The sequence below is a fragment of the Asanoa hainanensis genome (assembly GCF_900188485.1).
GTDB lineage: Bacteria > Actinomycetota > Actinomycetes > Mycobacteriales > Micromonosporaceae > Asanoa > Asanoa hainanensis.
The window spans coordinates 110,904-226,246 of sequence record NZ_FZPH01000011.1; the positions used below are offsets into that span (position 1 = coordinate 110,904).

Here is a 115,343-nt window from a genome sequence, read left to right on the forward strand (position 1 = left end):
GCCGGTCCCGCTCCCGCACCGCCGCGAGCAGCAGGCCGGCGTGCTCGGCGAGCAGCATCGCGGTCAACTGGGCGCCGTGGCCGAGCACGCCGGGCTGGCACGCGTACAGGCTGATCGAACCAAGCACCTGGTCATCGACATCGACCGGCGCGGCGAGCACCGCGCACGCGCCGTAGGTCACCGCCCGCGGCGTCCACTCGGCCCATCGCGTCTCGGTGCTCAGGTCGTCGGCGAGCACGACCTCGCGCTGGCGGATCGCGCTCATCGCCGGTCCGTCCGCGGCGTACTGCAGTGAGTCCAACCGCCGCGCCCGCCGATCCGAGGCGGCGACGCTGGCCGGCTCCCCCGCGCGCAGCAGGGTGACACTCGACCACGACACGCCGGGAAGGGCATGCCGGCTGGTCTTGGCAAGGTGGTCCAACGCCTCTTCGAGGTCGTTGCTCGCCAACAGCCCGGCGGTCAGTTCCCGAAGGAGGGCCGCGGTCTCCACGGCCACCAGACTGATGGGATCCCCGTCCGAACCCGGACCCGCCATGTCAGTTGTCCTCCCCCCCGCACCGCGGACGCTAAGGCCCCCTGTGCGACCGCGCGAACCCCAGTACCCAGGGCACGCGCCTCCACGCCATCCTCCACGGACCGAGATCGCCCCGGGCAAGTTCCAGGGCGATCTGCGTGCTGAATCCCGAACTCGGCCGAGACCGCCTTTTACCGCGCTGTGTCCGGATTGCCGGACCGCCGGTCGGCCATCCCCGGACCACCCCACCTCGGCCCTAATGCCGAGGCTCTGGCCAGCGGAAACCGACCGCCAAGGGGCCTCCCGGGGTCCAGGACCCGCAGGCCACGAACATCCGGGTCCGCGCGCCGAGAACCGCCCGCTCGGACACCGCACGGCCACGCCGCGCCCACACCACCTCCACCTCCAGCTCCAGCTCCAGCTCCAGCTCCAGCTCCAGCGCCAGCGCCAGCGCCAGCGCCAGCGCCAGCGCCAGCGCCAGCATCATCCGGAACCGCGGCGCCAAGCTCACCGAACGCGTGAGCACGCCGAGCGGGGTCAGCACACCGCCCTCGGCGCGGCACGGGTCAGCTGGGCCCGGGGCGGTCGGCGCCCCGGGGTGCCGGCTGGCGGCGGTGGGTCAGCCGTTGCCGCCCGAGCTGAGGCGGCGGCCGACGGCCGCGATGAGGCGGTCGAGCTCCGAGCCGAACGGGTTGTCGTGGACCAGGTAGGTCCAGGTGGCGCTCGGGCGTACCAGCGTCTTGTCGTCGGGCGCCCAGTCCTCGTCGAACTCGTTCTCGTCGAACGTCTCGACCGTGCGCTCCTCGATCGCCGGGACCAGCGCGTTGAACGCCGGCACGGCCGCGCGGTGGAACTCGTCGAGGGGGTCGAGGCGGCCGAGGGCACGGAGGTGCACGCCCTCGCGTACCTCGGACAGCTCCGCCAGATGCTCGGCCCACAACCGGTCGATGTGGTAGAGCGCGATCGAGCGCGCCACCCGCGGCAGCAGCTCCTCGTCGAGCTCGATCAGCTCCTCGGCCTTCTCGGGCTCGCGCTTCTTGAGCATGTCGGCGGCGACGTCGCTGGTCAGCACGCGCTCGCGACGCTCGGACAGCGCCTTGCGCTGCTGCTCGATCACCACGCTGTAGCGCCAGGTGTTGCGGTGGATCTCGTGCTGCACACCCTCGGACACCCGCTGGGCGTGCTCGACCGCGTAGTCGACCTGCTCGTCGGTCACGAGGCCCTCGAAGTTCATCTTCGGCGAGGCCGGGATCGCGTCGGGGGCGTTGCGCTGGATGAGGTCGTCTTCGAGGCTCACGAAGAACGTCGACGCGCCGGGGTCGCCCTGCCGACCGGCGCGGCCACGGAGCTGGTCGTCGACGCGGCGGCTGTGGTGCCGGCCGCCGCCGAGGACATAGAGGCCGCCCAGCTCGGCGACCCGCTCGCGGTCGGACTGGTCGCTGCCGCCCAGCCGGATGTCGACACCACGGCCGGCCATCTGGGTCGACACGGTCACCGCGCCGAACTTGCCGGCCTCGGCGATGATCTCGGCTTCCTCGTCGTCGTTCTTCGCGTTGAGGACGTGGCACGGGATGCCCGCCGCTTCGAGTGCCTTGGCGAGGCTCTCGGACTCTTTGACGTCGAGGGTGCCAACCAGGACCGGCCGGCCCTTCTCGTGGCTGAGCACGATCTCGGCGACCAGCGCGTCTTCCTTCTCCTGCCGGGTCGCGTAGATCCGGTCGGGGTCGTCGACCCGGACGCAGGGCGTGTTGGGCGGGATCACCGCGACCTCGAGCTTGAAGTATTCGCGGAGCTGCTCGCCGACCAGCACCGCCGTCGCGGTCATGCCGCAGACCGTCGGGTAGAGGGCGATGTAGGCCTGCACCGTGATCGTGCCGAGCACCTCGCCCTCGGCGGTGGCGTCGAGACCCTCCTTGGCCTCGACCGCCGCCTGGAGGCCGTCGGGCCAGCGGCGACGCTGGGCGACCCGGCCGCGCATCTCGTCGACGAGCTCGACCGCGCCGTTGCGCACGATGTAGTCGACGTCGCGGTGGAGCAGCGCGTGCGCGTGGAGGGCGACGTTGACGGCGGAAAGCTGCTCGACGTGCTCGTCGTCGTAGAGGTCGATGCCGCCCAGCTTGCGCTCGACGACCGCGAGCCCGGTGCTGGTGAAGGCCACGCTCCGGCCGTCGTCGGCGATCTCGTAGTGGCGCCCGGACCGCAGGCCCTTGACCACGCCGGCGGCGACGTGCACCGGGTCCTGCTCACCCGCGACGGCACCGGCGAGCACCATCGGCACCCGCGCCTCGTCGATCAGGATGGAGTCGGCCTCGTCGACGATCGCGGTGGCCAGCGCGCTCTGGACGCGGTCGTCGACGTCGGTGACCAACTGGTCGCGCAGATAGTCGAAGCCCGCCTCGCTGACCGACGCGTAGGTGACGTCGCAGGCGTAGGCCGCGCGCCGCTCCTCGGGGGTCGACGACTCGGTCACCCAGCCGACCGAGAGGCCGAGCAGCTTGTAGATCGGCTCCATCCACTCCGCGTCACGGCGGGCGAGGTAGTCGTTGACGGTGAGCACGTGGACCGGGCCGTTGTTGCTGCGCACATGCCCGTACGCCGCGATGGCCGCGGTCAATGTCTTGCCCTCACCGGTGGCCATCTCGGCGACGCTGCCACCGAGCATGGCGAGCACGCCGAGCAGCTGGACGTCGTAGGGCCGCTCGCCCAGCGTGCGGCGCGCCGCCTCGCGGCCGAGCGCACAGATCTCGGCGACCTGGGTGGCCTCAGCGGCCCGCTCGGTCAACGCGGCGTCGTCGAGCTCCTTGAGCTCGTCTTCGAGTGCCTCGATCTCGGGCAGCACCTTCTGCAGCGGCGCCAGGTCGACCGTCGTGCCCGGGCGCTGGAGGAAACGCTGGGTCCTGTTCTTCAACCGCTGCATGACTCCCATGGACGGAAACGGTACCTGGAAGACGGCTTGAAGCGGAGCCCGGCACGAGCCTGTGGACAAGTGTTCGAAACTGCCTGTGGACAACCGACCTGATCTTCGTTCAGACGCTCAGAATGACCTGCAGCTCCTGGCGTTTGCGGTCAGCGAGATCGACGAGCAACGAGGCCGCCGACTCGAAGGGCACGACCGCCGACACCAGGTGTCGTACGAGGAGCGCACCCCACGGAGAACGGAGCAGGTCGATGGTTTCACCCGAGAGGCGGTCCCGGTCCCACTGGTGGGCGAGGCCGCGCGGCACCCGCCCGATCTGGGCACACCGCACCGCGAGGCCGTTGTGGTGAAACTCCTCGCCGAGCCGCACCGCGTCCGCGCCCCGCTGATAGAAGGCGAGGTCCACCACGGTGCCCTGTGGCCGCAGCAGGCGCAGGGCCAGTCGCAAGGCGAAGGCCTGCCCACGGCACTGGAAGACGATGTCGGCGCCGCGGTCGGCGGCGGCGTGCCGCCACCGGGTCTTCAGCACCACGGCCGGGTCCTCGTCGCCGTCCGGGTCGAGCACGTCGAAGCCCAGCGCGGCCGCGACGGCCCGGCGTTGCGGGGTCGGGTCGATCACCACCACCGAGGCCGCTCCGTGGTGGCTGGCCAGGGCGGCGGTCAGCAGCGCGACCACGCCTGCACCCACAACCGCGACCCGCCGGCCCCGCACGCCGTCACCTAGGTCCCGCACGTCGCCGTTCGTGGCGTCCGCGGCCGCGTGCAACAGGCCGTTGGCGCAGATCGGCCCCATGTGAGCGGCATAGACGCCGAGCATCGGGTCCAGGTCGTCCGGCAGTGGGACGACGCGGTCGACGAGCGGATCTCCGAGGTACGCCGTGCGGTGCCCGTAGGTCATCGCGACCAGCCTGCCCTCGTCGACGGCCGCGGTGCGGCTGGTGACGACCCGGCCCACCTCCATATAGCCCAGGTGCTCCACCGGGTACGGCGACGCCGAGGTGCCCGACCGGAAGAGCCCGAGTTCCGCGTCCCAGCTCGACCCGAGATAGGGGTTGGTGCCTTTGACATAGCTCAGCTCGGTGCCCGCCGACACGCCGGAGAAGACGGTCTCGACCCGGAACGTCCCGGGCCGCACCGGCTCGGCCGCGACGTCCCGGATGCCGACCTCGCCGGGAGCCGCGACCACCACGATCCGGTCACCCATCTGCCGACCCGCCCTCGACGGGGACGGCTCGCGGGTCATGCCCGTCGAACTCGGCCCGTCCGCTCCGCGGCGCCGGCACCGACGGACCGGCCGGCGCGGCGAGGGTGACCGGCTGGCCGGTGCGGGCCGACTCGGCGATCGCGCAGGTGACGCGGTGGGTTTCGAGGGCTTCGGCGTACGGGACGCGGATGTCGTCGCCGATGCCCCGGATCGCGTCGACGAAGGCGCGGTCGACGGCTACGCGTGCGGCGTCCGGATCACCCGGGATGCGGCGTTCCTGGCCCGCCCCGTCCCGGACCACCAGCTCGTCCTCACCGACGAACAGGGCCAACCCGTCCGCGATGATCTCCAGGCCCGCACGTTGTTTCCAGCCGAGTACGCAGGCCGAGCTCAGCGTCCCGACCGCACCACCAGAGAAGATCAACGTCGCGGCGGTGGCCGCGTCGACGTCGGCGTCGGGCACCGGGGGTGGGGTGCCGGTGCCGGCTGCGTAGACCGCGGTCACCGGGCCGACCAGGGCCCGGGCCAGGTCCACGACGTGCGCCGCCTGCTCCACGACCGGTCCGCCGGACCGGTCGGACCGGATCCACCACGCGACAGGAGGCACTTTGTCCCACCACACGCCGTTCACCAGCCGCACGGGGTGGTCGGCCAGCAGCTGGGCCGCGGTGCGCACCACGTCCAGGTATCGCCAGTGGTGACCGACCGCGGTCAGCGTCCCGCGCCGGGCCACCTCGGCGGCCAGCCGGGTCGGCACGGTCAGGTCTACGCCGAGCGGCTTCTCGACGAACATGGCCGCGCCCGAGGCCAGCACGGCTTCCTCGGCATGGCCGTGGGCGAATGGGGGAACACACACGTAGACGGCGTCGGGTTCGAGCGAGAGGAGGGTCGCCACGTCCGGAAACGCGGGCGCTCCGTGTGTCGAGGCCAGCGCCTCGGCGGCGGTGGGCACGACGTCGGTGACGCCGACGATCTCCACGTCGGCGAATCCGGACAGCACGCGCGCATGCCGGTGGGCGACATTTCCGGCGCCGATCATTCCGACCCGGCACTTTTCGCTATACGCCATAAGCCGACCTTTCATGTCGAATGCCCGTGTCACACCAGTTACTTTTGCCACCGGCGTAACCGGATCAAACATCTGATATGTGTCGGACATCAGGAACCATCGACACTTGGCGCGTCATCAAACGTTCACACAGGTGAGTGGGCAATGCGCAATTCGATCATCAGTATGTGTAAAAGCGGGCGCGGTTTGTCTCGGGCAAAACGGGGAAAACGAACCGCCCCACGGCAGCGCCGAGGGGCACGGCCGCGCACAACGGGGCCGAGCACAACGGCAGAGCAGAACTAGTGGCTCGACGGATCGCGTCTGGGGGTGTGCCTATGTGGCACTCGCGAACAACCGTTTCACCAGTGGTCGAGGCCTGGTCGACCTACCGCACCGGCTCGGCGGGGCAATGGATGCCGCGCCAGCTCGTCGCCGCCAAACGGGGCACGACAGTCAGCGTGGTCATTCCCGCACGCAACGAGGAAGCGACCATCGGCGCGATTGTCGCCACCATCCGGCAGCAGCTCGTCGAACGCGTACACCTGGTCGACGAGCTCATCGTGGTCGACTCGCGGTCGTCCGACGCGACCGCCCGCGTGGCGGCCGCCGCCGGCGCCCACGTGGTCAGCCAGGACCAGATGACCAGGGGGCTGCCCCGGCTGGAGGGCAAGGGCGACGCGCTCTGGGCCGGCCTGGTGGCCGCCAGCGGCGACGTCGTGGCGTTCGTCGACGGCGACCTCGAAGACTTCGACGCCCGGTTCGTCACCGGGCTGGTGGGGCCGCTGCTCACCGACCCGAGCGTCGGCTACGTCAAGGGCTTCTACCACCGCGGCCTGCACCACTCGGCCGGCGTGGTCGAGGCCGACGGCGGCGGCCGGGTCACCGAGTTGACGGCTCGGCCGTTGCTCAACCTGTTCTGGCCGGAGCTGTCGGGGTTCGTCCAGCCGCTCGCGGGTGAGTACGCCGGGCGCCGGACGCTCCTGGAGCAGCTTCCGTTCGTCTCCGGCTACGGCGTCGAGATCGCGATGCTGGTCGACCTGCTCGACCTGGTGGGCCTCGACGCGCTCGCCCAGGTCGACCTCGGCGAGCGGCGCCACCGTCACCAGAGCACCGAGGCGCTCGGCCGGATGGCCGCGCAGATCATGCACACGGTCTGGGAGCGCCTGCAGCGGCAGGGTTGGGTCACCGCCGACACGCAACCCTCGACCCTGCTCACGCAGTTCCGGCGCGGCGGCACCGATGCGCTGCCGAACCTCGACCGCGAGATCGTCGTCACCGACGTCTCCGTCAAGGAGCGCCCGCCGCTGCGCGAGATGGCCGACCTCGCCAGCCGGCGACGGCGCAGCCGGGTGGCGGCATGACCAGTCGAATAGGCAGACCGGCATGACCTTCACGGTGCTGGTCAACGCCGGGCCATGGCTGCCCGTCCCCCCGAAGGGTTACGGGGGCATCGAGAACATCGTCGCCACGCTGGTGCCGGAGCTGCGCCGGCTCGGCGTCACCGTCCTGCTCGCCTCGGTGGGCACCAGCACCGAGCCCGTCGACGAGCTGCTCGCGCCGTTCCCGGACGGGCAGTTCGGCTGGCTGCAACGGCCGTACAACCAGGCCAACGGTGTCGCCACCGCGCACCAGGCGGCCGTGGTCCGCACGGTCCGCCAGCGCGACGACATCGACCTGGTGCACGACCACGTCGAGGCGATCGGGCTCGCCATGCTGGCCGCGATGGAGCCGACCGCCACGCCGGCGCTGCACACGCTGCACTGGGACCTCGGCAAGCACCCCGAGCTCTACGGCGCGTTCGACGGCGGCGGCCGGGTCAGCGTCAACGGCGTCAGCGCCGCACAGTTGAGGAGGGCACCGCGCGCACTTCGCGCGCACGCCATAGGCCACGTCCACCTGGCCACCCCCCTCGCTGTCGACGCCGAGCGACGACCGATCCCCGACCAGGCCGAGCACATCGTGATGCTCGGCCGCATCACCCCCGGAAAGGGCCAGGACCTGGGTGTACGCATCGCCCACGAGGCAGGTTTCGACCTCGTGCTGGCAGGCCCGGTCGGCCCCTACAAGCAGCCCGACGAGCTGGCCGCCGCGCTGCGCGACCCGGCCACCGCGGCGAACCCCGACGTCCGCTTCTGGCGGGAGAAGGTGGCGCCGCACGTCGACGGCAGCCGGGTCCGCTGGGTCGGCACGTTGACCGGCGCGGCCCGCGACACCCTCGTCGCCGAGGCCCGCGCCATGCTCGCGCCGTTGCGCTGGGAGGAGCCCGGCGGCACGTTCGTCGTCGAGTCGCTGGCCCTCGGCACGCCGGTCGTCGGCACCGCCCGCGGTTGCCTACCCGAGCTGATCGAGCACGGCCGCACGGGCCTGCTCACCCGGAGCGAAGACGAGCTGGCCGACCTGGTGCTCGCCGCCGGCAAGCTCGACCCCGCCGAGTGCCGACAGGAGGCAGCGCGCCGGTTCACTCCGTCCACGATGGCCGAGCGCTACGTCGAGCTGTACGAGGAGGTGGTCGGCCGCCCGATCGGGTAGTTATTCATTCACGGGCGATCATCAGTGCTGATCAATACACTGTGTGAACACGGCTTGACGCAAAGTGGTGATCAGCGATGACTGACACGGTCTTCTACCACTCCGGACCGACCCTGACCGGCCGCGTCGTGCGGCTGATGCCCGGGTACGCACGTGAAATGAAGGTCGGCCAACCAGCCCTCGTCGTGGTCCTCACGGCCGCGACCGTGGGCCGGCTCATCGGCCGCGCGATCCTCTCGGTCCTCCAGGCCGGCACCCGCGGTGCCTCGCCGAGGCGCTGGAAGGACCTGCGCAAGGCGCCGGAGTTCCTGGTGACCCCGCTGCGGGTACGCGACGGCTCGGGCCGCCTCTGCGAGGTGGAGATCCACGGCCACCTGCCGCAGAGCGCGCTCGAACCCTCGGACCACATCCAGGTGACGGTGGCACCGCAGAAGGACCGCACGATGCCCCCCAAGGCGGAGCGCATCGTCAACATCACGACGGGCCAACTCCTCCGCCCCCGGGTACCCACCCTGTGGTCCCACATCGGCCCGGCCCTGATCCTCCAGGCCCTCCTCGGCCTAACCCTCCTCGGCATCGTCGGCGCGGCCTACACCGCGGCCCAATAGCGACGGACGACCGACAGACGGCCGATCCACGTCACAGCGTCAAGAGCCGAGACGGCGCCCGTCCCGGATCGCGCCGAAGACCTGGTCCGACTCGTTGCCCGGCACCAGCGGCAGAGGGTGCCTACGGCAGGGGCCACTCGTGGACTGGCTCGTTGCTGTGCATCAGGGGTACATAGCGTTTGACCACCTCGCGCAGGGCTTCTCGGCGGTCGAGGTTCGCTTCGACCTCCAGGTGGTGGAGGGTGTCGACCTGCCAGCTCGCCCCATTCCGCCCCAGTAGGCACCTTTGCTCGATGATGCCCAGCAGGCGGTCGCGTTCTGCCGCATCGACTCCCCAGCGGTCCAGGCCCTCCGAGGCCAGCGGGAGCAGGCGGCGCAGCACCAGCTCCGTCACCGGCAGGTAGCCCAGGCCCGGCCAGAAGACCTGCGCGCCGATCCCGTTTCGAGCGCAGTTGTGGAAGTTCTCCTCCGCCGCGCTGAAGGACATCTGGGACCACAGCGGACGGTCCGACTCCGCCAGGGAGCGGACCACCCCGAAATAAAAAGCAGCGTTCGCGATCGTGTCGATGACGGTCGGCCCGGCCGGCAGGACGCGGTTCTCGACCCGCAGGTGCGGGCGGTTGCGGACCACGTCGTAGATGGGCCGGTTCCAGCGGTAGATCGTGCCGTTGTGCAAGCGGAGCTCGGCCAACGTGGGGGTGTCGCCGCCGGCCAGCGCCTCCGCCGGGTCCTCGGCGTCGCAGATCGGCAGCAGGGCCGGGAAATAGCGCACGTTCTCCTCGAACAGGTCGAACACCGAGGTGATCCAACGCTCGCCGAACCAGACCCGCGGGCGTACCCCCTGGGCCTTGATCTCTTCCGATCTGGTGTCCGTGGCCTGCTCGAAGAGCGGGATCCGGGTCTCGCGCCACAGCTCCTTGCCGTAGAGGAACGGCGAGTTGGCACCCAGCGCCACCTGCACGCCTGCGACGGTCTGGGCGGCGTTCCAGTACGAGGCGAACCCCGCCGGCGACACCTGCAGGTGGAACTGGGTCGACGTGCACGCGGCCTCGGGCGCGACCGTGTCAGCCGAGGTGTTCAGGCGCTCGACGCCGTCAATCCGGATCGTCAGGTCCTCGCCGCGGGCCGCGAAGATCTGCTCGTTGATCAACGCGTAGCGCGGGTTGGCCGACAGCGACTCCACCGTCAGGTGGCTCTGCCGCAGGGTCGGCAAGATCCCGATCATGACCATGTGGGCGCCGACCGCACGGGCCTTGTCCTCGGCGGCGTTCAGGCTGGCCCGGATGTCGGTCTCGAACTCGGCCGACCCCCGCGCACCGAGCCGCCGCGGCGACACGTTGATCTCCACGTTGAACTGGCCGAGCTCCGTCTGGAACGCCGGGTCGGCGACGGCCGCGAGCACGTCCGCGTTGCGCATCGCCGGGTCGGAGGAGTCGTCGATCAGGTTGAGCTCGATCTCCATGCCGGTCAGCGGCCGCTCGAAGTCGAAGCGTGACTCGCGCAGCATCTCCGCGAACACGTCGAGGCAGCGGCGCACCTTCTGCCGGTAGCGCGCCCGGTCTTCGCGGGTGAACTCCCGTTGGTCGACCTCTTCGCCCATCAGTCACCGCCCCTGGACTCGGATCCACCCGACATACCCACAAAGCTCCCACGACACGCGGTCCGCCGGAAGGGTTACGGCGTGTTGTCTCTCAACAACACAACGGCAGCGGGTACGTGACGGCGACGCGATGTGGCAGCCTGGACCGGGTGTCCCTGCTGCCCGCCCTGACCGGCACCTTCGGCGACGCGCCCGACGCGGTGCGCCTCGGTGACCACGCGACCGACTTCGCCGGCCTGGCCGAGACCGCCGCCGCGCTGTCCCGCCGCATCGGGGGCGCGAAAACCGCCGCCGTCGTCGCCACGTCCACCCTGGAGACCGTCACCGCGGTCCTCGCGGGCCTGCACGCCCACGTGCCCGTAGTCCCGATCCCACCCGACGCGGGCCCGGGCGAGCGCGACCACATCCTCCGCGACTCCGGCGCCGACGTCCTGCTCAACGCCACGACCGCGCCCGCCGGCGTCGAGGCGGTGCCGCCCGGACAAACAGACCGTGCACCCTGGACGGAGCCCCAAACAGCCAGGACCGCACTAATCCTCTACACGAGCGGCACCACCGGGCGCCCGAAAGGCGTGCCGATCACCGGAGACGCGATCGCCGCCTGCCTCGACGGCCTCGCCGACGCCTGGGACTGGACGAGCGACGACCGCCTGGTCCACGCGCTGCCGCTCTACCACGTACACGGCCTGGTCCTCGGCGTCCTCGGCGCCCTGCGGACCGGCAGCCGCCTGCACCACACCGGAAAGCCCAGCCCCGACCTCCTCGCCGCGGCCCAGGGCAGCCTCTACTTCGCCGTGCCCACCGTCTGGCACCGCGTCGCCGCGGCCCCGGAAGCGGCACGCGCTCTCGGCACCGCCCGCCTGCTGGTCTCCGGCAGCGCCGCCCTGCCGGCCGGGGTGTTCACCGCGATCGAAAAGCTGAGCGGCCAGGCCCCGGTCGAGCGCTACGGCATGACCGAAACGCTGATCACCGTCGCCACCCGCGCCGACGGCCAAAGGCAGCCGGGCGCCGTCGGCATCCCGATCAAGGGTGTCGAGACCCGCGTGGACGGCAACGGCGCGCTGGAGGTACGCGGGAACACGGTCTTCGCCGGCTACCTGGGCCGCCCGGACGCGACCGCGGCCGCGTTCACCGGCGACGGCTGGTTCCGCACCGGCGACATCGCCACCATCGACGACGACGGCGTGCACCGGATCGTCGGCCGGGCCTCGACCGATCTGATCAAGACCGGCGGCTACCGGGTCGGCGCGGGCGAGATCGAGGACGCCCTCCTCAGTCACCCCGCCGTCCACGAGGCCGCGGTGGTCGGCCGCCCCGACGACGACCTGGGCCAGCGCATCGTCGCGTACGTGGTCGCCGACACCGTCGCGACGGAAACCCTCGTCCAGCACGTGGCGACCGCCCTGTCCGCTCACAAGCGACCGCGCGAGGTCGTCTTCGTCGAGGCACTCCCCCGCAACGCCATGGGAAAGATCCAGAAGCACCGCCTGTAGCCCGTCGCCCAGGACCGCGCCCGCGGCCATCGAGAACGGCCTCCAGCGGTGGCTCGATCGGCGCGAGCGGGCCTACGACAAGCGGCTCGCGCTCGACGGGCGCTACACCGCCCGCATACCTCCGTCATCGCTCCTCGGACGGCGGCGGCGCGACCAGGCGGTAGCCGACGCCCTGTTCGGTGAGCAGGTGGCGCGGTCGGGAGGGATCGTCCTCGAGCTTGTGCCGGAGTTGGGTGAGGAACTGCCGCAGGTAGTTCTTGGAGTCCTCGTACGACGGTCCCCACACCTCACGCAACAGCTCGCGGTGGGTGACCAGGTGTCCCTCGTGCCGCACCAGGATCTCCAGCAGGTGCCATTCCGTCGGGGTGAGCCTGGGCAGCGGCTCGTCGCCGACCAGGATCCGGTCGGCCACGTCGACCACGTAGCGGCCGACCCGGACGCGGGAGGTGCCGGCCGGGGCGAACCTGCGGCGGGTGACCGCGCGGATCCGGGCGAGCAGCTCCTCGACGTGGAACGGCTTGGTCAGGTAGTCGTCGGCGCCGGCGTCCAGGGCGACGACCTTCTCGTCGTTGCCGGCCCGGCCGGTCAGCACGACCACCGGCACCGGGCTCCAGGCGCGCAGCCCGCGCAGCACCTCGAGGCCGTCCATGTCGGGCAGTCCGAGGTCGAGGACGACCAGGTCGGGCCGGATCCGCAGGGCCGACCGCAGCGCTCCGGCGCCGTCCGTCGCGGAGTCCACGGCGTACCCGCGGATCCGGAGGTTGACCTGGAGCGTGCGGACGATCTGCGGGTCGTCGTCGACCACGAGCACGCGCATCATCGCCGGTGGCGGCGTTCCCGCACGGCCCGCTCGACCGCCTCGGTGGCGGCGGTGTCGCCCGGGGACACCGCGGCGGGCAGCGCGAGCACCATGGTCAGCCCGCCGCCGTTCGTCGTCTCCGGCACCAGCGAGCCACCCATCGCCTCGGCCAGGCCGCGGGACAGCGCGAGGCCGAGGCCGACGCCGTTGTGGTTGTCGCGGTCGCCCATGCGCTGGAAGGGCACGAACACCCTGTCGCGGTCGGTCTCCGGGATGCCCGGGCCGTGGTCGACCACCCGCAGCTCGACCCGGTCGTCCTGGTAGCGGGCGGTGACCTGGGGCGGCCGGCCGGGCGGGCTGAACCGCAGCGCGTTGGCGATGAGGTTGACCAGGATGCGCTCCAGCAGGCCCGGGTCGGCGGCGACGGCCGGCAGGTCGGCGGTGAGGTCGGAGCGGACCGCCAGGCCGTTCGGGCCGAGCTCGTCGAGGGCCCGCGGCACCGCGTCCTCCAGGCCGATCTCCGCGAGGGTCACGCCGAGCGCGCCCGCCTGGAGCCGGCTCAGGTCGAGCAGGTTGTCGACCAGGCGGCCCAGCCGCACGAGGGACTCGTTGGCGGCGGCGAGCAGCTCGTCGCGGTCGTCGTCGGAGAAGGCCACCTCCTCACCGCGCAGGCTGTCGACGGCCGCCTTGGCAGAGGCCAACGGGGTACGCAGGTCGTGGCTGACGGCCGCGAGCAGGGCGGTCCGCATCCGGTCGGCCTCGGCCAGCGGGCGGGCCTGGGCCGCCTGCTCGGCGAGCCGCTCGTGCCGCAGGGCGACGGCGGCCTGGGCCGCGAACGCCTCGATGAGCCGGCGGTCGGCGGCTGCGGGAGTGCGCCCGCGCAGCGCGAGCACGAGGCTGTCGTCGACGGCGACCTCGGTCTGCGCCTCACCGGGCGCGCAGCACGGCGGCCCGCCGACGCTGGCGGCGACGTCCCAGGACAGCGGGCTGCGCTGCCGGTCGGGGCGGTCGCCGGCGTCGGTGCGGCGCTCCAGCAGCGTCACCGTCTCGAGCCCGAACGTCTCCCGGAGCCGCTCCAGCAGGGCTGTCAGCGGGCCGGTGCCGCGCAGCACGCTGCCCGCGACCGTGGCCAGGGTCTGCGCCTCCGCGCTGGCCTGCGCGGCCTCGCGGGTGCGCCGGGCCGCGACGTCGACGATCCACGACACCGCGGCGGCGATCGCCACGAAGACGGCCAGCGCCAGGATGTTCTCGCGTTGGGCGATCGTCCACTGGTTGGTCGGCGGGGTGAAGAAGTAGTTGAGCATCAGGGACGCGCCGACCGCGGCGAGCAGCGCCGGCCAGACGCCGCCGACGAGCGCGATGCCGACGACCGCGGCCAGGAACAGCAGCATCTCGCTGGGCAGCGACAGGTCGGGACGCAGCGGCAGCAGCATGGCGGTGAGCGCGGGCAGGCCGGCGAGCACGAGCGCGAAGCCGATCAGGCGGCGCCGGGGCGAGAGTGCGGGCGCCGGCACGGCCAGGCGGCCACGGCCGACCTCGGGGTGCGGCACGAGGTGCACGTCGATCGCGTCCGAGCGGGCCGACGTGGTGACGCCGACGCCCGCGGAGACGAGCTGGGCGAGCCGTCCGCGCCGGCTGACGCCGAGGACGAGCTGGGTGGCGTTGACGCCGCGGGCGAAGTCGAGCAGCGCCCGGGGGATGTCGCCGCCGACCACCTGGTGGAAGCTGCCGCCGAGGCTCTCGACCAGCAGCCGTTGCTTGGCCAGCAGGGCCGGGTCGGCGCCGGTCAGGCCGTCGGAGTTGGCGACGTGCACGGCCATCAGGTCGGTGCCCTTGCTGCGGGCGGCGATCCGGGCCGCGCGGCGGATCAGCGTGTCGCCCTCGGGCCCGCCGGTCACCGCGACCACGACCCGTTCCCGGGTCTCCCAGGTCTTGCCGATCCCGTGCGCGTCGCGGTAGCGCTCGAGCTGCTGGTCGACCTTGTCGGCCAGCCAGAGCAGGGCGAGCTCCCGCAGCGCGGTCAGGTTGCCGACCCGGAAGTAGTTGCCGAGCGCGGCGTCGATCTTGTCCTGGTGGTAGATGTTGCCGTGCGCCATCCGCCGGCGCAGGGCCTCCGGCGTCATGTCGACCAGCTCGACCTGGTCGGCGGCGCGCACGACGCTGTCGGGCACCGTCTCGCGCTGGACGATCCCGGTGATCTGCTCGACCACGTCGTTGAGCGACTCGAGATGCTGGACGTTCACCGTGGACAGCACGATGATGCCCGCGTCGAGCAGCTCCTGGACGTCCTGCCAGCGCTTCTCGTTGCGGGAGCCCGGCACGTTGGTGTGCGCGAGCTCGTCGACCAGCGCGACCTCGGGCCCGCGGGCCAGCAGCGCGTCGACGTCGAGCTCGGTGAAGGTGGCGCCGCGGTACTCCGCCGTGCGGCGCGGCACCACCTCCAGGTCACCGATCATCCGGGCCGTGAAGGCCCGGCCGTGGGTCTCGACGAAGCCGACGACCACGTCGGTGCCCCGCTCGACCCGGCGTTGTGCCTCGTCGAGCATGGCCACCGTCTTGCCGACACCCGGGGCGGCCCCGAGATAGATGCGCAGTTCTCCGCGTGCCATTCCCTGAACCGCCCCGCCCCCGTCAGCGAGCCGAGAGCTCGCGGTCGAGCGCCAGGTTGAGCTGGAGCACGTTCACCGCCGGCTCGCCCATGAAGCCCAGGGCCCGGCCCGTGGTGTTCTCGTCGACCAGCTTGCGCACCGCCGCCGGGTCCACGCCGCGCTCGCGCGCGACCCGGGCCACCTGGAGCCGCGCGTAGTCCTCGCTGATCTGCGGGTCGAGCCCGGAGCCGCTCGCGGTCACCGCGTCCGCCGGGACCCCGGGCTTGGCCGGCGCGTCGCCGCGGATCGGGACGAGCACGCCGCCCGAGTAGTCCTCGCCGGGCTTGCCCGCCTCGACCGTGACGCCCTGGTAGGTGCTGATGAACGGCGTCGCCGGTGCGGCCTGGTTGACGCTGACGGCCCGGGTGACGGTGCCGGTCAGGCCCTGCGAGTAGTAGACCCGCAGGACCGCGCCGACGCCGTCGGGCGTGCAGAACGGCCGGGCGCCGGAGACGCCCTCGCGCTCGCCGACCTCGACGCTGCGCGCGCAGACCTGGGTGAGCAGGCTCTGCGAGCCCTCGTCCGGGTTGCCCTCGTCGTCCACCGCGCCGGGAACCGGCAGGGTGTCCTCGATGCTCTCCGGGCCGAGGTTCGACGCGGCCGTCGAGGTCGGGTCGTAGCCGTCACCGGCGGCGGACGGCCGCGACTGGAAGTACTTCAGGACCGCGTTGCCGTCGGAGTCGGTGAACGACTGCCCGATCAGCGAGCTGCCGACGTCCTTGCCGTCCGCACCCTGCACGATCGAGCCGTTCGCCCTGTCGCGCAGGCCGGGGATCTGGGCGACGCCGAACATCACGAACGGGTAGGCGAGGCCCAGGATGACGGTGAACACCAGGACGGCGCGCAACGCCGCCAGATGCTGTGAGATCCAGGAAGGAAGGCGCATCAGAAGATCCCTTGGATGATCAGGTCGATGATCTTGATGCCCACGAACGGGACGACGATCCCGCCGAGGCCGTAGATCCAGAGGTTCCGGGTCAGCAGCTTGGATGCGCTGCTGGGCCGGTAGCGCACGCCGCGCAGGGCCAGCGGGATCAACGCGATGATGACCAGCGCGTTGAAGATGACCGCCGACAGGATCGCCGACTCCGGACTGCTCAGCTTCATGACGTTGAGCGCGTCCAGGCTCGGGTAGATCCCCCAGAACATGGCCGGGATGATCGCGAAGTACTTCGCGATGTCGTTGGCGATCGAGAAGGTGGTCAGCGCGCCCCGGGTGATCAGCAACTGCTTGCCGATCTCGACGATCTCGATCAGCTTCGTCGGGTCCGAGTCGAGGTCGACCATGTTGCCGGCCTCTTTCGCGGCCGACGTGCCGGTGTTCATCGCGACGCCGACGTCGGCCTGCGCGAGCGCGGGCGCGTCGTTGGTGCCGTCACCGGTCATGGCGACCAGGCGGCCGCCCTCCTGCTCCTTCTTGATCAGCGCCATCTTGTCTTCGGGCTTGGCCTCGGCGAGGAAGTCGTCGACGCCGGCCTCGTCCGCGATGGCCTTCGCGGTGCGCGGGTTGTCACCCGTGATCATGACGGTACGGATGCCCATGCGGCGCATCTCGTCGAACCGCTCCCGCATGCCGGCCTTGACGACGTCCTTGAGGTGGACGACGCCGAGGGCGCGGGCCGGCTGGCCCTCGACGTGCTCGGCCACGACCAGCGGGGTGCCGCCGGAGCCGGAGATCGCGTCGACGGTGTCGCCGACCTGCTCGGTCGGGTGGCCGCCGTTGTCGCGTACCCACTTCATCACCGCGGAGGCGGCGCCCTTGCGGATCCGCCGGTCGGTGAGGTCCACACCGGACATCCGGGTCTCGGCGCTGAACGGCACGAACGTGGCGTTCGGCATCACGCCTTCCTCGCGCGCCCGCAGCCCGTAGTCCTGCTTGGCCAGCACCACGATCGAGCGGCCCTCGGGCGTCTCGTCGGCGAGGCTGGACAGCTGGGCCGCGTCCGCCAGGGTCTCCGGGGTGACGCCCTCGACGGGCAGGAACTCCGACGCCTGCCGGTTGCCGAGGGTGATCGTGCCGGTCTTGTCGAGCAGCAGGGTGTTGACGTCGCCGGCGGCCTCGACGGCGCGGCCCGACATGGCCAGTACGTTGCGCTGGACGAGGCGGTCCATGCCGGCGATGCCGGTCGCGGAGAGCAGCGCGCCGATGGTCGTCGGGATCAGGCAGACCAGCAGCGAGACCAGCACGATGCCGGAGATGCCGTCCGCGTTGAGTGACAACGTGTCGGGCGCCGCGCCCTGGAACGCCTTGGCGAAGATCGCCATCGGCTGGAGCGTGACCGTCGCGAACAGGAAGATGATGGTCAGCGCGGCCAGCAGGATGTTGAGCGCGATCTCGTTTGGGGTCTTCTGGCGGGAGGCGCCCTCGACCAGGGCGATCATCCGGTCGATGAAGCTCTCGCCGGGCTTCTGGGTGATCTTGACGACGATCCGGTCGCTGAGGACGCGGGTGCCGCCGGTGACCGCGCTGCGGTCGCCGCCCGACTCCCGGATGACCGGGGCCGACTCGCCGGTGATCGCCGACTCGTCGACGCTGGCGATGCCCTCGACGACGTCCCCGTCGCCGGGGATGGTCTGGCCGGCCTCGACGTACACGATGTCGCCCAACCGCAGTGCCGACGCCGCGACGGACTCCTCGCGGTAGCGGGTGCGGTCCTGACCCGGCGTCCACTCGACCAGCCGCAGCGCGATGGTGTCGCGCTTGGCGGCCCGCAGCGAGGCCGCCTGGGCCTTGCCGCGACCCTCGGCCACGGCCTCCGCGAGGTTCGCGAAGACCACGGTGAGCCAGAGCCAGACGGTGATCAGCCAGGCGAACAGCGACGGGTCGCCGATGGCCAGCACGGTGGTGAACACCGCGCCGATCTCGACGATGAACATGACGGGGTTGCGCCACAGGGTGCGCGGGTTGAGCTTCAGAAGCGCGTCAGGCAACGACTTCCAGAGCTGTTTGGGGTCGAGCAGGCCGCCGCCGATCCGGCGCGGCGCGGTCGCGCCGCCCGGCGTGCTAAGAACAGTCATCTCCGTGTTTCCTTTGTGGACGGCGACTCAGAGGCCTTCGGCCAGCGGGCCGAGGGCGAGGGCGGGCAGGAAGGTCAGCGCGACCACGATCACCGTGACGCCGACGAGCATCGACACGAACAGCGGTCGGTGCGTCGGCAGCGTGCCCTTGGACTCGGGCACCGGTTGCTGACTGGCCAGCGAGCCGGCCAGGCCGAGCACCATGATGATCGGCAGGAACCGCCCGAACAGCATCGCGAAGCCGAGCGCGCTGTCCCACCAGCCGGTGTTGACGGTGATGCCCGCGAACGCGGAACCGTTGTTGTTGGCCGCCGAGGTGAACGCGTAGAGCACCTCGGAGAAGCCGTGTGGTCCGACGTTCAGCATCGTGGTGTGGTTGCTCGTCGCCATGGCCGCGGCCACCCCGGTCAACACCAGCAACGGTGTGATCAGGATGTACAGCGACGCGAACTTGACCTCCCGCGCGCCGATCTTCTTGCCCAGGTACTCGGGCGTCCGACCGACCATCAGGCCGGCGATGAAGACCGTGATCACGGCGAGCACGAGCATGCCGTAGAGACCCGCGCCGACACCGCCGGGCGCCACCTCACCGAGCATCATGTTGAACATCGGCATCATGCCGCCGAGCGCGGTGTACGAGTCGTGGAACGAGTTGACCGCACCGGTCGACGTCAGCGTGGTTATCGCGCCGAACGTCGCCGAGTTGGAGACGCCGAACCGCATGTCCTTGCCCTCGAGCGCGGCACCGACCGCGTGCGGCACCGTGCCGGCGCCACCGATCTCGAACACGTTGGTCAGGGCGATGCTGGCGATCGCCAGGATGCCCATGACCGCGAGGATCGCGTACCCCTGGCGGTTCTGACCGACCATCCGGCCGAACACCCGCGGCATCGCCACCGGGATCAGCAGGATGAGGAACAGCTCGAACCAGTTGGTCCAGCTCGTCGGGTTCTCGAACGGGTGCGAGCTGTTGGCGTTCATGAAGCCGCCACCGTTGGTGCCGAGCTCCTTGATCGCCTCCTGGCTGGCCACCGGGCCCCCGGTGAGGGACTGCGTCCCGCCGGTCAGCGTCGTGACGTCGTGGCCGCCCGAGAAGTTCTGCACCACGCCGCCGACGATCAGCACGATCGCGCCGACGACGGCGACGGGCAGCAGGATGCGCAGCGTGATGCGGGTCAGGTCGACCCAGAAGTTGCCGAGCTCGTTGGTCCGGCGCCGGGCGAAGCCGCGGACGAAGGCCACGGCCACCGCGATGCCCACGCTGGCGGAGACGAAGTTCTGCACCGCCAGGCCGGCCATCTGCGACAGGTGGGTCATGGTCGACTCACCCGAGTACGCCTGCCAGTTCGTGTTGGTCACGAAGGAGACGGCGGTATTCCAGGCGACGTGGTTGGTGACGCCCGGGAAGTCCGGGTTCGGCCAGAGCACGCTCTGGAGGCGGAGCAGCCCGTAGAGGAACAGCAGCGAGATCGCGGAGAAGGCGAGCAGGCTGCCCGCGTACGCCTTCCAGCTCTGCTCGCCCTCGGGGTTGACCCGGAGCACTTTGTAGATGCCCCGCTCGGCCACCGAGTGCCGTCTGCCGACGACCACGCGGTACATGTAGTCGCCGAAGTACCTGTAGGCGACCGCCAGGACGGCGACCAGCGAGACGACGAACACCACGCCCGCGGCAGTCATGCTCATCAGAAACGCTCCGGGAACAGCAGGGCGGCGAACAGGAAGACCGCCAGCGCGGCCGAAACGATCAGGCCGATGAGGTTGACGGCGCTCACAGCTTCGACACCCCCCGCACGACCAGTCCGAGGATGGCGAAGCACGCCACCGTCACGAGTACCAGCAGCACGTCAATCACGTGCGTAACTCCTATTCATCGAATCGAGGGCAGCCTGGACGTCGGGCAGGTGCCAGAAGGATGAAATCCGCTCCGATTCGACCGGGGAACTGGTACAGACGCGTTCGATACGCGGCCTGACGCTTTCTTGACGCCCTCGCTACGCAGGCGTGACCGCGGTCACGATCCGGGCCGTACGGGTTCCGTCAAGGCGCTTGGCGGGGCAGGCATCGCCGCGCTCACACAGGTCAGGCTCGCCCTCGCGCGCGTCCGGCGCTGGCCGACGCGGCCGGCGGACCAGACGGTGCTGTAGCTCAGGCCAGCGAGACGACGACCGCGGACACGGCCGGGAGTTGGACACCGTCGCGCATGACCGTGGCGCCCGACTCTGTGGACAGCAGGACCGAGCGGATGAAGCCCGGCAGGGTGATGCGTTGGGGCTTGCTCGCCAGGTTCGCGGCCACCGCTACCCCGCCCCGGTGCATGACCAGCCACTGGTCGCCGTGGGTGACCTCGATCTTGTCCAAGCGCGGGTCCGACAGGTCCGGGTGGGATTTCCGCAGCGCGATCAGGCGCGTGTAGAAGGCCAGGATCTCCGCGTGTTCCGGCTTGTCGAGCTCGGCCCAGTCCAACCGCGAGCGCAGGTACGTGGCCGGGTCCTGCGGGTCCGGCACGTCGCCCTCGGGCCAGCCGTGCGCGCCGAACTCGCGGCGGCGGCCCGTCGCGACCGCGGCGGCCAGTTCCGGCTCCGGGTGGCTCGTGAAGAACTGCCACGGCGTGCTGGCGCCCCACTCCTCGCCCATGAACAGCATCGGCGTGAAGGGCGCCGTGAAGAGCAGGACCGCGCCCACGCGGAGCAGGCCCGGCGACAGGGTCGCGGTCAGGCGGTCGCCCAGGGCGCGGTTGCCGATCTGGTCATGGTTCTGCAGGTACGCCACGAAGCGGTAACCGGGGACTCGTGTCCGGTCGACCGGGCGGCCGTGCACCCGCTGACGGAACGACGACCAGGTGCCGGCGTGGAAGAAGGCGCCGGTCAGCACGTCGGCCAAGGTCTGGAGCGAGCCGAAGTCGGCGTAGTAGCCCTGCCGCTCCCCCGTCAGCAGGGTGTGCAGGGCGTGGTGCGCGTCGTCGTCCCACTGCGCCGTCAGGCCGTAGCCGCCACCCTCCCGCGGGGTGATCAGGCGAGGGTCGTTGAGGTCCGACTCGGCGATCAGCGACAGCGGACGGCCGACGTGGGCCGACAGCGCGTCGACCGCGACCGCGAGCTCCTCGAGCAGGTGCACGGCACCCCGGTCGACCAGGGCGTGCACGGCGTCCAGGCGCAGCCCGTCGACGTGGTAGTCGCGGAGCCAGCCCACGACGCTGTCGACGATGTAGGACCTGACCTCGCCGGACAGCGGGCCGTCGAGGTTGACGGAGGCGCCCCAGCTGTTGCCGGGGCCCTCGGACAGGTAGGGGCCGAACATCGGCGCGTAAGCCCCCGAAGGGCCGAAATGGTTGTAGACGACGTCGAGGACCACCCCCAGGCCGCGCTCGTGGCAGGCGTCGACGAAGCGCTTCAGACCGTCGGGGCCGCCGTACGACTCGTGCGGCGCGAACCAGCAGACCCCGTCGTACCCCCAGTTGTGCTCGCCGTTGAACGCGTTGACCGGCAGCAGCTCGACCAGGTCGACACCGAGGTCGACGAGGTGATCGAGCCGGGTGATGGCCGAGTCGAACGTGCCGTCCGGGGTGAACGTCCCGATGTGCAGCTCGTAGAGCACGCTCCCGGGGAGCTGGCGGCCCTTCCAGGAGGAGTCGGACCAGGCGAAGGCGGACTGGTCGTAGACCCGGCTCGGGCCGTGCACCCCGGACGGTTGCCACGCCGAACGCGGATCCGGCAGCGCGAGATCGTCGTCGTCGCCGAGCAGGAACGCGTAGTCGGTGCCGGGCGCGGCGGACGGCACGTCGAGCGTCCACCAGCCCGCCCGCGCGGCGTCATGGGACATCGGGAGGTCCGAGCCCGCCACGCGCAGGCGCACCCGCGACACGTCCGGAGCCCACACGGAGAACACAGTCACGGCGCCACCACGGGTTCGGCGGGGGTCAACAAGGCCACCGGATAGCGGTCGAGCAGGCTCGACACCGGCACCCGTCGCCCACTGTAGACCCGGCCGGTGAACGAATCCGTAAAACGCCGCGAAGACGCAGAGTCATCAGGAACGGAAGAATTGCCCGGAAGGGTCAGATACGTCTCACCCCAGCCGCCCCGCAGCGACAGCCCGACCGGCAGCCGGGTGGCGACCGCGATCGCCCCGCCCCGGTCGAAGGCCACCACGTGGTCGGCGGCCGGGCCGAACGCCGACACCTGCCGGTAGCCGGCGAACAGGTCGGGCCGGTCCCGGCGCAGCCGCAGCGTCCGGGACACCACTAGCAGCTTGGCCGCGCCGGTCTCGTCGACCGGTGGCTCCCACCCGCCGTCGAGGCGGGCCAGCAGCGCCGACCGCGCGGCGAAGTCGACCGGGCGCCGGTTGTCCGGGTCGACCAGCGAGTAGTCCCAGAGCTCGGTGCCCTGGTAGACGTCCGGCACGCCCGGCATGGCGAGCTGCACGAGCTTCTGCCCGAGCGAGTTGGACCACCCGGCCGGCGTGAGCTCGGCGGCGAAGGTCGACACCGACGCGGTCAGCGCCGGGTCGTCGAAGATCTGGTCCACCACCGCGTGCAGGGCGCGCTCGAACACCGGTGACGGGGAGACCCAGGACGTGGACACCGACGCCTCCCGGGCCGCCTTCTCCACGTACGCGTGCAGCCGTTCCCGGGTCAACGGCCAGGCACCCACCACGGTCTGCCAGAGCAGGTGGGCGAACGACGGGTCGGGCAGCGGCGCCGCCGCCAGCCATTCCCGCAGGACCCCGGTCCACCGGTCCGGCACCTCGGCCAGCACGGCCAGCCTGGCCCGCACGTCTTCGGAGCGCTTGGTGTCGTGGGTCGACAGCGCGGTCATCCCGAGCGGCCAGGTGCGCTGGCGCCGCGCGGCGGCCGCGTGGAACTCGCCCACCCCGACCCCGAACCGCTCCGGTGCGCCACCGACCTCGTTGAGGGCGACGAACCGGGTCCAGCGGTAGTACGCGGTGTCCTCCACCCCCTTGGCCATCACGGCCCCGGTGAGCTGCGAGAACCGCTGCCCCAGCTCGTCGGCCGGGTCGCGCAGCCGGGCGGTCAGCGCGTCCAAGGTCGGGACCAGGTCGGGGCGCCGCCGGCCGGCTTCCGAGCGGGCCCGGGCGAGATGACGGAGGCCATCCGCACCGTACGAGCGGTAGACCGGGAAGTTGGCCGCCAGCTCGGCGAGCCCGGCCGCGGCGTCCGGCAGCCCCGGCGCGAGCGTCGCCAGCCGGTGCAGCTCCGCCGGGAACATCCGGTGCGCCGCCTCGAGCTTGCAGGCGTGGGTCAGCTCCGGCCAGGACACCACGACCCCGGTCAGCGCGGCGTCGAGCACGCTGAACGCCGGCTCCCCCGCCGGGTCGACGAAGACGCCGCCGGCTTCGCGCAACGCGTCGTACCCCGTGGTCCCGTCGACCGGCCAGGCGGGCAGGTCCTCGCCGTACTCCAGGATCTTCTCGATCACCAGCCACACGCCCGGCGCGGCGTCGCGCAGCCGCGCCAGGTAGCCGACCGGGTCGCGCAGCCCGTCGGGGTGGTCGACGCGGATCCCGTCGACGTCGCCGGCCGCGACCCAGCGCAGCACCTCGGCGTGCGTCGCGTCGAACACCGCCGGGTCCTCGACCCGCAGCCCGGCCAGGCTGCTGACCGCGAAGAACCGCCGGTAGTTGAGCTCGCTGTCGCCGCGCTGCCAGCCGACCAGCTCGTAGTGCTGGCGGGCGTGCACCTCGCGCGGCGTGCCCGCACCGGTGCCGGGGGCGATCGGGTAGCGGTGCTCGTAGTAGTGCAGCTCGCCGTCACGCACGTGGAGGGGGTCGAGATCGCCGTCGTGGCCCAGCACCGGGACCAGGATCCGGTCCCGGGACCAGTCGATGTCGAACCAGTCCGCGTACGCCGAGGAACGCCCGTTGCGCAGCACGTCCCACCAGGCCGGGTTGGCCTGCGGGACGGCGATGCCAGCGTGGTTGGGCACGATGTCGACGACGAAGCCGAGCTTGGCGGCCCGCAGGGCGGTCACCAGCCGCTGCCGGCCGGGCTCGCCCCCGAGCTGGGGGTTGGCCGCCCGGTGGTCGACCACGTCGTAGTTGTGCGCCGAGCCCGGCGCGGCGGTCAGCAGCGGGGCGCTGTAGAGGTGGCTGGCGCCGAGGTCGGACAGGTAGCCGGCGAGGGCGGCCGTGTCGTCGAAGGTGAAGTCGGGGCGGATCTGGACGCGGTACGTGCCGGTCGGCGTCGCCATCGCGCCGGCCTCAGACCGTGCGGTCGAGCACGACGAGAGATCGGTCGGGTACCACGATCGACGCGCCGGCCTCCACCACCTGCTGCCCCTCTCCCGGATATTCCGCCGTGCTGATCACGGCCTCCCATTTCTGGCCGTACTCGTGGCCGGGCGCGGTGAACCGCAGGCCCGCGTCGTGCGCGTTGAAGCAGAGCAGGAACGAGTCGTCGACGTGCCGCTGCCCGTACTGGCCGCGCTCGCGGATGCCCTCGCCGTTGACGAAGAGCATCACCGCGCGGCCGAAGTGGTTGCCCCAGTCCTCGCGGGTCATCTCGCGGCCCTCCGGGGTGAACCAGGCGAGGTCGGGCAACGGGGCGCCGGCGCTGTGGGTCTGCACCGGCAGGCCGCTGAAGAACCGGCGCCTGCGGAACACCCGGTGCCGGGCCCGGAACGCGGTCAGCTTGCGGACGAACCCCAGCAGGTGCTCGTCGACGTGCTCCCAGTCGACCCAGCTCAGGTCGTTGTCCTGGCAGTACGCGTTGTTGTTGCCGCGCTGCGTGCGGCCGAGCTCGTCACCGTGGCCGATCATCGGCACGCCCTGCGAGAGCAGCAGGGTGGCGAGGAAGTTGCGGCGCTGCCGGGCGCGCAGCGCGAGCACGCCCGGGTCCTCGCTCGGGCCCTCCACACCGCAGTTCCAGGACCGGTTGTGGCCCTCGCCGTCGCGGTTGTCCTCGCCGTTCGCCGCGTTGTGCTTGTCGTTGTAGGACACCAGGTCGTTGAGGGTGAACCCGTCGTGGCAGGTGACGAAGTTGATGCTGTGGAACGGGCGGCGGCCGTCGTCCTGGTAGAGGTCGGCCGAGCCGCTGATCCGGGACGCGAACTCGGCGAGCGTGGCCGGCTCGCCGCGCCAGAAGTCGCGTACCGTGTCGCGGTATTTGCCGTTCCACTCCGTCCACACCGGAGGGAAGTTGCCGACCTGGTAGCCGCCGGGCCCGATGTCCCACGGCTCGGCGATCAGCTTGACCTGGCTGACCACCGGGTCCTGCTGCACGACCTCGAAGAACGTGGACAGCCGGTCGACCTCGTAGAACTCCCGGGCCAGGGTCGCGGCCAGGTCGAACCGGAAGCCGTCGACGTGCATCTCCTCGACCCAGTACCGCAGCGAATCCATGATCAGCTGCAGCGAGTGCGGGCTGCGCATGTTGAGGCTGTTGCCGGTGCCCGTGTAGTCGACGTAGTAGCGCCGGTCCTGTTCGGACAGCCGGTAGTAGCTGGGGTTGTCGATGCCCTTGAAGCCCAGCGTCGGACCCAGGTGGTTGCCCTCGGCGGTGTGGTTGTAGACGACGTCGAGGATCACCTCGATGCCGGCCGCGTGCAGGGTCTTCACCATGCCGCGGAACTCCTGCACCTGCTGGCCGAGGCGGCCCATCGCCGAGTAGCCGTGGTAGGGCGCGAAGAAGCCGATCGTGTTGTAGCCCCAGTAGTTGCGCATGCCCAGGTCGGCCAGCCGGTTGTCGTGCACGAACTGGTGCACCGGCATGAGCTCGATCGCGGTCACGCCCATCTTCTTGAGATGGTCGATGATCGCCGGATGACCGATGCCCGCGTACGTGCCGCGCAGCTCGTCCGGGACGCCCGGGTGCCGCTTCGTCAGGCCCTTCACGTGGGCCTCGTAGATCACGGACTCGTGGTACGGAATGCGCGGTGACCGGTCGTTGCCCCAGTCGAAGTAGGGGTTGACGACAACGCCCTTCGGCACGAACGGGGCCGAGTCGGTGGTCGACATCCGGTTGGGGTCATGGAAGTCGTAGTCGTAGACCGCCGGGTCCCAGCGGACGTCGTCGTCGATCGCCTTCGCGTACGGGTCGAGCAGCAGCTTGTTGGGGTTGCAGCGCAAGCCGGCGCCGGGGTCGAACCGGCCGTGCACCCGGTAGCCGTAGCGCTGGCCGGGCTCCACACCGGGCAGGTAGGCGTGCCAGACGTAGGCGTCGACCTCCTGCATGGTGACCCGGCGTTCGTTGCCGAGCCCCCACTCGTCGAACAGGCACAGCTCGACGCCCTCCGCGACCTCCGAGAAGATCGCGAAGTTCGTGCCGGTGCCGTCGTACGTGGCCCCGAGGGGATATCGCTGGCCAGGCCAGACCTGCATGGGGCGCGTGCCTCCTGTCGGCGGTGGTACGAGCGGCACCGGCCGGGTCTCGACCGGTGCCGCTAACTTCCCCCACCGACGGTAGCGTCAATCCGCCGGCGCGCCGTGACGACAAACACGCGCTTTTTGCCGGAATTTGCCGTTAGCGCTGGTCGATCCCCACGTAGTCACGCTGCGCGGCGCCCGTGTAGAGCTGGCGCGGGCGGCCGATCTTGGTGGCCGGGTCGGCGATCATCTCGCGCCACTGGGCGATCCACCCGGGCAGCCGGCCCAGGGCGAACAGCACGGTGAACATCTTCGTCGGGAAGCCCATCGCCTTGTAGATCAGGCCGGTGTAGAAGTCGACGTTCGGGTAGAGCTTGCGCGACACGAAGAAGTCGTCGGCGAGCGCGATCTCTTCGAGCTGCATGGCCAGGTCGAGCAGCGGGTCGGCCTTCGACATGCGGGACAGCACGTCCTGGGCGGACTTCTTGACGATCGCCGCGCGCGGGTCGTAGTTCTTGTAGACGCGGTGCCCGAAGCCCATGAGCTTCACACCGGCCTCGCGGTTCTTGACCTTGTTGACGAACGCCTTGACGTCGCCGCCGTCGGCCTGGATCTGGTGGAGCATCTCCAGCACGGCCTGGTTGGCACCGCCGTGCAGCGGGCCCATCAGCGCGTTCACGCCGGCCGCCACGGAGACGAACATGTTGGCGTTGGCCGAGCCGACCAGCCGCACAGTCGAGGTGGAGCAGTTCTGCTCGTGGTCGGCGTGCAGGATGAACAGCATGTCGAGGGCCTTGGCCATCACCGGGTCGACCTCGTACTGGGTCGCCGGGACGCCGAAGGTCATCCGCAGGAAGTCCTCGACGTAGCCGAGGGAGTTGTCCGGGTAGAGCAGCGGCTGACCGATCGACTTCTTGTACGCGTACGACGCGATGGTCGGCACCTTGGCCAGCATCCGAATGGTGCTGATCTCGACCTGGTCGCGGTCGAACGGGTCGAGGCTGTCCTGGTAGAAGGTCGACAGCGCGCTGACCGCGGAGGACAGCACCGGCATCGGGTGCGCGTCACGCGGGAAGCCGTCGAAGAAGCCGCGGAAGTCCTCGTGCAGCAGGGTGTGGCGGCGAATCTTGTCGGTGAACTCGGCCAGCTCGTCGGCGGTCGGCAGCTCGCCGTAGATCAACAGGTAGGTGACCTCGAGGAACGAGGAGTGCTCGGCAAGCTGCTCGATCGGGTACCCGCGGTAGCGGAGGATCCCCTCGTCGCCGTCGATGTAGGTGATCTCAGACTGGGTCGCGGCGGTGTTGACGAAACCCGGGTCATAGGTGACGAATCCGGTCTCCTTCAGCAGCGCGCCGACGTCGAGGCCCGCTGGGCCTTCCACGGCCGGGCGTACGGCCATGGAAAGCTGTCCGGCCGGGTGGTCTAGCTTGACATCGGTCATCTGGTCCTCGCTTTTGACGGGTGGGGGGATGTCACGTCGTTGTTACGCCTCAGTACAACGGTAATCGTTCGACATGATCCGCCGGAATCGCGCCCTGGTCCCCAACGGCGAGGGATATGCCACACCTGGGGCCCGTCAGGGCCCTGTGGTCAGGCGTTGGGCAGCCGGCGGAGCTCGTCGCCGGCTATCTCGTAGAGCTCGACGGTGTTGGCACCGGGCTTGAAGAGGCCCTCGTCGGACACCAGCGCCGCGAACCGTCTTCCCTGCTTGTCGGCCCAGGTCGCCTGGGTCGTGACGCCGATCCGGCCGTTGACGGCGATCGCCAGTGGCGTGCCGTCACGGATCGTGGACGGCAGGTGACCGTAGACGAGCGCGGGGAGCCGCCCGGTGTCGGGAGCGACGTCGGCGTACGCGGAGGCATTGTCGATTTTGACCCGCGGACCGCCTTTTTCGCTGACCCGGAGCGTGCTTATCTGCTTACCGATCAGGTCGGGTCTGATCACCGGGGCCATGTGTGGACCGGCCTGGCCGCTGATTATTTTGGGAAAAGTGGTGGTATCGGGGATGTTGACCGGTTTTCCGGGTAGGTCGCTGTAGACGTGGTCGTGCGTGGTGCGCGGCGAGGCCGAGGCCGGGCGGCCGTCCACCTCCCACGGCACCGCGACGCCGGCCAGGTCGGCGACCGTCGGCAGCAGGTCGACGTGCTGCCAGTTGCGGTCGTCGACGGCGCCCTGCTGCTGCGCCGGCGTCTTGACGAACAGCGGCACCCAGAGCACCTCCTCCGGCGAGGCCTGCACCGGGCCCATCCCCCGGCCCTGGTGGTTCATGGTGAACGACACACCGTGGTCGGCGGTGACGACCAGCGCGGCCTTGTCCCACAGGCCGGTCTGCTTCATCCGGTCGATCATCTTGCCGACCAGCAGGTCCGTGTAGCCGACCTGGGCCAGGTGCCGGTCCCGGGCGGTCTCCACCCAGCCGGGCCCGTCCAGCGGGAAGTCCTCGGGCGCCTCGTAGCGCGTGCCGGACGGCAGGTAGTTCCACGGCGTGTGCGGCATCAGCAGGTGCAGGAAGTGCAGCTTCGGCCGCGCGGTCGGGACCAGGCCGTCGAGGAACGTGGTGAACCGGGACGGCTGGTTGTCGTCGAGGGTGTCCCAGCGGAACTTCGGGTCGTCGGGCGCCACGCCGGAACGGGCCTCGGCGAGGGTGTTCTCCCGGTAGCTCGCCTCGGGGTCGCTGGCCGGCTCGTCCCGCGGCGAGGCGATCTGCCGGAGCAGGCCGGCCACCTCGCGCAGCAGCGCCGGCAGGCCGCCCTCGCGTCGCACGCCGTCGCCGCACTCGCTGGGTGGGCACAGCTCGGTGATGGTCTCCTGCACGTCCGTGTCGTACGTGCCGCCGAGCAGCGTGAACAGGTTGTCGGGGTAGGCGGCGTAGTGCGGTGCGACGGCCTTGCTCGGGTGGCGGCCGGTCAACATCGCGGGCATCGCGTACGGGGTCCAGCCGCTGACGCCGGTCGCGTTGCGGTACCAGGTGGTGCTGTTGGCCAGCTCGGCGATGTTGGGGTACTTGTTTTGGTCGATTTTGCCGTTTTTGTCGAGGATTGATACCAGGGGGAACTCGTCCAGCATCAGCATGACCACCGGAGGGTGGCTGGCCTTGGTCTGCGTGACGTCGGCGCGGGCCTTGAGGGCGGCCGAGGGCAGCACGACCGCCGAGGTCGGCGACGCGAAGGCGAACAGGGCCACGAAGACCAGCGGGCCGAGCGCCGCGATCCGCATGAGCTGGCCCGGGACGCGCCAGCGCCAATAGGCGTGCGCGATGCCGGCACCGACGGCGATCCCGATGGCGGCCAGCGGCCAGCCGCGCATCGGGAACAGCTGCTTGCCGAACTGGACCGCGATGGCGGCGACCAGCACGCCGACCGTCGTGGCGTGGGTGATCTTCCTGGTCCGTTGGCCGACCAGGCCGGTGAGCGCGCCGACCGTCCAGAGCGCCAGGGTCGGCACGAGCGTGACGATGGCGACGAGCAGCAGGATCTCGCCCCGGCCGGCCCCGTAGAAGAGGAAGAAGTCGGGGCTCTGGCCGGTGACGTCGAGCAGGGGCTGGGTGATCGCGAGCCCGCAGAGGGCCAGGATCTCGAGCAGCGGGGCTGTCTCGCTCCTGGCCCAGATCTTGATCTTGTTTGTACGGGCTTGCTCAGGCACGACGGACGCCGGCGATCAGGGTGCGGGTGCCGCCCGGGAGGGTTTCCCGTTTTGCGATGTCGAAGCGCTCGCCGAGCTGCCTGACGAAGGTCTCGACGTGGTAGTCCGGGAACAGGCCGTCGGGCTTGTTGGCCAGCAGGCGTTGGGCCATCGGGTCCTCGGCGTGCACGAACTCGACGACGACGGTGTGTCCCATGCCGGCCAGCCAGTCGACGATTGCCGGCAGCGGCACGTTGCGGCCGATGGCCAGGTGGTGCACGAGGGCGAGGGCCAGCGTGACGTCCGCCTTGGCGGCGCGTTGGGCGAAGGACGCCCGCTCGTGGCTCGCCCAGCCGCCGCCCGGCGACGGGTCGGCGAGGTCCATGACGATCGGCAGGATCCGCCTCTCGCCCTCGGCCCGGAGCTGGCGGTAGAGGGTGTCGACGACCGCGGGATCGGCCTCGACGGCGACGACGTAGCCGGTCTTGGCCCTGGCCGCGGCCTGGCGGCTGAACACACCGTCGTTGGCGCCGAGGTCGAGGACGAGGTCTGTCTTGTCTGTTGCGTCCAGGGCGGCGTCGACGAACCGTTGCTTGGCGGCCCGGTCGTCGTCGGAGTAGCTGCAGGTCTCCCGGTAGTCGCCCCAGTGCGTGGCCGGCGGCGCCCAGTCGAGCTTGGTGACCAGCTTGGCCATCGCCTTCGCCGCCGCGAGCACGAGCTCGCTGTTGAAGCCGGCGTCGCGAAGCTGCTCGCGTACGGCGCCGGTGCTCCGGTCGGCGTTGCGGGACTGGATGCTGTCGTGCAGGTGGACGTGCTTGAGCACGCCGGCCGCGAGCCGCTTGGTGCCACCGAGCAGCCGGCGCATCTGGGCGGGCTCAACGCCGTCGATCTGCGACCGCAGCAGCGCCCGCGGGTCGAGGTCGAGGTGCGCCTGGAGCATCAGCGGGTACAGCAGCGTCTGGCAGAACTGCCGGTAGCCGGCCCACGGCTCACCGGGCTTCGCGGGCTCGAACGAGCCGACGTCGATGAACTCGGGTCGGGAACCGCGCCACTGCAGGTTGTACGCGGAGCCGTCCTTCATCGTGAAGCCGGCCCGGAGCGCCTGCTGGAGCAGGTCGAGGTGGAGCCGGGCGGCGTCCTGCCGCATCGTGTGCGACCACTCGTAGTGATAGGTCACGAACGGCAGCGGCTCGTGGCGCAGGGTGGCGCTCCACGTGCCGGGCTCGCCCGGCAGCTCCCGATCGATCTCCTCGGTGGCGGTCACCGTGCCGTCGGCCTGGGCGCGGGCGAAGAACTCGCTGTCGCGCAGGGCCTTCCAGTCCTGGGCGGCCTGCGCCCCCAGCCCGCGCAACACCTCGCCGTCGGCGTGGAAGACGCGGGTCTGGGGGTCGCGGAAAGAACCCGGCTCCGCGACGGGCCGGGTGTGTTCTGGTGTCACCGAGCGCTCAGTCCTTGTCGGCCGTCGCCGCCGCCGGCGTGGCGGTCTCCACTGGTGCTGCCGTCGCCTCGGCCGGCGTCTTACGTCGGAACACGCTGGTCACCCGCCGCCAGTACAACTTCGCGGCCACCACCACACCGGCCGTGCCGGCAACCAGCGCCTGCACGATCAGGCTGCCGGATCCCGCGTCCAGATAGGCCAGATGCGATTCCATCCCGCCCTCTCCTCCCTCGTTCGCCACCCGCGCTCACGCGACCGCCCCCGCGGTCGGTGCAAGCAATCGGTGTTAACTGCCCCGTCCTCCCCGACACCGCGTCATCGCGCTGACACCACCCGTTTCCCACCCTGACGGTTGAATGTCATGTGCCGTGCCCCGACCCTACGCTTGAGATCGGATCCGCGCAGCGTCCGCAGCGTACCGTTCGACATGTTTTGTCCGACATGCACGGGTCCGATTCGTTCAAGACTTGACTTCCGCCCGCCGCCTACGGTGATCTCATGACTGTTCGCATCGACCTTTTCGGGCTGGTCGTGGCCGATATGGCCCGATCGCTCGCGTTCTACCGCGCGCTGGGCCTGTCGATCCCGGCCGACGCCGACAACGCGCCGCACGCCGAGGTGACGCTGCCCGGAGGCCTGCGGCTGGCCTTCGACACGGTGGAGACGATCCGCTCGTTCCACCCGGGCTGGCAGCCACCGACGGGCTCGGCCCGGATGGCCCTGGCCTTCGCCTGCGACTCCCCGGCCGAGGTCGACGAGGTCTACACCCGAATGACCAAGGACGGCCACGCGGGAGAACTAGAACCCTTCGACGCGTTCTGGGGCCAGCGCTACGCCACCCTGTCGGACCCAGACGGCAACGCGGTCGACCTGTTCGCGGCCCTACCGTCGTAGGGCCCGGCCCGGCCCGGCCCAGCTCGGCTCGGCCCGCCCAACGGCCGCCTGCCGCGCAGCTCGGGGGCCACTTGGCTCGGCTGCCGCGCGGCTCGCCTGCCGCAGCGAGCTAGCCGCGTAGCTCGCTGAGGGGGACGCCGGCGAGGGCGCGCACGTCGCGCGACAGGTGCGGTTGGTCGGCGTAGCCGGACTCGGCCGCCGCGCGCGCCGCCGGCATGCCTAGTCGCACCAGGGTCAGCGCGCGCCGCATGCGCAGGATGCGGGCCAGGGTCTTCGGCCCGTAGCCGAACAGGTGGCGGCTGGCGCGGTGCAGGTGGCGCTCGGTCAGGCCGAGGCTGGCAGCGGTGCTGGCCACGGACTCGCCTGCGGCCAGGGCGCTGGTGATCTGTCGGCCCCGAGGGTCGGGGCCGCCGGCTTTCGTCAGTCGGGCCGCAGCGACCCGATCGAGCACCTCGCCGTCGCCCTCGGCCATGCCCTCGGTCAGCTCGGCGACCGCCGTGGCCGGCCATAGGGCGCCGAGCGGCACGCGCTGGTCGGTGAGCTCGGTGGCCGGGACGCCGAACACCGCCGGGCCGGTGCCGGGCGGGAAGCGTAGGCCGACCACGTGGTCGCCGGCGGTCAGGTCGGCCAGGGCGGCGGTGGTGTCGGGGCCGGCGATCGTCAGGCCGGTGCGGCTGGACCAGATCAGGTCGGTGCAGCCGTCGGGCAGGATGCGGGCCTGCCGGGTCGTCGTGACCGCGCGCCGCCAGATGACCCCGCCGGTGCGGGGTGCGCGGGACTCGTGCGGGCTGCTCATGGACGGAAGCATCGCATCGGGGTACGACAGTTATTCGTCCTTCTCTTCGGCCCCGTTGCCGGCCGTCAGCGCGATCCCGATCGCCAGCCCGATGCCGACGCCGGCGCCGATGCCGATCGCCATGTTGTCGAAGACGAACAGTCCGAACACGACCCCGATCACCAGACCGAGGGCGATTCCCGATCCCATGGTTCGACTCCGGGTCATGGTGGCTCCCTTCGATCCCGTGTACGCGCGTACCCGCTTGGCGTGTTTGACAAACCGGACTTTGCTGCTATTCGTCCGTTTTATCGGACTGATCGAACAGCGGCAGCCGTACGGTGAAGGCCGTTCGCCCCGGCTCGCTGGCGACGGTGACCTCGCCGCGGTGGGCGCCGACGACGGCGGAGACGATCGCCAGGCCCAGGCCGGTGCTCCCGGCGGCCCGCGACCGCGACGAGTCACCCCGGGCGAACCGGTCGAAGATCTCGCCCTGCAGCTCGCCGGGGATGCCCGGACCGTCGTCGGTGACGGTCAGGATCGCCACGCCGTCGCGCGCTTCGAGGCCGGCCACGACCGTGGTGCCCGGCGGGGTGTGGGTCCGGGCGTTGGCCAGGAGGTTCGCCAGCACCTGGTGCAGCCGCAGGTCGTCGCCGGCGACCACGATCGCCTCGGTCGGCAGCTCGATGCGCCAGTGGTGGCCCGGGCCGGCGACGTGCGCGTCACCGACGGCGTCGATCATCATCGCGGTCAGGTCGACGGCGCCGTCGGCGAGCGGGCGGCCGGCGTCGAGGCGGGCCAGCAGCAGGAGGTCCTCGACCAGGGAGGTCATCCGGGCGCTCTCCGACTCGACCCGGCGGATCGCGTGCGCGACGTCGGCCGGCACCGGGCCCGGGTTGCGGCGGGTCAGCTCGGCATAGCCACGGATCGCGGCCAGCGGGGTGCGCAGCTCGTGGCTGGCGTCGGCGACGAACTGGCGTACCCGCGTCTCGCTGGCCTGCCGCGCGGCGAGCGCGTCGCTGACGTGGGTGAGCAGCCGGTTGAGCGCGGCGCCGACCCGGCCGACCTCGGTGGTCGGGTCGGTGTCCTCGTCGGGTACGCGCATCGGCAGCGCGACCTCGCCCTGGTGCAGCGGCAGGGCGGTCACCTCGGCGGCCGTGGCGGCGACCCGTTCGAGCGGGCGCAGCTCGCGGCGGACGATCAACGCCCCCGCGCCCCCGGCCAGCAGCAACGCGCCGAGCGCGAGGGCCGACTCGACGATGAGCAGGTCGCGGATCGTGTCGTTGGTCGGGTCCAGCGGGAGTCCGATCACGACGGTGTAGCCGTCGTCCGTCCGGGCAGCCAGCCGGTACGAGCCCAGCGTGGCCAGGTCGCGTGTGTGCGCGGCGCCGTCGGCGGGGACGCTGGCCAGGGCGGCGTGTGCCGCTGCGGGCACCTCGAGGATGTCGGTGGTCGAGTCCGGGTCGCGGCGGCCGGTCAGGGTGACGGTGCCGTTGTCGACCAGGGCCGCGACGGTGTCCGGGGCCTGGCCGTTGATGGCCGGACCGACGTCGGTCCAGACACTCGGCGGTGGCGGCGGAGGTGGACCACCGCGCGGCGGCGGGGGCGGCCGGTTTCCGCCGCTCTGCGTGCCGCTGCCACTCTGGCTGCCGTCACCACCCTGGGTCCCGTCGCCGCTTTGACTCCCGTCGCCGCCTTGACTCCCGTTGCCGCTGGCCTGAGCGCCATCGCTGGGCTGAGCCGCGTTGCTGGGCTGAGCGCCGCTGGTCGGCTGGGGTCCGTCGGTCGGCGAAGCCCCGTTGCTGGGCTGCGCGCCGTTGTCCGATTGAGTGCCGTCGGGCTGGCCGTCGCGGGGCTGGCCGCCGTCGGGTGGTGCGTCGCGGGGGCGCTCGCCCGCTGGCGGCAGGCCCGCCCGGGACTGGCTCGCGGCGAGCTGCCGGTCGACCTGCCCGACCAGCGACCGGTGGAGCGCGACCGTGGTGATCGCGCCGGTGGCGAGCAGGACGATCGCGAGCAGCGCGACGACCGTGAGCAGCAGTCGGGCGCGCATGGTGCGCCGTCGCCTACGAGGCGCCGGAGGCGCTGGGGAGAGCGCCTCCGGCGGCTCAGTCGGCGGGCTTGAGGACATACCCCGCGCCACGCAGCGTGTGGATCATTGGTGCGTTTCCGGCGTCGATCTTCTTCCGGAGGTACGAGATGTAGAGCTCCACGACATTTGCCTGCCCGCCGAAGTCGTAGTTCCACACCCGGTCGAGGATCTGCGCCTTGCTGAGCACCCGCCGCGGGTTGCGCATCAGAAACCTGAGCAGCTCGAACTCCGTCGCGGTCAGTGCGATCAGGGTACCGGCTCGGCGTACCTCGTGCGAGTCCTCGTCGAGGGTCAGGTCACCGACCGTGATCACGGCCTCCTCGCGGGCGCTGACGCCGACCCCCGCGCGGCGCATCAACGCCCGCAGCCGGGCCACCACCTCTTCGAGGCTGAACGGCTTGGTCACGTAGTCGTCGCCGCCGGCGGTCAGCCCCGCGACCCGGTCCTCGACGGCGTCGCGTGCGGTGAGGAACAGGACGGGCACGTTGGGCGCGCTGACCCGCAGCCGCCGCATGACCTCGAGGCCGTCGAAGTCGGGCAGCATCACGTCGAGCACGACCACGTCGGGTTCGAACTGGCGGGCCTCCTGCACGGCGTCGGCGCCACTGCCGGCGGCCCGCACCTCCCAGCCCTCGTAGCGCAGGGCGAGCTGCAGCAGGTCGGTCAGCGTCGGCTCGTCGTCGACGACCAGCACTCTGATCGGCGCGCCGTCGAGCCGCCGGAAGTCCGCTATCCGCCCATCACCGATCGTGACCATGCTCCTCATCGTGCCGGCGCTCCCTGTGCGCCGTTTAGCCGTTTCCTGTGCCCCACCTGTGAGCCGACTGTCGCGTTGCTGTCCCACGGCTGTCCTATGCGGACGGCCGCTCGGGCACGACGGCGGCGAAGAGCGCGACCACCGGCTCCCGCAGACCGGAGAAGTCGGCGCCGGGGTCACCCGACGCGCCGACGACGTCGAGCATGAGCTCGTTGATGCCCCCGCACAGCGCGAGCGCCATCGTCGGACTGAGCGCGTCGACCCGCGGGTTGGTGGCCCGGGCCCGCTCGACGACGTCGACCAGGGTCTGCGCGAACTCACGCTGGATGCGCTGCCGCATGCGGTACGCCCGTACGCCGGCGGCCTGCATCTCGACCACGATCGCCCGGTTGACCATCGCGTCCAGGGTGGCGAGGTAGGCATCGGTCAGGGCGCGGATCTGGTCGGGCCAGGGCTGGTCCGGGTCGCCCGTCGCTCTCAGCACCGCCATGATCCGGGCGCAGGCGGCGTCGTACAACGCCATCAGGCACGCTTCCTTGTCGGTGAAGTGCTCGTAGAAGGTGCGTTTCGAGACGCGCGCGCTCGCCACGATGTCCGCGATGGTGGTGGCGGCGTAGCCTTTCTCGGCAACGACGTTGGCGAGGGCGAGCTCCAGGCTCGCGCGGACGGCGGCCGCGGTGCGCGGGGCGGTCATGGGTGTCGCCTCCGGATGGCTGCTTGTGGAGGTGAGCCGATCATGGGCAGCGACGCCGCGCCGGCAGAACCCCGACACAGTCGGATCGCCGTCATCGGCGCGGGTTTCGGTGGCATCGCGGCCGGCCTGCGGCTGCGCCGGGCCGGGCACGAGGACTTTCTCGTCTTCGACCGGGGTACGGAGGTCGGCGGCACCTGGCGCGACAACACGTACCCGGGCTGCGCCTGCGACGTTCCGTCCCACATGTATTCATTGTCGTTCATGCCGAACCCGGGATGGACCCGGAGCTTCTCCGGCCAGGCGGAGATCTGGGAGTACCTGCGGCGGTGCGCGCAGGACCTGCGCCCGCGGCTGCGGCTGGGCCACGAGGTGCGGGGTGCCGCCTGGGAGTCGGGGCGGTGGGTTATCGAGACATCGCAAGGTACGTACACCGCTGATTTTCTCGTCGCCGCCGGCGGACCGCTGTCCGCGCCGGTGGTGCCGGACCTGCCCGGTCTGGGCTCGTTCGCCGGCCCGGCGTTCCATTCCGCCCGGTGGGACCACGATCTCGACCTTGGCAGCCGGCGGGTGGCGGTGATCGGGACCGGGGCTTCGGCGGTGCAGTTCGTACCCAGGATCGCGCCGTCGGTCTCGAGCTTGACCTTGTTCCAGCGGACGGCGCCGTGGGTCGTGCCGCGCCGGGACCGGTCGTTCTCGGCCCGCGAGCTACGTGCCTTCGCCCGGGTCCCGGCGCTGCGGCGGCTGGCCCGGGCGGGCGTCTACTGGGGACGCGAGCTGGCGGCGCTGGGTTTCCTGCACCCGCCGGTCATGCGACTCGCCGAACGGACGGCGCGCCGCCATCTCGCGGCGTCGATCGCGGACCCCGAGCTGCGGCGGGCGCTGACCCCGGCGTACCGGATGGGCTGCAAGCGGGTCCTGCTCTCCGACGACTTCTATCCGGCGCTGACCCGGCCGAACGTAGCGTTGGTGACGTCGCCGATCGCTTCCGTCACGCCGACGGGGCTGGCCACCGCGGACGGTGCGCTTCACCCCGCCGACACGATCATCTTCGGCACCGGTTTCCAGGTGACCGATCCGCCGCTGGCCTCGCTGATTCGCGGCGCCGACGGGCGCACGCTGGCGGAGACCTGGGACGGCAGCATGCGGGCGTACCTGGGCTCGGGCGTCAGCGGCTTCCCGAACCTGTTCCTGCTGCTCGGCCCGAACACGGGGCTCGGCCACACGTCGGTGGTATTCATGATCGAATGCCAGCTGGACCACCTGCTGCGTCTGCTGGGCCACATCGACGCGGCCGGCGGCGGGGCGTGGGAGCCGACGCCGGCGGCGCAGGCCGGCTACGTCGCCTCCGTCGACCGCCGGATGGCCGGCACGGTGTGGCACTCGGGCGGCTGCCACAGCTGGTACCAGGACCGCAACGGCCGCGTCTCCGCCCTCTGGCCCGGCCACACCTGGTCGTACTGGCTGCGCACCCGCCGCTTCGTCCCGACCGCGTACCGCCGCGTGGCCCTGCCCTGACCGGGCCCCGCCTGGTCGAACTGACCGCGCACCCGCCGCTATACCCCGACCGCGTACCGCCGCATGGCCCCACCCTGACCGGGCTCCGCCTGGTCGAACTGACCGCGCACCCGCCGCTTCACCCCGACCGCGCACCGCCGCGTGGCCCCACCCTGACCCGGCCCCCGCCCGGTCGAACTGACCGCGCACCCACCGCCTCACCCCGACCGCGCACCGCCGCGTGGCCCCACCCTGACCCGGGCCCCGCCTGGTCGAACTGACCGCGCACCCGCCGCCTCACCCCGACCGCGTACCGCCGCGTGGCCCTGCCCTGACCGGGCCCCGCCATGGCAGGCTTTTCGCACTTGACCATCACGGAGGTGATCGCGTGAAGGACACCGTCCTGTTCATCACGGGTGCCGCGCGCGGCATCGGCGCGCAGACGGCCCGGCTCGCCGTCGCCCGCGGTGCCCGGGTCGCCCTGGTCGGTCTCGAGCCCGACCGCCTGGCCGACCTGGCCGCCTCGCTGGGTGACGCCGCGCGCTGGTTCGAGGCCGACGTCACCGACCAGGCCGCCCTCGACGCTGCGGTCCAAGGCACGGTCGACGCGTTCGGCGGCATCGACACCGTCGTCGCGAACGCCGGCATCGCCAACCGCGGCACGATCGCGGTCGGTGACCTGGAGGCGCTGGTCCGCACCATCGAGGTGAACCTCGTCGGCACCGTCCGCACGGTCGGCGCCACGGTGGCGGCGGTGTCCGCCCGCCGCGGGTACTACCTCCTCGTCTCGTCAGCCGCCGCCTTCGCGGCGCTGCCCGGCATGTCCGGCTACTGCGCGGCGAAGTCCGGCGTCGAACATTTCGGCAACGCGATCCGCCTCGAACTCGCCCACCGCGGCGTTGAGGTCGGCACCGCCCACATGAGCTGGGTCGACACGGACATGGTCCGCGACGTCAAGGACGACCTGCCCACCTTCCGCGCCGCCCTCGATCGCCTCCCCGGCCCGTTCGGCCGGAGCGTGCCGGTGGAGAAGTGCGCCGCCGCGTTCGTGGACGCGGTGGACCGCCGCCGGCGCCGGGTCTATGTTCCTCGTTCGATCGCCATCGCCTCCGCCTTCCGCACTGTCGCCAACGGAGCCTTCGGTGGCTGGGTCAGCCGGCGCGCCGCCGCCACGTCCGTACCCGAGCTCGAAGCCCAACTCGCCGCCCTCGGCCGGGGCTACGGCCGCAACACCGCGCCCCAGTCCCGATGACCGACCTCGTCCACGAACGCCACGGTGCCGGCCCGCCGCTGGTGCTGCTGCACGGCATCGGCCACCACTGGCGCGCCTGGGAGCCGGTGCTCGACCGGCTGGCCGAACACCACGACGTGATCGCGGTCGACCTGCCCGGCTTCGGCCACTCGCCCGTGTCCGCCGCGGGTCCCGCCGGAATGCCCACCCTCGTAGCCGCCCTGACCTCGTTCCTCACCTCCCTCGGTTTCGGCCCTTCCCTCGGCGACCCGCGCCCGCACGTGGCCGGCAACAGCCTGGGCGGGGCTCTCGCGTTGGAGCTCGCCGCCGTCGGCCGGGTCGCCTCGGCCACGGCCCTGTCACCCGCGGGCTTCGCCAGCGCCGGCCAGCTCCGCTACGCGGTCTCGGTGCTCACCGCCCTCCGGGTCGTCTCTCACCTCCCTACTCCCGTCGTACGCACCGTGCTCCGCTCCCCTCGCCTCCGCGCCGCCGCGTTCAGCATGCTGCTGTCCCGACCTGGCCGGATCAGCCTCGAACGCGCCATGGCCGACACCGCCGCGCTGCGGGACGGCCCGGCCTTCCGGGCAATCGCCCGGGCCAGCCGCGGCTATGCCTTCACCGGTCAGCCGACCGTGCCCGTGACGGTCGCCTGGGGCACCCGGGACTTGATCCTGCGGCCCAGCCAAGCCGTGGTCGCCCGCCGCGGCCTGCCACACGCCCGGCACGTCGATCTCGTGGGCTGCGGACACGTACCCATGAGCGACGACCCAGACCTGGTCGCCGACCTCATCCTCACCACCACAGGCGCCAAGCCCTGAGAAGGGCCGCGACTCCCCTGGTGTCCCGGCCGCAACACCCACGACTGCGGCCGGACCGCGGCCGTCACCCGCCACCGCCGCCCACGGCCCGACCGGCCCGCTGCCGTCGCCCGCCACCGCCGCCCATGGCCCGACCGGCCCGCGGCCGCCGCCCGCCACTACCCACGGCCCGACCGGCCCGCGGCCACCGCCGCTGCCCACGCCCGACCGGCCGGTGCCGCCGCAGCTGCCCACGGCACGGTCGGCCGGTGGCCGCCGCCGTCGCTACGTCCAGGACCGAACGCCACACCGACTCGCCGCGTTTCTCGCACCACCCTCTTTCGCCGTGCGCTGTGAAAAGGTGCCTGCGTGACGACTGCCCCGCGCCGCACCTGGTACCGGCCCATGCGGTCCCGGTCCTCGACCCAGGCCAACCGCGCGTCGACGCCGTTGGAGCTGTTCTTCGACCTGTGTTTCGTGGTGGCGGTCGCCCAGGCGGCCACCCTGCTCGAGCACGACGTCGCCGAGCACCACTTCGGTCACGGACTGCGCTCGTACGCCATGGTCTTCTTCGCGATCTGGTGGGCCTGGATGAACTTCACCTGGTTCTCCTCCGCCTACGACACCGACGACGACATTTACCGCCTCACCGTGCTGGTGGCGATCGTGGGCGCGCTGGTCATCGCGGCCGGCGTGCCACGCGCCTTCGAGAGTCAGGACTTCCTGATCGTCACCATCGGCTACTCGGTCATGCGGTTCGCCAACGTCGGCCAGTGGATCCGCGCCGCCGTGTCGGACCCGTCGCATCGCCCGGCGGCCGTCCGCTACGCGGTCGGCACGGTGGTCGTGCAGATCGGTTGGTGGCTACTCCTGCTCGCGAGCGGGACCGCCGCGTACTGGACCTTCCTCGGGCTGGTCATCGCCGAGCTGCTGATCCCGATGTGGGCCGAGCGGACGGGGATGACCGCGTGGCACCCCGGCCACATCGCCGAACGGTATGGCCTGTTCACCCTGATCGTGCTGGGCGAGTCGGTGCTGGCCGCGTCGCTGGCGTTCGAGAGCGGGCTCGGCAGCGGCGCGGACGCGGACCTGATCTGGCTCGCGGCGGCCGGCATCGTCATCGTCTTCGCGATGTGGTGGATCTACTTCGACCGCGAGACACGACCGCAGCCCAAATGGGCTTTCGTCTGGAGCTACGGCCACTATCTGATCTTCAGCTCAGCCGCCGCGGTCGGGGCCGGCCTCGTGGTGAACGTCGTGCACCACATCGGCGAGGGCCATATCTCGGACACCGCCGCGGGTTATGCGGTCGCGATCCCGGTCGCGGTCTACACGCTGTCCGTGTGGGTGCTCCATTACGTGCCGCATGAGCGTGGCCTCCTTCTCCTGACGCCGCCGGTCGGCGTCGCGCTGATCCTGGTCGCACCGCTCGTGCCCGCCACCGTCCAGGTGGTCGCGGTGCTGTTCGCGATTCAGGTGGCAATCACGGTAGTCCTCACGCGCCGCGCCGCGACGTTATCCACAATCGAGAGTTATCCACAGGCCAATCCGCCCGCTTGACCGATCGATGGCATGCTTTTCGCCGTGGCAGACCCCAAGCGCACCGACGACCTTCGCGTGATGCCGTGGTGGTACGTGCTCGTCGGCGTGCTGCTCGCCATCGCCCTGGGCTGGTTGGTCCTCGACTGGCTGCTGGGCGAGGCCGACCGGGCCACCAGCGTCGACACCCGTGCCACGCTCCGCGTCGACGCGATCCGCACCGGCCTGACAGTGGTCGCCGGCACGGGTGGCGGGCTGGCGCTGCTCCTGGCCGCACGGCGACAGCGGTTGAGCGAGCGGGCCCAACGCCACCAGGAGTTCGTCACCACCCGCGACCACTCGCACCGCGAACGCATCCAGGCACACACCGAGCAGGTCGCCACCACAACCCAACGGCATCAGGAGGAGCAGACCCGCCTCGCGGAACACGACGCGACCCAGCGCCGCGTGACCGACCTGTTCACCAAGGCCGTCGACCTGCTGGGCAGCGACAAGGCGGCGGTACGGCTCGGCGGCCTCCACGCGCTCGAACGGTTGGCCCAGGACAACGCCGGCCAGCGGCAGACCGTGGTCGCGGTGGTCTGCGCCTACCTACGCATGAGCGACGAGAGCGATCGCGAGGACGACGGCGCCAGGACCCATGAAGACGAGGTACGCCGCAGCGCCCAGCGGCTGCTCACCCGGCACCTGCACGCGGACCTTGCGGACAGCTACTGGCCTGAGGTTCGGCTCGACCTGGCCGGCACCCGGCTGGTCGACTTCGACGCGAGCGGCTGCACGCTCGTCGACGCCGACTTCACGGGCGCCCGGCTCGTCGGCACCACGCGCCTGACCGGCGCGCACGCCGAGGGCCGGTTGGCGCTGACCCGCGCCACCTTCGAGAAAGCCGTCCTCGACGGGCTCACCACGTCGGGCGAGCTCGTCCTGGACGACGCCGTCTTCGGTGGAGAGGCAACGTTCGACGGTGCCCGATTCGGCGGGGAGGTCTCCGCCAAGCGTGCCCGCTTCGCGTCGGCCTCGTTCGACAAGGCGGCCTTCGACAACACGGTCACCCTCGACCGGGCCACCTTCACCGACACGGCCTCGTTCCGCAGCGCCGTCTTCCACAGTGGATTCTCGGTCGAGCGCGGCACGTTCGCCGCCTACGCCGGCTTCCGCGGTGCGACGTTCGAAGACATGGCGTTCTTCCGGTGGACCGTCTTCGAAGGCGACGCCTATTTCGAGAACGCCGTGTTCCAGGGCGCGGTCAACCTGGGCCGGGCCGAGTTCCACGCCCGCGCGAGCTTCGGCGGCGCGACGATGCGCCGCCGCCCCAACGTCGACCACGCCAGAGCCACCGCCAACCAGACCCACATCTGGCCGTCCGGCACCACGACGGAAAAGGAGGACGACGACTGGATCATCCTCGTCGACGACCGCCCATGACGACGCAGCCGCGATCGGATCGCGCCGCCGAGCCCCGTCAGATCCGCAAACGCGAGCGGAGACCGAACCCGACGCACCAACACGAAGCCGGCCGCAACCAGAGACAGTCGAGCCCCGTCAGATCCGCAGACGCGAGCGCGGACCGAAGCGACGCGCCAGCGCGAAGCCGCCCCCCGCCAGAGCGGCCACGATCGCGAACGAGGCCAGCAACGCAAGCGTGGTCCGGCGGCCGTCGGGTGTGGTCTCGGCCGCGGCGGCGGCCGGGAGTCCGACCACCAGCGTGGCGTCGCCGGCCAGCCCGTCGTTGCACTCGGCGGTCAGGTCGTAACGACCCGGAGTCGCGTCGGCCGGGACCAGGTAGGTGACGCGGAAGGCGCCCGGTCCGCCGGCCGGGTACGGGGCCAGCGGCAGCTCGGGTGGCCCGCCGAACGGACGCACGTCGACGCTGGCCGTCGTCGCGCGGGCGCCGCACCACACGTCGATCACGGTGGTCCGGCCGGGCACCGCCTTGGGTGCGAACACGGTCGCGTCGGCGGCGGCCGGTGCGGCGCCGGCCAGCACGAACATCACCGTGAGCGGCGCGCCGAGCAGCGCCCGCCGACGGGAAGGGGTCAGCGGTCGCCCGGGCTTTCGCCGAACGAGCGACCTCACAACGCCGCGCCTACCGCGCCCCATCGCCATCAACCCCCGCCGGTCACCGGTAGCCACAGGACACCAGAAATTCGCGGCAAACTACCGGTTTCCGGCATTCAGCCCTCGTTAGGACAAGACTCCACTTAAGATCCCGGAGCGATCAAGTCCTCCCGGCGCCGAGACAAGGCCGATTCCAGCAGGCGCGGACCATGGACAAAAACTGCCATGACCGGCGAAGCCCACTTAACGGCCTCATCGTTCATTACGGACAATGAGCCTCAGCTCGCGATGCGGTCCACGGATGAACGGGAAGCGGCGAACAGGCGACGACCGTACGCCGGGCCGACCCCGGACTCGTACCGACGGCGTCCACTAGTCCCCCATTCGGCCGAGGCAGCGGCTTCGGCCCCGATTGCGGGTGGACGCTTCCGAACTGCCCGGCTTGTCCGCGTGTGCATGGACTAAACGGACAAGCCGGTATGGCACCTTGCCGGCCCGAGCCCTCCCACGGTCGTCCCGCCTGACTAGGTGGCCACTGTAGAAATGTGGCGCAGGCCACAAAAGTGCCTGGTCAAACTGGTGCGAGCCCCGTCTAACCTCTCCGGGTGCCGCGCAAGGAAATCGGAAAACATCGACATGACGGAATACACCCGACTAGCCGTTCGGTTGAGGTCGCCCCAGGCGAACAGTCAACCGGGCGCCACAGACGAGAGGTCGAGTCGAATGAGCTGACCAAGCTGCGTAACCGGCTTCAACCGCTTTTCAAGACCCCCGCCGCGCGCGTCGGCCTGGTAGCCGGGCTCGCCTGCTGCCTCGGCCTCGCGGCCGCGGTCGAGACCCGCGACGCCAACCAGCCGGCCCGCGCCATCACCTCGGTGGCGGCGGCGGAGCAGGCGGCAGCGCAGGCCGCGGCGGAGCGCGACCTGACCGAGGCGCAGCAACGCGCGTCCCGGTCCAGCGCCCGTGAAGCCCTCACCCCCACCCAGTCCCCCACACCAACCCCCACGTCGACGGCCACCACCCCCGCAAAGCCGGCCCCGACGAAGACCACCACCACCCGTAAGCCAACCCCCCGCAAGACCACGAAGGCGACCCCGGCCACCGAGGCCGCCACGCCCAAGCCGAAGCCGACCGTTGTCGCTCCGGTGGCCGGTCTGACGCAGGCGCAGATGAACAACGCCGCCACGATCGTCAAGACCGGTGTCAGCATGGGCATCCCGGAACGGGGTCTGATCGTCGCGATCGCGACCTCGATGCAGGAGAGCCGGCTCCTCAACCTGGCCAACACCGGGCTGCCGGAGTCGCTGAACTACCCGAACGAAGGCACTGGCTACGACCACGACTCGGTCGGGCTGTTCCAGCAGCGCACCAGCACCGGCTGGGGCACGGTCCAGGAGCTCATGACGCCGTCGATCTCGGCGTCGAAGTTCTTCGCCGCGCTCGAGCAGGTGTACGGCTGGCAGAACATGTCCATCGCCGGTGCCGCCCAGGCGGTACAGGTGTCCGCGTTCCCCGACGCGTACGCCCAGCACGAGGCCAACGCCACCGCGGTGGTCGAGGCGCTCACCTGATCTCGGGTACGGGCAGACGACCCGGACGGCCACCTGGCCGCCCGGGTCGTTTCGTCTCAACGGATGACGGACGTCCGCCGCCCACGGAGCCGAGGCCACTTGCCCTTGCCCTGCTTGCCATCACCGTCCTTGCCGTCACCGCCGCCGTTCTCGCCGCTGCCGTCCTTGCCGTTGCCGTCCTTGCGGTTGCCGTCCGCGCCGTCCGCACCGCCCGACGTGTCCTGGCCATCAGGGTCAACGGCAGCAGACCCATTCCCGGGTACGGCTGACCGCGGCGCCTTGGGCTCCCCAGGCGTGCTGGGCCGAGGACCCGCCGCCGTCCCTGCGCCACCGTCCGGTGCGCCGGACCGCAGCTTGGGCAGCGATCCCCCGTCGCCCACCAGACCGTTGTCACCGACGTCGGCCTGCGCGGACAGCCCCGCCGGCCGCGGCGGATCGTCGGCCCTACCAGCCCCGTCGCCGCTTGTTGCGCTTCGCTGTGGGTTTCCGTCTCTTACCGGTAGCTCCGAAGCCCGTAGGGCGCTCGTATGGCCAGAGGGGCTGTTATCCGCGCTCTCCGCCGACTTCCCGGTGTCGGACCCGCCGCCGGTCGGCTTGCCACTGGCACCACCCGAACCCGCGGCGCCCTGACCGCCGGCCGCCGAACCGCTGTCACCCTGGCGCCCGCCGTTCTCGGACGGCCGCCCACCGCCGCTGTGCGCGGGCCGGCCGTTACGCCCGTCACCGTTGGCCGGACGCCCTGCGGTCGCACCCCGCCCACCGCCACCACCGGCAGTCGCACGAGAGCCACCGGCCCGGCCGGCCTGTCCGCCCTGCGCAGCCGCGCCGGTCGATGCACCTGTGGTGCTTCCGCCACCCGGCGCCGCCGACCGATCAGCTGTCTCCTGGCCCGCGGCACCGCCCGCCCGAGCGGACGCGCCGCCACTGCCCAGGGCACCGTCCGCCTTCCTGGAACGGTCCCGCGCCACACCGGCGTCAGCCCGGTCGCCAGCGGCAGGTGCCGACGCACCAGAGGCACCGTTGCCGGCAACAGCACCCGCGCCCGAAGCGCTGCTCCCTCCAGGGGCGCCGTTGCCGTCGGACGCGGGCCGCCCGACATAGCCGTTCGAGCCGGCCTGCCCGCTGGAGGTCGCCGCAGCCGAGCCCGCCGCCGGCGCCTTACCCGACGCGGGGCTGGCCACGGGCGCGGCGCCGTTCCCGTTCGAACCCGCCTGCCCAGCCGACGCCCCAGCAGCCGGCCCCTTGCCCGACGCGGGGCTGACCGCAGGACGGGAGCCATTCCCATTCGAGCCCGCCTGCCCGGCGGACGCCCCAGCAGCCGGGCCGGCAGCCGACGTCCCGCCAGACACCGGGCCGACCGCGGAAGCGGCGCCGTTCCCGTTCGAACCAGCCGGCCCAGCCGACGCCCCAGCAGCCGGCGGCTTGTCCGACACGGGGCCGGCCACGGAGCCAGAGCCATTCCCATTCGAACCCGCCTGCCCAGTCGCCGAGCCCGCCGCTGGCGCCTTGCCCGCCGCCGGGCCGACGACGGAGGCCCCGCCGTTCCCGTTCGGACCCGCCTGCCCAGCCGACGCACCAGCAGCCGCGCCCTTGCCCGCCGCCGGACCGGCCACGGACGCGGCGCCGTTCCCGTTCGAACCCGCCTGCCCAGCCGATGCACCAGCAGCCGAGCCCTTGCCCGCCGCCGGGCCGACCACGGAGGCCCCGCCGTTCCCGTTCGAACCTGTCTGCCCGCTCGACCTACCAGCAGCCGAGTCCGCCGCCGCGGTCTTGCCCGCACCGGGACTGGCGGCACGAGCGGACCCAGTGCCGCTCGAACCCGCCTGCCCGGCGGCGGCCGCCGGCCGGGCCGAGCCGGCAAGCGGAGCCTTGCCCGCACCGGCATCGGCGGCAGGACCGGACGCATCGCCGCTCGAGCCGGTCTGCCCGCGAACCGCAGCCCCCGAGCCGGCCGCCGGAGCCTCGCCCGCGCCAGGACGGGCAGACGGAGCGGACGCGTTCCCGTTCGAAGCCCGCTGCCCACCAGCGGCCGAGCCGGCTGCTGGGGCTTTGCTCGACGCGGAGCCAGCGGGCGTGGATCCCGATGCCGCTGGGGCGTTGCCGTTCGACCCGTTGCCGGCCGCCGAGCCGGGCACCTGCGCCTTGCCTGCGACAGGGCCGGTAGCCGGAGCGGAGCCGCTCCCAGTCGCCGGGCCAGCCGCGGGCGCCTTGCCAGAGCCAATGGGAGGGTTCGAGCCGGCCTGCCCGCTCGGGGCCGCCGGTGCCTTCGACGGATCCGCTGGCGCGGTCCCAGTAGGTGCGGCCGCGCCGGAGGGGGCCTTCGCCGCTCCACTGCGGGCGGTCGACCCAGCGGCACCGGGGGCGATGCCGCCAGGTACGCCGGCCCGGCCCGTCGCCTTGGGCTTGGCGGTGCCGGTCGATTCTGGCGCTTCGGCTGGCGCGGAGCCCTTCGCCTTCTTGGTCGACGCACCCTTGGCGCGGCCCTTGCCCAGGAGGCCGTTCTTGCCGAACAGGCCACCCTTGCCTGGCTTCGCCGGCGGCTCGGCGGGGGGCGCGTCATGCACAGAGCCCATCTCGCCGTTGACCGGCGTCGGGGACGGGCGCGCGGCGTCGTGTCGACCACTGGCGGAGTTGCCCTTGACCGCGGCCTGGCTGGAGTCGTGCAGCCGGCCGCCATCGTTGCGCTGCGGACCGGCCGCGGCCACCGCGGACCCGGCACCCGCCGCCGCAGAACCGGCACCCGCCACCGCGGACCCGCCGCCCGCCACAGCAGAACCGGCACCCGCCACCGCAGACCCGCCACCCGCCACCGCAGAACCGGCACCCGCCGCCACAGACCCGGCACCCGCCGCCGCGGACCCGGCACCCGCCGCCGCGCCAGCGGCAGCATCCTTCGCCACCGCCGCTGATGCGGTTGCCCGGACGCTGGCTGCCTTCGCGCTCCCGGGGGCGGAGCCTACGACGGAGGCAGCGGCAACCGGTGCCGGCTCGAACGAGATCGTGGAGAGGACCTTGTCCGCCGCGTCCTCGCGGCGGCGGCGCGCGGCCAGGGCGAGCTCGAAGTCACGGCGGGCCTTGACGGCGTCGTTGTACGCCTCCGCCCGGATGCGTTGCGCGTCCTCGCGGGCCTTGGCCAGCACCTCGCGCGCCTCGGAGACGATCTCGGTGGCCTCTTCCTCGGCCAGGGCGACCATCTGCTGCACCCGGTGCGTGTTGCGGTAGACGGCGGGGCGGGCCCGGAGCATCTCGTGCAGGCGTTCCGCTTCGGCGCGGACCATTCCGAGCTCCACCCGCATGGTGGCGGCGCCCTCGGCGGCTGCGGTCGCCGCCGCTAGCTGCTCGCCCAGGTCCATGAGGCAACTTTCGACCTCGTCGCGGTCGTAGCCGGATTCGACGATGGAGAAGTCCATTAGCTCGCCCCCAAGCAGCCAGTCGTTTCCCCTCCCGGCCATCCTCCCGAGGCATTACCGCGTTTCGGGGCGTTTTGCGGAATTAAATCCACATTGGCCCGTACGCGGCAGGGCGTGTCAGGTGTCGTCGCTCAGCAGCGTGTCCAGACCACTGATCTTGAGTACGCGGGCGACGACCCCGCGGGCGCCGGTCAGGCGCAGCGAGCCTCCGGCGGCGGAGCTCAGGTGGTGGCCGCGGATGAAGGCCGACATTCCGGTCGAGTCACAGAAGGTCACGTCTTGAAGATCGATGACGAGGTGGGTACGCCCGTCGCCGATCACCTCGTCGATGCGTTCGCTGAGGTGCGGGGCGGTGCTCAGGTCGAGCTCCCCGGCGAGGCGCAACACCACCACATCCGGCCGGTCCACCCGGCTGACCGTCAATGTGACGGAGGCGTCGTCAATCGTTGCCACTTAGCAAGGATATAGCCCATCCCCACCCGCGGCGCCCCGGGTACGACCTCCGTTATCAGCAGGTTACGCGGTCAGCGCCCGGGGTGTCGGCTGAGCCCACACCCCGGCGCCGCCGGAACACCTACCGACTGGACCGCGAGCCGCTCTTCCGCGCCGCCGACTTGCGGATCGGGCTGGTCGCCCGCGCCGTCGAGCTCGTCCGGCGCGCCGCACTCGTGGTCTTCCGCGCCGCCGATGTGGACCTGCGGGCCGCCGATGTGGAACTCCGCGCCGCGGATGTGGACCTGCGCGCCGAGGTGGACCTGCGGCCCGCGGTCGACGCCTTGCGGGCGGTGCCGGCCCGGCTCGTGCTGGCCTTGCGCGCCGTGCCGGACCGGCGGGCCGGACCCGTGGAAGCCTTGCGGGGCGCGGTCGCCTTCCGGGCGGTCGTCGACTTGCGCGTGGCCGGTGCCTTGCGCGCCGTCGTCGACTTCCGGGCGGTCGTCGCCTTTCGGCCCGCGGTCGACTTCCGCGCCGTCGTAGCCTTGCGGGCCGCCGACTTCCGCGCCGTCGTCGCCTTGGCCGCCGTCGACTTGCTGGGCGTCGCCGCCTTGCTCGCCGTCGTGGACTTACGCCCCGCCGTCGACTTACGCGCGGTTGTGGACTTACCCGCCGTCGTCGACTTACGCGCAGTTGTCGACTTGCGCGCCGTCGAAGACTTCCGCGCCGTCGAGGACTGCCGCGCCGTCGACGACTTCCGCGCCGTCGAGGACTTGGTGGCCTTGCGCGGCGTGGCCGACTTGGTCGCCTTCCGGGCGGCCGGAGCCGCCTTGCGCGTGCCCCCGGCCGACGCGGTCTTACGCGCGGGAGCCGCCTTCCGCGTGCCCCCGGCCGAAGCCGTCTTGCGCGCGGGAGCCGCCTTCCGGGCCCCACCCGTAGCGGTCATCGAACGGCCGTCGCGGGCCTGCGGCGACGCGAGGACCGCGCCGATGATGCCGGCGTTGTTGAGCAGCATCGCCGGTACGACCTCGGTCTCGATGTCGAGCCGGTCGAGGAAGTTGTCGGACTTGCGGCTCACCCCGCCACCGACGATGAACAGGTCGGGGCTCAGCAGTTGCTCGAGGTGCTGGAGGTACTTGCGGACCCGCTTCGACCACGCGCCCCAGCCGAGGTCCTCGTCGGTGCGCACCCGGGCCGCCGCGCGCTTCTCCGCGTCGACGCCGTGCATCTTGATGTGGCCGAACTCGGTGTTCGGCACGAGCATGCCGTCGATGAAGACCGCGCTGCCGATGCCCGTACCGAAGGTCAGCATCACGACCTTGCCCTTGCGGCCCTTGCCCGCACCGAACTCCATCTCCGCCATGCCGGCGGCGTCGGCGTCGTTGATGAGCGCGACCGGGAGGTGCAGCTCGCGCGAGAAGAGCTTGGCCCCCTCGGTGTTCATCCACGACTTGTCGACGTTGGCCGTGGTGCGGACGACGCCGTTCTGGATCACGCCGGGGAAGGTGATGCCGACACGCTGGGGCCGGGTCTTGAAGTGGCGAACCACCTCGCCGACCGCCGCGACGACACTCTTCACGTTGGAAGGCTGCGGCGTGTCCACCCGGAAGCGTTCACCGGTCAGCTCGCCACGCCTCATGTCGACCAGCGCGCCCTTGATGCCCGAGCCGCCGATGTCAATGCCGATAACCGCCATGGGCTCACGGTACGTCCGAGGCGTTTGGCGCGCAGGATAACGCGAAAAACCTTTACGACAAAGGCGGCGGGGTCACCTTCGACCGATCTTCCACAGTGGATTCGCGGGGACCTTCGTAGCGCTTCGAACCGGCGTTGCTGCGCCGGTCGCCGACCCAGGTGGCCGCCGGCGGCTGCCCGCCGACACTCCGCGGCGACCGGCCCACGTCGTCGTCAGACACAGGGTCGAACGTGGGTACGACGTCATGGTCGCCGGACCGCCCGTCGTCGAGCACCTCGCCCACGATCTCGTCCGCGTCGGCCGCGCTGCCGGAAGAAGTGGCCGCTGCGGACCTGGTCGACATGCCCGCCACCAGGCCGCCCGCGAACGCGCCGCAGCCGGCCGCCATCGCTCCCCCGACCACGCCGCCGTGCGAGTGGCAGCCGCCGAAGTCCGAAGACCCGGATGAAGCCGGCACGTCAGGCCCCGCCGACCCGCCCGCCGCGGCGAAAGCCCTGGCCCCGCCGAACGCCCGCCCGACACCGGAACCCGCCGACGCCGAGGCGACCGGAAGGGACGCGAAGTACGGACCCGGTCCACCGACCGCGGGCGCGCCCGGCACCACCACCGGCGCGGACGCCGGCCCACCGAGGGCGGGTGGCTCCGCCGGCAGCGGTTGGCCGGCCGGCGACGGCTCCGCCACGACCCCGGACGGCGGACCGACCGGCGAGGGAGCCGCGATCGGCATCGCGTACCCGGGCGCCGGCCCGGACGAGGCGACGACCGGCCCGGGATAGACACCCGGCCCGAGATCGTCGACGCCCGAGGGAAGAGCGGACCCGGCGTCGAGCGAAGCGGCCCCGGCGAGCGCCGGGGAGCCGGCACCCACAGAGGGGCCGGGCCAGGACCGTGACCGGGTCGTCGCCGCCGTGGCCGTGCCGAGCGCCGCCGCCACCCCCGCCGTCGCCGCGGTGCGCGCCGGCGACCAGCGCCCGGCCTCCTCCGCCTCGGCCGTGGCGTCGTCCACCGCCGCCTCGGCGCGGACGGCGTCGCGGATGGCGAACTCCAGCGCCGCCAGCAGCAGCAGGTCGACCACCAGCGCCGGAATGGCCGCGAACTGGTACGTGGCGAACTCGAACACCCGGGTCAACAGCAGGTCGATCAGGACCGCGCGCTGCATCCACCGGAAACCGGTCACCCGTCGCCCCTGCCGCAGGCGCACCAGGCCGTACACCACGCAGGCGGCCGCGACGATCGAGCTCGCGCCGCCGATCGCGGTCGGCACCGGGTCGTCGAACACGAGCACGGCGTTGGCGCCGGCCTCCCGCGCGAGAAACGTCGACAGGATCAGCAGCGCGATGCCGAGCGTCGACACGGCCTGGATCAGCAGCAGCACGATGGTCGTGATCATCGCGGGCCGGGTACGCAGCACCCTGGCGATCCGGGCGGCGACGCGCGACCCCGCCTGGCTTACGTCGTACCTCTCGTCCCGTCCCCGCGGGATCTGTTGCACCAGGGCGGCCGCGGCGGGGGCGCCCGGCAGGTCCCCGGCCGCGTTGATGCGGCGCAGGGCCATCTTCCGCGAGTGGTCGGTCATCCCGTTGGTCACGCCGGCCGCCGCCGAGGTCAGCGCGGCCGCGTACAACTCACGTGGGCTCAGGGGTCGCCGACCGTGCACGGCGTGGATCGTGAGCACCAGCAGCACGATCACCACGTACATGATCGCGATGCTCGGGGTGAAGAAGTAGTCGTTGTCGCTGGTCAGGAACTTGCCGACTTCGTCGATGAAGAGCCCGAAGCCCACGCCGGCGATGAAGGCGCCGACGGGTCTGATCACCCTCCCGTTGAACGAGAGGAGCCCCATCACGCCGACCGCCATCGCCAGGCCGCCCCAGAGGACGTGCGCGATGTGCAGGCCGTTGCCGCCGAGTTGGGGATAGCCGGTGATGAACAGGGCGAGCCGGATGGACAGCACCGTCGCCACGGCGACGACGACGAACTCCATCAGCAGGGGCACGGCATTGGCGGCTCGTGGGAGCCCCCAGCGCACCAGGCGATCGCCCACGACTTCTTCGTACCAAATGTGAAACAGAATTAACCGGAAACAGCCCAGATCGCGGCGCCGGCGAGGTAGCCCAGCGCGTTCGTGGCCCAGTGCAGGCCGATCGGCGCGAGCAGGCTCCCGGAGCGCCGGCGCAGCAGCGCGAGCACGACTCCGGCGAGCACGGTGGCGAGCACCGCCGAGGCGGTCAGAGCGAGACCGGCGGCCGTTCCGTACACCGAACCGACGATCTGGTTGTTCCGGCCGAGTCCCAGCGAGGGCAACACATGCCACAGCCCGAACAAAACGGACGAAACTCCAGTTGCCCATGCCGGCCCACGCGACCGCGCGACCAGGCCCCAGACCACGCCGCCACGTCGAGCGGGCCAAACCTAGATCAGCGACAGCCAGCCCGGCCGCCCGGGCCAGCAGGAGCAGCACCAGGACCCAGACCACCGAGATCCACGGTACGCCCAGCGGAGCGCGGTGTTGTCGAGATAGTTCGCGATGACCAGCACCGCGACCACCGCCACGAACCACCGAACCCGCACGCAGACCAGTGTCGGGGGGTTGGCACAGGTCGCGCGCGGGTTCGGCGTCCAAGGGTAGGGGTGCTACCTGAGGCTTACTTCGATTCGTGACCGCCCGGGCCACCGCGGAAGCCGTGCCAGCCACCGCCCCAGCCGCCGGCACCGCCGCCGGGGAAGACGCCCTTCTCGGCGGCAGCGATGATCGCGTCGGCCTGGGCCTGGGTCAGCTTGCCGTCCTTGACCGCCTTCGCGAGCCGATCCTTCAGCTGGTCGGCGCGGTCCGACTTGGCGTCGGCGGCGAGGTCCTTCTGCACCTTGGTCAGGGCGTCCGACACCTTCTTCTGATCGATGCCGAGCTCCTTGGCCAGGGCCGCGGCCAGCTTCTCCTGCCGGTCGGCCTGCGCCTTCTTCGCCTTGTCCTGCCAGTCCTTGCCCGAGTCCTTGTGAGCCGGGGCCGACGAAGACGTGGACGGCGCCGGTGACGGGCTGTCATTGGTCGCCGCGAAGGCCGGGACGCTGATCCCGACCGCCAGCAGGCCGGCAGCACCGGCACCGACCAGCGCGATCTTCTTCGGTCGTCGCATGAGTTTCTCTCCAAGCCAGTAGGGGACCTGGAGCACTCTGCGTTATCTCGCTGGGGGAAACATGAGGACCGGCTATGAACTTCCTGGCAAATATGGACGAACTTACGTACCTACGGTGATCTCGATCCGCCAGCGGTCGAGCGTGCCGGCATCGTCCTGTGAAAAGTCGGTCACGCGGAGCAACCATGGCCCGGCGACCGGCTGCCCGACCATCGGGGCCAGCGCCGACGGTGGCTCGCTGTCGAGCTCCACGTGCAGGTTGCGCCCGGTGCGCACCCGGTCGTGCAGCACCGCCCGGCGCCCGGTCGGCGACAGCAGCACGATCCGCAGGTCGCCCGCGAACGGGTGGGTGACGTCGGCCTCGAAGGTCATCGACCGCACGGTGCCCGGCGAGTCGAACGTGATCGTGTCGGCGACCCCGTTGGCGTCGCCGTCGGGGATGGCCACCCGCGGCTCGGACTTGCCCACCACCGTGGCGCCGGCGTCACCGACCTCGCCGACCAGGAACGAGATCACCTCGCCGGGCGCGCTCACGTCGGAGATGGTCAGGCCCGACTCGGTGCCGTCCCAGCGGCGGGTCGCCGGCCTGGTGGAGTGCGAGACCGCCGTGCCCTCGACCCGGCCGAACAGGTCGCCGCCGTCGCCCTGGTTGGCGTTGGCCTCCAGGTCGAGGTGGCCGTCGGCCTGGAGCACCGCGCACTGGTAGTGCTGCTCGCGGGTGCCCTGCTGGAACTCGTTGGAGCCCCGGATGTCGCAGTGGTAGACGGCCAGCCCGCTGGACGGCAGGTGCGTGTCGAAGCCGGCCCGCGAGCGGTTCTCCACCAGGAAGTACTCGTTCTCGAGGTCGGTCCGGTAGCGCAGCACGGTGTCGTAGTCGCCCTGCTTGGCCTCGAACCGGCCGCCCGCGTTGAGGTCGACCTCGGTGCCCGTCCAGCCGACCAGGTGCCGCAGGTAAGCGCTGATCGGCGCCGGCGTCTTGCCGCGGTCGAGGTGGTTGCCGGCGCCCATCACGCAGTACATGCCGACGCCCGCGCTCTTGAAGTCGTCACCCTCGCGCTCGGCGAGCCCGTAGTCGTAGAGGTCCGGGAAGCGGCAGAGCATGTGCCCCGCCTCGTGGCAGAACGTGCCGATGCTCAGGTCCTCGGCCCGCCGCCCGGCGCTCGTGACGATGTAGAGCTCGGTGCGCACGCCGTTGTATTCCTTGCGGTGCACGAAGTTGTGCGGCCACAGGTCGCCTTTGTATTCCGTCTGGCCCGCGTACATGATGCACAGCGAGTCGACGATGCCCTCGTCGCACGAGTCGAAGCGGGACAGGTCGACCCCGGCGTCGACGGCGAGCTGGATCGCCTCCGGGACCAGCAGCCCCTCGGTGTTCGCGTAGGCGAGCCGGGGACGGCTCATCCGGTACGGACCAACCACCACGTTGCCGAAGTCGAGCCGGCCGGTCGACATGGTCTGGAAGTAGCCGCGCACCGAGCCCGCGTTGCCGCCACCGGTGTAGCCGGACCCGTTGAGCAGGCCGTCGACCTCCGCCATGCCCACCGCGGCCGGGGTGTCCGGAAAGTCCACCAGAATGGTCAGACCGGTCACCGTGCCGGAACTGAGCCGCCGCCCGGGCAGCAGCCCGCCGCTCGGGCCGAACGTCAGGAACTTCTCGCGACCGCCGGCCACCTCCCCCGGCGGCACCATGGCCTCGTGGCGAGCCTTTACCCGACCGTTACGAACGGCCGTGGCCTCGTGCAGGTGCCGCTGGACGCCGCTCGGCGGCGGCCCGGCGTCCACCCGCCGGCCGGTCGAGGCGAAGCTGCCCGAGTCGAGGTCGGCGTAGCAGTAGGCGCCTGCCTCGTGGTCGTAGACGGCGGTGTAGCCCTCCGGGGTCTCGTACCGCGCGTACATCTCGTCACCCAGCACGACCAGCGCGACATCGTCGCCGTCGCGCTGCTGGAACCGCAGGGTCTCACCGAAGATCGCACTCACCGGACACCGCCTTCGCCTGTGGACGGACCGACGCTAGTCGGGCGCGGAGGTGACGGCAGTCACGGATCGGACATCGATCGTGACACCGCCCGGTCGGGTAACGCTGTCCGTTCGGACGGACCCCCGCGCCCCGCGTCGAGTCGCCCCGGGCCGCTAAGGTTGCGCGGGGGGAGGGCACAGGCTTGCCCTGGCGGGGCGTAACACCTCGCAACACGGGGTACGGAGGCATGATGCTCAATCCCGGAGACGCGCTTGGCGGGCGCTACCGGCTGGACGAGCCCATCGCCAGCGGCGGCATGGGTGAGGTCTGGCGTGCCCGCGACGAGGTTCTCGGCCGCACCGTCGCCGTCAAGGTGCTGCACCCCCGTGCCGTCGGCGACCCCGGCTTCAGCGCCCGGTTCCGCGGCGAGGCACGCACCATGGCCACCCTCCGCCATCCCGGTGTGGTCGACGTCTACGACTTCGGCGAGGACACCGACCCCGACGGCAAGACCGTCGTCTACCTGGTCATGGGCTTCGTCGATGGTGAGTCCCTGGCGCAGCGGATCAAGACGGTCGAGCGGCTCAGCCCCGCCGAGACGATGGCCATCGTGGCGCAGACCGCGCACGCCCTGCAGGCCGCGCACGACGCCGGTGTCGTGCACCGCGACGTCAAGCCCGGCAACCTGATCGTCCGCCCGGACGGCCAGGTCGTGCTGGTCGACTTCGGTGTCGCGCGGTCGGCCGAGGCGGCCGAGCTGACCGGGGTCAACGAGCTCGTCGGCACCGCGCTCTACATGGCACCCGAGCAGGTCGCCAAGCGGCCGATCACCCCGGCCACCGACATCTACGCGCTCGGCGCGGTCGCGTACCACTGCCTGTCCGGGCACCCGCCCTTCATGGGCGACAACGCGCTGACCATCGCGCTGTCCCATCTCGACGAGGAACCGCCGCCACTGCCGGACGAGGTGCCGCAGGCGGTGCGCACGGTGATCGCGACCGCGATGGCCAAGGACCCCGAGGACCGGTTCAAGAACGCCTCGGCCATGGCCCAGATCGCCGAGGCCGCGATGGGGACCCGGACCTCCGACACCGCGGTCGCGCTGACCCGGGCGGGCGCGACGGCGCTGCTCGCCGGCGGGCCGGCCACGACCCGACCCCGCCCGGGGTACGCGCCGGGATCGGCGGGAGTGGGCCGAGGAACCGGCGACACGTTCGCCGGCAGCGATCCCCGCACGACCGGCAGCCGGACGGGCATCGGCACCGCGCCGGGCGGCCCCGGCGGGCTGCCGCCCGGCCGGCGCAAGCGCCTGAGCGCCACCCACCGGGCCGGCATCATCGCGACGGCGGTGATCGGGGTCGCCGCGGTGGTCATGGCGGTCGCGCTGGCCAACATGGGCGACAACAAGAAGGACGGCAGCCCGACGCCGACGCAGCCGGCCGAGCAGTCCGTCGACCCGACCTTCGTGGACCCGACGGTGACCAGCAAGCCGTCGGACGTCGAGCCGACGAAGCCGCGCAACACCAACTCGCCGAAGAACAACAACCCTCCGGCGACCACCAAGCCGACCGCGACGGCCACCGCACCACCGGACGACGAGCCGACCGAAGACCCGCCGACCACGCAGCCGACGTCACCGCCGGCCTCCGATCCACCGAGCGAACCGCCGGCGGGCGGCAACCCCTGAGCAAGTCGCGCACGGCATTGGCAATCTGCAAGTTGCGCCTGGTCAGGCACCCGATCGGGATCGTTTGATCGGCGTACGCCATGGGCCGTGCGGACGCGATCGGCCGCCGGAGTGGCATGGGTGCGGCGTCCCACTGTGACGGTGAACACCCGGTGAATAACCTGGTGACCAATGGGAACCGAAAACGCGCAGGAGCCCGCGGTCGCCCGCGGGCTCTGCAATGGCCTTGTCCACTGCGGCACCTGTGGCGCCGACATGACCGCCGAGACGATCCGAGGTCTCCGGCGGTACATCTGCCGGTGCAGCCGGGCCGTACCCGCCGACGAGCTCGACGTGCTGGTGCTGGGCCGGCTGTACGACCGCAGACGGTCGTCGGGCCAGGTCGACCCGGTGCGCCTCTGCGACGAGGCCCACCTGGTCGACACCTACCTGCGCGGCGTCACGGTCGGCGCGGACTGGACGCGTCCGGCGATCCGCTGGGCCGAGCCGGCCGCTACTTCGACGGCTGCGGAAGGGCGCAGTCGAGCTTCGGGTTGATGCCGAAGTAGTTGAGCGGGCCCGCGACGATCGTCACGATGGTGTTGCCGGCCTCGGCGCAGTTCGTGTCCTCGTTGCTGAAGTAGCCGCGCTGTCCTGCCGCGATCGCGCCGATGATCAGCCAGATCACGACGATCAACCCACCGATTCCCGTGGTGCGCACAGTTCCTCCCAGGTCCACTGTTCCCGCGTTGCGCGGGTGTGGCCTGATACCCGGTCTGTGCGACCCGGCAAACCCTAGAGAATCTCGTATGCGTCGGTCGTGAGGAACTCGGGCATCGTGTCGCCGAGCGTCACCGCGGTGAAGACGGCCCTGGTCTCGTCGGGGCGGCCCTTGTGCCAGACGTCGTCGCCGACCTCGGCCCGGATCGTCGCCATCTCCTCGTCGAGCACCTGGGCGACCAGCTCCCGGGTGACCTGCCGGCCGTCGTCGAGGGTGACGCCGTGCCGGATCCACTGCCAGAGCTGGCTGCGGGCGATCTCGGCGGTGGCCGCGTCCTCCATCATGTTGTTGATGCCGGCCGCGCCGCGACCCGACAGCCAGAACGAGATGTAGCGGAAGCCGACGTTGACGTCGTTGCGCAGCCCGGCCTCGGTGATCGCGCCCGGTGTCGCGGCCGCGTCGAGCAGGTCGGCGGCCTTGGTCGCGACGTCGTCGCGCTGCCGGTCGATCTGGTTCGCGCGCTCCCCCAGCACGGCGTCGAACTCCACGGTCGCGACCGGCACGAGGTCGGGGTGGGCGACCCAGGTGCCGTCGAACCCGGCGCCCGCCTCGCGCCGCTTGTCGGCCCGCACCGCGTCGATCGCGCGCTCGTTGGCCGCCGCGTCGGTGCGCGACGGGATCAGCGCCGCCATGCCGCCCATCGCGAACGCTCCGCGCCGGTGGCAGGTGGCCACGAGCAGCTCCGTGTACGCGCGCATGAACGGCGCCGTCATCGTCACCGAGAGGCGGTCGGGCAGGACGAACGCCGGGTTGTCGCGATAGGACTTGATCATCGAGAAGATGTAGTCCCAGCGGCCCGCGTTCAGCCCGTACGAGTGGTCGCGCAGCTCGAAGAGGATCTCCTCCATCTGGAACGCGGCCGGCAACGTCTCGATCAGCACGGTGGCGCGGAAGGTGCCGTGCGGCAGGCCGAGCGCCTCCTGGGTGAAGCCGAACACCTCGTTCCACAGCCGGGCCTCGAGGTGGTGCTCCATCTTCGGCAGGTAGAGGTAGGGCGCCTTGCCCCGGTCGAGTAGCGCCTGCGCGTTGTGGAACGCGAAGAGCCCGAAGTCGACCAGCGAGCCGGACGCGGTGGTGCCGTTGTCGGCCACCAGGTGCTTCTCCGGCAGGTGCCAGCCGCGCGGCCGCACCAACAGGGTCGCGACCTGCTCGCGCAGCGCGTAGTGCCGGCCGTCGGACGAGTCGTAGGTGATCGTCCCGCGTACCGCGTCCATCAGGTTGGCCTGCCCCTCGACCTGGTTGCTCCAGGTCGGGCTGTTGGCGTCCTCGAAGTCGGCCATGAAGCCCTTGGCGCCCGAGTTCAGCGCGTTGATGACCAGCTTGCGGTCCGTCGGGCCGGTGATCTCGACCCGGCGGTCGGCGTAGTCCGGCCGCGGCGGCACGACCCGCCAGTCGCCGCCGCGCACGTCGGCGGTCTCCGGCAGGAAGTCGGCCGGCGCGGCCCGGTCCCGGCGGGCGTTGACCAGCTCGCGGCGGCGGGCGTCGAAGCGGTCGTGCAGCGCGCCGAGGAAGTCGACCGCCTCGGCGGAGAGGATTTCGGCGCGGCCGCGCTCGCTCAGGTCGGGGTGGTCGACGGCGCGCAGCGTCATGGCGCGACTCCTCGGATGGATGCGTCCAACAGGGTCATCGGATGGTAGATCGGAACGGCCCGGTCGCGGCCCAGGTGGGCGGTGATCTGCAACGCACAGCCGGGGTTGGCGGCCGCGATCGCGTCGGCGCCGGTGGCGGCCAGGTTGTCGGCCTTGCGCTTGCCGAGCTTCGCCGCCGCGTCGGGCTGGAGCAGGTTGTAGATGCCGGCCGAGCCGCAGCACAGCTCCCACTCCTTGGGCTCGACCAGGGTGATCCCCGGGATCCCGCGCAGCAGCGCCCGCGGCGGGATCCGCACGCCCTGGGCGTGCGCCAGGTGACAGGCGTCGTGGTACGCCAGCTTCAGCGTCACCGGATGCCGGGCGGCCTGGGCCGGGTGGGCGTCGAGCAGCTCGTGCACGTCCCGCACCTTGGCCGAGAACGCTGTCGCCCGCGCGGCCCACGCGGGGTCGTCGGCCAGCAGGTGCCCGTAGTCCTTCATCGCCGAGCCGCAGCCGGCGACGTTGACGGCGATGGCGTCGAAGCCCTCGTACGCGGCGATCGTCTGCCGGGCCAGCGCGAGCGACTCGGGTTCGAGGCCCGAGTGGAGCTGGAGGGCGCCGCAGCAGCGCGGCTTGCGGGGCGCGTGCACCTCCCAGCCCTCGGCGGCCAGCACGCGCACGGTGGCCGCGTTGACGTCGCCGTACAGCACGCGCTGGACGCAGCCCTGCATGAACGCGACCCGGCCGCGCTGCTCGACGCCCGTGTCCGCCGGTGTGACCATGGCGAGGCGCTGGGTCGCGGCCCGGACCGGCACCTTGGGGGCGAGGGACAACAGCGCGCCGATCCGGGTACGCAGGGCGCGGTCACCGAACATCCGCGCGAGCCCCAGCCGGCCCTGGGCGGCGATCGCCGGCACCATGGCGCGCAGCCGGCCGGGGTGGGTGAACAGGGCGAAGATGGCCTTTCGGTGGAGCCGCTCTTTGCGCGAGCGCAGTGGGCTGCGCTCGACCTGCGGGCGGACCTGCTCGATCAGCCGGTCGTACTGGACGCCGGACGGGCACGCGGTGACGCAGGCCATGCAGCCCAGGCAGCGGTCGAAGTGCTCCACCATGGACGATGACAGCGGGTCCTCGTGGCCCACCCGCATCAGCAGGATCCGGCCGCGCGGCGAGTCCATCTCGTTCTCGAACACCGCGTAGCTCGGGCAGGTGGGCAGGCAGAAGCCACAGTGGACGCAGTCCTTGATGAGCTCCGGGTCCGGCGGCCGGCGCCCGTCCCACGCGGTGTCGGTCATCAGATGCCTCCCACGTACGTGCCGGGGCGGAACGTGCCGGTCGGGTCGAAGCGGGCCTTCACCCGGCGCATCAGGGCCAGCGTGCCCGGGTCCGGCTCGGGCCAGGGCGCATCGACCAGGCGGGCGCCGTCGAGCACCGCGGCCTGGTGGGGGCTTAGGGCTTCGCGGGTGGCCTCGACCCGGTCGGCGAGGTCGTCGCTCTCCGGGAAGGACAGCCAGGAGACGCCGAGGGCTGCCCGGGAGACGACGGTGGCGGCGCCGGCCGCGGCGATGACCGCGGGAAGGTCGGTCGGGAGCGCGGACACCTTGACCACGGCGGCGCCGCGTTGGGCGGCGCGCTGGGCGGCCCAGATCGACTCGTCGTCGAGCACGACGTCGGTGTCCACGGCGTTGTCCGCCAGGTGCTTCGCGGCGTGGGCGGCCCGTTCGGGCGCGGTGACGCCGCCGAACCGGACGAGGAGGCGACCGGCGTCTTTGCGCCAGGAGACGTCGAGGGACATCGCCTCCAGGGGGTGGCGGGACATCGCGAGCACGGCTCGGGTGAGCACGGCCGGGTCTTCCGTGCCGGCGACCAGGGTGGCGGTGCGGGCCGGCAGCGGGTGCAGGCGGAGGGCGACCTGGGTGACGAGGCCGAGCGTGCCGTACGAGCCGGCGAACAGCTTGCCCAGGTCGTACCCGGCGACGTTCTTGATGACCGTGCCGCCGGAGCGGGCGACCGAGCCGTCGGAGAGCACCACGGTGATGCCGATGACCAGGTCGCGGACGCCGCCGTAGCGGTGCCGGGCCGGGCCCGAGTCGGCGGTGGCCACGAGGCCGCCGACCGTGCCGCCGCGGTCGGGCGGGTCTAGCGCCAGCCACTGGCCCTCCCGGCCCAGGTGGCGTTGCAGGTCGGCCAGTGGCACGCCGGCCTGGACGATCGCGGTGAAGTCGCCGGGGTTGTGGGCGACGATCCGGTTCAACCCTCCGGTGTGGACGGTCACGGTGCCGGCGGCGTCGTCGCCACCCCAATCCTTGCGACTGTCCTGGCCGGCCGGGCGTATCGTGGCGCCTTGGCTCGAAAGCTCTTTGATCGTGGCCGCGGCTTCCTCGATGCTGTTAGGCGTCGTCATGGCCCGCTTCGCGGGCACCGGACCTCCAGGCTGTGCCATCTCAGAATCGCTCCGCGATTCCGGCCGCTTCGAGAGGATGCTGCCGGTACACGCCGGGGACCTCGCCGCAGAGCCGGGGTGTCGGCATCACCTTGCCGGGGTTGGCCCGGCCGTCCGGGTCGAAGGCGCAGCGCAGGCGTTGGAACGCGGCCAGGTCGTCCTCGCCGAACATCTTGGCCATGTGCTTGCGCTTGTCGACGCCGACGCCGTGCTCGCCAGTGATCGAGCCGCCGGCCTCCAGGCACACGTCGAGGATCCGTCCGGCCAGCTCCTCCGCCTGGGCGGCCTGCCCTTCCACGGCGGCGTCGAAGCAGACCAGCGGGTGCAGGTTGCCGTCGCCGGCGTGGAAGACGTTGGCCACGGTCAGCCCGTACTCCGCGGCCAGCTCGTCGATCCGGACCAGCACGTCGGGCAGGGTGGTGCGGGGCACGACGCCGTCCTGCACGAAGTAGTTGGGCGAGATCCGGCCCATCGCGGGGAAGGCTGCCTTGCGGGTCTTCCAGAACAGCTGGCGTTCGGCCTCGTCGCGGCTGACGCGCACGTCATCCGAGCCCTGTGCCGCGCAGATGGTGGTGACCTCCGCGAACTGGGCGTCGCACTCGGCCTCGGCGCCGTCGAGCTCGACCAGCAGCGCCGCGCCCCGGCCCACCGGGTAGCCGGCGTGGGCCATCGCCTCGGTCGCCTTGATCGTGGTGGCGTCCATCATCTCGATCGCACCGGGCACGATGCCGGCCTGGACGATCGCCGAGACCGCCTCCCCCGCCTGCCGGGTCGAGTCGAAGAACGCGACGAGGGTACGGGTCGCCTCCGGCACCGGCACCACCCGCAGCCAGATCTTCGTGGCCACCCCGAGCGTGCCCTCGGAGCCGACGAACGCGCCGAGCAGGTCGTACCCGGGCGGGTCGAGCTCCTTGCCCCCGATGGTGACCAGCTCGCCGTCGGGCAGCACCACCTCGAGCCCGGTCACGTAGTTGGTGGTGAAGCCGTACTTGAAGCAGTGCGCGCCGCCCGAGTTCTCCGCGACGTTGCCGCCGATCGTGCAGACGATCTGGCTGGACGGGTCGGGCGGGTAGAAGAAGTCCGGACCGACGGCGGCGGAGACGGCCGCGTTGGTGACGCCCGGCTCGACGCAGACGCGGCCGTTGTCGAGGTCGATCTCGAGGATGCGGGTGAGCCGGGACAGCACGATCAGCACGCCGTCCTTGACCGGCAGCGCGCCTCCGGACAGGCCGGAGCCGGCGCCGCGAGCGACCCAGGGGACCTTTTCTTGTGCGCAGATCTCGACGCAGGCGCGCACCTCCTCGGCGGTGCCGGGCAGCACCGCCAGGCGCGGGACCTGCTGGTATTGCAGGAGGCCGTCGGACTCGTACGTGCGCAGATCATGTTCGTCGAGCAGCAGCCAACGATCGCCGACCACCCGGCGGAGCCGCTCGACCAGTTCACGCCCGTCCATCCCCCTGACCTTACGCCCGCACGACGCCTGTCGCGCCTGTTGCCTTGACCGCCATTCATATACGACTATGGATCTCTGCCCGGGGGCACTCCCACGCGAGGAGGCGCCATGGACCAAGCGTTCGACGTCCGTCCCTCATCTGACGACACGAGGCCGCTCGGCGTGAGCCGGCCGCCGCTGGCCGTCGCCGACCTGCCCGATCCCGAGGAGGTGTTCGGGGTCCGTCGGATCGGGCCCCGAGAGCTGTTCCAGTACGCGTTGGGGCCGAGCCTGATCGCGCTCGGCATCTCGATCGGCAGCGGCGAGTGGCTGCTCGGCCCGCAGGCGGTGGGCCAGTACGGCTTCGTCGGCGTCGGCTGGGTCATCCTCATCTCGGCCGTGCTGCAGACGTTCTACAACGTGGAGTGTTCGCGCTATGTGCTGGCTACCGGCGAGGCGCCGGTGGTCGGCTGGGGCCGGGTGCCGCCCGGCTTCAAGCTCTGGGTGCCGGTCTCCGTCTTCGTGATCATCTTCGCGTTCATCGCGGGCGGCTGGGCGGCTGCGGCGGGCCAGGGCGTCTACGCGCTCGTGCACGGCGCGATCCCGCCGTCCGGCGCCGAGGAACCGCGCCTGTGGGCGATCGGCCTGCTGGTGCTGGTCTTCCTGATCACGGTGGCGGCCAAGCGAATCAGTCGCGCGCTGGAACTGGCCAACTGGATCATGGTCGGCTCGGTCCTCGTCGGCCTGGTGCTGATCGACCTGTTCGTGGTGCCGTTCGAGCTGTGGTGGGAAGGCATCCGCGGCTTCTTCACGCCGGCGGCCCCGCCGGCGGGCATCACGGCCACCCAGCTCGGCGGCCTGGCCGGCTTCACGGCGTTGGCCTCCGGCCTCAACTGGTACGTGATGGGCCACTACCGCGACAAGGGCTACGGCATGGGTTTCCGCACGGGCTACATCTCGGGCCTGCGCGGCGACCGCAAGGAGCTGCTGGCCAGCGGCGTCACGTTCCCCGACGACGCGGCCAACACGGCGCGCTGGAAGCGCTGGTACCGCCTGCTGCTCACGGACATGTGGGGCATCTTCTTCGTCGGCGCGATGCTCGGCATGCTGCTACCGACGATCCTGATGGCCCACGCGGTCGAGATCTCGGGAAACCGGCCGACGGCGGCGTCGGTCCCGACCTTCGTGGCGTCGGCCCTGGACGCGGAGTACGGGCGGTGGATGTTCTATCTGGCGCTGGTCCTTGGCGTGCTGGTGTTGTTCTCGACCCAGCTCGGCATCTTCGAGGGAATGGTGCGGGTGGTCACCGACGCGGCGCACGCCACCAGCCCCAGGCTGCGCCGCCTGCTCGAAGGAGACCCGCGCCGCTTCTACTACCCGTTCATGTTGCTGCTGCTGGTCGTGATCGGGGTGGTGCTGCACCTGGCGGTCCCGGTCAACCTGGTCCAGTGGTCGGCGAACATGTCGAACTTCGGGGCGCTGATCTACCCGTTCATGCTCATGTACCTCAACGCCCGCCTACCGAAGGCCGCCCGACCCCGGCCGTGGCACTACGTCCTGCTGGGCATCAACGTGGTCTTCTTCGGCTTCTTCTTCATCAACTTCATCGCCGACTTCTTCGGCGACCCACTGGTCGTCTTCTGATCCGTCTCCACCCCCGGGGAGAGGTCCGCCGGCCTTCGCGGCCGGCGGACCTTCACGAACCACCGGCGACTGACCGGCGGTCGTCGGAGTCACGGACGGTCGCGCCTCGGCGGTCGAGCAGTTCCAGCAGGGGTACGGCGACGCGACGCGTGGTGTCGAGGGCCTGTCGGGCGGCGCTGAGCGTGAAGGGCTGCGGTATGCCGCGCAACACGTCGACAGCGCGCGCCACCGACTCCGGCGGCAGGACGATACCGTCGGCGATCTTCACCAGGGCTCCGGCCCGGACGGCGACGGCCAGCTCGCGCGGACCAAGACCGACCGCCCGCAGCCGATTGGCGTCCGGTGCATGGAACGGCCTGTCCGCGAGCTCTGCGGCAAGCTGGTCCAGCGCGCCCTGGATAGGCGCCGGCAGACCGGGCCCACGCGGCCGCCCGACCCGGCCGTCGCGCGTGGTCAACGGCTCGACGACCAGTGCCTCCACCAGCGCCCGATCGGGCAGCGCGAGCACCCGCCGAAGAGCGTCGAGAGGCATGCCGGCTTCGAGCGGATGCGCCGCCGCGTAGCGATCAACCTCCTGGACCAGGCGCCCACCGAGCCGCTCCCAGAGCACCGGGTCGACATACCAGTCACCGGCGATCGGTCCCACCGGCCCGGGCGTCGAGTCCGCCTCGGACGGGGTCGTCTGGTCGGCGAGCCGGTCGCCATCACCCAGCGCGGTCGCGGGCGCCGCAACCCGGCTATCGTCACCCCGCGCAGCCGCAGGCCCGCCAAACCCTCCACCACCACCCCGCGCGACCGCAGGCCCGCCAAGCCGTCCGCCGACCCCGGACGCGGCAGCCGGGTCGCGGCGCTGCTCGCCGGCCGTGGGCGGTGGCGGCACGGGGACGCCCAGGGTGCGTAGTTCGGCGCCCGTCAGGAGGCCGCGCCGGCGGAGCTCGCTGGCCGCGTCCGGGCGACCGTCCATGGTGGCCAGTTCAATGCCCCGGGCCGCCGCCGCTCCCCTGCGGCGCAGCGCAGGTGGTAGCGGGTCCAGCACCGTGACGCCGCCCGCGACGTGGTGGCGGCCCGGATCGCGGAGCAGGGCTCGGTCGCCGATCCGGAGCGGCAGTGGCCTGCCCAGGCGCAGGCGCGCCGTGTCCTTGCCCAGCGGGCGGACGGTGGCGGCCACCGCCGCCGAACCGACGTGGAGCACCAGGCTGGCCGGCAGGTCGGCTACCGGGTCGCCGTGTACCCGCACGTCGACCAGGTCGGTGTGCCGGAACGCGCCCGGGGTGAGCAGCGCGTCGCCGCGGCCGACCGCTTCCTTCGGCACGTTGCGCAGGTTGACCGCCACCCGCGCCACCGCCGAGACCTGGTCGGCCGGGCGACCCAGCGAGTGCAGGCCCTTGACCCGCACCGTCCGGTCGCCCAGAGCCAGCGTGTCGCCGGCGCGCAGGGTGCCGGCGCCGAGCGTGCCCGTGACGACCGTGCCGCTGCCCTGGATGGTGAACGCGCGGTCGACCCAGAGCCGCACGGGCGCGACCGGGTCAGCCGGTGGCAGCGCGGCGGCCAGGCGGTCGAGCGCGGCCCGCAGGTCGTCGAGGCCCGCACCGGTCGCACCGCTGACCGCGACCGACTCCACCGCGCCCAGCGACGTCTTCGCCAGCTCCTCGGCGGCCTGCCGGCGCGCCGGCTCCGGGTCGGCGAGGTCGGCCCGGGTGACCACGAGCAGGCCGTGCGTGACACCGAGAGCGTCGAGGGCCGCGAGGTGCTCGGCCGACTGCGGCATCCAGCCCTCGTCGGCCGCGACCACCAGCATGGCGGCCGGGACGGGTCCGACGCCGGCCAGCATGTTCGGCACGAACCGTTCGTGGCCGGGGACGTCGACGAACGCGAGCGTGGCGCCGGACGGCAGGTCGGTCCACGCGTACCCGAGGTCGATCGTCATCCCCCGCCGCCGCTCCTCTGCCCAGCGGTCGGGCTCCATCCCGGTGAGCGCGCGGACCAGCGTCGACTTGCCGTGGTCGACGTGACCCGCCGTGGCGACGACGTGCACCCCGCAACTCTGCCACCGTCGGGGCAGGATTGACGCATGACCTACCGGCTGACCCAGTACGCGCACGGCGGTGGCTGTGCCTGCAAGATCCCGCCAGGCGAGCTCGAGTCCGTCGTCGCCGGCCTCGTGGGCGGCACTCCCCCGGACGGCCCGGGCGAGTTGCTGGTCGGACTCGACGACGGCGACGACGCGGCGGTGGTCCGGATCAACGGCGACACCGCCGTGGTCGCCACCGCCGACTTCTTCACGCCGGTGCTGGACGACGCCTACGACTGGGGCCGCGTCGCGGCGGCCAACGCACTATCCGATGTGTACGCGATGGGCGGCACCCCCCTCGTGGCCGTCAACCTGCTCGGCTGGCCGCGCGACGTGCTGCCGATGGAGCTCGCGGCCCAGGCCCTGGCCGGCGGCCTCGACGTGGCCCGCGAGGCCGGCTGCCACGTCGCCGGCGGGCACAGCGTCGACGACCCTGAGCCGAAATATGGCATGGCGGTCACCGGCATCGCCGACCCGGCGAAGCTGCTGCGCAACGACCGCGGCGCCGCCGGGATGCCGCTCACCCTGACCAAGCCCCTCGGCATCGGGGTGCTCAACAGCCGCCACAAGCAGACCGGCGAGGTCTTCCCGGAGGCGGTCACGGCGATGACCACCCTCAACCGCGACGCCTCGGCGGCGGCGTTGAAGGCCGGCGCCGTCTGCGCCACGGACGTGACGGGCTTCGGGCTGCTCGGCCACCTGCACAAGATGGCGCGCGCCAGCCGCGTCACCGCCCGCGTCGACGCGGCCGCCGTGCCGTATCTGGCCGGCGCCCGCGACGCGCTCGCCGCCGGCTATGTCAGCGGCGGCTCGAAGCGCAACCTCGACTGGGTGCGCCCCCACCTCGACCCAGGCTCGATCTCGGAAGACGACCTCCTCCTGCTCGCCGACGCCCAGACCTCGGGCGGCCTCTTGGTCGCCGGCGAACTGCCGGGCTATCCCGTGATCGGCGAACTCCTGCCACCCCGTCCCGACGGCGTGACGCTGGAGGTGCGCTAGCGGGCGGCGGACCAGATTGACGCTCATGGTGATGAGTACCGGCCGGACGCCCGAAGGTTCACCGAACGTAGAGATAAACGCGGGACGCGGTCGACGCTCGCGGTAATGAGTAAGGTTCGTCGAACCTTAGAGATCGACTGCGGTCGTGTTGGCGCCGCTCAGGACGAAGACGGGGACCTCGTCGGGGGCCGGTGAGTAGCGGCCGCTGAGGAGGGCGGCGAAGGCCGTCGCGCCTCCCGGTTCGACCACCACCCGCAGCGTCTCCCACAGGGCCCGCTGCGCCGCGCGGATCTCGTCGTCCGAGACCAGCAGGACGTCGCGGACCCCGGCGGCGATCACCGGGTACGTGTTGACGCCGATCCGCAACGGCGCCAGCGAGTCGATCGCCACGCTGCCCACCGGCGCGTCCACCGGCGACCCGGCATCGAGGGCGGCCCGCAGCGTCGGCGCGCCGGTCGGCTCGACCCCGTAGACCGGGCCGGGGTGGCCGGCGACCAGGCCCGCGAGCAGTCCGCCACCGCCGACCGCGGCCAGCAGGGTGGTCGGGCCCGGCACTTGACGGGCGACCTCGACCGCGATCGTCCCCGTGCCGAGCATCGTCTCGATCTCGTCGAACGCGTGCAGCCGCAGCGCGCCCGACGTGGCCCGGAAGCGCTCGCTCGCCGCCAGCGCGTCGTTGTAGCTGGCGCCCTCCACGACGAGCTCCGCCCCGTATCGCCGGATCCGTTCGATCTTGGCCGGTGACGAGACGGTCGGCACGAAGACGTGGACCGGAACGCCCAGGGCGCGGGCCGCGTACGCCGCCGCGGCGCCGTGGTTGCCCCCGGACGCCGCGACGACGCCGGCCGGCGGCACCGGCCGCAGCAGCAGGTTGGCGAACGCGCCGCGGGCCTTGAAGGAGCCCGAGTGCTGGAGGTACTCCAGCTTGAAGACGAGCGGGCCGGGCGACAGGCCGAAGTCGGCCCGGTCGACGGTCAGAACGGGAGTTTCCCGGACGTACGGACGGATCAGGTCGGCGACCCGCGCGATCTCCGCGCCGGTCACCAGCTCGAGCGCGGTGCTGGTCACCCGCCCGACCTTAGACCGGCTAGGTTGGGGTGGTGCAGCCGCCCGGTGCCGCGTACCTCCGACTGGCCTGCCTCTCCTACGACGAGGTCGACGACCAGGCGCCCCAGCGCGCCGCGGCCGCTGCCCGGATCCTGGCCGACCAGCCGGACCTGGCGCGCACCGACCCGCACGTCGCGGCGGCCGCGTCCGATGTGGACTCCCTGCGGGCGCTGCTCGACGCCGACCCGGCGGCCGCGAGCCGGGCGGGCGGCCCGTACGACTGGCCGCCGTTGCTCTATCTCTGTTTCGCCCGGCACGACCCCGCGCTGGACGAGGCGGCCGTGCTGGCCACCGCCAGGCTGCTGCTGGACGCCGGCGCCGACCCGAACGCGCGCTTCCTCTGGCGCGGCCTTGACCCGCCGTTCACGGCCCTGACCGGTGCGTTCGGCGGCGGCGAGCGGGGCCAGCCACCCCACCCGCACGCGACGGCGTTGGCCCGCGTGCTGCTCGACGCGGGCGCGGACCCCGACGACGGCCAAGCCCTCTACAACCGGATGTTCACCGCGGACGACAGCCACCTGGAACTGCTTTTCGCGTACGGCCTGGGCGACCCGGCCCTGCTGCGCTACCAGCTGAAGTGGGCGGTGACGCATGGCATGACCGCACGGGTACGGCTGCTCGCCGCACACCACGTCGACGTCACCACGCCGTTCGAGGGCGGGCCGACCCCGGCGGTGCTGGCGCTGACGTCCGGCTACCCGGAGGTGGTCGCCGCCCTGGGGGTGCCGGCGCCGGAGCTCGCGCCGGCCGACGCGTACGTGGCAGCGGCCCTGGCCGCCGACCGCGCGGCCTGCGCGGCGACCGACCCGGCGCTGGTGGCGACGCTGCGGGCCGACCGGCCCGGCCTGGCGGTCTGGGCCGCCACCCATGGCCGCCCCGGCGCGGTCGGCCTGCTGCTCGACGCGGGTTGGCCGATCGACGCGCTGGGCCGCAACGACGTACCGAGCGACGACCCGTGGCAGACGGCGCTGCACGCGGCCGCGGAGGCCGGCGACGTGGCGCTGGCCCGCGACCTGCTGGCCCGCGGCGCCGACCAGACCGTCCGCGACGCCCGCTTCCGCGCGACGCCGGGCGACTGGGCCCGGTTCTTCGGCCACACGGAGGTGGCCGCTCTCCTGACCCCCACCGACCCGGACGGGTCTTGAATCAAATTCCTTTTTGTGGTACGATGTCCATTCTTGGTGGCTAGCCTTCGCTCCGTGCAGACCGCCCTTCTCGCAGCCGCCGCCCGCGCCGCCCACCGCCTCGTCGACGGCGCACCCCGGATCCTCGACGACCACCTGGCCGAGCCGTTGCTCGGCGACCGGGCCGACGAACTGATCGATTACCACCGCCGGCATGGCGACCACCCGATCCTGGCCGGCGCCCGCGCACAGACGGTGCTGCGCAGCGCGTTCGCGGAGGCCGCCCTGGGTGTCTTCGTCCATCGTGGACCGTCGCGGTACGTGCTCCTCGGCGCGGGCCTCGACAGCTCTCCGTACCGGCTGGACCTGACCGGGACGCCGGTCGTCGAGCTCGACCACCCGGATAGCCAGTCCGCGAAACGGGCGGCTCTGTCGGCGGCGGGCGTCGACGCCCGCCACGTGACGTTCGCGCCGGTCGACCTGGCAGCCGGCGAGCCGCTGCCGGCCCTGGACCGCTCCCGACCGACGTTCGTGAGCTGGCTCGGCGTGGTGATGTACCTGTCGCCGACCGAGGTGGACCACATGGTCGCCCGGCTCACCAGGGCGCTGGCGCCAGGCTCGGAGCTGGTCTTCGACCACATGCTCCCGCCGGCGTTGCGGGATGCGGACGGCAACCTCTACGCGGAGCAGGTCAGCGCCGTGGCGGCCGCCGGCGGCGAACCGTGGCGCTCCACCTGGTCGCCCACGGAGGCGGCCGCCCTGCTGGCACGGCACGGCTGGCAGGTGCTGGCCCAACCGGACGCCCGCGCCGCCGTCCGGGCCTCGATGTGGTCCCGCACCGACTCGCTGCGCCCGCTCGGCCTAGCGGCCCTCACCCATGCCCGACTCACCTGACCGCAGGCCCGCGACGCCGACTCGAAGTCGCTCCGGAGCCAGCGCGGACGTTGCCGCCAACCGTCCGGTACGGCCCCCAACAGGACCCACGCGGAAGCCGCTGGGTCGGCGGGGTCCGACTACGTCAGGTCGTCGGCGAGCCCGCTGCGGAAGGCCGTCCGCCAGATGCCGCGACCCGGCCGTTCAGTCGGCTTGGCCGGGCTCCAACCGGGTCGATCACGCGTTGGCCGATCGGCCTGGCCGGCCACGTTTCGACCCGAACCGACCGCACCCGGATCAGTCCCGGCTGGCCCGCCCTCGACCCAGACCAACCACACCTCGGCCACCACCTCTGGCCAGGCAGTCAGGCCAGGCCGGCTGGGCTCCGGCCCGAGCGATCAGCCCCGTCGGCCAACAGCCGCTCGGCGAGGTCCAAGGCGCCCAACACGACGATGTTGCCTCCGTCCTCGGACTGTCGGACGGTGCAGGCCCGCCAGAGTTGCGGCAGCGCGTGCTCCTCGGCGGTCGTCAACGCTGCCCGCAGGTAGCCCGGGAAGTCGAGCGTGCCGCCTGCCAGCAGGACCGACTGCGGGTTCAGCAGGTTCACGACCGTTGCGATGGCTCGGCCCAGTGCCTCGCCGGCCACGCGGACCGTCATGACGACCTGGGGATCGGCGGCGCGCAGGGCGGCGTGGATGTACGTCGGTGTCAGCCCGGTCGCGGACAGGATCGCGGCGCCGCCGGCTACCTCGTCGAGTCGGCACGTGCCGCCGCCCGGTGCCTGGACCGGGATGCTGCCCAACTCGCCCGCCCAGCCGCTGACGCCGTTGACGACGCGGCCGTCCGCCATCCAGGCCATCCCGATCGCCGTGCCGGCGACGACGACCGCCGCTGTGGCGTTGGTCGGCAGCGTCCGGCTCGTGTGGGCGAGGGCGGCGCGGATGTCGTTGACCAGAATCTGGGGCACACCGAGCAGGTCGAGCGGCCGCCAGCCGGACAGGTGCGGCAGCACGTCCGAGATTTCGACGCGATCCGCGTCGACCAGGCCGGGCACCGCCACGCCGAGTGCCGACGGCGCCTCCGGCAGCGCACCCGCGAACGCCCGGATGTACGCCTCGATCTGGTCGGGAGAGGCTGAGGGTCCGGTCGGGACCCGCATCGAGCGCACGAGCGATCCGTCCGGGCCGCGGGCCGCCAGGAGCATCTTCGTGCCGCCGAGGTCGACGCCGACGATCATGTCGCGCGGGCCTCGAGCACCGCCGGCTGGTGGGCCGCTGTCCAGGCGCAGATGGCGGCCAGCGGTTCCAGCAGGGTACGGCCGAGCGGGGTGAGTGCGTACTCGACTCTTGGCGGATTCGTGTCGTACGCGGTGCGGGTGATCAGGCCGTCGCGTTCCATCGCGCGTAGCGACTCCGTGAGGACCTTCGCCGTGATGCGCAACGGCACGATCAGCTCGCCGAAGCGGCGTGGGCCGTCGCGCAGGCACACGATGATCTTCGTCGTCCACTTGTCACCGATGCGGATCAGCGGGCGGCCGGGTAGGCAGTCGCTGAAGAGGTCGGGATCGAGGGTCACACCCGCAACCGTAGCCAGTTTCGTTGCGGTAACCGGCATACCGGGGGCTAGCGTCCGCGCCATGAAGAGCATCATCGTGTTCGGTGCCGGTGGGCGGGCCGGGCGTCGCGTCGTCGCCGAAGCCCGCAGCCGCGGTCACCACGTCACCGCCGTCGTCCGCGAGACCGCGCGCCATCCCGACCTCGAACACGCCATCGCCGGCGACGTGACCGACGCCCGCCGGGTGGCCGAGCTGAGCGAGGGGCACGACGCCGCCGTGCACGCCGCCGCCCGGCTCGACGTGCCCGCCGCCGAGTTCTTCCCCGACGCGGCAAACGCGCTCGCAAAAGGCCTGGCGCAGGCCGGCGTGCCACGCCTCGTTGCGATCGGCATCGGCACCACCCTGGAAACCGCGCCCGGCCGGCCAGTCCACGACGCGACCGACTTCCCGGCCGAACACCGCGCGTTCTCCCTGGGCCACGCCCAACAGATCGACGTGCTGCGCGCGGCCGGCGAAACCCTCGACTGGGTTCTGCTCGTGCCACCGCCGACCCTGCTCGACGACACGACGAACGGGACCGGCACCTACCGGACCAGCACGAACAACCAGGTCCTACCGACGAGCGACACCCTGTTCGCGTACGCCGACCTGGCGCGTGCCGTGGTCGACGAGATCGACCGGCCGAAGCACCATCGTGCGACGGTCACGGTCGGAAAGATCTAGACGAACCCGATCACGGGTCCACCCGCTCCTCAGGGGCTAACGCGGCGAGCACCTCAGACCGATCCGTCCGCTGCCGAGGAGCGCGAGGAGCCCGCGGAGCCCGAGGCGGCCGGTTGCCGGCCGTAGCCACGAACGCGGCCAGCGCGGTGGTGATCGGCACCGCCGCCACCAGACCGAGCGTGCCCACGATGCTGCGCACGATCTCCTGCGCGATGAACTCCGCGGTCAGCACCTCGCGGACCCCGGTCCCACCCGCGATCACCAACAGCAGAACCGGAAGAGACGCACCCGCGTACGCCAGGACGATGGTGTTGACCGTCGACGCGATGTGCGCCCGGCCGACCCGGGTGCCGCCCCGGTAGAGCTCGCGCCGGCTCAGCGACGGGTTGGCCCGGGCCAGCTCGCCGACCGTGGCCGCCTGGGTGACCGTGACGTCGTCCAGCACCCCGAGCGAGCCGATGATGATGCCGGCCAGCAGCAGGCCGTGCAGGTCCACGTCGCCGTGCAGCAGGGAGAGCGTGATCGCGTTCTCGTCCCCGTACCCCGTCAGGTGGGTGAACGCGATCGCCAGCGTGCCGACGCCGCCGGCGAGCACGAGGCTGGCCAGGGTGCCGAGCACGGCGACCGAGGTCTGCGCGCTGAGGCCGTGGGTCAGGTAGAGCACCACGAACATGATCAACGCGGCGCCGGTGACCGCGACCAGCAGCGGCGAGCCGCCGCCGAGGATGGCCGGGAGGACGAAGCCGAGCAGCACCGCGAAGCTGACGGCGAGGCCGGCCAGCGCGGCGAGACCTCGCCACCGCCCGAACGCGATGATCGCCGCCGCGAACGCGGCCACCAGCCAGAGCAGCGACGGACCCCGCTGGTGGTCGGCGATCGTGTAGACCGTGGCCGTCGGGTCGTCCGCGGAGGTCAGCGGGGTGACGATCACCGCGTCGCCGACGTCGACGCTGGGCGCGCCCGGGCCGTTCGGCAGGTCCGTCTCCCGGGTCTGGCCCTTGTCGGGGCCGGAGTCGAGCGTGACCGTGGCGGTGCCGCACGGGCCGGGCTCCGTCTCGCCGGACGGCGTCGCCGGGCAGATCGACTCCACGATCGTGGTGACCGTGGCGTGGAAGCGCGGCACCGGGTCGGCCCGGTCGGGCTGCGGCAGGTCGCCCGGCCAGAGCAGCGCGGTGGCGATCCCGGTGGCCAGGAAGGCGGGCACCAGGATGGCGGCGAGGATGATCCGCAGGCGGCGTGGGGCCCGCGGCGCGGGCTGGTGGTCGTGACCCATCGGGTCAGAGGGTACCGAGGCGCTCCCGCTGCGGAACCACCGTGTACTTCGGGTCCTCCGCCGACGCCTTGCCCGCCTCGAAGACGCCGAGGCGGGTGGCCAGCGAGCCGGCCAGCAGCGCGCCGCCGGCCAGCGCCGACACCGTGCGGCTCCGCGAGCCGAGCAACGCACCGACGGCGCCGGCCGCGGTCAGCACCCGGGCCGCGCGCAGCAGCGTGCCCGCCCGGCCCGTGCGGTAGGGCTCGCTGAGCAGGCCCATCCGGTGCTCGACGCCGTGGGTCGCGGCCAGCTCCAGGGCGGCGCCGGCCACCGCGAGGGTGCGGGCCGGGCCGGCCTGGGCGGTCGGCGCGCCGATCATCCCGGCTGCGCCGCCGCTGGCCAGCGCGCTGCCGGCGAAGACGAAGGGCATTCGGGGGTACGCCGCATGCCAGGAGGGCGTCGCGGTGTCAGAGATCAACACGGCGGTGTACGTCGCCATGGCGGGCGCCAGGGCGGCGGCGGCCAGCCCACCCGCCCGGCCGGCGACCGGCAGCGCCCGGGCGGCCAGCCCGACGGCGCCCCGGCGCGGCAACAGCGGCGCGGCCTCGGCGACCGCCGCCAGGCCCGCGGCCGCGCTGAAACCGCTGAAGATCCAGGTGCCCATCGACATGGGTGAGGTCGGCTTGGCCACGCGGAGCATGTTGAGGAAGCGGCTCGGCCGGCCCAGGTCGACGACGAGGAAGTACGTGCTGGCGAGGATCGCACCCAGCCCAGTGAGCCGGGCGGTGGTGCGCAGCGCGGCGCGCCCGGTCAGGTCGGCTCCGGCGGCGACGAGCGCGGACCCGGCCGCGAGCCCACCAGTGAAGAAGTAGGCGGCGATGTCGTGCGTCCAGACCGGCTTCTTGACGATCGGCCGGCCGTAGTAGGAGCGGAACTCGGCCGGCGGCACCATGACCCGGTCGCCCTTGCCACCACCGCGCCGGCCCGCGCGTACCCGATCGGTCACGGCCTTCTCCCCAGGAACGCCACGACGGCCGCGGCCGCCATGCCCAACGCTGCCACGCCCGCATGCTTCCACATGCTCGGCAGGTCGCGGGTGGTGACCACGGGATCCGGCGGCAGGCCGTACACCTCGGGCTCGTCGAGCAGCAGGAAGAACGCGCCGTCACCGCCGACGCCGTCGTCGGGGTCATGGCCGTAGAGCTTGGCCTCGGTGACGCCGCGCTGGTGCAGCACCTCGACCCGCTGCGCGGCACGCTCCCGGAGCTCGTCGAGCTCACCGTACTGAATGGACTGGGTCGGGCAGGCCTGCGCGCAGGCGGGGGTCATGCCCTCGCCGATCCGGTCGTAGCAGAGCGTGCACTTCCACGCCCGCCCGTCGTCCTCGCGCCGGTCGATCACGCCGTACGGGCAGGCCGCGACGCAGTAGCCGCAGCCGTTGCAGATGTCCTCCTGCACGACGACGGTGCCGTACTCGGTGCGGAACAGCGACCCCGTCGGGCACACGTCGAGGCAGCCGGCGTGCGTGCAGTGCTTGCACACGTTCGACATCATCAGCCAGCGCAGGTCGCGGCCCTCGCGGCCCTCGGTGCCGGGCAGGGTCGAGGAGGGCATGCCGAGGAACTGGGTCGACACCGTCGCCTCGGCCTCGCGCAGCACGTCCATGGCGGCCGGGCTCGGTGCGGCCTGCTCGATGAAGGCCACGTGCCGCCAGCTGTTGGCGGACAGCCCGCCGGTGTTGTCGTACGACATGCCGAGCAGGTCGAAACCGTCGTCGGGTACGGCGTTCCACTCCTTGCAGGCGACCTCGCAGGCCTTGCAGCCGATGCAGACGCTGGTGTCGGTGAAGAAGCCCATCCGCGGCGGCGCGTCGGTGTAGCCGGCATCCTTTGCCGGGTCGATCGGGCCAAACAGGCTGTTCATCACTCCCCCGCTCCGGGTGTCTCCAACGGCGCGTAGTGCGAGGCGTCCAACCCCGCCCGCCGAAGATAGTCGGCGATGTAGTCGAGCAGGGCCCGCCCGGTGGGCCGGCGGCCCGGCTGGATGTCGCAGGTGCCGACCTTGCTCTCCTGGATCAGCACGTTGGGGTCGAGGGTGATGCCGAACAGGTCGTTGGCCGAGTCGCCGGTGACCAGACCCGAACCGCCCCAGTGGTACGGCAGCCAGATCTGGTGGATGACCCGCCCGTCCAGCCGCAACGGGCGCAGCCGGGCCGTGACCAGCACCCGCGCCTCGACGGCGGCCCGCCCGGTGACCACGTGCGCCCAGCCCAGGTGCTCGAGCCCGCGCTCCTCGGCCAGCGCCGGCGAGACCTCGACGAACATCGCGGGCTGCAGCTCCGACAGGTAGGCCAGCTGCCGGCTCATCCCACCGGCGGTGTGGTGCTCGGTGAGGCGGCTGGTGGTGAAGACGTACGGGAACACCTCGCTGTGCCGTTCCGGCGGGGCGGGGTTGAGCTGGTTCTCCGGCCGGTCGTACACCTTGCGGACCGGGTTGGCCTGCTGCGCGTAGAGCGGGTTGCGCAGCGGCGACTCGGCCGGCTCGTAGTGGGTCGGCATCGGGCCGTCGATCAGGCCGGCCGGCGCGTACAGCCAGCCCTTTCCGTCACCCTGCATGATGAACGCGTCGTCGCCCGCGAGCCCGTGGACGCCGATGGTGCCCGGCGCGGGCCGGAAGGCCGGGTCCTTCGTCTTCTCGAAGTCGGGCACGTCGTGGCCGGTCCACTCGCCCTTCTCCGGATCCCACCAGACGTACGCCTTCTTCGCGCTCCACGGCGCCCCTTGCGGGTCGGCGGACGCGCGGTTGTAGAGGATCCGCCGGTTGGCCGGCCAGACCCAGCCCCACTCGGGCGCGACCCAGCTCTGCTCCTTGCCGGGCTTGCGCCGGGCGGCCTGGTTGACGCCGTCGGCGAATACTCCACTGTAGATCCAGCAGCCACACGCGGTGGAGCCGTCGGCCTGGAGCTGGGTGAAGCCGGACAACGGCGCGCCGGTGGCCACGTCGTACCCGTTGATCTCCTTGAGCACCGCCTCGGCGTCGGGCTCGTTGTGCTGCCCGCTGATCGGGTAGCTCCAGGCCAGCTTTTTGATCGGCTCGTCGCGCTCCAGTGTGGACGTCGCGAGGCGCTCCCGGACCAGGCGGCCGAGGTGGTAGAAGAACCACAGTTCCGAGCGGCAGTCCTGCGGCGGGTCGAGGGCCTTCTCCCGCCACTGCAGCATGCGCTGGGTCTGGGTGAACGTGCCCTCCTTCTCCACATGGGACGCCGCAGGCAGGAAGAACACCTCGGTGCGGCACTCCTCCGTGACGATCTCGCCGGTCTCGATCTCGGGCGAGTCCTTCCAGAACGTCGCGCTCTCGATCATGTAGAGGTCGCGGACCACGAGCCAGTCGAGGTTGGCCATGCCGAGCCGCTGCGCCCGGCCGTGCGCCGAGCCGACCGCCGGGTTCTGGCCGAGCAGGAAGTACCCCTTGATCTTCCCGTCGATCATGTTGAGCACCTGTTGGTACGTGCCGTGGTCGCCGGTCAGCCGGGGCAGCCAGCCGTAACCCCAGTCGTTCTCCTCGGTCGCGTGCTCGCCGAAGTAGGCCTTGAGCAGGCTGACCGCATAGCAGCGGGCGTACGCCCAGAAGCCCTTCTGCCCCAGGTGTCGGATCGCCTCGGCCCACATGTCGAAGGTCTCGTGCTGCTTGAAGTGCGGCATCGGCAGGTAGCCCGGCAGCAGGTTGAACAGCGTCGGGATGTCGGTCGAGCCCTGGATGCTGGCGTGCCCGCGCAGCGCCATGATGCCGCCGCCCGGGCGACCCATGTTGCCGAGCAGGAGCTGGATGATGGCGCCGGCCCGGATGTACTGGACGCCGACGGTGTGCTGGGTCCAACCCACCGAGTAGACCAGCGCCGTCGTGCGCTCGCGCCCCGAGTTGCGGGTCCAGGCCTCACAGACCTTCCGGAACTGCTCCGGGGGTACGCCGCAGACGCGCTCGACCACCTCGGGGGTGTAGCGGGCGTAGTGGCGCTTGAGGATCTGGTAGACGCAGCGCGGATCCTGGAGGGTCTCGTCGCGGGCGACGAAGCCGCTGACCGGCGGACCGTGGGCCTCGTGCTGGAAACCGGCCGCGGTCTCCCGATGGACGTGCGTGTCCTCGTGCGTCTGGGCGAACTCCTCGTGGCCCTCGTACTGCCAGCTGGCCGGGTCGTACGTGCCGGTCTCGGGGTGGTAGCCGGAGAACAGCCCGCCGAGGTCCTCGGTGTCCTGGAACCCTTCGGTCACCAGCGTGGCCGCGTTGGTGTAGGCGACCACGTACTCCCGGAAGTCGAGCTCGTTGGACAGGATGTAGTTGATCACCCCGCCGAGGAACGCGATGTCGGAGCCGACCCGCAGCGGCACGAACTCGTCGGCCACCGCGCTGGTCCGGGTGAACCGCGGGTCGACGTGGATCACCGTCGCACCGCGCTTCTTCGCCTCCATCACCCACTGGAACCCGACCGGGTGCGCCTCGGCCATGTTGGACCCTTGGATGACGATGCAGTCGGCGTTAGCCAGGTCCTGCTGGAACCCGGTGGCCCCGCCACGGCCGAAGCTGGTCCCCAGACCGGGGACGGTGGAGGAGTGTCAAATGCGCGCCTGGTTCTCGATCTGGATCGCGCCCATCGCGGTGAACAACTTCTTGATCAGGTAGTTCTCTTCGTTGTCCAGCGTGGCGCCACCCAGGCTCGAGATGCCCAGAGTACGGTTGAGCGGACGCCCGTCGTCGTCCTTGTCCTCCCAGGTGTCGGCGCGAGCCTTGACCACCCGATCGGCGATCATCTCCATGGCGGTGTCGAGGTCGAGCTCTTCCCAGTCGGTGCCGTAGGGACGGCGATAGAGCACCGTGCGCTGACGGCGGTCGCTGGTGACAAGGCTCTTGCTGGCTGAGCCCTTGGGACAGAGCCGGCCACGCGAGATGGGGCTGTCGGGATCGCCCTCGATCTGGACGACCTTGCCGTCCTTGACGAACACCCGCTGCCCACACCCGACAGCGCAGTAGGGACAGACGGACCTGGCCACCGAGTCGGCGGCCTTGGTGCGTGGCTCGAGCGCATCGGTGCGCGCGGAACGGGCGGCGTGCCCGCGGCCAAGCGGGTCAGTGCCGGTGAGCTGCCGGTAAACCGGCCACCCCTCGATCCACGTCCGCACCCCCACGCAACCACCCTAGATCACCGCCCCGACCCGCGCACCCGTTGCGCAACGCCCGCGCCACACCCAGCGCGGCGCGGCGCGCAACTTCACGCCAGACCCCGCCAGATCTAGGTAAACCGTTGTCGCGACAGCAGCAACGGCTTACCTAGATCTCCATGGCGACGCGGGCCGCGAGACGCGGGCCGGGCGGCGCGCGCCGGGCGGCTGCCTGGTACGGCGTGGCGCGCGACGCCACGCCGTACCCCAGCAGATCTAGGTAAACCGTTGTCGCGATAGCAGCAACGATTTACCTAGATCTCATGGCGGCGCAGGCCGCGCAACGCGCGGCGCAGGCCGCACGGCGCGGACCGCGCGGCGCGGGCTGGGGGGCGCTGGTCTCGCGCGGACGGCGCGGCGGGGTGCGGCGTGGCGCGTGGCGCCGCGCCGGAGCCCGGCGGATCTAGGTCAAGGGTTGTCGCTATGGCGGCAATCCTTTACCTAGATCTCTCCTTGGGTGGGGTGTAGCCGCGGGAGATGAGGGCGCGGAGGAGTTGGGACGCCACCGTTTCCGGGTTGCTGCGGATCTGGGACGCCGGGAAGCGGAGGACGAGGTCACCGGCTATCCATAGGTCGTTGTGGCGGGCCATGTCCGCCTCCCATTGCCTGATCTCCGTGTGGTGGCCGCCGTCTACTTCGGCGTGGATGCCGAACGCTTCCCAGTACGCGTCCAGGTAGCGGGTCCGCCCCGAGGCGTCGGTCCGTCGGCGTTGGAGGTCTGGTCTGGGCAAGCGGCGGACGCGGCAGAGCCGCACGAAGTCGATCTCCGCCAGCGAGCCCGCGCCACCGGCCACGTCGGTTGCCGTGGTCAGCACCAGGCGGCGGCGACGGGCGCGCGGCAGCCGATCGACCACGGCGAGGAGCTCTTCGGGCAACACCCTGCCCTGTTGGCACGCGGCGGCCACCACGGCGCGCGCCTCGTCGTCGCTCGGCGCCCAGGCCGCGGCGTCCACCACCGATCGGGCCATACTCGTGCGATCCGGCCGCGCGCGCTGGCGGTCCACCTCGGGAAGCGTCGACGTCCGGTGCACCTTGACGGCGGGAAGCTCGTGCGGGAGCCGGCGCAGCAGGTCAGGTGATTTGCGTTCGCCGGGCACGAGCACGTCGACCGCGGTGCGCTTCCAGCTGCCGCGCAGCCCGCCGGCTGCGGCCGCGGCGAGGCCGGCGAGCAGCGCGCCGCGACCGGCTGCGAGCACGGCGACCCAGGCCTGTTGTTCGACTCCGAGGGGACCGGGTCGCGTGACGAGCACACCCACGGACACCCGTTGCCAACGGTTCGACGCCAACCGGTGGCGGACGACGCCCGGCCCGACCGCGGCGACCGCCTGCCGATATGTGAGAACGCCCGCCTGCTCGAACACCAACCACTCGAAGGGCGACGCGGAGTCAGCGGGAACCGGCATCGCACCAGGACAGCGAAAGTCCACATCGGGCGCTGCCCCGACGCCGAAAGCTGCGGTCTCAGCCAGCCGCGGTGACGCGGTCGACCAGGGTGGCGATCAGGTCGTCGTACGGGTACGGGGCTAAGACGTCCGGGACCGTCAGGTCGTCGATCAGGAGGCCCGACATCGCCAGGTAGAGCAGGACGACTGTGGACTCGTCGCCTGGTAGGTCGGCGTCCAGGTGGAACTTGATGCTTTCCCGCAGGTTCTGGCTGAAGACGTCGACCAGGACCGCGCGCAGTTCTGGGCGGCGGGTGGCTTCCAGGCGTAGCTCCAGCATCGCCAGGTAGGTCGGGCGGTCCCGGCGCAGCCGGTCCAGGAGTTGGTGCATCAGGAGCGTGACCAACTCCCGGGTAAGCGGCGCGCGCATCGTCGACGCCACCTCCGACTCGTGAGGGGTCAGACGCTCCCGGGTCCGCTGCGCCACCTGGGCGATCAGGTCGTCGCGGTTGGCGAAGTAGTTCGACGCCGTGCCGGTCGGGACCCCGGCCGCCGTGTCGACCGCGCGGAAGGTCAGGCCGCGGGAGCCGTCGCCGGCCAGCACCGAGATCGCGGCGTCGAGCAGGGCGGTGCGGCGGGCGGGGTTCTGGCGCATCGGGCTTCTCCAAGAGGCGTTGACACCACTGCAAGTGTAGTACTACGTTCTAACCACTACATGGGGAGTGGTTAGAACCTTGCGAAAGCTCACGTACTACGTCGCCGCCAGCATCGACGGGTTCATCGCCGATCCTGACGGGCGCTACGACTTCTTTCCGATCGAGCCCGACGTGATGGCCGCGATGAACGCCGAGCGGCCCGAGACGATCCCGACCCCGTTCCGCGCGCGGATGGGCATCGCGGACGAACCGAACCGGAGCTATGACACCGTCCTCATGGGACGGCACAGCTACCTGCCAGGCCTGGAAATGGGCATGACAAGCCCATACAGCCATCTTCGGCAATACGTGTTCTCCCGCACGCTAACCCCGCGGGAGCCCGAGGTCGAGATCGTGGCCGGCGACGCCCGAGGCACCGTCAAAGCGCTGAAGAGCGAGCCGGGCGGGCTCGGCATCTGGCTCTGCGGCGGCGGGCGACTGGCCAGCCAGCTCCTCCCGGAGATCGACGAGCTCGTGATCAAGCAGTACCCGCTGGTGCTCGGCGCCGGCATTCCGCTGTTCGCCGACGCGGTCGCGCCGACCACGTTCGCCCTCGCGGCCGCGCGGTCGTTCGCGTCCGGGGCGGTCGTGCTCACGTACACCCGGGCTTTGTGACAGAACCAAGACATTTTCCGGACGGTACGGGGAACAGCGCGCGCCAGGATGATCGCCGTGAACCTGGAAACGCCTACTCTCCGGTTACTCGCGGCCGCCGGCGCGTCCGCGATCGCGTTCGGTCTCACGTGGCTCGTGTTCGTGCGGACCGCCGCCGGCCAGGTTGTCGACGGCCGGCTCCTCCCCCGCGCCGACCAGGGAGGCGGCTACGCCCAGGACACCGTCCTGTACGGACCCGCCGCCCGGGTGCTGGGCCGGTTCGGCAACCCGCTGCTGATCGGCGCGCTGGTGGTCGCGATCGTGGTGCTGGCGCTGCTGGTCAGGCGGTTCCGGGCCGGGCTGGCCGGCGCGGTCGTCGTGGTGGCCTCGGCGGGCGCCGCCGCGCTCGCCAAGCAGGAGATCGCCCGGCCGGAGCTCGGCGTCGTCGACTCGTCGACGCACAACAGCTTCCCGAGCGGCCACGTCGCCCTGGCCGCCGCGCTGCTGTTGGGCTTCCTGCTGGTGGTGCCGGCGCGGTTCCGGTGGTGGGTGGCGGTGCCCGGCGCCACGGGGGTGTCGGTCATCGCCGCCGCCACGATGATCGCGGGCTGGCACCGGTTCAGCGACGTGGCGGGCAGCGTGCTGCTGGTGGCCACGGTGTACTTCCTGGTCGCGAGCGTGCTGGCCCGATGGCCCGGCCGCCACGAGCCGGCGGACCCGCCCGACGACTGGTCCGGCTTCCTGACCCTGGCCATCGGGCTGACGCTGCTGATGATGGCCCTGCTCGCGATCGCACCCAACGCGGGCCTGCCCCTGCTGGCCGCGATCGCCACCGCCGGCGGCCTGACGATCCTGGTGGTCTGGGCCGCCGTCTACCTGACCCGGCCGCCGGACCGGGAGCCCGACGACCCCAAGAGCGAAGCGGCGACGCCGATGGCGACCAGCCGGGCATGACGAAGCCGCCCAGAGCGCGTACACCCTGGGCGGCTTCGGTTTTGATGTGGTGAAGTTAGGCGGCGGCGAGCAGCTCGCGCTCGTCGGCCGGGCGCAGGGCCAGGGCCAGCACGTCGCTGACGTCACCCAGCACGTGGATGGTCAGGGCGTCCCGGACCTCCTGCGGCAGGTCGTCCAGGTCCGGCTCGTTGCGGGCCGGGATGATGACCTCGGTCAGGCCCGCCCGGTGTGCCGCCAGCAGCTTCTGCTTGACGCCGCCGATCGGCAGGACACGGCCCGAGAGGGTGACCTCGCCGGTCATCCCGAACTCCGGGCGGACCGGGCGGCCGGTCGCCAGCGATGCCAGTGCGGTGACCATCGTGATGCCCGCGGACGGGCCGTCCTTCGGCACCGCGCCGGCCGGCACGTGCAGGTGGATCCGCTTCGCGGCGAGCGCGTTCGGGTCGATGCCCAGGCGCTTGCCGTTGGACCGCAGGTAGGAGAGGGCGATGTGCGCCGACTCCTTCATGACGTCGCCGAGCTGACCGGTCAGGGTCAGGCCGGGCTCGCCCTCCATCGAGGTGGCCTCGATGAACAGCACGTCGCCACCCGCGCCGGTGACCGCGAGGCCCGTTGCCACGCCCGGCGTCGCCGTGCGCTCCGCCGACTCCGGAGTGAACCGGGGACGGCCGAGGTAGCGGACCAGGTCGGTCTCGTCGACCCGGATCGGGGCCTCCTCCGACGCCAGGGCCACCGCGACCTTGCGGAGCACCTTGGCCAGCGCCCGCTCGAGCTGCCGCACGCCCGCCTCGCGGGTGTACTCGCCCGCGATCGCGCGCACCGCCTCGTCGGAGATCGACACCTCGTCGGCCGTCATGCCGGCGCGCTCGACCTGCCGCGGCCACAGGTGGTCACGGCCGATGGCGACCTTCTCCTCCTCGGTGTAGCCGTCCAGCGTCACGAGCTCCATCCGGTCCAGCAGCGGGCCCGGGATGTTCTCGACGACGTTGGCGGTCGCGAGGAACAGCACGTCCGAGAGGTCCAGGTCGACCTCCAGGTAGTGGTCGCGGAAGGTGTGGTTCTGCGCCGGGTCGAGCACCTCGAGCAGGGCCGCGGCCGGGTCGCCGGAGTAGCCGACGGCCAGCTTGTCGACCTCGTCGAGCAGCACGACCGGGTTCATCGAACCGGCCTCCTTCAGCGCCCGGACGATCCGGCCCGGAGCCGAGCCGACGTAGGTACGCCGGTGGCCGCGGATCTCGGCCTCGTCGCGGATGCCGCCGAGGCTGACCCGGACGAACTTGCGCCCGAGGGCCCGCGCGACGGACTCGCCGAGGCTGGTCTTGCCGACGCCGGGAGGGCCACCGAGGGCCAGCACCGCGCCGGAGCCACGGCCGCCGACAACCTGCAGGTTGCGCTCGGCACGCCGGTTGCGGACGGCCAGATACTCCAGGATGCGGTCCTTCACGTCGGCCAGGCCGGCGTGGTCGGCGTCGAGCACCTCGCGCGCCGCCTTCAGGTCCGTGTTGTCGTCGGTCCGGGTCGACCAGGGCATCTCGAGTACGGTGTCGAGCCAGGTCCGGATCCAGCCGGTCTCGGGCGACTGGTCGCTCGCGCGCTCCAGCTTGCCGACCTCGCGCATGGCCGCCTCGCGGACCTTCTCGGGCAGGTCGGCGGACTCGACGCGGGACCGGTAGTCGGCCGAGCCGTCGGGCTCGTCCTCGCCCAGCTCCTTGCGGATCGCGGCGAGCTGCTGGCGGAGCAGGAACTCGCGCTGCGACTTCTCCAGGCCCTCGCGGACGTCGTTGGCGATGCCCTCGTTGACCTCCTGCTCGGTCAGGTAGTCACGCACCCAGCCGACGAGGAGCTCGAGCCGGGCGGTCACGTCCTCGGCGGCCAGCAGCTCGATCTTCTGCTCGAGGGTCAGCCACGGGGCGTAGCCGGCCGAGTCGGCCAGTTCGGACAAATCGGTCATGCGCTCGACGGCGTCGATGACCTGCCAGGCGCCGCGCTGCTGGAGCACGGACTTGACCAGGGCCTTGTATTCACTCGCCAGCTCACGGGCCTTGCCCGCGGGCGGCGTCTCGGTCAGTTCGGTGGCCTCGACCCACAGGGCGGCACCGGGACCGGGCACACCGGAACCGATCTTCGCCCGGGCCTCGCCACGGATGACGGCGGCCGGCTCGCCACTGGGCAGGCGGCCCACCTTCTCGATCAGCGCCATGACGCCGACCGACCCGTACTCACCGTCAACACGCGGCACGGCAAGCACGCGGTTATCGCCAGCGGCGCGCGCGGCGTCGACAGCGGCCTGAGTGTTGTTATCGAGGGTGACCGGGATGGTCATGCCAGGCAGCAGGACGGCATCGGTCAACGGCAGGACGGGAAGAGTTGCCATGTCCGTACTCAAGTTACAAAGCGTCTACTCTGTTCCCGGCCCGCGATGTGACCCAGACCATAGGTCAGGAGCGGCCGTTACCTCCGGCTGTGGGTCCGATGTCGTCTTTCGGTCAATTCGCGCTACCTGGGCAGCGCCCAGACTTACTGTGCCCGACAGTCCACTACTCGCTGGAGTCGTCGATGACATCGCGCGCTGAGAGACCGCCGCAGCGGGATTGGCTATGGCTATCGGCTGCACTGTTGATTTCGGCTCTCGCGGTGGCGTATGCCCAACTCTGGTCTGGCGCCAAACCAGAGGTCGCAGTCACGCTCGTAGGCGCGGTGGTGACTGCCGTTGTGTCCCTACTCGGTCTGTTGTTCAAGCGGCAGAACGACCGACGCCTAGAGGTCGAGACAGGCCAGGCTGATGCTCGACTCGCCCAAGAGCGGGACGATGAGCATCGCAGGCTTAGCATCGAGCACGAAGACCAAGAGCGCCGGCTTCGATTGGACGCCGCTATGCGCGCCGGCGCCATGTTCACGGCCAGCCCAGACCGAACGGCCGACCGTGCTGCGGTGGCATCAGGGCTGCTCGCTCTGACCAAGCTGGACAACGCGGACCTCGCGGTCGTGCTACTCCTCGATCTGTGGGGCGAGGACCGGAACGCCTTGGACGAGACAGCCGTTCTCGTCATCGACGCCGCGCTACGGAGCGCGGACCCCAAGGCCCAACTCGTCGCTGCCGAGGTGCTGTGCCGGAACGCCGAAAGGCTCGGCGCCAGTCAGTCGCTGCACTGGCCTTACACGATCGACGGCTGTTGGAATCCTGCGTTTCTGCCGAAGACCAAGCTGCTGCTTGTCGAAGCGCTCTTGAACATGGCTGTTAGAGGCGAGGAGCAGACCCAGAACGCGTTGCGCTCAGTCGCCGTCCGTCTTTACGGGATGTGGGAGGACCCCGATCCACGCTTCAAGGGATGCTTAGGGACATTGATCGAAGCGATAGTACCTCGGCTCAGGGAGCTCGGTTACACCGACTTTATGCAGGGACGGCGAAAGATCCACCTCAGCGACTTCGAAGCAGCCGCCAACACCGCGACGGCCAACCCAGACGGGTTTCTCGACCAGTTAGTGCAGGCGCGCGTTCGATCGCTGAGAGATTGGGCAAACGGCTGCGAGAAAGTTGACCTCGGACACGGCGCACTGGCGACCAGCGTCTCTAACCCGATGCGTGCGGTGACCCTAAGCTGACCTGGCACCCCTGCACATTCGGTTAGCGGTAAGGAAGGGTGCAGGTGGAGTCGCCCGTCCGGGCCGAGACGTGCCGGGCTACCAGCACCTTGTCGGCCTCGAGGCACACGGCGTTGGCCGCGAGGCGGAAGCTCATGCGGCCGACCAGCCGGACCACCGACGGACGTCGACGGCCAGGACCGGGCCGCGCCGCTCGAACGCCGGGTAGCGCTCCCCCAGCCGGACCGCCGCCCGGTCGGCCTCCGGACCCGACTCCAGGACCCGGGCCGTGCCGTCCGCGCGGGCCCACCACAGGCGCGACCAGTCGTCGTCGTAGACGTCGGCCAGCAGGGACACCTGGGGGTTGGCCTCGATGTTGGCCAGGCGGCGCAGCGCGGTCGAGCGTTTGGGTTTCGCGTCCACCGCGCTGTAGATCGTGTTGCCGTCCAGCGCGAACGTGACCGGGACCAGGTGCGGTTGGCCGGTCGCCGAGACCGTGGCCAGGCGGGCTACCCGGGCCTCGGCGAACCGGGCCCGGGCGTCGGCGGGGGTCACTCGGGGTTGTACTCCGTGATCGCCGCTTCCCACTTGTCGAACGCCTGCTCGACGCGGGAGCGCGGGCCGGACGGGAACCAGCGCGCGACCCGGCGTACGCCTGCGTCGCGGAGTTGCTCGAAGATCTTCGGGTCCGCCGGCACGCTCATGACCTGGACCTCGATCGGGCGCTCGGCGCGGGCGCGGAGCTCGGCGATGCGGTCCAGGATGCCGTCGTGGTAGTTCGGGAACCAGGCGTCGCCGAACGACAGGACCCGGTCCAGGACCGTCGGGCCGGTGCCGCCGACCAGGACCGGCGGGTGCGGCTTCTGCGCCGGCTTCGGCCACGACCAGATCCGCTCGAAGTTGACGTAGCGGCCCGCGTAGCTCGCCTCGTCCTGCGTCCAGATCGTCTTCATCGCCTCGACGCGTTCCTTGAGCACGCGCATGCGTACGCGCGGATCCGTGCCGTGGTTGCGCATCTCGGTGCGGTTCCAGCCGGCGCCGACGCCGAACTCGAGGCGGCCACCGGAGAGGTGGTCGACGCTGGCGACCTCCTTCGCCGTGGTGATCGGGTCGCGCTCGATGACCAGGCAGATGCCGCTGCACACCCGCAGCCGGGTGGTCGCCGCGGCGGCCGCGGTGAGGGAGACGAACAGGTCGTACGTCTTCCAGTACTTGTTGGGGATGGGCTGACCGGGGAAGCGGTCGGTCTCGGTGGCGGGGATGTGCGTGTGCTCCGCGAAGTAGATCGCGTCCGCGCCGCGCTCCTCGGCCAGGCGAGCGACCTCGCCCGGCTTCATGCCGTCAAAGGTGGGGAAGTAACCGACTCCGAACTCCATGGGAATGGTCTACCACGTCCACATTGAAGATAAGTTTCAGGATCGAGTTATACATCGGCAACTATCGACATAGACAGCCTTCACGGTATAGCGTGCGCCTCACCTGCCACCGAAGGAGTGCCGTGAGCGACTTCCCACCACGCCGGTTCCGCCGGCGCGTCGTGCTCGGCCTGCCGGCCCTGGCCGCCGCAGCCGTCACCGTCGCCGCCAACCCGGCCGCCGCAGCCGCGGCGCCGGCGGCCGCCAAGCCCGAGTGCGTCGCCGACCTGATCATCGCCGAACCCAGCCTGGCGCGAGGTGCCTGATGCCGAACGTTCCCTGGTTGCTCGACGTCCTGCGCGGCGCCGGCGTCACGTGCGTCACCGAAGGTGACTGGGTCAACCGCTACCGCCCTGGCTCGTTCGACCCGATCGGCGTGCTCTGGCACCACACCGCCGCCACGTCCAGCGCCAGCAACCCGCACCCGGCGCTGAACGTTTGCATCAACGGGCGGCCCGACCTGACCGGCCCGCTGTGCCAGGCGCTGGTCGACTACAACGGCGTGTTCCACCTGATCTCCGCCGGCCGGGCCAACCACGCCGGCGCGAGCCGCGGCAGCGGCCCCATCCCGGCCGGCGACGGCAACACGCTCATGATCGGCTGGGAGATCGACTACAACGGGGTCAACCAGCAGATGACCTCGGCCCAGTACAACGCGTCCATCGCCGCCACGGCCGCGGTGCTGACCCGGCTCGGCCGGAACTCGACCTACGCCCGGGGCCACCGCGAGACCAGCACGACGGGCAAGATCGACCCGTCGTTCATCGACCTCGACGTGATGCGCGCCGACGTGGCCGCGCGGATGAGCGGTGGCGGCGGGACCTGGTCGTCGATCGTCGACAACACCACGTCCGGCCGGTTCACGGCGAGCGCCAACTGGGGCACGTCGTCCTACTCGACGCAGCGCTACGGCACCGACTACCGCTTCGCGGACCCGGTCGCGGCCAGCGACCCGGCTTGGTACAAGTTCGCCGTCCCGACGGCGGGCGCCTACCGGGTCGACGTCTGGTACGCCGCGAACGCCGGCTACAACAGCGCGGCGCCCTACATCGTGGCGACCACGAGCGGAAACCAGACGGTCAACGTCGACCAACGTACGGGCGGCGGCGCCTGGCGCTCGATCGGCACGTTCAACCTGCCCGCCGGCGACGCCAACCGGGTAGCGGTGAGCCGCTGGACGAACGGCACCGGCCTGGTGATCGCCGACGCGGTCCGGCTCACGAGGCTCTAGCTATATTGGGGCGATGAGCGACCGGATCGAGTCGATCATCGAGGCGCAGATCCGTGCTGCCCGGGAGAACGGCGAGTTCGACGATCTCCCGGGCGCAGGCAAGCCGCTCCCCGGCCATTCGGAGCCCTACGACGAGCAGTGGTGGCTCAAGGAGTTCCTGCGCCGCGAGGGCATCACCGGCGCCGCCATGCTGCCGCCGTCGATCCAGCTCGCCCGCCAGGTCGAGCAGCTCCCCGACGAGATTCGCAAACTTCCCTCGGAGCAGCGCGTACGCGAGACGGTCGCCGAGCTCAACCGCGACATCCTCGACTACCAGCTCCGCCCGACGCCCCCGTTCGTCCCGGTGCGCCGGCTCGACGTGGAGGCGATGGTCGCGCTGTGGCGGGAGGCGCTGGAGGCCCGGTTCGCCGCGGCCCGCCAGCCCGCCCCAGAACCGGAGCCGCCACGCGAAAGGCAACGGCGCTGGTTCCGGAAGCGCTCAGAACCCCCACACGACGCGTAGCCACTCCTGGAACGCCGGGCTCGCCGGCGGCCAGGTGATCAGCTGTGCCCATTGCAGGAGCGCCACGGTGCCCAGGAAGGCACCCAGCCGGCGGCTCGGCGACCGAGGCACGGCGATCAGCGCGATCGTGGTCAGCAGCAGGTAGTTCGTCACCGCCGAGTAGGCCAGCCCGGCCAGCAGCGTCACGAACACCACCGCGACCGGGGCGAGGTAGCCGGCCAGGGCGCGCGGGCGGCGCACCGCGTAGACGACCGCGACCGCCGCGTAGAGCGGCGTGTGCACGACCGCCACCACGGCCCCGCCCAGCGCGCCGAAGAACCCGGCCGGGTCGAAACCGATCCCGGCGCCGCCGGTCAGGCGCCAGCTCAACAGCAGCGCGGTGGCGAGCGCCGCCAGCGCCGGGAACAGCAGGACAGCCCGGGTCGGGGCCGCGTCGATCGCGGAGCCGCGCCGGCCGGCGGCGACGAACGGTGCCACGGCGGCAAAGACCAGCGCGTAGGCGATAGCGGCCGGGTCGCAGAGCGCCGCGCCCGCGAGCATCAGCCCGGCCCGCACCGCGCCCTCGGGCTGGCCCGCGACCGCGACGTGCAGGAAGCCCTCGACCGCCAGCGCCAGGAAGGCGACCGTCAGCACGGCGATCGGATCGGCGGAACCCGTGTACGCCAGCGCCGGCACCAGCACCAGCGGCACGCCGACCCGCACCGGCACCTGCCAGCGGACCAGCCGCTCCGCCAGCGCGGCGAGCGCGATCCCGGTGGCGGCAGCGGCGACCAGGCCCACGCCGAGTGGGCCCAGCGCGCCCAGAACACCAGCCAACGGCCCGGGCCAACGAGGCACGAAACCGCGCGACGCCGTGTAGAGCGCCAGACCCGCGAACGGCAGCGCCAACGCCAGGCGCAGCAGCCAGCGCGCGATCGTGCCAGCCGGCCAGCGTTCCTCAGACTCGCTCCACCGCTGCCACCGAGGTGTCGCCACTGTGGACGGTGCGATCGCCATGCCTGGCCTTCTCCCGGGTCAAGGGCCGCCGCAGGGCCGCGGCGGAGTCGAGCAGCCAGCGCAGCGGGGCGCGCAGCGCGGGACCAACGGCACCGCCGCGCCGGAACGCGTCCAGCAGGTCGGCGTAGACCAGCGCAAAGTTGCCGGCCAGCAGGCTCGCCATCGTGATGCCGACCGACCAGGTCGGGAAGACCCGCGCGGCGGGCAGCACCAGGGCGGCGACGAACAGGACGTACAGGGGCGGAGTCAGTGGCAGAGCGATGTCGCGGGCGAGCGGCGCGGCCGGGTGGTCGGCGACCGTGGCGCCGACGCCGGCCAGGAATCCCGCGCTGGCCAGCAGAGCCAGCACGACGACGGTCGGCACCGGAGCCAGCACCAGCGCGGCGGCGACTCCGAGCAGGGCCGCGACCAGACCGATCTTGACCACGAGCGGGACCCGTTTCGGGTACGCCTGCCGGATCGCCTCCGCGAGGTCCACGTCGCAGGTGACCGCCACGCAGACCGGGGCGCCGACGGCCTCCTCGATCAGCGCGACCCGCTCGGGCGTGGGCTCGGCCGCGACGGCGACGAGCACGTAGCCCTCGTCGTCCACGTGCAGCGGCAGCCAGGCGTCGCGGGCGAGCGCGGCCAGGTCGTACCCCCGCTGCACCTCGGGGTCGATCCACTCCTCGCTGAGCTCGACGTAGCCGCAGTTCCAGTCGGCCGCGAGCGTGCGGAAGCGGTCCCGGCGACTCTCGGTCAGCGCCATACCCCGATGCTGCTCCTATCCGCCCAATTTGTCCGGTTACCGAGATCCGGCGTGTCTGGATGACCACGTGGGTTCCCTGCGAGACTTCCTGTGTGGGCAGCGAGCCGGCACCTCCGATGGGCCGCCGCATGCTGGGCTGGCACGGCCCGGCGATCCACCGCGCCACCGCCGTGATCATCATCTGGGCGGTCGTCGCGGCCGCCCTGGCCGTCAGCCCGATCAACTGGGAGCTCGCGGTGATCGCCGGCTACGACGCCGCCTCGCTGGCTTTCCTCGGGTCGGTCTGGCCGATCTTCATGAGCGCCGACGGTGACAAGACCGAGAAGCTGGCCGGCAGGGAGGACCAGACCCACGGCTCGGCGACGGCACTGCTGGTCGCCGCGGCCCTGGTCAGCCTGCTCGGCGTCGGGTTCGCGCTCGGTGAGGCCGCCAACGAGCACGGTGCGCTCAGGGGCGTGCTCGTCGGGATCGCCGTGCTCACCGTGACGACCGCCTGGATCACGATGAACACCGTCTTCACGCTGCGGTACGCGAAGCTCGACTACCTGAGCCAGGGCAGCCGCATCGACTTCGGGGAGCCGTTGTCGGAGCACAAGCCGACGTACCGTGATTTCGCCTACCTGGCCTTCACGATCGGCATGACCTACCAGGTCTCCGACACGACCCTGCGCAGCTCCCCGATCCGCCGCACGGCCCTGGGCCACGCCCTGCTCTCGTACGTGTTCGGCGTAGCCATCGTGGCCGGCGCGATCAACCTCTTGGCCGGGCTGGTCAACAACTAGCAAGCAACTGCTGAAGGTGTACGCCGTGGTCGGCGTCGAGCGGGTGCGACGTGCCGGTGCGGACCGCGTGGGCGAACTCCGCGCGCAGCACGGGCCAGCACTCGGCATGGTCGACGGTCGCGAAGTCGATCTCCAATGCGCCGGTCGGGCCGTAGAGCTCGACCCCGGCGCGCGAGCCGGTGAGCCCACCGACCATGCCCGAGAGGGAGAGCTGGCTGATCGCGCCGCCGCGGTGACGGCAGGCCAGTTCGAGCCACGTGCTGCCGCGCCGGTCGATCGCCTCGATCGGGCCGAGGGCCGCCTCGACCAGGTCGAGCAGGTGGGGGCCGAGGTCGTAGAGCGCGCCGTGGTCGAGCCGCCAGCCCGTGGCGAAGGGACCGGCGAGGAAGCCGCCGTGCAGATAGCGGGACCGGGCGCCGATCGCGGGGAAACTCGCGGCCGCCGCCAGGAAGGCCCGGGTCGCCGGGTGGTATCGCTTGGTCAGCACGAGCTGGCTGACCACACCGTTCTCGCGCACGGCCTTCGCGACCCGCTCGGCGTCGGCGACGGTGAGCGCGACCGGCTTCTCCAGCAGCAGCGCCCGCCCGGCCTCGGCGGCCTGGACGGCCAGGTCGGCCTGGATGTCGGGCGGCACCGCGAAGGCGACCGCCTCGCACCGGTCGAGCAGCGCCTCGAACGAGGGTGCCGCGCTCGTGCCCAATCGGGTCGCCAGCGAAGCGGCCGCCTCCGCACGCCGTGCCCAGACCCCGACCAGCGTGGTCTCCGGCCCGGCGGCCAGCGTCGGTCCGTGCATGACCTCGGCCCAGTGGCCGGCACCGACCAGCCCGACCCGCACCGGCTCTTCCACAGTCGACATTCAAGCGCCGCCGCCGGAGCCGGGCCGGCGCGCCACGCCGTGCGCCAGCAGGATCGGGTCGTCGCCGATCGGGAGCGTGGGAGTGCGGCCGGCGATCACGGCCTCGGCCATCCAGCAGTACCAGGCCGCCGTGGTCCGGTAGGGGCGGAACTGCTCGCCGAGCGGTTCCAGCTCCCGCTCCGTCGGGGTCGGGATGTCGTAGGCGACCCCGTAGCCCCGCCGGATGCCGAGGTCGCCGACCGGCCACACGTCCGGGCGGCGGAGCTGGAACATGATGAAGAGCTGCGACGACCACGGACCGATGCCCTTGACCGTCGACAACCGCCGGATGATCTCGTCGTCGGCGAGGTGGCCGAGCCGGCGGTTGTCCAGCACGACGTCGCCGTCGCGGACCTTGGTGGCCAGGTCGCGCAGCGAGATCACCTTGCGGGCGGAGAGACCCACCTTCCGCAGCACCGGGTCCGAGAGCGGCAGCACCGAGTCCGGCGTCAGCGAGCCGCCGGCGGCAGAGATCAACCGCCCGAGGATCGCCACCGCGGCCGGCCGGGCGAGCTGCTGGAACACGATCCCGCGTACCAGTGACTCGAAGTTGCTCTCCTTCCACAGCGGAATCCGCGGCGCCGGCGCGCCTGCGACCAGGCGCGCCATCACCGGATCCCGCTCGGCCAGCAGCGCCGCCGCCTGCCGGAAGGTGACCTTGCCAGTGCTCACGCACCTACCATGCCCCGGTCGGACCTCCGTCGGGACCGGAAACGATTTCCCGGGCGAGGGCGACCAGGTCGGCCACCGCCGGGTGGCTGGGCGGCGAGCGCCAGGCCAGCGAGACGGTGACGGGCGGAGCATCGGCCAGGGGTACGTAGGCCACGGCCGGATGCGGATGCATGGCGGCGGTGGCCTCGGTGGTGACCCCGACCGCCCGGCCGGCGGCGATGGCGGCCAGCCAGTCGTCCGTGTTGGCCGTGTCGATGGCGGTGGCCGGAGTCCGCGCGGGCGCCCACAGGTCGAGCGTCGTCGTGCCGCTCATCGAGTTGACCGCGATGGGATGGGTCGCGAGATCGGCAAGCGAAGCGACCGGGCGGCCGGCCAGGGGGCTGTCTACCGCCACCGCGGCCACGCGGGCCTCGCTCAGCAACGGCTCCACGACGATGTCCGGCAGGTCGACGGGCGCACGCAGGATCGCGACGTCGACGCTGCCGCGGGCCAGGCCGCCGGTGCGCTCGTCGATGCGCAGCAGCTCCAGCGGGGTCGCCGGGTGCTCCTGCTGCCAGCGGCGCAGCAGCGTGGTGGTGTGCGCGCCCAGAGCCGACCAGGCGTGGCCGAGGCGCAGCGGCCAGGTGCCGGCCCGGGTGGGGTCCAGGACGTCGTCGACGGCGGCCACCGCCGCCGCGGCCCGGTCGCGGAAGGCCGTGCCGGCGGGCGTCAGGTGCAGATGGTGCGTCGAGCGGTCGACGAGCCGGTGGCCCAGGTGGGCCTCGAGTTGGCGCAGCGTGCGGGACAGAGCCGGCTGCGTCAGGTGGAGCCGGACCGCCGCCCCGGTGATCGTGCCTTCCTCCGCGATGGCGAGAAAGGCGCGCAGGTGACGCACCTCGACGGTCATAACCGTGAAGCATAACCACAGCCGAAGCGGCATTTCCGGCACCGCCAGAACGCTCTTAGCGTCGAGCCGTGACTACGACACGGCACTCCGGCGTCGGCCTCGTGCTCGGCGGGGCGTTGTCGGTGCAGTTCGGCAGCTCGGTGGCCGCGCTGCTGTTCCCCCGCGCCGGGGTGTCCACGGTGGTGACGCTGCGACTGGCGATCGCCGCGATCGTGCTGCTGGTCGTCTGCCGCCCCCGCGTACGCGGCTACGCGCGCGCCGACTGGGCCGCGATCGCCGGCTTCGGGGTGGCCCTGGCCGGCATGAACACGCTCTTCTACCACGCGATCGACCGCATCCCGCTGGGCCTGGCCGTGACCCTGGAGGTGCTCGGCCCGCTGGCGCTGTCCGTGTCGACGGGTCGCCGGGCGGCGAACTGGCTGTGGGCGATCCTGGCCCTGGCGGGCGTGGCGTTGCTGGGCCGCACGGGTTTCGACCGGCTCGACCCGGCCGGGATCGGCTTCGCCCTGGGCGCGGGCGCCATGTGGGCGGCCTACATCGTGCTCAGCGCCCGCGTCGGCGCCCGCTTCCCGAAGCTCGACGGCCTGGCGCTGGCGATGACGGTAGCGGCGGCGCTGACGCTCCCCCTGGGCATCGGCCCGACACTGCTCCAGCCACCGGTCCTCGCACTGGGCGCCGCGGTGGCGGTGCTCTCGTCGCTGCTGCCCTACACCCTCGAGCTGACCGCCCTGCGCCGCATGCCGACCGCCACGTTCGCCGTGCTGATGAGCCTCGGGCCGGCCATCGCCGCCCTCGCCGGCTTCCTCGTCCTCCAGCAACACCTCACCCTTACGGAGGGCCTGGCCACCGTCCTGATCATCAGCGCCAGCATCGGCGCCGTCCGGACGCCTCGCGAGCCCGCGGTCGCCGTCGGCGCCGACGCTCCAGGACAAGACAACCGATCGGCTGGATGTCTTTTGCCTGCTGGTCCGCCCGCGAGATCATGACCCCATGTCCGACAGTGCCGCGGAATGGGCCGAGGCCCAGCTCGCCGCCGTGCGCGACCACCCGCTGCAGCGGATCGAGCTGCTGGCCCGCACCTACCTCGGCCCGTTCGGCCACGCGCCCAAGCACCTGCCGTTCCGGCGGGCGGCGCTGTCGTTCATGCGCTGGCAGGCCGGCCGCGGCGTGCTCGACCCCACGACCGGCAGCCACTGGTGGCGAGCGGTCAACGACCGGCTCATCCGGGACGGCTGCGAGGCGATGGCCCGGTCCGGCGGCCTCACCGGAGCGGTCTCATCCCCGACCGTCGACCAGTGGACGGCCTTCGTCGACGAACCCACGGCCAGCAACTGGTACCGCGCCCACAACGCGAGCATCGTCGCCGGCTACCTGGACAGCCGCGACCTCGCCGAGGCCGAGCCCGCGCCGGAGCGCTTCTTCCTCAACGTCGTCCTGCTGCGGGTCCTCTACACGCACGCCCTCGTCGCCGCGCCGAAGCTCGCGCTCGGCAAGCTGGCCGTCATCGGCAGGAGCGTCGGAGACCCGCGCCTCGGCGGCGCCGGCGTGTTCCTCTCGCTCCGGCGCGTCCTGCCCGACCGCTACCCGGCCGACGACGAGCTCCAGTCGTATCTCGACCACGAGAACCGCTTCGGGCGGCTCCTCGACTACGGCGTGATCCAACCCCGACTGCAGCGGCTGTACGAGTGGTCCGCGCGCGAGCTCGACCAACCGGGCCTGTGCGACCTGGTGCGGGACGGCAACCCGACCTACGCCTGGTCGTACGCGGACCGGCACGTCTGGGCCGCGCCCACCAGCGCGATCCACCGCGCGCTCCGCCAGCTCACCCGGCCCGGGGACTGAGCGCCAGCCCGGACAGCTCGGCGTCGACCGCGCGCGGGGAGTAGATCTCGTCCAGCACCATGGCGTGGGCACCGGTGACCGCCGACTGCGGCCCCAACCGGCTCGTGGTGACCTCCAGGTGGCGGGTCGCGCGCGGCAACGCGTACCGGTACAGCATCTCGCGTACGCCGGTCACGAAGTGGGTCTCCGCCAGGTCGCCGGCGATCACCAGGACGCCGGGGTTGACCAGGCAGACCACCGTGGCCAGCACCTCGCCGGCCAGGCGTCCGGCCTCCCGGGCCAGGTGCACGGCCTCGCCGTGGCCTTCGCGGATGCGTTCGACGAGCTGCGGGCCCGACTGGGTGGGCGTGCCGCCGAGCGTCAGCCGTTGCGCCAGGGCCAGACCGCTGGCCACGGCCGAGAGGCAGCCGTAGAGGCCGCACTCACACCGGGCCTCCGGGAACGAGGCGAGGCGGATGTGCCCGATGTCGCCGGCGCCGCCGTCGATGCCGCGGTACACCCGGCCGTCGATCACGATGCCCGCGCCGATCCCCGTCGCGACCTTGACCAGCAGCAACGCCGGGCAGTCCGGATAGAACGCGACCTGCTCGCCGAGCGCCATCAGGTTGGCGTCGTTGTCGACGAAGACCGGGCAGCCCCAGGTCTCCCGGAGCCGGTCGGCGATGGGGAACCCGTCCCAGCCCGGCATGATCGGCGGTTCGGTGACCACGCCGGCGTCGTACTCGACGGGGCCGGGCACGCCGACGCCGATCCCCCGCACCCGCTCGCGGGACTCCCCCGCCGCGGCCAGCAGGCGGCCGAAGGCGGCATCGACCCAGTCCAGCACGTACGCCGGGCCCTCGCCGATCTTGATGTGTTCGTGCTCCTCGCCGCGCAGGGTGCCGCCGACGTCGAGGACCGCCGCCCGGGCGTGGTTGGCCCCGAGGTCGGCGACCAGCACCACCCCGTGGCCGGTGTCGAACTCCAGGAGCTCGGCGGGCCGGCCGCCGGTCGACTCCTCCACGCCGGAGCTGCGCAGGTAGCCGGCCGCCCGGAGCGCGTCGATCCGGGTGACCAGCGTCGACCGCGACAGGCCCGTGTAGGACTGGAGCTCCGACCGGGTCCGCGCCCGGCCGGTGCGCACCAGCGCGAGCAGGTGGCCGGCGGAGTTCTGGTTGCCGGCCGCGCCGCCGCGAATCACGGCCGGCGAGCCGGGTGGGCCGCCCTGGGCCGGCGGCCTATCCCTTGTCGGCACCGGCGGTCAGCCCCTCCGTCAGCAGGCGCTCCGTCGCGAAGAAGATGATCACGATGGGCAGGGTAAGCACCACCGACCCGGCCATCAAAACCGTCTTGCTCACTTCGATGCCTCCGGCTAGCTGGGCGAGGCCGAGGGAGACCGTCCAGTTCTGACGGTTCTCGACCAGGAACAGGAGGGCGAACAGGTACTCGTTCCATGCGATCATGAAGACGTAGAGTGCGTTCGCCATCACGGCCGGTGCCGCGAGCGGCAAGATTACCTTACGCAGGGTTTGTAACCGTGTGTAACCATCCATGGCGGCGGCCTCTTCGAGGCTCTCCGGGATCGTGCTCAGGTAGTTGCGCAGCATGTAGATCGACACGGGGATCGTCTGCGCGATGTAGACGACGACCAGCCCGGCCAGCGAGCCGCGCAGGCCCAGCCGGGTGAACACGGTGAACAGCGGGATGGCCAGCAGGATCGCCGGGAACAGGTAGACCGCCAGGAACAGGAAGTGCACCTGCCGGCGGCCGACGAACCGCAACCGGCTGACCGCGTACGACCCGGGAATCGACACGAGCAGCGTCAGGATCGTCGCTGACGCCGCCACCAGGAACGTGTTGAGGATCAGCCGCACGAAGCCCTGGCCCCCGCTGTCGACGGAGCCGAGCACCTCGCGATAGGTCGAGACGGTCCACTCCGCCGGGCCGGCCCAGAGGCTCCCCGGCTCCTGCAGCACCGCCTCGATCGGCCGGATCGAGAGCAGCACCATGTAGTAGAACGGGAACAGCGTGACCACGACCAGCACCGCGATCACGACCCAGCGCAGCACGCCGAACAGGCGGGTCTCGAAGGTCGCCCGGTCCATCACGACTCATCCTCCCGGGGCGCGAAGAACTTGAGATAGACCACCAGCAGGATGACCAGCACGGCGGCGAGCACGAGGCCCTGGGCCGCGGCGGCGCCGATGTCGAGGCGCGAGGTGAGGAAGTCGTAGACCCGGACGCTGGCCACCTGGGTGCCGGCACCGCCGCCGGTGAGCAGCCAGACGTCGTCGAACTTGTTGAAGGTCATGATGAACCGGAGCACCGACAGCAGGGCGATGACGGCGCCGAGCTGCGGGAGCAGGATGTGCCGGAAGAGCTGGGTCGGCGCGGCGCCGTCGACCACGGCCGCCTCCTCCAGATCGCGAGGCACCGCCTGGAGCCGGGCCAGGATGAACAGGAACGCGAACGGGAAGTAGCGCCAGGCCTCGAAGGCGATCACGGTGATCAGCGCGAGCGGGATGTCGATGCCCCACAGGCTGTATTCGCGCTGGCTCAGGAAGGCGATCGGCCGGTCCCAGCCGAGGAACCGGGTGCCCCAGTCGTTGGCGACGCCGAACTGCGGGCTGAGCATGATCTCCCAGACGAAGGTCACCGCGACCACCGGCGCCACGTACGGCAGCAGCACGCTGGCCCGCACCAGCGTCCGACCAGGGAACCGCTTGCGCAGGGCGAGCGCGGCGACCAGCCCGAACAGGATCGAGAACGCGGTGCCGCCGACCGTGTAGACCAGCGTGGTCCACAGCGAGCTCCAGAAGCCCGGCGAGGTGAACACGTACTCGAAGTTGCGCAGGGTGAAGTCGCCGAACAGGCCGGTGCGCCGGATGTTGATCAGCCGCAGCCGCTGGAACGCCAGCAGGATCGTCCACAGGATGGGCACGACGACCACGACCAGCACGACGACGAACGTCGGCGACAGGTAGGCCAGGCCGGCCCGGTTCTCGCGTTGGCGGCGGGTCAGTGGCCGCGCCGGCCGGCGGCGCCGTTCGGACGCCGCCGGCCGACCCTCGCGGGTCGCGACCATCAGTTCAGGGACTTCTGGATCGCCCGCACGTCGTCGGCGGCCCGTTTCGCGGCGCCGGCGGCATCGAGCTCACCACCGGCCAGGGCGTTGACCGCCTTGGGTACGGGCAGCTCGCCGAGCGTGGCGCCGAGCAGCGCGCCCTGCTTCTGCGGCAGGGCCCAGCGCTTGAACGTGTCGGGGCTGGTGCGCAGCGCCTCCAGCACGTCGGCCGGGTAGCTGTCGGCGAGCGGCTTGCGGGTGTCGACGCCGGCCGGCAGCGTGTTCCAGGCCGTCTCGAACTTCGCGGCGTCGGCCGAGTCGCCCTTGCGGACCGGGAACTTGCCCTCGGGCGCGATGCCGAGCCAGCCCGGGTAGCCCTCGTTCATCATGTACGCGACGAACTTGCGGGCCTGGTCGGTGCTCGGGCCGTCCTTGGTGATCGCCCAGCTCGTGATCTCGCCGAACTGCGCCGGCTGCCCGTCGGGACCGGCCACGGCGGTCACGATGCCGCTGTTCTTGGCCAGGTAGGCGGGGTCGGCCTTGCACTCGGGGCAGGTCGGCAGGGCGTCGTTGCGCAGCCCCGCCATCTCGTCCAGCAGGAACGACGACCAGACCACCATGGCGGCCTTGCCGGCGAAGTACGTGGCCCGCGTGGTGTCGACGTCCTGCGCGCCGGGCACCGACCAGTTCTTGACCAGGTCCTCGTAGAGCTGGAACGTGGCCACGCACTGGGGCGTGTCGAGCGTGACGTTCTTGGCGTCGTCGACCATCTCGCACCCGTTGCCGAGGGCGAAGTTCTCGAACGTCTGCTCGGTGAACGCGTCGTTGGGGACGGTCGCCAGGGTGATGCCGGCGACCCCGCCGGTGTTCAGCCGCTGCGCGGCGGTCCGGATCTCGTCGAAGGTGTCCGGGGCCGCGAGGCCCGCCTTGTCGAACAGGTCCTTGCGGTAGAACAGCAGCTGGGCCCAGCCGTCGCTCGGCACGGCGAGCTGGTTGCCGTCCTGCGCGGTCAGCTCCAGGGCGCGCGGCGAGAAGGTGCCGCGGCCGAGCTCGTCGACGACGGCCTTGGCGGCATCGGTGTCGAGCAGGTCGTTGGTGGCCATCTGGGCCACCGCCGCCAGCGGCAGCGCGCCGACGACGTCCGGCAGCTGGCCGGAGGCGGCCGCCGAGGTGATCAGGCTGGTGAACTGGTTCTCGTCCGTCGCCACGATCTTGACCTGGATGCCGGTCGCGGCGGTGAACTGGTCGGCGATCTTCTGGGTGGCCTGGACCCGGTCGGTCTGGTTCTCCAGGCTCCACACGGTGATCGAGCCGCTGGCGTCGTCTTCGGGGTCGTCCCCTCCACAGGCGCTCAGGGCGGTGGTCGTCAGGGTCGCCGCGACCACGGCGGTGAGCAGTCTTCTCGCGTTCACGCGATTCGCTCCTTCGTCCGATATATCGATTGCGCTCCTTTGTGAACGGATCTACGGACGAATAACACCAAGGTCTTATACGCGAAGGCAAGACATGTGTACGTAACGTTCACGTGCTGCGAGTCCTTTGTCCACGTTTGACACGAGTGGTGGCGATCCGGACTTATACTTGATTGCCAGACATAAGTGCGTAACATCTCGGCGGAACGACCGTCGTTATGTCGCGCGCTTCTCTCTTCGAGCATGGGTGGAAGGCCGTCGTGCCGCAGATTGTGCAGTTCACCTCTCCCCGTCACGTGGAGGTCGTCGACCAGCCCCACGTCGAGCTGCGGCCGGGGCAGGTGCGCGTCCGCACCATGTACTCCGGGATCTCGGCGGGCACCGAGCTCACCGCGTACCGGGGCACGAACCCCTACCTCAACCGCGACTGGGACCCGGACCTGCGGCTGTTCGTCGAGGGGTCGACCGGGCTGAACTACCCGGTGGCGGGCCTCGGCTACTCCGAGGTCGGCGAGGTGGTCGAGGTGGTGGCCGAGGAGCCCCATCCCGACGACCCGCATCCCGGCCAGCAGGTCTGGGGCATCTGGGGGCACCGCGGCGAGGCCGTACTCCCGGTCGAGAAGGTCCGCGGCTGCGTCGTGCCGCCCGGCCTCGACCCGGTCGCGGCCACCTTCGCGCGGGTAGGCGCGGTCGCGCTCAACGGCGTGCTGGCCGCCGACATCCACCTCTCCGAGGTGGTCGTGGTCTTCGGCCAGGGCGTGCTCGGGCTGCTCGCGACCCGGCTGGCCCAGCTCTCCGGCGCCACCGTGGTCGCCGTCGACACGCTGCCGGCCCGGCTCGAGAAGGCCAAGGAATACGGTGCGACGCACGTCGTCGACGCCGCCGCGACCGACGTGGGTATCGCCCTGCGCGGGCTGACCGACGGGCGCGGCGCCGACGTGGCGATCGAGATCAGCGGCCACTACCCGGCCCTGCACGACGCGATCCGCTCGGTGGCGGTCGACGGCCGGGTGGTGGCCTCCGGCTTCTACCAGGGCGACGGCGCCGGGCTGCGGCTCGGCGACGAGTTCCACCACAACCGGGTCCGGATCGTCTCCTCCCAGATCGGGGGCGTGCCGCCGGAGCTCGCCGGGCGCTGGAACCAGGCCCGCCTCAACCAGGCGTTCCTGAGCCTCGCCCAGCAGGGCGCGGTCGACCCCGTCGGCCTCGTGACACACGTCATCGCGGTGGAGGAGGCGGCGGAGGCGTTCGCCATGCTCGACCACCGTCCGCAGGAAGCACTCCAGGTGGTGTTGAAGTTCTCATGATCAAGATCTCCTGCCAGGAGCAGCTGCTCCCCGGCGAGAGCCTCCAGGCGAAGTGGGACTTCGCCGCCCGCGCCGGCTACGACGGCATCGAGCTGCGGGCCAAGGGCGACTTCGCGTTCCGCGACCGGCTGCCCGAGCTGCGCCAGGCCGCCCGCGACGGCGTGCCGATGCCGTCCGTCTGCGTCGACATGCTGCACTTCATCGGCGCGTTCGACGCCGACCTGCGCCGCGACGCGATCGCCCAGCTCCGCTCGCAGCTCTCCGTGCTCGCGGAGATCGGCGGCACGGTGGCCTGCACGCCGGCCTCCTACGGCATGTTCTCCCGGCGGCTGCCCCCGTTCGAGCCGCCCCGCTCCCCCGAGGCCGACCGGGCGGTGCTGCTGGCGGCGCTCACCGAGCTCGGCAAGCACGCCGAGTCGGTCGGGGTGACGCTGGTGCTCGAACCGCTGAACCGCTACGAGGACCACATGGTCAACCGGCTCGACGAGGCCGTCTCGCTGGTCGACGAGGTCGGGCTGCGGTCCGTGCGGGTGCTGGCCGACACGTACCACATGAACATCGAGGAGGACGAGCCCACCAGCGCGCTGGTCAAGGCCGCCGACCACCTCGGGCACGTGCAGGTCAGCGACTCCAACCGCTTTCAACCCGGGGCCGGGCACATCGACTGGGGTGCGCTGCTCGGCACGCTGGACGCGGTCGGCTACGAGGGGCACCTGGCGGTCGAGTGCCGGTTGCGCGGCGAGCCCGCGGCGGCGGTCGCGGCGATCCCGGGCTTCCTGCGGAGGTGGTCGTGACCATCGCCCCCGAACGACCCGCGCTCACCGCCATCGCGCCGTCCGCGTCGCTCGACCGGGCGGCGCGCCGGGTGCTGGCGGCCAACTGGCGGCGCGGCGCGACCGTGCCCGCCGGTGGCCTCTACCCGCACCAGTGGAGCTGGGACTCCGCGTTCATCGCGCTGGGGCTGCGGCACTTCTCTCCGGTGCGGGCGCAGCGCGAGCTCGAGTCGCTGTTCGGCGCGCAGTGGGCCGACGGCCGGGTGCCGCACATCGTCTTCGACCCGCTGGTGCCGGCCGACGCGTACTTCCCCGGTCCGGCGTTCTGGCGGTCCGGTGACCGCTCCGGGACTCCGGGAGTGCCGACCTCCGGGATCGTGCAGCCGCCCGCGCACGCCCTGGCCGCCTGGGAGACGTACCGGGCCGCACCCGCCGTCGCCCGCTCCCGCCGGTTCCTGGAGCGCCTCTACCCCCGGCTGGTCGCCTGGCACGACTGGCTGCTGACCGGGCGCGACCTGCGCGGACGCGGCCTGGTGTCCGTGGTGCACCCGTGGGAGTCCGGGATGGACAACAGCCCGGCCTGGGACGTCCCGCTGTCCCGGGTCGCGCCGCTGCCGCCGACCGAGCTCGCCCGGCGCGACCTCGCGCACGCCGCCGCCACCGAGCGGCCGACGGACGCCGACTACGGGCGCTACATCCGGCTGGCCCGCGACTACCGCGACTCCCGTTACGAGGGGACGCCAGGGTTCGCCGTGGAGGACCCGCTGTGCAACGGGCTGCTCGCCGCCGGCGAGTACGCGCTGGCCTCGATCGCCACCGAGATCGGGCAGGACCCGAACCGCCACCTGGTACGCGCCCAGCAGGTGACCGACGCGCTGATGACCGAGCTGTGGGACACGGGCGCCGGCACCTTCTTCGCCTACGACGTGCTCGGCGACGCGGTGCTGCGGTCGTACTCGATCGCCGGTCTGCTGCCGTTGGTCGTGCCGGACCTGCCGGTGGCGACGGACCTGGTCAAGACCGCGCTCGGCGACCGCTTCCGGCTGGCCGACGCGTGCCCGCTACCCAGCTACGACCTGACGGCCGAGGACCACGAGCCCGGCCGCTACTGGCGCGGGCCGGGGTGGATCAACACGAGCTGGCTCTTCTGGCACGGGCTGCGCCTGCACGGTGAGACGGGCCTCGCCGACGACCTGCGCGACCGGCTGCTGGCCCGGGTGCGGGCGTGCGGCTTCCGCGAGTACGTCGACCCGCTCACCGGCGCCGGCCACGGCACCAACGACTTCAGCTGGACGGCGGCACTGACCCTGGACCTCATCCGCACCGGGCCGCGCCGCTGACTCGTTGACCCCGATATGCGAACCCTGGTTTCCGGCGTCACCTGCCTCCTGACGGACGCCGGCGGCAACGTCACCGACACCGGCGGTCTGTTCGTCGCGGACACCCGGCACCTGTCCCGCTGGGTGCTGACCGTGCACGGCCGCGCCCTGCGCGCCCTGGCCGACTCGGCCGGCGAGGTGGTGCTGGCGCCGCCGACCGCGCGCAACGAGAACCCGCCGTTCGTGCTGCGCCGGGTCCAACGCCTCGCGTCGCGGTCGCTGGTCGAGGAGCTGACGCTGACCAGCTTCGTGGCCTCCCCGCAGACCGTGCGGGTGGCGCTGTCCGCCGAGGCCGACTTCGCCGACCAGTTCGAGCTGCGGTCGGCGCGGCTGTTCGACAAGTCGGACGCGATCCGCGAGCTGTCGACGGACGAGGCCTCGCTCGTCTTCCTCTACGCACGGCGGGGTTTTCGCCGGCAGACCCGGATCACGGCGGCGCCGCCGGCCCGGCTCTCCACCGACGGTGTGCAGTGGACGGTCACCGTGCCGGCGCACGGCACGGTGACCTTGCGCGCGGCCGTCACGGCGGGCGACGGTGCGGTGCCGGTCCTGGTGCCGGAACCGTCCGCCGTGGCCGCCCCGGCCGACGATCTCGACCGGTGCGTCGCGCGGGGCCTCGCCGACCTCGACAGCCTCCGCGTGCCGGCCGCCGACCTGCCGCCGATCGCCGGCGTCGAGCTGCCCGCCGGTGCGGTGGTGCCGGCCGCGGGCGCGCCCTGGTTCCTCACGCTGTTCGGCCGGGACAGCCTGCTCACGTCGCTGTTCGCGCTGCCGTACCGGCCCGAGCTGGCCGAGGGGACGCTGCGGCTGCTGGCGGCGACCCAGGGCCGGGTGACCGACCCCGACCGGATCGAGGAACCCGGCAAGATCCTGCACGAGCTGCGCCAGGGCGAGCTGGCCACGCTCGGCGAGGTCCCGTACGGCCGCTACTACGGCACGGTCGACGCGACGCCGCTGTTCCTCGTGCTGCTGGCCGAACACCACACCGTCACCGGCGACACGGTCGTGGCCAAGGACCTCGAACCGGCGGCCCGGGCCGCGGTGGCGTGGATGCTCGACGACGGCGGCATCCAGGCCACGGGCTACCTGCGCTACCGCACCGACGGGCCGGGGTTGGTGCACCACTGCTGGAAGGACTCGGCCGACTCGATGGTCTTCGCGGACGGCCAGGTCGCGGCCGGACCCATCGCGGTCAGCGAGGCGCAGGGGTACGCGTACCGCGCGCTCCGTGGCACCGCCGAGCTGGCCCGCACCGCCTGGGGCGACCCGACCTGGGCCGCCGAGCTGGACCGCCGGGCCGACCGCCTGCGGGCGATGTTCTCCGCCGACTTCCGCCTGCCGAACGCGTTCGTGGCGCTGGCCCTGGACGGCGCCGACCGGCAGGTCGACGCACTCGCCTCGAACGCCGGCCACGTGCTGTGGTCCGGCATCCTCGACGACTCCTGGGCCGACCTGGTCGCGGAACGGCTCGCCGAGGACGACTTCTTCTCCGGTTGGGGCATCCGCACCCTCGCCGAGGGCCAGCCGCCCTACCACCCGCTCTCCTACCACCGGGGCGGCGTCTGGCCGCACGACACGGCTCTCGCGGTCGCCGGGCTGGCCCGGGTCGGGCACACGGCCGCGGCCGCCCGGATCGCCGACGGGCTGGTAGCGGCCGCCGCGTCCGGGGGCGGGCGGCTGCCCGAGGTGCTGACCGGCCTGACCCGCCGGCCCGGTCAGGCGCCGGTGCCGTACCCGCACTCGTGCTCGCCGCAGGCCTGGGCCGCGGCGGCGCCGCTGCTGGTGAAGACGGCGCTCAGCTGACGACTCCGGCGGCCACCCAGATGGTCAGCACGGCCAGGAACTCGCCGCGCTCGCCGGCCGCCGCGAGCTCGGCGAACCAGGTGTCCCGCAGGTCGTCGGGGATCATGCCGGCCTCCGGCGGGACCGCCGGGTCGAACAGCGGCACCACCACGGCGGCCGAGGCGGGATCGGGGAAGTAGCAGGCCACCGGGGTGGCCGTCACGTCGCTCAGGCCGGCCCGGACGAGGCGGCGGCGCAGCGTGCGGCCCATGTCGTCGTGGTGGTGCGGGTCAGCGCCGAGCAGGCGCTCGCGCAGCGAGAGGGTCAGGTCGGCCCGGATGCCGTCGACGGCCAGGGACTCCCAGTCGGTGTCGATCAGGCAGACCCGCCCGCCGGGCCGGGTGACGCGGACGAGCTCGCGCACCGCGGCGTCGGGGTCGGCGAGGTGCTGGAGCACGCGCTCGGAGCGGACGCCGTCGAAGGTGTCGGCCTGGAACTCGAGGTGGGTGACGTCGCCTTGGACGAACCGGATCGGCAGGTCGGTCGGCGTCAGGTCCCGGGCGCGGGTCAGGGTCCTGGTGGACGCGTCCATGGCCACGACCTCGCCGTCGCGGCCGACCACGGCGGCCAGGTCGCGGGCCACCTCCCCGGCGCCGGCGCCCGCGTCCAGCAGCCGCTGGCCCGGCGCCGGAAGCAACGCCTCGCGCGCGACCGCGCGTACCCGCCGGATCTCGGGATGTTCCGCCATGGCCCGCAGCACCCCGAAGATCGCGTCGAAGATGGGCTCCGGCAGAGCGTCGATATTCCGGAAAGCCCCCGCGTCGTCCGTCATGGTTATCAACCTAGGGCTACGCCGAGCGCGAAACCGGGCCGCGCCGCGCCCGGATCCGCCTAGAGTCGGCGACGTGACCGATCCGCCGCTGCGTGAGGTGTTCGGCAAGCTGCTGCGCCGGGTGCGGCTGCGGCAGGGCCGCACGCTGGCCGAGGTCGCCTCGGCGGCACGGGTTTCCGCGCAATATCTCTCGGAGGTCGAGCGCGGCCGCAAGGAGCCCTCGTCAGAGGTCCTCGCGGCCGTCTGTGCCGCGCTCGGCATCGACCTGCCCGACCTGCTGGCCGCGGCGGGCCGCGACCTTCTCGCCGCCCGGCCCGTGGCGCCGGTGCTGCGCCTGGCCGACGCCCGTATCGGCCGTCCCCCGTCGATCGGCCGCCCCGGCGAGGTCCGACTGCTGGTGGCCGCCTAACCGACGCGGGCAAGCGGTGCGCCCTTGCGGTTGGCGACCACGTGGTCGGCCAGGCCGTAGGCCACCGCCTCGTCCGCCGACAGCGTCAGGTTGCGGTCGATGTCGGCGCGGATCTTCCCGGTCCCGTGCCCGCTGACCTCCGCGAGGATCTCCTCCATCTCCGCGCGTACGCGGCCCACCTCCTTGGCCTGCACGGCCAGGTCCGGCAGCGTGCCGCGGGCCTGGCTGGACGGCTGGTGCAGGGTCACCTTCGCGTGCTTGAGCACCGCGCGCTTGCCCGGCGTGCCGGCGGCGAGCAGCACGGCGGCGGCCGACGCCGCCTGGCCCAGGCAGAACGTGGCGATGTTCGGGCGGACGAACCGCATCGTGTCGTAGATGGCGGTCAGCGCGCTGAACGAGCCGCCGGGCGAGTTGATGTAGAGGCCGATCTCCATCTCGCTGTTGGCCGACTCCAGGTGCAGGAGCTGGGCCATCACCACGTTGGCGACGCCGTCGTCGATCTCGGTGCCGAGGAAGATGATCCGCTCGGCCAGCAGCCGCGAGTAGATGTCGAAGGCACGCTCGCCGGTCGAGGTGCGCTCGACGACGGTCGGGATCGTGTACTGGCTCATCGTCACAGCCCCACCGGCTGGCGGGTGACCGCCGGGCGCACGTCGTCGACCCGGTCCACGACGCGGTCGACCATCCCGTAGGCGAGGGCCTCGTCCGCGTTGAACCACCGGTCCCGCCCGCTGTCCCGGTCGACGACCTCGACCGGCTGGCCGGTGTGCCGGGCGATGAGCTCGACGAGGGTACGCCCGACCCGCTCCAACTGGCCGGCGTAGATCTCGATGTCGGCCGCGGTGCCACCAAAGCCGGCACTGCCCTGGTGCATCAGGACCTGGGCGTGCGGCAGGGCGAACCGCTTGCCGGCCGTCCCGGCACAGAGCAGGAACTGCGCCATGCTGCCGGCCAGCCCCATCGCGACGGTCCGCACGTCGTTGGGGATCACCCGCATCGTGTCGTAGATGGCCAGCCCGGCGCTGACCGAGCCGCCCGGCGAGTTGATGTAGAGGCTGATGTCCGACTGCGGGTCCTCGGCCGACAGCAGCAGCAGCTGGGCGCACAACCGGTTGGCGATCGGGTCGTCCACCTCGGCGCCGAGCACGATGATCCGTTGGTGCAACAGCCGGGTCGCCAACTGGTCGTCGAGCGACATCCCGCCCGTCAAGCTCTGCATGGTCTGTCTCCTTTGTTTTTGGCTGTGCGCCCACGATGCGGAGCCCGGACCCCCTTGATCCAGGGCGCGCTGCCAGCAGCAGCGAGGTTCAGCGGTCAGCGAACGTCTTGACGCTCGGCGATGTGTGGAGTGCAATATGTTGCATGCCGATCCCGTCCAGCGCCGGTGTGGTGGCCCGGTCGTTGCTGCGCGACGACGCCTACCGGGCGATTCGCGACGCCATCGTCGACGGCACGCTCGCGCCCGGCGAGCGGCTCAACGACGCCGACCTGGCCCGCTGGCTCGGCGTCAGCCGCACGCCGGTGCGCGAGGCGCTGACCCGCCTCGACGAGGCCGGCCTCGTGCGCACCAAGCCCGGCCGCTGGACGATGGTCAGCCCGCTGGACGCGCGGGCGTTGCGGGCCGCGCGGTCGGTGACGTCGGCGATGCACGAGCTGGCCGTCCGCGAGGCGCTGCCCAACCTGTCGACCGCCGAGCTCGACGCGATGCGCGCCGCCAACGCGCGGTTCGCGGCGGCGTTGCGGGCCGACGACGTCGACGCGGCGATCGCGGCCGACGACGACTTCCACGGTGTCGCGGTCACCGCCTGCGCCAACACCGCGGTGCGCAGCGTGCTCGACCAGTTCACGCCCGCGCTGCGCCGGCTCGAACGGCTGCGCTTCGCCTCGCTGAGTGGCCGCGAGTCGGTCGCCCAGCACGACCGGATCATCGCGCTGTGCGCGGCCGGCGACGTCGAGGGCGCGGTCGCCGCCACCCGGGCCAACTGGCAGACCCTCGCCCCGCTGCTGCAAGAAGAAGGAGACTGACCGTGCCGCTCGACGACTTCGCGCGCTACCCGCTGCTCTTCGGCCCGAGCCCCGTCCACCCGCTCGACCGCCTCACCGCGCACCTCGGCGGCGCCCGGATCTGGGCCAAGCGCGAAGACTGCAACAGCGGCCTGGCGTACGGCGGCAACAAGACCCGCAAGCTCGAATACCTGCTCGCCGACGCGCTGGCCACCGGGGCCGACACGCTGGTCAGCATCGGTGGCATCCAGTCCAACCACACCCGCCAGGTGGCCGCCGTCGCCGCCCGCGCCGGGCTGAAGGCCGTGCTCGTGCAGGAGAGCTGGGTCGACTGGCCGGACCCGGTCAACGACAAGGTCGGCAACATCCTGCTGTCCCGCATCCTCGGCGCCGACGTCCGCCTGGTCGAGGATTGCTTCGGGATCGGGTTCAAGGAGAGCTGGCAGCGGGCGCTCGACGACGTCCGGGCCGCCGGCGGTGTCCCCTACGCGATCCCGGCCGGCGCGTCCGACCACCGGCTGGGCGGGCTAGGCTTCGCCAACTGGGCCTACGAGGTCGAGCGCCAGGAGCGCGAGCTCGGGGTCTTCTTCGACACGATCGTCGTCTGCAGCGTCACCGGCAGCACCCAGGCCGGAATGATCGCCGGGTTCGCCGGCCAGGACCGGCCGCGGCGGGTGCTCGGCATCGACGCGTCCGCGAAGATCGACGAGACCCGCGCCCAGGTGGAGAAGATCGCCCGCAACACCGCGGAGCTGATCGGCCTCGGCCGGGACCTGCGCGCCGACGAGATAACGGTGCGCGAAGGCTGGGCCGGCGACCTCTACGGCATCCCGGTCGAGTCCACCGTGGACGCGATCCGACTGACCGCCCAGCTCGAGGGCATGATCATCGACCCGGTCTACGAGGGCAAGTCGATGGCGGCCCTGATCGACCTGGTCCGCGACGGCTCGATCCCGCCCGATTCGAACGTCCTCTACGCCCATCTCGGCGGCCAGCCGGCGCTCAACGCGTACAGCTCGGTGTTCGGATGACGGTCGGATTGCCGAACGAAGGGTTGACCTGCCCGAACCCGGCGACGTAGCAAGACCACGTGGGTACGACGGGCATCCGGCTCATCGGACCGTTCGCCGTGGTGCGCGGCGGACGGGCGCTGTCCGATGCCCAGGTGGGCAGCCGCAAGGCCCGGACACTGCTGGCGCTGCTCGCCGCCGAGCGCCGGATCGTCACCGTCGACCGGATCGTCGCGGTGCTGTGGCCGGGCCGGCCGCCGCAACGGCCCGCCGACAACGTCGCCACGCTGGTCAGCCGGGTCCGCGCGGCGCTCGGCCAGGATCTGGTCGAGGGCGGTCGCGGCGGCTACCGGCTGGCCGACCAGGTCACGGTCGACCTGCACGACGCCGCGCGGCTCGTGGCCGACGCTGTGCACCGGCTGGCCTCCGATCCCGCCGCGGCGCTCGATGCCGCCGCCCGCGCCGAGGAGATCCTGGCGGCCGCGCCCGCGCTCACCGGGGAGCCGGCCGCCGACTGGGCCGCCGCAGTCCGCGGCGACCAGGCCGGTCACCTGCGTCGCGCCCGGCAGACGGTGGCCGCCGCGGCGCTGGCGGCCGGGCAGCCCGCCCGCGCCCGCGACGCGGCCGACGCCGCGCTGCGCACCGACACCTTCGACGAGGACGCCGCCCGCGCCCTGATCCGCGCCCACGACGCGCTCGGCGAGCCGGCCCGAGCCCTCGCGGTCTACGAACGCCTCCGCGCGGTCCTCGCCGACGAGCTCGGCGTCGACCCCTCCCCCGCGACCCGCGACGTGCACGTGGCGGTGCTGCGCGGCACCTCGGTGAGCCCGGAGCGGCCGGCGCGTGGCCGCCTTGCCGGGCGGGAGCGCGAGACGGCCGCCCTGCTCACCGCCTGGCAGGACGCCATCGGCGGCCGGCCGGGGGTGGTCCTGCTGACCGGGGAGCCCGGCATCGGCAAGACCCGCCTGGCCGCCGAGCTGGCCCGGTTGGCGCGCGGAACACCCGGCACCGTGGTCACCGTCCGCTGCTACGCCGCCGAGCGCTCGCTCTTCCTGCAACCGGTGGTCGAGGCGATCGGCGAGCTGGTGACGGCGACACCACCGGACGGGGTACGCGCCGCGGCCGCCGGCCGGACCGGCGCGCTGGCGGCCCTCGTCCCGGCCGCGGCCGCCGTCCTCGGCGCCCCGCCGGCCGAGCGCGGCAGCCCCGAGGCGGAGCGCCGGGCCGCCTACGACGCGGTGACGACGTTCCTGCGCCGGCTCTCCCAGCCCCGCCCGGTGCTGCTGGTGGTCGACGACCTCCAGCACGCCGGCGCGGCGACGGTCGAGCTGCTGCACTACCTGGCCCGGCACGCCGGCACCGCCCGGCTGCTCGTCGTCGCGACCGTGCGGGCGGCCGAGGGCCGGCAGGCCGTCGCCACCCTCGACGGCGTCGCCACGACCGTGCCGCTGGGTCCGCTCGACGAGGCCGCCATCGCCGCGCTGGCCCGGGCAGCCGGGCAGCAGGCGCACGTGGCCGAGATCGCCCGGCGGACCCGGGGCCACACCCTGTTCGTGGTGGAGACGCTGCGGGCGCTCGCGGCCGGCGACACCGGCGTCCCGGAGTCGCTGCGGGCCAGTGTGCTCACCCGGGTCCGGGCCGCCGGCGCGGGCGCCGAGGAGCTGCTGCGGGCCGCCGCGGTGCTCGGCCCGTCGTTCGCCCCGGCCACCGTCGCGGGCCTGCTGGGTGTGGGTGCGGCGGAGGCGACGCTGCGCTGCGAGCGGCTGCTGGAGACCCGGCTGACCCGGGTGGCCGGCCGGGCCTACGAGTTCGCCAACGACCTCGTCCAGGAAGTGGTCTACGACTCCACGCCCCCGCCGACCCGGCTGGCCCACCACCTGCGCGCTGCGGACCTGCTCGCCGACAACCCGGAGGCGGTCGCCCGGCACGCCCAGGCGGCGGGCGACGACCGCCGCGCCGGCCGAGCCTGGCTGGCCGCCGGGCAGCGCGCCGCCCGGCGCTACGCCGCCGCCGACGCCGAGGCGCTGTTCGACAACGCGATCGACGCGGCGGGGCGGTGCGCCGACCTCGAGCTGCGGACCAGCGCGCTGCTGCTGCGCGCCCGGGTGCGGGACACGATGTTCCGCTACGACGACGCGCTCGCCGACGCCGCCGTCGCGCTCCGGCTCAGCCGCGAGACCGGCGACCGCCGGGCCGAGATGGCCGCGCTGCGCGAGCTCGGCGGGCCGGCCTGGGCGGGCGTCGGACGGCCGGTCGAGGACGGCATCGGGCACATGCGCGCCGCGCTCGCGCTCGCCGAGCAGTTGGGCGACCGGGGTGCCGAGGCGGAGCTGCTCGGCTGGCTGGCCGTGCTGAGCAGCAACCAACTGCGGTTCGTCGAGGCCCTCGCGTACGGCCGGCGGGCGCGCGAGGTGGCGCCCGGCGGTCCGGCACTGGCGGCGGCCTACGACGGGTTGAAGACGGCGTACGCCTATCTCGGCGAGGTGGCCGAGCTGTCCGCGCTGCTGGCCGAGCTCGAACCGTTGGTGCACGGCGACCTGAGGCTCCTGCAGTGGTGCCGGTTCGAGTCCGCCTTCCCGCACCTGGCGGCGGGCCGGTGGGCGGCGGCGGCCGACCGGGTCAGCGAGGCCATGGCGATCAACGAGCGCAGCGGCTACCGCAGCTACGGGCCCTGGTTCCTGGCTCACCTCGGCTGGATCGCCCGCCTGGACGGCCGCCGCGCCGACGCGCTGGAGCTCGGCCGGCGGGCGTCCACGATGGAGTCCCACGCGTGGTTCTCGGCGGCGGTCGACGCGTTGCACGGCACGACCCTGGTCGAGTACGGCGACCCGGGCGCGGCGATCCCGGTGCTGGAGCGGGGCCTCGCGGTCACCGCGTCACACCGCACGGCCGCGTACCGCCTGCGCTGCCTCGCCCCGCTGGCCGAGGCGACCGGCGACCCGGCCCTGCTCGACGAGGCCGACGCGTTGCTCCGCTCGGTGGTCGCGCCGCCCGACGCCGCCTGGCTCTACGGCGCCGACGCGTACACCTCGGTCGCCCGGGCCTGGCTGGCCCGCGACGAACCGGAGCGGGCCGCCGCGGTGCTCGACCCGCTGCTGGCCGCCGGCGCGCGGACCGGTTGGCTGGCACCGTTGGGCGCGGCTCGGGTCGCCGCGGCGGCGGCGCACGCTCGCCTTCAGAACAGCTCGGCCAGCAGGGCCGCGGCCCGCTCGGCGCCGTCGGTCTCCACCGGCCGGTAGTCGACCGGCCGGCCGAGGTTCGCCGCGATCAGCTCCGCCAGGTGGTCCGGGTCGGTCCGTCCATAGTCGACATGGGTGCCGGCGCCGTAGGCGGCGAGCCGGTGGCGCACGTGCCGGTTCTGCTCGAAGTGGTTGCGCAGCGGGACGTAGAGGAACGGGCGGCGATGCGCGGTCAGGGTCATCGTCGTCGTCAGCCCGCCGTGGGTGATCGCCAGGTCGCAGGCGGCCAGCAGCCGGTG

Annotated in this window: 97 protein-coding genes and 2 pseudogenes (2 of these 99 cut by a window edge); 35 read left to right on the forward strand and 64 right to left on the reverse strand. The window is 72.0% G+C overall.

Features of this window, described 5'->3' with window-relative positions:
- The 5 genes from CHC05_RS25185 to CHC05_RS25205 form a co-directional block, all read right to left on the reverse strand.
- Positions 1-535 carry the 5' portion of a GAF and ANTAR domain-containing protein gene (locus tag CHC05_RS25185; RefSeq protein WP_089253035.1) on the reverse strand. 209 nt of this gene lie to the left of the window's left edge, so only the first 535 of its 744 coding nucleotides appear in the window; the start codon lies at positions 533-535; the stop codon falls past the left edge of the window.
- Positions 536-770: 235 nt separating this feature from the next.
- Positions 771-1,040, reverse strand: coding sequence for a hypothetical protein (locus CHC05_RS25190; RefSeq protein ID WP_179266355.1), 270 nt, complete (start codon positions 1,038-1,040; stop codon positions 771-773).
- Positions 1,041-1,133: 93 nt separating this feature from the next.
- Entirely contained in the window at positions 1,134-3,440 is a 2,307-nt protein-coding gene (gene secA2 / locus CHC05_RS25195; protein ID WP_089253037.1) for an accessory Sec system translocase SecA2, read from the reverse strand.
- Positions 3,441-3,540: 100 nt separating this feature from the next.
- Entirely contained in the window at positions 3,541-4,635 is a 1,095-nt protein-coding gene (locus tag CHC05_RS25200; RefSeq protein WP_089253185.1) for a zinc-dependent alcohol dehydrogenase, read from the reverse strand.
- The gene (locus tag CHC05_RS25205) at positions 4,628-5,704 is read right to left on the reverse strand and encodes a Gfo/Idh/MocA family protein (protein WP_089253038.1); all 1,077 of its coding nucleotides are present in this window, start codon (positions 5,702-5,704) and stop codon (positions 4,628-4,630) included. The genes CHC05_RS25200 and CHC05_RS25205 overlap by 8 nt, the downstream gene beginning before the upstream one ends.
- A 317-nt stretch (positions 5,705-6,021) precedes the next feature.
- Here CHC05_RS25205 and CHC05_RS25210 point away from each other — a divergent pair, with 317 nt between their 5' ends.
- From CHC05_RS25210 to CHC05_RS25220, 3 genes are all read left to right on the forward strand, one after another.
- The gene (locus CHC05_RS25210) at positions 6,022-7,047 is read left to right on the forward strand and encodes a glucosyl-3-phosphoglycerate synthase (protein WP_089253039.1); all 1,026 of its coding nucleotides are present in this window, start codon (positions 6,022-6,024) and stop codon (positions 7,045-7,047) included.
- 22 nt (positions 7,048-7,069) lie between these two features.
- Positions 7,070-8,215, forward strand: a complete 1,146-nt coding sequence (locus tag CHC05_RS25215; RefSeq protein WP_089253040.1) for a glycosyltransferase — start codon at positions 7,070-7,072, stop codon at positions 8,213-8,215.
- A gap of 77 nt (positions 8,216-8,292) precedes the next feature.
- Positions 8,293-8,823 (forward strand): hypothetical protein, encoded by a 531-nt coding sequence (locus tag CHC05_RS25220; protein WP_089253041.1) that lies wholly within the window; start codon positions 8,293-8,295, stop codon positions 8,821-8,823.
- Positions 8,824-8,944: 121 nt separating this feature from the next.
- Here CHC05_RS25220 and CHC05_RS25225 read toward each other — a convergent pair whose 3' ends face one another.
- Complete coding sequence (locus CHC05_RS25225; RefSeq protein ID WP_089253042.1) at positions 8,945-10,423, reverse strand: glutamate-cysteine ligase family protein; 1,479 nt, start codon at positions 10,421-10,423, stop codon at positions 8,945-8,947.
- A 149-nt stretch (positions 10,424-10,572) separates the two neighbouring features.
- Between CHC05_RS25225 and CHC05_RS25230 the strand changes: the two genes are divergently transcribed.
- Positions 10,573-11,916 (forward strand): AMP-binding protein, encoded by a 1,344-nt coding sequence (locus CHC05_RS25230; RefSeq protein WP_089253043.1) that lies wholly within the window; start codon positions 10,573-10,575, stop codon positions 11,914-11,916.
- Between the two features lie 124 nt (positions 11,917-12,040).
- Here CHC05_RS25230 and CHC05_RS25235 read toward each other — a convergent pair whose 3' ends face one another.
- From CHC05_RS25235 to CHC05_RS25295, 13 genes are all read right to left on the reverse strand, one after another.
- Positions 12,041-12,736: a response regulator transcription factor gene (locus CHC05_RS25235; protein WP_089253044.1), complete on the reverse strand. Its 696-nt coding sequence runs from the start codon at positions 12,734-12,736 to the stop codon at positions 12,041-12,043.
- Positions 12,733-15,324, reverse strand: a complete 2,592-nt coding sequence (locus tag CHC05_RS25240; RefSeq protein WP_089253045.1) for a sensor histidine kinase — start codon at positions 15,322-15,324, stop codon at positions 12,733-12,735. The genes CHC05_RS25235 and CHC05_RS25240 overlap by 4 nt, the downstream gene beginning before the upstream one ends.
- A 22-nt stretch (positions 15,325-15,346) precedes the next feature.
- Positions 15,347-16,249, reverse strand: a complete 903-nt coding sequence (locus CHC05_RS25245; RefSeq protein WP_089253046.1) for a potassium-transporting ATPase subunit C — start codon at positions 16,247-16,249, stop codon at positions 15,347-15,349.
- Positions 16,249-18,381, reverse strand: coding sequence for a potassium-transporting ATPase subunit KdpB (gene kdpB, locus CHC05_RS25250; protein WP_089253047.1), 2,133 nt, complete (start codon positions 18,379-18,381; stop codon positions 16,249-16,251). The genes CHC05_RS25245 and kdpB overlap by 1 nt, the downstream gene beginning before the upstream one ends.
- 27 nt (positions 18,382-18,408) lie before the next feature.
- Positions 18,409-20,064 carry a potassium-transporting ATPase subunit KdpA gene (gene kdpA, locus CHC05_RS25255; protein ID WP_089253048.1) on the reverse strand — a complete coding sequence of 552 codons (1,656 nt, stop codon included), beginning with the start codon at positions 20,062-20,064 and terminating at the stop codon, positions 18,409-18,411.
- On the reverse strand, positions 20,064-20,153 hold the full coding sequence (gene kdpF / locus CHC05_RS25260; protein ID WP_144022757.1) for a K(+)-transporting ATPase subunit F: 90 nt from the start codon (positions 20,151-20,153) through the stop codon (positions 20,064-20,066). The genes kdpA and kdpF overlap by 1 nt, the downstream gene beginning before the upstream one ends.
- Before the next feature lie 373 nt (positions 20,154-20,526).
- On the reverse strand, positions 20,527-22,272 hold the full coding sequence (gene treZ / locus CHC05_RS25265; RefSeq protein WP_089253050.1) for a malto-oligosyltrehalose trehalohydrolase: 1,746 nt from the start codon (positions 22,270-22,272) through the stop codon (positions 20,527-20,529).
- A complete protein-coding gene (treY, locus tag CHC05_RS25270; protein WP_089253051.1) occupies positions 22,269-24,587 on the reverse strand; it encodes a malto-oligosyltrehalose synthase in 2,319 nt (772 codons plus the stop codon). The genes treZ and treY overlap by 4 nt, the downstream gene beginning before the upstream one ends.
- 10 nt (positions 24,588-24,597) lie before the next feature.
- Entirely contained in the window at positions 24,598-26,715 is a 2,118-nt protein-coding gene (gene glgX, locus CHC05_RS25275; RefSeq protein WP_089253052.1) for a glycogen debranching protein GlgX, read from the reverse strand.
- 142 nt (positions 26,716-26,857) lie between these two features.
- A complete protein-coding gene (locus CHC05_RS25280; RefSeq protein WP_089253053.1) occupies positions 26,858-28,141 on the reverse strand; it encodes a citrate synthase in 1,284 nt (427 codons plus the stop codon).
- A 149-nt stretch (positions 28,142-28,290) separates the two neighbouring features.
- The gene (locus CHC05_RS25285; RefSeq protein ID WP_089253054.1) at positions 28,291-30,342 is read right to left on the reverse strand and encodes a sulfatase-like hydrolase/transferase; all 2,052 of its coding nucleotides are present in this window, start codon (positions 30,340-30,342) and stop codon (positions 28,291-28,293) included.
- Positions 30,335-31,759 (reverse strand): methyltransferase, encoded by a 1,425-nt coding sequence (locus CHC05_RS25290; protein WP_089253055.1) that lies wholly within the window; start codon positions 31,757-31,759, stop codon positions 30,335-30,337. The genes CHC05_RS25285 and CHC05_RS25290 overlap by 8 nt, the downstream gene beginning before the upstream one ends.
- A gap of 7 nt (positions 31,760-31,766) precedes the next feature.
- Positions 31,767-31,973: a hypothetical protein gene (locus CHC05_RS25295; RefSeq protein ID WP_089253056.1), complete on the reverse strand. Its 207-nt coding sequence runs from the start codon at positions 31,971-31,973 to the stop codon at positions 31,767-31,769.
- A 284-nt stretch (positions 31,974-32,257) separates the two neighbouring features.
- On the opposite strand from CHC05_RS25295, the gene CHC05_RS25300 reads away from it, so the two are divergent.
- The gene (locus CHC05_RS25300; RefSeq protein ID WP_089253057.1) at positions 32,258-32,653 is read left to right on the forward strand and encodes a VOC family protein; all 396 of its coding nucleotides are present in this window, start codon (positions 32,258-32,260) and stop codon (positions 32,651-32,653) included.
- Between the two features lie 109 nt (positions 32,654-32,762).
- Here CHC05_RS25300 and CHC05_RS25305 read toward each other — a convergent pair whose 3' ends face one another.
- The 5 genes from CHC05_RS25305 to CHC05_RS25320 form a co-directional block, all read right to left on the reverse strand.
- Positions 32,763-33,449: a helix-turn-helix transcriptional regulator gene (locus CHC05_RS25305; protein ID WP_089253058.1), complete on the reverse strand. Its 687-nt coding sequence runs from the start codon at positions 33,447-33,449 to the stop codon at positions 32,763-32,765.
- A 30-nt stretch (positions 33,450-33,479) separates the two neighbouring features.
- On the reverse strand, positions 33,480-33,656 hold the full coding sequence (locus tag CHC05_RS41635; protein WP_179266356.1) for a glycine zipper domain-containing protein: 177 nt from the start codon (positions 33,654-33,656) through the stop codon (positions 33,480-33,482).
- Positions 33,657-33,723: 67 nt separating this feature from the next.
- Positions 33,724-35,478 carry a sensor histidine kinase gene (locus CHC05_RS43125; RefSeq protein ID WP_089253059.1) on the reverse strand — a complete coding sequence of 585 codons (1,755 nt, stop codon included), beginning with the start codon at positions 35,476-35,478 and terminating at the stop codon, positions 33,724-33,726.
- A 55-nt stretch (positions 35,479-35,533) separates the two neighbouring features.
- On the reverse strand, positions 35,534-36,274 hold the full coding sequence (locus CHC05_RS25315) for a response regulator transcription factor (protein WP_425426845.1): 741 nt from the start codon (positions 36,272-36,274) through the stop codon (positions 35,534-35,536).
- A gap of 94 nt (positions 36,275-36,368) precedes the next feature.
- Positions 36,369-36,968, reverse strand: coding sequence for a TetR/AcrR family transcriptional regulator (locus tag CHC05_RS25320; protein WP_089253061.1), 600 nt, complete (start codon positions 36,966-36,968; stop codon positions 36,369-36,371).
- 42 nt (positions 36,969-37,010) lie between these two features.
- Here CHC05_RS25320 and CHC05_RS25325 point away from each other — a divergent pair, with 42 nt between their 5' ends.
- The 5 genes from CHC05_RS25325 (at position 37,011) to CHC05_RS25345 (ending at position 43,454) form a co-directional block, all read left to right on the forward strand.
- The gene (locus CHC05_RS25325) at positions 37,011-38,483 is read left to right on the forward strand and encodes a flavin-containing monooxygenase (RefSeq protein ID WP_089253062.1); all 1,473 of its coding nucleotides are present in this window, start codon (positions 37,011-37,013) and stop codon (positions 38,481-38,483) included.
- A gap of 367 nt (positions 38,484-38,850) precedes the next feature.
- Positions 38,851-39,714: an SDR family oxidoreductase gene (locus CHC05_RS25330; protein ID WP_089253063.1), complete on the forward strand. Its 864-nt coding sequence runs from the start codon at positions 38,851-38,853 to the stop codon at positions 39,712-39,714.
- Entirely contained in the window at positions 39,711-40,511 is an 801-nt protein-coding gene (locus tag CHC05_RS25335; protein ID WP_089253064.1) for an alpha/beta fold hydrolase, read from the forward strand. The genes CHC05_RS25330 and CHC05_RS25335 overlap by 4 nt, the downstream gene beginning before the upstream one ends.
- A 348-nt stretch (positions 40,512-40,859) precedes the next feature.
- The gene (locus CHC05_RS25340; RefSeq protein ID WP_245871211.1) at positions 40,860-42,050 is read left to right on the forward strand and encodes a low temperature requirement protein A; all 1,191 of its coding nucleotides are present in this window, start codon (positions 40,860-40,862) and stop codon (positions 42,048-42,050) included.
- Between the two features lie 24 nt (positions 42,051-42,074).
- The gene (locus CHC05_RS25345) at positions 42,075-43,454 is read left to right on the forward strand and encodes a pentapeptide repeat-containing protein (RefSeq protein WP_144022758.1); all 1,380 of its coding nucleotides are present in this window, start codon (positions 42,075-42,077) and stop codon (positions 43,452-43,454) included.
- A 117-nt stretch (positions 43,455-43,571) separates the two neighbouring features.
- On the opposite strand, the gene CHC05_RS25350 is transcribed toward CHC05_RS25345, so the two are convergent.
- Complete coding sequence (locus tag CHC05_RS25350) at positions 43,572-44,105, reverse strand: hypothetical protein (RefSeq protein WP_144022759.1); 534 nt, start codon at positions 44,103-44,105, stop codon at positions 43,572-43,574.
- Between the two features lie 626 nt (positions 44,106-44,731).
- Here CHC05_RS25350 and CHC05_RS40890 point away from each other — a divergent pair.
- Positions 44,732-45,658: a hypothetical protein gene (locus CHC05_RS40890; protein WP_425426846.1), complete on the forward strand. Its 927-nt coding sequence runs from the start codon at positions 44,732-44,734 to the stop codon at positions 45,656-45,658.
- A 56-nt stretch (positions 45,659-45,714) separates the two neighbouring features.
- Here the strand turns inward: CHC05_RS40890 and CHC05_RS40895 are convergent, their stop codons facing one another.
- The 8 genes from CHC05_RS40895 to CHC05_RS25395 all read right to left on the reverse strand — a co-directional run bounded on the left by CHC05_RS40895 (position 45,715) and on the right by CHC05_RS25395 (position 56,307).
- Positions 45,715-49,068, reverse strand: a complete 3,354-nt coding sequence (locus CHC05_RS40895; protein ID WP_144022761.1) for a hypothetical protein — start codon at positions 49,066-49,068, stop codon at positions 45,715-45,717.
- 117 nt (positions 49,069-49,185) lie between these two features.
- Positions 49,186-49,521, reverse strand: coding sequence for an STAS domain-containing protein (locus CHC05_RS25370; protein ID WP_245871212.1), 336 nt, complete (start codon positions 49,519-49,521; stop codon positions 49,186-49,188).
- A 121-nt stretch (positions 49,522-49,642) separates the two neighbouring features.
- Complete coding sequence (gene ppgK, locus CHC05_RS40900; protein WP_144022762.1) at positions 49,643-51,196, reverse strand: polyphosphate--glucose phosphotransferase; 1,554 nt, start codon at positions 51,194-51,196, stop codon at positions 49,643-49,645.
- Between the two features lie 52 nt (positions 51,197-51,248).
- Positions 51,249-53,240 (reverse strand): hypothetical protein, encoded by a 1,992-nt coding sequence (locus CHC05_RS25380; protein WP_089253072.1) that lies wholly within the window; start codon positions 53,238-53,240, stop codon positions 51,249-51,251.
- Between the two features lie 29 nt (positions 53,241-53,269).
- The gene (locus tag CHC05_RS25385) at positions 53,270-53,584 is read right to left on the reverse strand and encodes a CPBP family intramembrane glutamic endopeptidase (RefSeq protein ID WP_089253073.1); all 315 of its coding nucleotides are present in this window, start codon (positions 53,582-53,584) and stop codon (positions 53,270-53,272) included.
- Positions 53,585-53,608: 24 nt separating this feature from the next.
- Positions 53,609-53,767: a hypothetical protein gene (locus CHC05_RS41640; RefSeq protein WP_179266357.1), complete on the reverse strand. Its 159-nt coding sequence runs from the start codon at positions 53,765-53,767 to the stop codon at positions 53,609-53,611.
- 74 nt (positions 53,768-53,841) lie between these two features.
- Complete coding sequence (locus CHC05_RS25390) at positions 53,842-54,330, reverse strand: hypothetical protein (RefSeq protein ID WP_089253074.1); 489 nt, start codon at positions 54,328-54,330, stop codon at positions 53,842-53,844.
- A gap of 102 nt (positions 54,331-54,432) precedes the next feature.
- Complete coding sequence (locus CHC05_RS25395) at positions 54,433-56,307, reverse strand: M6 family metalloprotease domain-containing protein (protein ID WP_089253075.1); 1,875 nt, start codon at positions 56,305-56,307, stop codon at positions 54,433-54,435.
- Between the two features lie 230 nt (positions 56,308-56,537).
- Here CHC05_RS25395 and CHC05_RS25400 point away from each other — a divergent pair, with 230 nt between their 5' ends.
- Complete coding sequence (locus tag CHC05_RS25400; RefSeq protein WP_089253186.1) at positions 56,538-57,974, forward strand: serine/threonine-protein kinase; 1,437 nt, start codon at positions 56,538-56,540, stop codon at positions 57,972-57,974.
- A gap of 171 nt (positions 57,975-58,145) precedes the next feature.
- Entirely contained in the window at positions 58,146-58,511 is a 366-nt protein-coding gene (locus tag CHC05_RS25405) for a recombinase zinc ribbon domain-containing protein (protein WP_089253076.1), read from the forward strand.
- Here CHC05_RS25405 and CHC05_RS25410 read toward each other — a convergent pair.
- From CHC05_RS25410 to CHC05_RS25430, 5 genes are all read right to left on the reverse strand, one after another.
- A complete protein-coding gene (locus CHC05_RS25410; protein ID WP_089253077.1) occupies positions 58,468-58,674 on the reverse strand; it encodes a hypothetical protein in 207 nt (68 codons plus the stop codon). The genes CHC05_RS25405 and CHC05_RS25410 overlap by 44 nt on opposite strands.
- Positions 58,675-58,748: 74 nt before the next feature.
- The gene (gene aceB / locus CHC05_RS25415) at positions 58,749-60,323 is read right to left on the reverse strand and encodes a malate synthase A (RefSeq protein WP_089253078.1); all 1,575 of its coding nucleotides are present in this window, start codon (positions 60,321-60,323) and stop codon (positions 58,749-58,751) included.
- Positions 60,320-61,597, reverse strand: a complete 1,278-nt coding sequence (locus tag CHC05_RS25420) for a (Fe-S)-binding protein (RefSeq protein WP_089253079.1) — start codon at positions 61,595-61,597, stop codon at positions 60,320-60,322. Before CHC05_RS25420 ends, aceB begins: the two co-directional genes overlap by 4 nt.
- Positions 61,597-62,706, reverse strand: coding sequence for an FAD-binding oxidoreductase (locus tag CHC05_RS25425; RefSeq protein ID WP_179266358.1), 1,110 nt, complete (start codon positions 62,704-62,706; stop codon positions 61,597-61,599). Before CHC05_RS25425 ends, CHC05_RS25420 begins: the two co-directional genes overlap by 1 nt.
- A gap of 40 nt (positions 62,707-62,746) precedes the next feature.
- Positions 62,747-64,198: an FAD-linked oxidase C-terminal domain-containing protein gene (locus CHC05_RS25430; protein WP_089253081.1), complete on the reverse strand. Its 1,452-nt coding sequence runs from the start codon at positions 64,196-64,198 to the stop codon at positions 62,747-62,749.
- A 108-nt stretch (positions 64,199-64,306) separates the two neighbouring features.
- On the opposite strand from CHC05_RS25430, the gene CHC05_RS25435 reads away from it, so the two are divergent.
- Positions 64,307-65,821, forward strand: a complete 1,515-nt coding sequence (locus CHC05_RS25435) for an Nramp family divalent metal transporter (RefSeq protein ID WP_089253082.1) — start codon at positions 64,307-64,309, stop codon at positions 65,819-65,821.
- A gap of 52 nt (positions 65,822-65,873) precedes the next feature.
- Here CHC05_RS25435 and selB read toward each other — a convergent pair whose 3' ends face one another.
- A complete protein-coding gene (gene selB, locus CHC05_RS42140; protein ID WP_218824675.1) occupies positions 65,874-67,856 on the reverse strand; it encodes a selenocysteine-specific translation elongation factor in 1,983 nt (660 codons plus the stop codon).
- Positions 67,857-67,892: 36 nt separating this feature from the next.
- On the opposite strand from selB, the gene selD reads away from it, so the two are divergent.
- The gene (selD, locus tag CHC05_RS25445) at positions 67,893-68,891 is read left to right on the forward strand and encodes a selenide, water dikinase SelD (RefSeq protein ID WP_089253083.1); all 999 of its coding nucleotides are present in this window, start codon (positions 67,893-67,895) and stop codon (positions 68,889-68,891) included.
- 126 nt (positions 68,892-69,017) lie between these two features.
- Here selD and CHC05_RS25450 read toward each other — a convergent pair whose 3' ends face one another.
- Positions 69,018-69,959 carry a serine/threonine dehydratase gene (locus tag CHC05_RS25450; RefSeq protein ID WP_089253084.1) on the reverse strand — a complete coding sequence of 314 codons (942 nt, stop codon included), beginning with the start codon at positions 69,957-69,959 and terminating at the stop codon, positions 69,018-69,020.
- 32 nt (positions 69,960-69,991) lie between these two features.
- On the opposite strand from CHC05_RS25450, the gene CHC05_RS25455 reads away from it, so the two are divergent.
- A complete protein-coding gene (locus tag CHC05_RS25455; RefSeq protein WP_144022763.1) occupies positions 69,992-71,143 on the forward strand; it encodes an ankyrin repeat domain-containing protein in 1,152 nt (383 codons plus the stop codon).
- A gap of 54 nt (positions 71,144-71,197) precedes the next feature.
- Positions 71,198-72,016 carry a class I SAM-dependent methyltransferase gene (locus CHC05_RS25460; protein ID WP_089253086.1) on the forward strand — a complete coding sequence of 273 codons (819 nt, stop codon included), beginning with the start codon at positions 71,198-71,200 and terminating at the stop codon, positions 72,014-72,016.
- Between the two features lie 343 nt (positions 72,017-72,359).
- Here CHC05_RS25460 and CHC05_RS25465 read toward each other — a convergent pair whose 3' ends face one another.
- Both CHC05_RS25465 and CHC05_RS25470 read right to left on the reverse strand, forming a co-directional pair.
- On the reverse strand, positions 72,360-73,232 hold the full coding sequence (locus tag CHC05_RS25465; RefSeq protein ID WP_089253087.1) for an ROK family protein: 873 nt from the start codon (positions 73,230-73,232) through the stop codon (positions 72,360-72,362).
- Positions 73,229-73,570, reverse strand: coding sequence for a winged helix-turn-helix transcriptional regulator (locus CHC05_RS25470; protein WP_245871213.1), 342 nt, complete (start codon positions 73,568-73,570; stop codon positions 73,229-73,231). Before CHC05_RS25470 ends, CHC05_RS25465 begins: the two co-directional genes overlap by 4 nt.
- Before the next feature lie 61 nt (positions 73,571-73,631).
- Between CHC05_RS25470 and CHC05_RS25475 the strand changes: the two genes are divergently transcribed.
- Positions 73,632-74,273, forward strand: coding sequence for an NAD(P)-dependent oxidoreductase (locus CHC05_RS25475; protein ID WP_179266359.1), 642 nt, complete (start codon positions 73,632-73,634; stop codon positions 74,271-74,273).
- 10 nt (positions 74,274-74,283) lie between these two features.
- Here CHC05_RS25475 and CHC05_RS25480 read toward each other — a convergent pair whose 3' ends face one another.
- The 6 genes and pseudogenes from CHC05_RS25480 to CHC05_RS25510 all read right to left on the reverse strand — a co-directional run bounded on the left by CHC05_RS25480 (position 74,284) and on the right by CHC05_RS25510 (position 82,775).
- Entirely contained in the window at positions 74,284-75,546 is a 1,263-nt protein-coding gene (locus CHC05_RS25480) for a YibE/F family protein (RefSeq protein WP_089253089.1), read from the reverse strand.
- 4 nt (positions 75,547-75,550) lie between these two features.
- On the reverse strand, positions 75,551-76,477 hold the full coding sequence (nrfD, locus tag CHC05_RS25485) for an NrfD/PsrC family molybdoenzyme membrane anchor subunit (protein ID WP_089253188.1): 927 nt from the start codon (positions 76,475-76,477) through the stop codon (positions 75,551-75,553).
- A 50-nt stretch (positions 76,478-76,527) separates the two neighbouring features.
- Entirely contained in the window at positions 76,528-77,448 is a 921-nt protein-coding gene (locus tag CHC05_RS25490; protein WP_089253090.1) for a 4Fe-4S dicluster domain-containing protein, read from the reverse strand.
- Between the two features lie 8 nt (positions 77,449-77,456).
- Positions 77,457-80,705, reverse strand: a pseudogene (gene fdh, locus CHC05_RS25495) (formate dehydrogenase); the annotation flags it as partial.
- 470 nt (positions 80,706-81,175) lie between these two features.
- Positions 81,176-82,141 (reverse strand): DUF559 domain-containing protein, encoded by a 966-nt coding sequence (locus tag CHC05_RS25505; protein WP_089253093.1) that lies wholly within the window; start codon positions 82,139-82,141, stop codon positions 81,176-81,178.
- Positions 82,142-82,199: 58 nt separating this feature from the next.
- Positions 82,200-82,775, reverse strand: a complete 576-nt coding sequence (locus CHC05_RS25510) for a TetR/AcrR family transcriptional regulator (RefSeq protein WP_089253094.1) — start codon at positions 82,773-82,775, stop codon at positions 82,200-82,202.
- A gap of 79 nt (positions 82,776-82,854) precedes the next feature.
- On the opposite strand from CHC05_RS25510, the gene CHC05_RS25515 reads away from it, so the two are divergent.
- A complete protein-coding gene (locus tag CHC05_RS25515) occupies positions 82,855-83,430 on the forward strand; it encodes a dihydrofolate reductase family protein (protein WP_089253095.1) in 576 nt (191 codons plus the stop codon).
- A gap of 57 nt (positions 83,431-83,487) precedes the next feature.
- A complete protein-coding gene (locus CHC05_RS25520; protein WP_144022764.1) occupies positions 83,488-84,363 on the forward strand; it encodes a phosphatase PAP2 family protein in 876 nt (291 codons plus the stop codon).
- Positions 84,364-84,418: 55 nt separating this feature from the next.
- On the opposite strand, the gene lon is transcribed toward CHC05_RS25520, so the two are convergent.
- Positions 84,419-86,737 carry an endopeptidase La gene (gene lon / locus CHC05_RS25525; protein ID WP_089253097.1) on the reverse strand — a complete coding sequence of 773 codons (2,319 nt, stop codon included), beginning with the start codon at positions 86,735-86,737 and terminating at the stop codon, positions 84,419-84,421.
- A gap of 326 nt (positions 86,738-87,063) precedes the next feature.
- Between lon and CHC05_RS25530 the strand changes: the two genes are divergently transcribed.
- Complete coding sequence (locus CHC05_RS25530; protein ID WP_144022765.1) at positions 87,064-87,966, forward strand: hypothetical protein; 903 nt, start codon at positions 87,064-87,066, stop codon at positions 87,964-87,966.
- 132 nt (positions 87,967-88,098) lie between these two features.
- On the opposite strand, the gene CHC05_RS25535 is transcribed toward CHC05_RS25530, so the two are convergent.
- Together CHC05_RS25535 and CHC05_RS25540 are read right to left on the reverse strand one after the other, a co-directional pair.
- Positions 88,099-88,500 carry a TIGR03668 family PPOX class F420-dependent oxidoreductase gene (locus CHC05_RS25535; RefSeq protein ID WP_089253099.1) on the reverse strand — a complete coding sequence of 134 codons (402 nt, stop codon included), beginning with the start codon at positions 88,498-88,500 and terminating at the stop codon, positions 88,099-88,101.
- Positions 88,497-89,321, reverse strand: coding sequence for an LLM class F420-dependent oxidoreductase (locus CHC05_RS25540; protein WP_089253100.1), 825 nt, complete (start codon positions 89,319-89,321; stop codon positions 88,497-88,499). Before CHC05_RS25540 ends, CHC05_RS25535 begins: the two co-directional genes overlap by 4 nt.
- A 122-nt stretch (positions 89,322-89,443) precedes the next feature.
- Between CHC05_RS25540 and CHC05_RS25545 the strand changes: the two genes are divergently transcribed.
- Genes CHC05_RS25545 through CHC05_RS25555 form a run of 3 tightly spaced genes read left to right on the forward strand, consistent with a single transcriptional unit; the run spans position 89,444 to position 91,093 of the window.
- Positions 89,444-89,626, forward strand: a complete 183-nt coding sequence (locus CHC05_RS25545; RefSeq protein ID WP_089253101.1) for a hypothetical protein — start codon at positions 89,444-89,446, stop codon at positions 89,624-89,626.
- Positions 89,626-90,591 (forward strand): golvesin C-terminal-like domain-containing protein, encoded by a 966-nt coding sequence (locus CHC05_RS25550; RefSeq protein WP_089253102.1) that lies wholly within the window; start codon positions 89,626-89,628, stop codon positions 90,589-90,591. The genes CHC05_RS25545 and CHC05_RS25550 overlap by 1 nt, the downstream gene beginning before the upstream one ends.
- A 13-nt stretch (positions 90,592-90,604) precedes the next feature.
- Positions 90,605-91,093: a DnaJ family domain-containing protein gene (locus CHC05_RS25555; RefSeq protein WP_089253103.1), complete on the forward strand. Its 489-nt coding sequence runs from the start codon at positions 90,605-90,607 to the stop codon at positions 91,091-91,093.
- On the opposite strand, the gene CHC05_RS25560 is transcribed toward CHC05_RS25555, so the two are convergent.
- On the reverse strand, positions 91,070-92,089 hold the full coding sequence (locus CHC05_RS25560; protein ID WP_144022766.1) for a hypothetical protein: 1,020 nt from the start codon (positions 92,087-92,089) through the stop codon (positions 91,070-91,072). The two genes, CHC05_RS25555 and CHC05_RS25560, sit on opposite strands and share 24 nt — an antisense overlap.
- Positions 92,031-92,837, reverse strand: a complete 807-nt coding sequence (locus CHC05_RS25565) for a GspE/PulE/PilB domain-containing protein (RefSeq protein ID WP_089253105.1) — start codon at positions 92,835-92,837, stop codon at positions 92,031-92,033. Before CHC05_RS25565 ends, CHC05_RS25560 begins: the two co-directional genes overlap by 59 nt.
- A gap of 92 nt (positions 92,838-92,929) precedes the next feature.
- On the opposite strand from CHC05_RS25565, the gene CHC05_RS25570 reads away from it, so the two are divergent.
- Positions 92,930-93,619 carry a DUF1345 domain-containing protein gene (locus CHC05_RS25570; RefSeq protein ID WP_179266361.1) on the forward strand — a complete coding sequence of 230 codons (690 nt, stop codon included), beginning with the start codon at positions 92,930-92,932 and terminating at the stop codon, positions 93,617-93,619.
- Here the strand turns inward: CHC05_RS25570 and CHC05_RS25575 are convergent.
- From CHC05_RS25575 to CHC05_RS25585, 3 genes are read right to left on the reverse strand one after another with little or no spacing between them, the layout of a single operon-like run.
- Positions 93,609-94,475, reverse strand: a complete 867-nt coding sequence (locus tag CHC05_RS25575; protein WP_089253107.1) for a Gfo/Idh/MocA family protein — start codon at positions 94,473-94,475, stop codon at positions 93,609-93,611. The genes CHC05_RS25570 and CHC05_RS25575 overlap by 11 nt on opposite strands.
- Positions 94,476-95,186, reverse strand: a complete 711-nt coding sequence (locus tag CHC05_RS25580; protein WP_179266362.1) for a DNA-3-methyladenine glycosylase family protein — start codon at positions 95,184-95,186, stop codon at positions 94,476-94,478.
- A 4-nt stretch (positions 95,187-95,190) separates the two neighbouring features.
- Entirely contained in the window at positions 95,191-96,072 is an 882-nt protein-coding gene (locus CHC05_RS25585; protein ID WP_089253109.1) for a LysR family transcriptional regulator, read from the reverse strand.
- Between the two features lie 68 nt (positions 96,073-96,140).
- On the opposite strand from CHC05_RS25585, the gene CHC05_RS25590 reads away from it, so the two are divergent.
- Together CHC05_RS25590 and CHC05_RS25595 are read left to right on the forward strand one after the other, a co-directional pair.
- Complete coding sequence (locus CHC05_RS25590) at positions 96,141-97,058, forward strand: EamA family transporter (protein ID WP_089253110.1); 918 nt, start codon at positions 96,141-96,143, stop codon at positions 97,056-97,058.
- Positions 97,059-97,062: 4 nt separating this feature from the next.
- A complete protein-coding gene (locus CHC05_RS25595; RefSeq protein ID WP_089253111.1) occupies positions 97,063-97,914 on the forward strand; it encodes a hypothetical protein in 852 nt (283 codons plus the stop codon).
- Here the strand turns inward: CHC05_RS25595 and CHC05_RS25600 are convergent.
- The 4 genes from CHC05_RS25600 to CHC05_RS25615 are packed head-to-tail and all read right to left on the reverse strand — an operon-like array spanning position 97,895 to position 102,369.
- Positions 97,895-99,148 carry an ROK family protein gene (locus CHC05_RS25600; RefSeq protein WP_218824678.1) on the reverse strand — a complete coding sequence of 418 codons (1,254 nt, stop codon included), beginning with the start codon at positions 99,146-99,148 and terminating at the stop codon, positions 97,895-97,897. The two genes, CHC05_RS25595 and CHC05_RS25600, sit on opposite strands and share 20 nt — an antisense overlap.
- On the reverse strand, positions 99,132-99,998 hold the full coding sequence (locus CHC05_RS25605; protein WP_089253112.1) for a carbohydrate ABC transporter permease: 867 nt from the start codon (positions 99,996-99,998) through the stop codon (positions 99,132-99,134). Before CHC05_RS25605 ends, CHC05_RS25600 begins: the two co-directional genes overlap by 17 nt.
- Complete coding sequence (locus CHC05_RS25610) at positions 99,998-100,978, reverse strand: carbohydrate ABC transporter permease (RefSeq protein ID WP_089253113.1); 981 nt, start codon at positions 100,976-100,978, stop codon at positions 99,998-100,000. Before CHC05_RS25610 ends, CHC05_RS25605 begins: the two co-directional genes overlap by 1 nt.
- On the reverse strand, positions 100,978-102,369 hold the full coding sequence (locus CHC05_RS25615) for an ABC transporter substrate-binding protein (RefSeq protein ID WP_089253114.1): 1,392 nt from the start codon (positions 102,367-102,369) through the stop codon (positions 100,978-100,980). The genes CHC05_RS25610 and CHC05_RS25615 overlap by 1 nt, the downstream gene beginning before the upstream one ends.
- Before the next feature lie 260 nt (positions 102,370-102,629).
- Here CHC05_RS25615 and CHC05_RS25620 point away from each other — a divergent pair, with 260 nt between their 5' ends.
- From CHC05_RS25620 to CHC05_RS25635, 4 genes are read left to right on the forward strand one after another with little or no spacing between them, the layout of a single operon-like run.
- Positions 102,630-103,676 carry a zinc-dependent alcohol dehydrogenase gene (locus tag CHC05_RS25620; RefSeq protein WP_089253190.1) on the forward strand — a complete coding sequence of 349 codons (1,047 nt, stop codon included), beginning with the start codon at positions 102,630-102,632 and terminating at the stop codon, positions 103,674-103,676.
- Positions 103,673-104,470, forward strand: a complete 798-nt coding sequence (locus CHC05_RS25625; RefSeq protein ID WP_089253115.1) for a sugar phosphate isomerase/epimerase family protein — start codon at positions 103,673-103,675, stop codon at positions 104,468-104,470. The genes CHC05_RS25620 and CHC05_RS25625 overlap by 4 nt, the downstream gene beginning before the upstream one ends.
- The gene (locus CHC05_RS25630) at positions 104,467-105,789 is read left to right on the forward strand and encodes an MGH1-like glycoside hydrolase domain-containing protein (protein WP_245871214.1); all 1,323 of its coding nucleotides are present in this window, start codon (positions 104,467-104,469) and stop codon (positions 105,787-105,789) included. The genes CHC05_RS25625 and CHC05_RS25630 overlap by 4 nt, the downstream gene beginning before the upstream one ends.
- 15 nt (positions 105,790-105,804) lie before the next feature.
- Positions 105,805-107,631, forward strand: coding sequence for an amylo-alpha-1,6-glucosidase (locus tag CHC05_RS25635; RefSeq protein WP_089253116.1), 1,827 nt, complete (start codon positions 105,805-105,807; stop codon positions 107,629-107,631).
- On the opposite strand, the gene CHC05_RS25640 is transcribed toward CHC05_RS25635, so the two are convergent.
- On the reverse strand, positions 107,624-108,442 hold the full coding sequence (locus tag CHC05_RS25640; protein WP_089253117.1) for a methyltransferase domain-containing protein: 819 nt from the start codon (positions 108,440-108,442) through the stop codon (positions 107,624-107,626). The genes CHC05_RS25635 and CHC05_RS25640 overlap by 8 nt on opposite strands.
- An 88-nt stretch (positions 108,443-108,530) precedes the next feature.
- On the opposite strand from CHC05_RS25640, the pseudogene CHC05_RS42700 reads away from it, so the two are divergent.
- Positions 108,531-108,732, forward strand: a pseudogene (locus CHC05_RS42700) (helix-turn-helix domain-containing protein); the annotation flags it as partial.
- 115 nt (positions 108,733-108,847) lie between these two features.
- Here the strand turns inward: CHC05_RS42700 and CHC05_RS25650 are convergent.
- Together CHC05_RS25650 and CHC05_RS25655 are read right to left on the reverse strand one after the other, a co-directional pair.
- Positions 108,848-109,462 (reverse strand): ClpP family protease, encoded by a 615-nt coding sequence (locus tag CHC05_RS25650; protein WP_089253119.1) that lies wholly within the window; start codon positions 109,460-109,462, stop codon positions 108,848-108,850.
- 2 nt (positions 109,463-109,464) lie between these two features.
- Positions 109,465-110,070, reverse strand: coding sequence for a ClpP family protease (locus CHC05_RS25655; RefSeq protein WP_089253120.1), 606 nt, complete (start codon positions 110,068-110,070; stop codon positions 109,465-109,467).
- 143 nt (positions 110,071-110,213) lie between these two features.
- Between CHC05_RS25655 and CHC05_RS25660 the strand changes: the two genes are divergently transcribed.
- Genes CHC05_RS25660 through CHC05_RS25670 form a run of 3 tightly spaced genes read left to right on the forward strand, consistent with a single transcriptional unit; the run spans position 110,214 to position 115,104 of the window.
- Positions 110,214-110,876, forward strand: coding sequence for a GntR family transcriptional regulator (locus CHC05_RS25660; RefSeq protein WP_089253121.1), 663 nt, complete (start codon positions 110,214-110,216; stop codon positions 110,874-110,876).
- A gap of 2 nt (positions 110,877-110,878) precedes the next feature.
- Positions 110,879-111,886, forward strand: a complete 1,008-nt coding sequence (locus CHC05_RS25665; RefSeq protein ID WP_089253122.1) for a 1-aminocyclopropane-1-carboxylate deaminase — start codon at positions 110,879-110,881, stop codon at positions 111,884-111,886.
- A gap of 59 nt (positions 111,887-111,945) precedes the next feature.
- Positions 111,946-115,104, forward strand: coding sequence for an ATP-binding protein (locus CHC05_RS25670; RefSeq protein WP_089253123.1), 3,159 nt, complete (start codon positions 111,946-111,948; stop codon positions 115,102-115,104).
- On the opposite strand, the gene CHC05_RS25675 is transcribed toward CHC05_RS25670, so the two are convergent.
- A protein-coding gene (locus CHC05_RS25675) for an alpha/beta hydrolase (protein WP_089253192.1) crosses the window boundary here: on the reverse strand, positions 115,041-115,343 show its end. The gene runs 1,809 nt beyond the window's last position; the window shows 303 of its 2,112 coding nt (coding positions 1,810-2,112); its start codon lies off the right edge, out of view; its stop codon occupies positions 115,041-115,043. The two genes, CHC05_RS25670 and CHC05_RS25675, sit on opposite strands and share 64 nt — an antisense overlap.

What these genes read in the sequence shown, in the direction of transcription:
- secA2 (WP_089253037.1), bottom strand. Translation starts at nt 3,440, where the DNA reads ATGGGAGTCATGCAGCGGTTGAAGAACAGGACCCAGCGTTTCCTCCAG.
- CHC05_RS25200 (WP_089253185.1), bottom strand. Translation starts at nt 4,635, where the DNA reads ATGGGTGACCGGATCGTGGTGGTCGCGGCTCCCGGCGAGGTCGGCATC.
- CHC05_RS25205 (WP_089253038.1), bottom strand. Translation starts at nt 5,704, where the DNA reads ATGGCGTATAGCGAAAAGTGCCGGGTCGGAATGATCGGCGCCGGAAAT.
- CHC05_RS25210 (WP_089253039.1), top strand. Translation starts at nt 6,022, where the DNA reads ATGTGGCACTCGCGAACAACCGTTTCACCAGTGGTCGAGGCCTGGTCG.
- CHC05_RS25215 (WP_089253040.1), top strand. Translation starts at nt 7,070, where the DNA reads ATGACCTTCACGGTGCTGGTCAACGCCGGGCCATGGCTGCCCGTCCCC.
- CHC05_RS25220 (WP_089253041.1), top strand. Translation starts at nt 8,293, where the DNA reads ATGACTGACACGGTCTTCTACCACTCCGGACCGACCCTGACCGGCCGC.
- CHC05_RS25225 (WP_089253042.1), bottom strand. Translation starts at nt 10,423, where the DNA reads ATGGGCGAAGAGGTCGACCAACGGGAGTTCACCCGCGAAGACCGGGCG.
- CHC05_RS25235 (WP_089253044.1), bottom strand. Translation starts at nt 12,736, where the DNA reads ATGATGCGCGTGCTCGTGGTCGACGACGACCCGCAGATCGTCCGCACG.
- CHC05_RS25240 (WP_089253045.1), bottom strand. Translation starts at nt 15,324, where the DNA reads ATGGCACGCGGAGAACTGCGCATCTATCTCGGGGCCGCCCCGGGTGTC.
- CHC05_RS25245 (WP_089253046.1), bottom strand. Translation starts at nt 16,249, where the DNA reads ATGCGCCTTCCTTCCTGGATCTCACAGCATCTGGCGGCGTTGCGCGCC.
- kdpB (WP_089253047.1), bottom strand. Translation starts at nt 18,381, where the DNA reads ATGACTGTTCTTAGCACGCCGGGCGGCGCGACCGCGCCGCGCCGGATC.
- kdpA (WP_089253048.1), bottom strand. Translation starts at nt 20,064, where the DNA reads ATGAGCATGACTGCCGCGGGCGTGGTGTTCGTCGTCTCGCTGGTCGCC.
- treY (WP_089253051.1), bottom strand. Translation starts at nt 24,587, where the DNA reads ATGGCGACGCCGACCGGCACGTACCGCGTCCAGATCCGCCCCGACTTC.
- glgX (WP_089253052.1), bottom strand. Translation starts at nt 26,715, where the DNA reads ATGCAGGTCTGGCCTGGCCAGCGATATCCCCTCGGGGCCACGTACGAC.
- CHC05_RS25280 (WP_089253053.1), bottom strand. Translation starts at nt 28,141, where the DNA reads ATGACCGATGTCAAGCTAGACCACCCGGCCGGACAGCTTTCCATGGCC.
- CHC05_RS25295 (WP_089253056.1), bottom strand. Translation starts at nt 31,973, where the DNA reads ATGGAATCGCATCTGGCCTATCTGGACGCGGGATCCGGCAGCCTGATC.
- CHC05_RS25300 (WP_089253057.1), top strand. Translation starts at nt 32,258, where the DNA reads ATGACTGTTCGCATCGACCTTTTCGGGCTGGTCGTGGCCGATATGGCC.
- CHC05_RS25305 (WP_089253058.1), bottom strand. Translation starts at nt 33,449, where the DNA reads ATGAGCAGCCCGCACGAGTCCCGCGCACCCCGCACCGGCGGGGTCATC.
- CHC05_RS41635 (WP_179266356.1), bottom strand. Translation starts at nt 33,656, where the DNA reads ATGACCCGGAGTCGAACCATGGGATCGGGAATCGCCCTCGGTCTGGTG.
- CHC05_RS43125 (WP_089253059.1), bottom strand. Translation starts at nt 35,478, where the DNA reads ATGCGCGCCCGACTGCTGCTCACGGTCGTCGCGCTGCTCGCGATCGTC.
- CHC05_RS25315 (WP_425426845.1), bottom strand. Translation starts at nt 36,274, where the DNA reads ATGGTCACGATCGGTGATGGGCGGATAGCGGACTTCCGGCGGCTCGAC.
- CHC05_RS25320 (WP_089253061.1), bottom strand. Translation starts at nt 36,968, where the DNA reads ATGACCGCCCCGCGCACCGCGGCCGCCGTCCGCGCGAGCCTGGAGCTC.
- CHC05_RS25325 (WP_089253062.1), top strand. Translation starts at nt 37,011, where the DNA reads ATGGGCAGCGACGCCGCGCCGGCAGAACCCCGACACAGTCGGATCGCC.
- CHC05_RS25335 (WP_089253064.1), top strand. Translation starts at nt 39,711, where the DNA reads ATGACCGACCTCGTCCACGAACGCCACGGTGCCGGCCCGCCGCTGGTG.
- CHC05_RS40895 (WP_144022761.1), bottom strand. Translation starts at nt 49,068, where the DNA reads ATGGACTTCTCCATCGTCGAATCCGGCTACGACCGCGACGAGGTCGAA.
- ppgK (WP_144022762.1), bottom strand. Translation starts at nt 51,196, where the DNA reads ATGGCGGTTATCGGCATTGACATCGGCGGCTCGGGCATCAAGGGCGCG.
- CHC05_RS25390 (WP_089253074.1), bottom strand. Translation starts at nt 54,330, where the DNA reads ATGCGACGACCGAAGAAGATCGCGCTGGTCGGTGCCGGTGCTGCCGGC.
- CHC05_RS25400 (WP_089253186.1), top strand. Translation starts at nt 56,538, where the DNA reads ATGCTCAATCCCGGAGACGCGCTTGGCGGGCGCTACCGGCTGGACGAG.
- CHC05_RS25405 (WP_089253076.1), top strand. Translation starts at nt 58,146, where the DNA reads ATGGGAACCGAAAACGCGCAGGAGCCCGCGGTCGCCCGCGGGCTCTGC.
- aceB (WP_089253078.1), bottom strand. Translation starts at nt 60,323, where the DNA reads ATGACGCTGCGCGCCGTCGACCACCCCGACCTGAGCGAGCGCGGCCGC.
- CHC05_RS25420 (WP_089253079.1), bottom strand. Translation starts at nt 61,597, where the DNA reads ATGACCGACACCGCGTGGGACGGGCGCCGGCCGCCGGACCCGGAGCTC.
- CHC05_RS25425 (WP_179266358.1), bottom strand. Translation starts at nt 62,706, where the DNA reads ATGACGACGCCTAACAGCATCGAGGAAGCCGCGGCCACGATCAAAGAG.
- CHC05_RS25430 (WP_089253081.1), bottom strand. Translation starts at nt 64,198, where the DNA reads ATGGACGGGCGTGAACTGGTCGAGCGGCTCCGCCGGGTGGTCGGCGAT.
- CHC05_RS25435 (WP_089253082.1), top strand. Translation starts at nt 64,307, where the DNA reads ATGGACCAAGCGTTCGACGTCCGTCCCTCATCTGACGACACGAGGCCG.
- selD (WP_089253083.1), top strand. Translation starts at nt 67,893, where the DNA reads ATGACCTACCGGCTGACCCAGTACGCGCACGGCGGTGGCTGTGCCTGC.
- CHC05_RS25465 (WP_089253087.1), bottom strand. Translation starts at nt 73,232, where the DNA reads ATGATCGTCGGCGTCGACCTCGGCGGCACGAAGATGCTCCTGGCGGCC.
- CHC05_RS25475 (WP_179266359.1), top strand. Translation starts at nt 73,632, where the DNA reads ATGAAGAGCATCATCGTGTTCGGTGCCGGTGGGCGGGCCGGGCGTCGC.
- CHC05_RS25480 (WP_089253089.1), bottom strand. Translation starts at nt 75,546, where the DNA reads ATGGGTCACGACCACCAGCCCGCGCCGCGGGCCCCACGCCGCCTGCGG.
- nrfD (WP_089253188.1), bottom strand. Translation starts at nt 76,477, where the DNA reads ATGGTGCCGCCGGCCGAGTTCCGCTCCTACTACGGCCGGCCGATCGTC.
- CHC05_RS25490 (WP_089253090.1), bottom strand. Translation starts at nt 77,448, where the DNA reads ATGAACAGCCTGTTTGGCCCGATCGACCCGGCAAAGGATGCCGGCTAC.
- CHC05_RS25505 (WP_089253093.1), bottom strand. Translation starts at nt 82,141, where the DNA reads ATGCCGGTTCCCGCTGACTCCGCGTCGCCCTTCGAGTGGTTGGTGTTC.
- CHC05_RS25510 (WP_089253094.1), bottom strand. Translation starts at nt 82,775, where the DNA reads ATGCGCCAGAACCCCGCCCGCCGCACCGCCCTGCTCGACGCCGCGATC.
- lon (WP_089253097.1), bottom strand. Translation starts at nt 86,737, where the DNA reads ATGGCAACTCTTCCCGTCCTGCCGTTGACCGATGCCGTCCTGCTGCCT.
- CHC05_RS25540 (WP_089253100.1), bottom strand. Translation starts at nt 89,321, where the DNA reads ATGGAGTTCGGAGTCGGTTACTTCCCCACCTTTGACGGCATGAAGCCG.
- CHC05_RS25550 (WP_089253102.1), top strand. Translation starts at nt 89,626, where the DNA reads ATGCCGAACGTTCCCTGGTTGCTCGACGTCCTGCGCGGCGCCGGCGTC.
- CHC05_RS25555 (WP_089253103.1), top strand. Translation starts at nt 90,605, where the DNA reads ATGAGCGACCGGATCGAGTCGATCATCGAGGCGCAGATCCGTGCTGCC.
- CHC05_RS25560 (WP_144022766.1), bottom strand. Translation starts at nt 92,089, where the DNA reads ATGGCGATCGCACCGTCCACAGTGGCGACACCTCGGTGGCAGCGGTGG.
- CHC05_RS25565 (WP_089253105.1), bottom strand. Translation starts at nt 92,837, where the DNA reads ATGGCGCTGACCGAGAGTCGCCGGGACCGCTTCCGCACGCTCGCGGCC.
- CHC05_RS25575 (WP_089253107.1), bottom strand. Translation starts at nt 94,475, where the DNA reads ATGTCGACTGTGGAAGAGCCGGTGCGGGTCGGGCTGGTCGGTGCCGGC.
- CHC05_RS25585 (WP_089253109.1), bottom strand. Translation starts at nt 96,072, where the DNA reads ATGACCGTCGAGGTGCGTCACCTGCGCGCCTTTCTCGCCATCGCGGAG.
- CHC05_RS25595 (WP_089253111.1), top strand. Translation starts at nt 97,063, where the DNA reads ATGTCCGACAGTGCCGCGGAATGGGCCGAGGCCCAGCTCGCCGCCGTG.
- CHC05_RS25605 (WP_089253112.1), bottom strand. Translation starts at nt 99,998, where the DNA reads ATGGACCGGGCGACCTTCGAGACCCGCCTGTTCGGCGTGCTGCGCTGG.
- CHC05_RS25610 (WP_089253113.1), bottom strand. Translation starts at nt 100,978, where the DNA reads ATGGTCGCGACCCGCGAGGGTCGGCCGGCGGCGTCCGAACGGCGCCGC.
- CHC05_RS25625 (WP_089253115.1), top strand. Translation starts at nt 103,673, where the DNA reads ATGATCAAGATCTCCTGCCAGGAGCAGCTGCTCCCCGGCGAGAGCCTC.
- CHC05_RS25635 (WP_089253116.1), top strand. Translation starts at nt 105,805, where the DNA reads ATGCGAACCCTGGTTTCCGGCGTCACCTGCCTCCTGACGGACGCCGGC.
- CHC05_RS25640 (WP_089253117.1), bottom strand. Translation starts at nt 108,442, where the DNA reads ATGACGGACGACGCGGGGGCTTTCCGGAATATCGACGCTCTGCCGGAG.
- CHC05_RS25650 (WP_089253119.1), bottom strand. Translation starts at nt 109,462, where the DNA reads ATGAGCCAGTACACGATCCCGACCGTCGTCGAGCGCACCTCGACCGGC.
- CHC05_RS25655 (WP_089253120.1), bottom strand. Translation starts at nt 110,070, where the DNA reads ATGCAGAGCTTGACGGGCGGGATGTCGCTCGACGACCAGTTGGCGACC.
- CHC05_RS25660 (WP_089253121.1), top strand. Translation starts at nt 110,214, where the DNA reads ATGCCGATCCCGTCCAGCGCCGGTGTGGTGGCCCGGTCGTTGCTGCGC.